General features: G+C 45.4%; 111 protein-coding genes, 3 tRNA genes and 3 pseudogenes (2 of these 117 running past the window's edge). 90 read left to right on the top strand and 27 right to left on the bottom strand.

Translation table 11 applies throughout. The annotated features are described in order from the left end of the window. The 3 genes from NLX78_RS00530 to NLX78_RS00540 all read left to right on the top strand — a co-directional run. Positions 1-2,369, top strand: the 3' portion of a protein-coding gene (locus NLX78_RS00530) for a bifunctional glycosyltransferase/class I SAM-dependent methyltransferase (RefSeq protein ID WP_254349364.1). The gene continues 433 nt to the left of window position 1, outside the view; the window shows 2,369 of its 2,802 coding nt (coding positions 434-2,802); the start codon falls outside the window, past its left edge; its stop codon occupies positions 2,367-2,369. Positions 2,370-2,394: 25 nt separating this feature from the next. Then, positions 2,395-3,057, top strand: coding sequence for a class I SAM-dependent methyltransferase (locus NLX78_RS00535; RefSeq protein WP_061831699.1), 663 nt, complete (start codon positions 2,395-2,397; stop codon positions 3,055-3,057). Positions 3,058-3,141: 84 nt separating this feature from the next. Beyond that, on the top strand, positions 3,142-3,843 hold the full coding sequence (locus NLX78_RS00540; RefSeq protein ID WP_081112510.1) for an HAD family hydrolase: 702 nt from the start codon (positions 3,142-3,144) through the stop codon (positions 3,841-3,843). Positions 3,844-3,945: 102 nt separating this feature from the next. Here the strand turns inward: NLX78_RS00540 and NLX78_RS00545 are convergent, their stop codons facing one another. The 6 genes from NLX78_RS00545 to NLX78_RS00570 are packed head-to-tail and all read right to left on the bottom strand — an operon-like array spanning position 3,946 to position 10,707. After that, the gene (locus NLX78_RS00545) at positions 3,946-5,136 is read right to left on the bottom strand and encodes a YheC/YheD family endospore coat-associated protein (protein ID WP_254349365.1); all 1,191 of its coding nucleotides are present in this window, start codon (positions 5,134-5,136) and stop codon (positions 3,946-3,948) included. Beyond that, entirely contained in the window at positions 5,118-5,633 is a 516-nt protein-coding gene (locus NLX78_RS00550) for a GNAT family protein (RefSeq protein WP_069291587.1), read from the bottom strand. The genes NLX78_RS00545 and NLX78_RS00550 overlap by 19 nt, the downstream gene beginning before the upstream one ends. 16 nt (positions 5,634-5,649) lie before the next feature. Then, on the bottom strand, positions 5,650-6,759 hold the full coding sequence (locus NLX78_RS00555; protein ID WP_061831702.1) for a YheC/YheD family endospore coat-associated protein: 1,110 nt from the start codon (positions 6,757-6,759) through the stop codon (positions 5,650-5,652). Further along, positions 6,756-8,126, bottom strand: coding sequence for a YheC/YheD family endospore coat-associated protein (locus NLX78_RS00560; protein ID WP_254349366.1), 1,371 nt, complete (start codon positions 8,124-8,126; stop codon positions 6,756-6,758). The genes NLX78_RS00555 and NLX78_RS00560 overlap by 4 nt, the downstream gene beginning before the upstream one ends. Before the next feature lie 12 nt (positions 8,127-8,138). After that, entirely contained in the window at positions 8,139-9,293 is a 1,155-nt protein-coding gene (locus tag NLX78_RS00565) for a YheC/YheD family endospore coat-associated protein (protein ID WP_367987570.1), read from the bottom strand. 43 nt (positions 9,294-9,336) lie between these two features. Beyond that, positions 9,337-10,707: a YheC/YheD family endospore coat-associated protein gene (locus tag NLX78_RS00570; RefSeq protein WP_254349368.1), complete on the bottom strand. Its 1,371-nt coding sequence runs from the start codon at positions 10,705-10,707 to the stop codon at positions 9,337-9,339. Between the two features lie 162 nt (positions 10,708-10,869). Here NLX78_RS00570 and NLX78_RS00575 point away from each other — a divergent pair, with 162 nt between their 5' ends. From NLX78_RS00575 to NLX78_RS00585, 3 genes are all read left to right on the top strand, one after another. Continuing rightward, a complete protein-coding gene (locus tag NLX78_RS00575) occupies positions 10,870-11,214 on the top strand; it encodes a YlbF/YmcA family competence regulator (RefSeq protein WP_254349369.1) in 345 nt (114 codons plus the stop codon). Between the two features lie 72 nt (positions 11,215-11,286). Beyond that, positions 11,287-11,568, top strand: a complete 282-nt coding sequence (locus tag NLX78_RS00580; RefSeq protein WP_069291592.1) for a hypothetical protein — start codon at positions 11,287-11,289, stop codon at positions 11,566-11,568. Between the two features lie 203 nt (positions 11,569-11,771). Continuing rightward, positions 11,772-13,106 (top strand): DRTGG domain-containing protein, encoded by a 1,335-nt coding sequence (locus tag NLX78_RS00585; protein ID WP_254349536.1) that lies wholly within the window; start codon positions 11,772-11,774, stop codon positions 13,104-13,106. Between the two features lie 44 nt (positions 13,107-13,150). Here NLX78_RS00585 and NLX78_RS00590 read toward each other — a convergent pair whose 3' ends face one another. Continuing rightward, a complete protein-coding gene (locus NLX78_RS00590; RefSeq protein ID WP_061831708.1) occupies positions 13,151-13,648 on the bottom strand; it encodes a sporulation membrane protein YtrI in 498 nt (165 codons plus the stop codon). Positions 13,649-13,660: 12 nt separating this feature from the next. Further along, positions 13,661-13,990, bottom strand: coding sequence for a YtrH family sporulation protein (locus tag NLX78_RS00595; protein ID WP_013309582.1), 330 nt, complete (start codon positions 13,988-13,990; stop codon positions 13,661-13,663). A gap of 137 nt (positions 13,991-14,127) precedes the next feature. Here NLX78_RS00595 and NLX78_RS00600 point away from each other — a divergent pair, with 137 nt between their 5' ends. The 6 genes from NLX78_RS00600 (at position 14,128) to pyk (ending at position 22,422) form a co-directional block, all read left to right on the top strand. Then, entirely contained in the window at positions 14,128-17,802 is a 3,675-nt protein-coding gene (locus NLX78_RS00600) for a DNA polymerase III subunit alpha (protein WP_254349370.1), read from the top strand. A 167-nt stretch (positions 17,803-17,969) separates the two neighbouring features. Continuing rightward, a complete protein-coding gene (locus tag NLX78_RS00605) occupies positions 17,970-18,467 on the top strand; it encodes a phosphatidylglycerophosphatase A family protein (RefSeq protein ID WP_023987905.1) in 498 nt (165 codons plus the stop codon). Between the two features lie 152 nt (positions 18,468-18,619). Then, positions 18,620-18,808 carry a hypothetical protein gene (locus NLX78_RS00610; protein ID WP_013309585.1) on the top strand — a complete coding sequence of 63 codons (189 nt, stop codon included), beginning with the start codon at positions 18,620-18,622 and terminating at the stop codon, positions 18,806-18,808. 180 nt (positions 18,809-18,988) lie between these two features. Continuing rightward, positions 18,989-19,882 carry an acetyl-CoA carboxylase, carboxyltransferase subunit beta gene (accD, locus tag NLX78_RS00615; protein ID WP_013309586.1) on the top strand — a complete coding sequence of 298 codons (894 nt, stop codon included), beginning with the start codon at positions 18,989-18,991 and terminating at the stop codon, positions 19,880-19,882. Next, positions 19,883-20,866: an acetyl-CoA carboxylase carboxyltransferase subunit alpha gene (locus tag NLX78_RS00620; protein WP_061828687.1), complete on the top strand. Its 984-nt coding sequence runs from the start codon at positions 19,883-19,885 to the stop codon at positions 20,864-20,866. A 125-nt stretch (positions 20,867-20,991) separates the two neighbouring features. Continuing rightward, positions 20,992-22,422, top strand: a complete 1,431-nt coding sequence (gene pyk / locus NLX78_RS00625; RefSeq protein ID WP_254349371.1) for a pyruvate kinase — start codon at positions 20,992-20,994, stop codon at positions 22,420-22,422. Between the two features lie 101 nt (positions 22,423-22,523). On the opposite strand, the gene NLX78_RS00630 is transcribed toward pyk, so the two are convergent. Continuing rightward, positions 22,524-23,408, bottom strand: coding sequence for a LysR family transcriptional regulator (locus NLX78_RS00630; RefSeq protein WP_254349372.1), 885 nt, complete (start codon positions 23,406-23,408; stop codon positions 22,524-22,526). Positions 23,409-23,615: 207 nt separating this feature from the next. Between NLX78_RS00630 and NLX78_RS00635 the strand changes: the two genes are divergently transcribed. The 7 genes from NLX78_RS00635 (at position 23,616) to NLX78_RS00665 (ending at position 29,960) form a co-directional block, all read left to right on the top strand. Beyond that, positions 23,616-24,539 (top strand): phosphate ABC transporter substrate-binding protein, encoded by a 924-nt coding sequence (locus NLX78_RS00635; protein WP_039269889.1) that lies wholly within the window; start codon positions 23,616-23,618, stop codon positions 24,537-24,539. 106 nt (positions 24,540-24,645) lie between these two features. Continuing rightward, a complete protein-coding gene (gene pstC, locus NLX78_RS00640) occupies positions 24,646-25,578 on the top strand; it encodes a phosphate ABC transporter permease subunit PstC (RefSeq protein WP_013370343.1) in 933 nt (310 codons plus the stop codon). Beyond that, on the top strand, positions 25,578-26,474 hold the full coding sequence (gene pstA / locus NLX78_RS00645; protein ID WP_023987910.1) for a phosphate ABC transporter permease PstA: 897 nt from the start codon (positions 25,578-25,580) through the stop codon (positions 26,472-26,474). The genes pstC and pstA overlap by 1 nt, the downstream gene beginning before the upstream one ends. A gap of 17 nt (positions 26,475-26,491) precedes the next feature. After that, a complete protein-coding gene (pstB, locus tag NLX78_RS00650) occupies positions 26,492-27,334 on the top strand; it encodes a phosphate ABC transporter ATP-binding protein PstB (RefSeq protein WP_061828683.1) in 843 nt (280 codons plus the stop codon). Between the two features lie 288 nt (positions 27,335-27,622). After that, positions 27,623-28,912, top strand: coding sequence for a pectate lyase (gene pelA / locus NLX78_RS00655; RefSeq protein ID WP_254349373.1), 1,290 nt, complete (start codon positions 27,623-27,625; stop codon positions 28,910-28,912). 134 nt (positions 28,913-29,046) lie between these two features. Continuing rightward, positions 29,047-29,565, top strand: coding sequence for an acyl-CoA thioesterase (locus NLX78_RS00660; protein WP_103048099.1), 519 nt, complete (start codon positions 29,047-29,049; stop codon positions 29,563-29,565). Further along, positions 29,562-29,960, top strand: coding sequence for an FxsA family protein (locus NLX78_RS00665; protein WP_013309596.1), 399 nt, complete (start codon positions 29,562-29,564; stop codon positions 29,958-29,960). The genes NLX78_RS00660 and NLX78_RS00665 overlap by 4 nt, the downstream gene beginning before the upstream one ends. Before the next feature lie 28 nt (positions 29,961-29,988). Here the strand turns inward: NLX78_RS00665 and ytvI are convergent, their stop codons facing one another. Beyond that, on the bottom strand, positions 29,989-31,107 hold the full coding sequence (ytvI, locus tag NLX78_RS00670) for a sporulation integral membrane protein YtvI (RefSeq protein ID WP_254349374.1): 1,119 nt from the start codon (positions 31,105-31,107) through the stop codon (positions 29,989-29,991). A 345-nt stretch (positions 31,108-31,452) separates the two neighbouring features. Here ytvI and citZ point away from each other — a divergent pair, with 345 nt between their 5' ends. The 15 genes from citZ (at position 31,453) to NLX78_RS00745 (ending at position 48,250) form a co-directional block, all read left to right on the top strand. After that, positions 31,453-32,565 carry a citrate synthase gene (citZ, locus tag NLX78_RS00675; RefSeq protein ID WP_028542893.1) on the top strand — a complete coding sequence of 371 codons (1,113 nt, stop codon included), beginning with the start codon at positions 31,453-31,455 and terminating at the stop codon, positions 32,563-32,565. Positions 32,566-32,716: 151 nt separating this feature from the next. After that, positions 32,717-34,012, top strand: a complete 1,296-nt coding sequence (gene icd, locus NLX78_RS00680) for an NADP-dependent isocitrate dehydrogenase (protein WP_069291602.1) — start codon at positions 32,717-32,719, stop codon at positions 34,010-34,012. A gap of 16 nt (positions 34,013-34,028) precedes the next feature. Beyond that, positions 34,029-34,970, top strand: a complete 942-nt coding sequence (mdh, locus tag NLX78_RS00685) for a malate dehydrogenase (protein WP_061828678.1) — start codon at positions 34,029-34,031, stop codon at positions 34,968-34,970. Positions 34,971-35,289: 319 nt separating this feature from the next. Beyond that, positions 35,290-35,706, top strand: a complete 417-nt coding sequence (locus NLX78_RS00690; RefSeq protein ID WP_013370353.1) for a hypothetical protein — start codon at positions 35,290-35,292, stop codon at positions 35,704-35,706. Positions 35,707-35,923: 217 nt separating this feature from the next. Next, entirely contained in the window at positions 35,924-36,793 is an 870-nt protein-coding gene (locus NLX78_RS00695; protein WP_254349375.1) for an SDR family oxidoreductase, read from the top strand. A gap of 119 nt (positions 36,794-36,912) precedes the next feature. Next, positions 36,913-38,715 carry a two-component system histidine kinase PnpS gene (gene pnpS, locus NLX78_RS00700; protein ID WP_069291604.1) on the top strand — a complete coding sequence of 601 codons (1,803 nt, stop codon included), beginning with the start codon at positions 36,913-36,915 and terminating at the stop codon, positions 38,713-38,715. 128 nt (positions 38,716-38,843) lie between these two features. Further along, a complete protein-coding gene (locus tag NLX78_RS00705; RefSeq protein WP_254349376.1) occupies positions 38,844-39,575 on the top strand; it encodes a response regulator transcription factor in 732 nt (243 codons plus the stop codon). A gap of 160 nt (positions 39,576-39,735) precedes the next feature. Further along, positions 39,736-40,860 carry a methyl-accepting chemotaxis protein gene (locus NLX78_RS00710; RefSeq protein ID WP_254349377.1) on the top strand — a complete coding sequence of 375 codons (1,125 nt, stop codon included), beginning with the start codon at positions 39,736-39,738 and terminating at the stop codon, positions 40,858-40,860. Between the two features lie 127 nt (positions 40,861-40,987). Continuing rightward, positions 40,988-41,746 (top strand): phosphate ABC transporter ATP-binding protein PstB, encoded by a 759-nt coding sequence (gene pstB, locus NLX78_RS00715; protein ID WP_061828674.1) that lies wholly within the window; start codon positions 40,988-40,990, stop codon positions 41,744-41,746. A 39-nt stretch (positions 41,747-41,785) separates the two neighbouring features. Further along, entirely contained in the window at positions 41,786-42,445 is a 660-nt protein-coding gene (phoU, locus tag NLX78_RS00720; RefSeq protein WP_025721993.1) for a phosphate signaling complex protein PhoU, read from the top strand. Positions 42,446-42,622: 177 nt separating this feature from the next. Beyond that, positions 42,623-45,277 carry a DNA polymerase I gene (gene polA / locus NLX78_RS00725; protein WP_254349378.1) on the top strand — a complete coding sequence of 885 codons (2,655 nt, stop codon included), beginning with the start codon at positions 42,623-42,625 and terminating at the stop codon, positions 45,275-45,277. 71 nt (positions 45,278-45,348) lie between these two features. Next, on the top strand, positions 45,349-46,179 hold the full coding sequence (gene mutM / locus NLX78_RS00730; protein WP_061828672.1) for a DNA-formamidopyrimidine glycosylase: 831 nt from the start codon (positions 45,349-45,351) through the stop codon (positions 46,177-46,179). 111 nt (positions 46,180-46,290) lie between these two features. Further along, positions 46,291-47,082 carry an MntP/YtaF family protein gene (locus NLX78_RS00735; RefSeq protein ID WP_254349379.1) on the top strand — a complete coding sequence of 264 codons (792 nt, stop codon included), beginning with the start codon at positions 46,291-46,293 and terminating at the stop codon, positions 47,080-47,082. Positions 47,083-47,093: 11 nt separating this feature from the next. Beyond that, on the top strand, positions 47,094-47,690 hold the full coding sequence (gene coaE, locus NLX78_RS00740) for a dephospho-CoA kinase (RefSeq protein ID WP_061828670.1): 597 nt from the start codon (positions 47,094-47,096) through the stop codon (positions 47,688-47,690). Beyond that, on the top strand, positions 47,687-48,250 hold the full coding sequence (locus tag NLX78_RS00745; RefSeq protein ID WP_061828669.1) for a lytic transglycosylase domain-containing protein: 564 nt from the start codon (positions 47,687-47,689) through the stop codon (positions 48,248-48,250). Before coaE ends, NLX78_RS00745 begins: the two co-directional genes overlap by 4 nt. 118 nt (positions 48,251-48,368) lie before the next feature. On the opposite strand, the gene NLX78_RS00750 is transcribed toward NLX78_RS00745, so the two are convergent. Beyond that, on the bottom strand, positions 48,369-48,593 hold the full coding sequence (locus NLX78_RS00750; protein WP_013309613.1) for an alpha/beta-type small acid-soluble spore protein: 225 nt from the start codon (positions 48,591-48,593) through the stop codon (positions 48,369-48,371). 105 nt (positions 48,594-48,698) lie between these two features. Between NLX78_RS00750 and nrdR the strand changes: the two genes are divergently transcribed. The 3 genes from nrdR (at position 48,699) to NLX78_RS00765 (ending at position 49,457) form a co-directional block, all read left to right on the top strand. After that, entirely contained in the window at positions 48,699-49,166 is a 468-nt protein-coding gene (gene nrdR, locus NLX78_RS00755) for a transcriptional regulator NrdR (protein WP_013309614.1), read from the top strand. A gap of 130 nt (positions 49,167-49,296) precedes the next feature. Further along, positions 49,297-49,372, top strand: a tRNA-Ala gene (locus tag NLX78_RS00760). A 12-nt stretch (positions 49,373-49,384) separates the two neighbouring features. Beyond that, positions 49,385-49,457, top strand: a tRNA-Lys gene (locus tag NLX78_RS00765). Between the two features lie 84 nt (positions 49,458-49,541). On the opposite strand, the gene NLX78_RS00770 is transcribed toward NLX78_RS00765, so the two are convergent. From NLX78_RS00770 to NLX78_RS00780, 3 genes are read right to left on the bottom strand one after another with little or no spacing between them, the layout of a single operon-like run. Continuing rightward, on the bottom strand, positions 49,542-50,543 hold the full coding sequence (locus NLX78_RS00770) for an alpha/beta hydrolase family protein (RefSeq protein WP_254349380.1): 1,002 nt from the start codon (positions 50,541-50,543) through the stop codon (positions 49,542-49,544). Between the two features lie 17 nt (positions 50,544-50,560). Continuing rightward, positions 50,561-51,193 carry a GNAT family N-acetyltransferase gene (locus NLX78_RS00775; RefSeq protein WP_254349381.1) on the bottom strand — a complete coding sequence of 211 codons (633 nt, stop codon included), beginning with the start codon at positions 51,191-51,193 and terminating at the stop codon, positions 50,561-50,563. A 17-nt stretch (positions 51,194-51,210) separates the two neighbouring features. Beyond that, on the bottom strand, positions 51,211-51,966 hold the full coding sequence (locus NLX78_RS00780; RefSeq protein ID WP_165175957.1) for a helix-turn-helix domain-containing protein: 756 nt from the start codon (positions 51,964-51,966) through the stop codon (positions 51,211-51,213). 223 nt (positions 51,967-52,189) lie between these two features. Between NLX78_RS00780 and NLX78_RS00785 the strand changes: the two genes are divergently transcribed. From NLX78_RS00785 to NLX78_RS00810, 6 genes are all read left to right on the top strand, one after another. After that, positions 52,190-53,068: a radical SAM/SPASM domain-containing protein gene (locus NLX78_RS00785; RefSeq protein ID WP_061828666.1), complete on the top strand. Its 879-nt coding sequence runs from the start codon at positions 52,190-52,192 to the stop codon at positions 53,066-53,068. A 237-nt stretch (positions 53,069-53,305) separates the two neighbouring features. After that, entirely contained in the window at positions 53,306-53,578 is a 273-nt protein-coding gene (locus tag NLX78_RS00790) for a hypothetical protein (protein WP_254349382.1), read from the top strand. Beyond that, positions 53,579-53,815, top strand: coding sequence for a hypothetical protein (locus NLX78_RS00795; RefSeq protein WP_254349383.1), 237 nt, complete (start codon positions 53,579-53,581; stop codon positions 53,813-53,815). It abuts the gene before it with no gap. A gap of 3 nt (positions 53,816-53,818) precedes the next feature. Further along, positions 53,819-54,034 (top strand): helix-turn-helix transcriptional regulator, encoded by a 216-nt coding sequence (locus tag NLX78_RS00800; RefSeq protein WP_254349384.1) that lies wholly within the window; start codon positions 53,819-53,821, stop codon positions 54,032-54,034. A 40-nt stretch (positions 54,035-54,074) separates the two neighbouring features. Beyond that, positions 54,075-54,947 carry an ABC transporter substrate-binding protein gene (locus tag NLX78_RS00805; RefSeq protein ID WP_254349385.1) on the top strand — a complete coding sequence of 291 codons (873 nt, stop codon included), beginning with the start codon at positions 54,075-54,077 and terminating at the stop codon, positions 54,945-54,947. A gap of 351 nt (positions 54,948-55,298) precedes the next feature. Continuing rightward, entirely contained in the window at positions 55,299-56,993 is a 1,695-nt protein-coding gene (locus tag NLX78_RS00810; protein WP_254349386.1) for a methyl-accepting chemotaxis protein, read from the top strand. A gap of 184 nt (positions 56,994-57,177) precedes the next feature. Here the strand turns inward: NLX78_RS00810 and NLX78_RS00815 are convergent, their stop codons facing one another. Next, positions 57,178-58,065, bottom strand: coding sequence for a LysR family transcriptional regulator (locus NLX78_RS00815; RefSeq protein WP_254349387.1), 888 nt, complete (start codon positions 58,063-58,065; stop codon positions 57,178-57,180). A gap of 126 nt (positions 58,066-58,191) precedes the next feature. Here NLX78_RS00815 and NLX78_RS00820 point away from each other — a divergent pair, with 126 nt between their 5' ends. The 4 genes from NLX78_RS00820 to NLX78_RS00835 all read left to right on the top strand — a co-directional run bounded on the left by NLX78_RS00820 (position 58,192) and on the right by NLX78_RS00835 (position 62,873). Beyond that, positions 58,192-58,863 carry an O-methyltransferase gene (locus NLX78_RS00820; RefSeq protein ID WP_250261836.1) on the top strand — a complete coding sequence of 224 codons (672 nt, stop codon included), beginning with the start codon at positions 58,192-58,194 and terminating at the stop codon, positions 58,861-58,863. 353 nt (positions 58,864-59,216) lie between these two features. Next, entirely contained in the window at positions 59,217-59,963 is a 747-nt protein-coding gene (locus NLX78_RS00825; RefSeq protein ID WP_254349537.1) for a DeoR/GlpR family DNA-binding transcription regulator, read from the top strand. A 2-nt stretch (positions 59,964-59,965) separates the two neighbouring features. Further along, a complete protein-coding gene (pfkB, locus tag NLX78_RS00830) occupies positions 59,966-60,877 on the top strand; it encodes a 1-phosphofructokinase (protein WP_254349388.1) in 912 nt (303 codons plus the stop codon). Between the two features lie 67 nt (positions 60,878-60,944). After that, the gene (locus NLX78_RS00835; RefSeq protein ID WP_061828658.1) at positions 60,945-62,873 is read left to right on the top strand and encodes a PTS fructose transporter subunit IIABC; all 1,929 of its coding nucleotides are present in this window, start codon (positions 60,945-60,947) and stop codon (positions 62,871-62,873) included. 163 nt (positions 62,874-63,036) lie between these two features. On the opposite strand, the gene NLX78_RS00840 is transcribed toward NLX78_RS00835, so the two are convergent. Then, positions 63,037-63,912, bottom strand: a complete 876-nt coding sequence (locus NLX78_RS00840; RefSeq protein WP_061828656.1) for a LysR family transcriptional regulator — start codon at positions 63,910-63,912, stop codon at positions 63,037-63,039. 111 nt (positions 63,913-64,023) lie between these two features. On the opposite strand from NLX78_RS00840, the gene NLX78_RS00845 reads away from it, so the two are divergent. From NLX78_RS00845 to NLX78_RS26645, 6 genes and pseudogenes are all read left to right on the top strand, one after another. Then, positions 64,024-64,410: a tautomerase family protein gene (locus NLX78_RS00845; protein WP_235307990.1), complete on the top strand. Its 387-nt coding sequence runs from the start codon at positions 64,024-64,026 to the stop codon at positions 64,408-64,410. Then, positions 64,407-64,742 carry a carboxymuconolactone decarboxylase family protein gene (locus NLX78_RS00850; protein WP_254349389.1) on the top strand — a complete coding sequence of 112 codons (336 nt, stop codon included), beginning with the start codon at positions 64,407-64,409 and terminating at the stop codon, positions 64,740-64,742. The genes NLX78_RS00845 and NLX78_RS00850 overlap by 4 nt, the downstream gene beginning before the upstream one ends. A 176-nt stretch (positions 64,743-64,918) precedes the next feature. Further along, positions 64,919-65,140 (top strand): annotated as a pseudogene (locus tag NLX78_RS00855) (family 1 glycosylhydrolase); the annotation flags it as partial. Between the two features lie 178 nt (positions 65,141-65,318). After that, on the top strand, positions 65,319-66,221 hold the full coding sequence (locus tag NLX78_RS00860) for a LysR family transcriptional regulator (protein WP_250261831.1): 903 nt from the start codon (positions 65,319-65,321) through the stop codon (positions 66,219-66,221). Positions 66,222-66,344: 123 nt separating this feature from the next. Continuing rightward, entirely contained in the window at positions 66,345-67,484 is a 1,140-nt protein-coding gene (locus NLX78_RS00865) for a 5-methyltetrahydropteroyltriglutamate--homocysteine S-methyltransferase (RefSeq protein WP_025719664.1), read from the top strand. Positions 67,485-67,785: 301 nt separating this feature from the next. Further along, a complete protein-coding gene (locus tag NLX78_RS26645; protein ID WP_367987443.1) occupies positions 67,786-68,271 on the top strand; it encodes a DUF1036 domain-containing protein in 486 nt (161 codons plus the stop codon). A 204-nt stretch (positions 68,272-68,475) separates the two neighbouring features. Here NLX78_RS26645 and NLX78_RS00870 read toward each other — a convergent pair whose 3' ends face one another. Continuing rightward, a complete protein-coding gene (locus NLX78_RS00870) occupies positions 68,476-68,814 on the bottom strand; it encodes a helix-turn-helix domain-containing protein (RefSeq protein ID WP_254349538.1) in 339 nt (112 codons plus the stop codon). Positions 68,815-69,205: 391 nt separating this feature from the next. On the opposite strand from NLX78_RS00870, the gene NLX78_RS00875 reads away from it, so the two are divergent. The 3 genes from NLX78_RS00875 to NLX78_RS00885 all read left to right on the top strand — a co-directional run bounded on the left by NLX78_RS00875 (position 69,206) and on the right by NLX78_RS00885 (position 70,302). Beyond that, the gene (locus tag NLX78_RS00875; protein WP_254349390.1) at positions 69,206-69,433 is read left to right on the top strand and encodes a hypothetical protein; all 228 of its coding nucleotides are present in this window, start codon (positions 69,206-69,208) and stop codon (positions 69,431-69,433) included. A 100-nt stretch (positions 69,434-69,533) separates the two neighbouring features. Further along, a complete protein-coding gene (locus NLX78_RS00880) occupies positions 69,534-69,632 on the top strand; it encodes a hypothetical protein (RefSeq protein WP_014599622.1) in 99 nt (32 codons plus the stop codon). 220 nt (positions 69,633-69,852) lie between these two features. Beyond that, positions 69,853-70,302 (top strand): DUF6386 family protein, encoded by a 450-nt coding sequence (locus NLX78_RS00885; RefSeq protein WP_254349391.1) that lies wholly within the window; start codon positions 69,853-69,855, stop codon positions 70,300-70,302. 129 nt (positions 70,303-70,431) lie between these two features. Here NLX78_RS00885 and NLX78_RS00890 read toward each other — a convergent pair whose 3' ends face one another. Next, complete coding sequence (locus NLX78_RS00890; protein WP_254349392.1) at positions 70,432-71,562, bottom strand: phosphodiester glycosidase family protein; 1,131 nt, start codon at positions 71,560-71,562, stop codon at positions 70,432-70,434. Between the two features lie 132 nt (positions 71,563-71,694). Here NLX78_RS00890 and NLX78_RS26420 point away from each other — a divergent pair, with 132 nt between their 5' ends. From NLX78_RS26420 to nspC, 8 genes and pseudogenes are all read left to right on the top strand, one after another. Beyond that, positions 71,695-71,820 carry a hypothetical protein gene (locus NLX78_RS26420; RefSeq protein ID WP_302057235.1) on the top strand — a complete coding sequence of 42 codons (126 nt, stop codon included), beginning with the start codon at positions 71,695-71,697 and terminating at the stop codon, positions 71,818-71,820. Between the two features lie 2 nt (positions 71,821-71,822). After that, on the top strand, positions 71,823-72,167 hold the full coding sequence (locus NLX78_RS00895; protein WP_254349393.1) for a DUF7716 domain-containing protein: 345 nt from the start codon (positions 71,823-71,825) through the stop codon (positions 72,165-72,167). A 51-nt stretch (positions 72,168-72,218) separates the two neighbouring features. Then, positions 72,219-73,528 (top strand): annotated as a pseudogene (locus NLX78_RS00900) (WD40 repeat domain-containing protein). Between the two features lie 155 nt (positions 73,529-73,683). Beyond that, positions 73,684-74,307, top strand: a complete 624-nt coding sequence (locus NLX78_RS00905) for an SMI1/KNR4 family protein (protein ID WP_061828644.1) — start codon at positions 73,684-73,686, stop codon at positions 74,305-74,307. 180 nt (positions 74,308-74,487) lie between these two features. Further along, positions 74,488-76,368 carry a molecular chaperone HtpG gene (gene htpG, locus NLX78_RS00910; protein ID WP_254349394.1) on the top strand — a complete coding sequence of 627 codons (1,881 nt, stop codon included), beginning with the start codon at positions 74,488-74,490 and terminating at the stop codon, positions 76,366-76,368. Positions 76,369-76,525: 157 nt separating this feature from the next. Beyond that, a complete protein-coding gene (locus tag NLX78_RS00915) occupies positions 76,526-76,786 on the top strand; it encodes a bacteriocin immunity protein (protein WP_250261824.1) in 261 nt (86 codons plus the stop codon). 315 nt (positions 76,787-77,101) lie between these two features. Then, a complete protein-coding gene (locus NLX78_RS00920) occupies positions 77,102-78,301 on the top strand; it encodes a saccharopine dehydrogenase family protein (RefSeq protein WP_013309649.1) in 1,200 nt (399 codons plus the stop codon). Positions 78,302-78,309: 8 nt separating this feature from the next. After that, a complete protein-coding gene (nspC, locus tag NLX78_RS00925) occupies positions 78,310-79,449 on the top strand; it encodes a carboxynorspermidine decarboxylase (RefSeq protein WP_023987969.1) in 1,140 nt (379 codons plus the stop codon). Between the two features lie 201 nt (positions 79,450-79,650). Here the strand turns inward: nspC and NLX78_RS00930 are convergent, their stop codons facing one another. Both NLX78_RS00930 and NLX78_RS00935 read right to left on the bottom strand, forming a co-directional pair. After that, positions 79,651-80,136 (bottom strand): hypothetical protein, encoded by a 486-nt coding sequence (locus NLX78_RS00930; protein WP_254349395.1) that lies wholly within the window; start codon positions 80,134-80,136, stop codon positions 79,651-79,653. Between the two features lie 271 nt (positions 80,137-80,407). Continuing rightward, a complete protein-coding gene (locus tag NLX78_RS00935) occupies positions 80,408-80,926 on the bottom strand; it encodes a hypothetical protein (protein WP_254349396.1) in 519 nt (172 codons plus the stop codon). A 300-nt stretch (positions 80,927-81,226) separates the two neighbouring features. Between NLX78_RS00935 and NLX78_RS00940 the strand changes: the two genes are divergently transcribed. Both NLX78_RS00940 and NLX78_RS00945 read left to right on the top strand, forming a co-directional pair. Further along, positions 81,227-81,742, top strand: a complete 516-nt coding sequence (locus tag NLX78_RS00940; protein WP_254349539.1) for a hypothetical protein — start codon at positions 81,227-81,229, stop codon at positions 81,740-81,742. A gap of 69 nt (positions 81,743-81,811) precedes the next feature. Then, complete coding sequence (locus NLX78_RS00945) at positions 81,812-82,330, top strand: GNAT family N-acetyltransferase (protein ID WP_250267988.1); 519 nt, start codon at positions 81,812-81,814, stop codon at positions 82,328-82,330. Positions 82,331-82,344: 14 nt separating this feature from the next. Here NLX78_RS00945 and NLX78_RS00950 read toward each other — a convergent pair whose 3' ends face one another. Beyond that, positions 82,345-82,785 carry an N-acetyltransferase gene (locus tag NLX78_RS00950; RefSeq protein ID WP_254349397.1) on the bottom strand — a complete coding sequence of 147 codons (441 nt, stop codon included), beginning with the start codon at positions 82,783-82,785 and terminating at the stop codon, positions 82,345-82,347. 377 nt (positions 82,786-83,162) lie between these two features. On the opposite strand from NLX78_RS00950, the gene NLX78_RS00955 reads away from it, so the two are divergent. Next, positions 83,163-83,247 (top strand) — tRNA-Leu (locus NLX78_RS00955). Between the two features lie 93 nt (positions 83,248-83,340). On the opposite strand, the gene NLX78_RS00960 is transcribed toward NLX78_RS00955, so the two are convergent. Beyond that, positions 83,341-83,871, bottom strand: a complete 531-nt coding sequence (locus tag NLX78_RS00960; RefSeq protein WP_165176719.1) for an NAD(P)H-dependent oxidoreductase — start codon at positions 83,869-83,871, stop codon at positions 83,341-83,343. A gap of 197 nt (positions 83,872-84,068) precedes the next feature. Between NLX78_RS00960 and NLX78_RS00965 the strand changes: the two genes are divergently transcribed. Further along, positions 84,069-84,425 (top strand): winged helix-turn-helix transcriptional regulator, encoded by a 357-nt coding sequence (locus NLX78_RS00965; RefSeq protein ID WP_069079881.1) that lies wholly within the window; start codon positions 84,069-84,071, stop codon positions 84,423-84,425. Positions 84,426-84,593: 168 nt separating this feature from the next. Further along, the gene (fabV, locus tag NLX78_RS00970; RefSeq protein WP_254349398.1) at positions 84,594-85,757 is read left to right on the top strand and encodes an enoyl-ACP reductase FabV; all 1,164 of its coding nucleotides are present in this window, start codon (positions 84,594-84,596) and stop codon (positions 85,755-85,757) included. 130 nt (positions 85,758-85,887) lie between these two features. Here the strand turns inward: fabV and NLX78_RS00975 are convergent, their stop codons facing one another. Then, positions 85,888-86,091 carry a hypothetical protein gene (locus NLX78_RS00975; RefSeq protein WP_160789610.1) on the bottom strand — a complete coding sequence of 68 codons (204 nt, stop codon included), beginning with the start codon at positions 86,089-86,091 and terminating at the stop codon, positions 85,888-85,890. A gap of 169 nt (positions 86,092-86,260) precedes the next feature. Here NLX78_RS00975 and NLX78_RS00980 point away from each other — a divergent pair, with 169 nt between their 5' ends. The 4 genes and pseudogenes from NLX78_RS00980 to NLX78_RS00995 all read left to right on the top strand — a co-directional run bounded on the left by NLX78_RS00980 (position 86,261) and on the right by NLX78_RS00995 (position 90,781). Next, positions 86,261-87,412 (top strand): sn-glycerol-1-phosphate dehydrogenase, encoded by a 1,152-nt coding sequence (locus tag NLX78_RS00980; protein ID WP_254349399.1) that lies wholly within the window; start codon positions 86,261-86,263, stop codon positions 87,410-87,412. A gap of 197 nt (positions 87,413-87,609) precedes the next feature. Beyond that, positions 87,610-88,716 (top strand): GntR family transcriptional regulator, encoded by a 1,107-nt coding sequence (locus tag NLX78_RS00985; protein WP_061828631.1) that lies wholly within the window; start codon positions 87,610-87,612, stop codon positions 88,714-88,716. A 347-nt stretch (positions 88,717-89,063) separates the two neighbouring features. Further along, positions 89,064-89,244: pseudogene (locus NLX78_RS00990) on the top strand (class II aldolase/adducin family protein); the annotation flags it as partial. A 112-nt stretch (positions 89,245-89,356) separates the two neighbouring features. Further along, complete coding sequence (locus tag NLX78_RS00995) at positions 89,357-90,781, top strand: ribulokinase (RefSeq protein WP_254349400.1); 1,425 nt, start codon at positions 89,357-89,359, stop codon at positions 90,779-90,781. Between the two features lie 205 nt (positions 90,782-90,986). Here NLX78_RS00995 and NLX78_RS01000 read toward each other — a convergent pair whose 3' ends face one another. After that, positions 90,987-91,571, bottom strand: a complete 585-nt coding sequence (locus NLX78_RS01000; RefSeq protein ID WP_013370447.1) for a helix-turn-helix domain-containing protein — start codon at positions 91,569-91,571, stop codon at positions 90,987-90,989. A gap of 297 nt (positions 91,572-91,868) precedes the next feature. On the opposite strand from NLX78_RS01000, the gene NLX78_RS01005 reads away from it, so the two are divergent. From NLX78_RS01005 to NLX78_RS01080, 16 genes are all read left to right on the top strand, one after another. Continuing rightward, positions 91,869-95,111 (top strand): hypothetical protein, encoded by a 3,243-nt coding sequence (locus NLX78_RS01005; RefSeq protein WP_254349401.1) that lies wholly within the window; start codon positions 91,869-91,871, stop codon positions 95,109-95,111. 14 nt (positions 95,112-95,125) lie between these two features. After that, positions 95,126-100,108 (top strand): RHS repeat-associated core domain-containing protein, encoded by a 4,983-nt coding sequence (locus NLX78_RS01010; RefSeq protein WP_254349402.1) that lies wholly within the window; start codon positions 95,126-95,128, stop codon positions 100,106-100,108. A 113-nt stretch (positions 100,109-100,221) separates the two neighbouring features. After that, the gene (locus tag NLX78_RS01015; protein ID WP_235308012.1) at positions 100,222-100,872 is read left to right on the top strand and encodes a hypothetical protein; all 651 of its coding nucleotides are present in this window, start codon (positions 100,222-100,224) and stop codon (positions 100,870-100,872) included. A gap of 758 nt (positions 100,873-101,630) precedes the next feature. Next, on the top strand, positions 101,631-102,224 hold the full coding sequence (locus NLX78_RS01020; RefSeq protein ID WP_235308013.1) for a hypothetical protein: 594 nt from the start codon (positions 101,631-101,633) through the stop codon (positions 102,222-102,224). Positions 102,225-102,683: 459 nt separating this feature from the next. Further along, a complete protein-coding gene (locus NLX78_RS01025; RefSeq protein ID WP_254349403.1) occupies positions 102,684-103,820 on the top strand; it encodes a polysaccharide deacetylase family protein in 1,137 nt (378 codons plus the stop codon). A gap of 207 nt (positions 103,821-104,027) precedes the next feature. Further along, the gene (locus NLX78_RS01030; protein WP_028542844.1) at positions 104,028-104,453 is read left to right on the top strand and encodes a phage holin family protein; all 426 of its coding nucleotides are present in this window, start codon (positions 104,028-104,030) and stop codon (positions 104,451-104,453) included. 81 nt (positions 104,454-104,534) lie between these two features. Then, complete coding sequence (locus NLX78_RS01035) at positions 104,535-104,822, top strand: Dabb family protein (RefSeq protein WP_013309679.1); 288 nt, start codon at positions 104,535-104,537, stop codon at positions 104,820-104,822. 24 nt (positions 104,823-104,846) lie between these two features. Continuing rightward, entirely contained in the window at positions 104,847-105,287 is a 441-nt protein-coding gene (locus NLX78_RS01040) for a DUF86 domain-containing protein (protein ID WP_023987986.1), read from the top strand. Positions 105,288-105,295: 8 nt separating this feature from the next. Beyond that, the gene (locus NLX78_RS01045; protein WP_254349404.1) at positions 105,296-105,943 is read left to right on the top strand and encodes a helix-turn-helix transcriptional regulator; all 648 of its coding nucleotides are present in this window, start codon (positions 105,296-105,298) and stop codon (positions 105,941-105,943) included. 96 nt (positions 105,944-106,039) lie between these two features. Next, positions 106,040-106,363, top strand: coding sequence for a YtxH domain-containing protein (locus NLX78_RS01050; RefSeq protein WP_061828623.1), 324 nt, complete (start codon positions 106,040-106,042; stop codon positions 106,361-106,363). Between the two features lie 208 nt (positions 106,364-106,571). Next, the gene (racE, locus tag NLX78_RS01055) at positions 106,572-107,381 is read left to right on the top strand and encodes a glutamate racemase (protein WP_023987989.1); all 810 of its coding nucleotides are present in this window, start codon (positions 106,572-106,574) and stop codon (positions 107,379-107,381) included. 119 nt (positions 107,382-107,500) lie between these two features. After that, positions 107,501-108,721: a M14 family metallopeptidase gene (locus NLX78_RS01060; RefSeq protein WP_254349405.1), complete on the top strand. Its 1,221-nt coding sequence runs from the start codon at positions 107,501-107,503 to the stop codon at positions 108,719-108,721. Positions 108,722-108,857: 136 nt separating this feature from the next. Continuing rightward, entirely contained in the window at positions 108,858-109,124 is a 267-nt protein-coding gene (locus tag NLX78_RS01065; protein ID WP_029516685.1) for a hypothetical protein, read from the top strand. Between the two features lie 261 nt (positions 109,125-109,385). Further along, positions 109,386-109,688: an iron-sulfur cluster assembly accessory protein gene (locus NLX78_RS01070; RefSeq protein ID WP_013309686.1), complete on the top strand. Its 303-nt coding sequence runs from the start codon at positions 109,386-109,388 to the stop codon at positions 109,686-109,688. Positions 109,689-109,711: 23 nt separating this feature from the next. After that, entirely contained in the window at positions 109,712-109,933 is a 222-nt protein-coding gene (locus tag NLX78_RS01075) for a YuzB family protein (protein ID WP_007429791.1), read from the top strand. A 94-nt stretch (positions 109,934-110,027) separates the two neighbouring features. Next, the gene (locus tag NLX78_RS01080; protein ID WP_061828621.1) at positions 110,028-110,297 is read left to right on the top strand and encodes a hypothetical protein; all 270 of its coding nucleotides are present in this window, start codon (positions 110,028-110,030) and stop codon (positions 110,295-110,297) included. 194 nt (positions 110,298-110,491) lie between these two features. Here NLX78_RS01080 and NLX78_RS01085 read toward each other — a convergent pair whose 3' ends face one another. Both NLX78_RS01085 and NLX78_RS01090 read right to left on the bottom strand, forming a co-directional pair. Next, entirely contained in the window at positions 110,492-112,474 is a 1,983-nt protein-coding gene (locus NLX78_RS01085) for an LTA synthase family protein (protein WP_254349406.1), read from the bottom strand. 188 nt (positions 112,475-112,662) lie between these two features. Further along, a complete protein-coding gene (locus NLX78_RS01090) occupies positions 112,663-113,823 on the bottom strand; it encodes a THUMP domain-containing class I SAM-dependent RNA methyltransferase (RefSeq protein ID WP_023987994.1) in 1,161 nt (386 codons plus the stop codon). A gap of 157 nt (positions 113,824-113,980) precedes the next feature. On the opposite strand from NLX78_RS01090, the gene NLX78_RS01095 reads away from it, so the two are divergent. Then, positions 113,981-114,625 (top strand): O-methyltransferase, encoded by a 645-nt coding sequence (locus NLX78_RS01095; protein WP_254349407.1) that lies wholly within the window; start codon positions 113,981-113,983, stop codon positions 114,623-114,625. 109 nt (positions 114,626-114,734) lie between these two features. Here the strand turns inward: NLX78_RS01095 and NLX78_RS01100 are convergent, their stop codons facing one another. Beyond that, on the bottom strand, positions 114,735-115,343 hold the end of the coding sequence (locus NLX78_RS01100; RefSeq protein WP_061828619.1) for an MFS transporter. 612 nt of this gene lie beyond the right edge of the window; the window shows 609 of its 1,221 coding nt (coding positions 613-1,221); its start codon lies off the right edge, out of view — the gene reads right to left on this strand; its stop codon occupies positions 114,735-114,737.

The following is a 115,343-nucleotide window of genomic DNA, read 5'->3' on the forward strand; positions in this document are numbered from 1 at the left end:
AGGGGCCTCTATTGCCTCAGGTGTGGGTTAGTGATGAATATAATTTGTTCCATCGTGAAGAAGGCGAAGTGTTGTCGGCAGAGGAGCGAGCGCAACGCGAGTTGCATTTCATACACCAATTGCATGTTCCTGGTTTGTACGAGGTGGGTGGTCTAGGCGCTTGCACCCTAATCCGCAGACGTGCACTGGAAGCAGGGATTCACTTTGGTAAAATCAAAAACATTTCCTATTGGGGAGAAGATCGACATTTTTGTATTCGGGCAGCTGCATATGGATTTCCACTTTTTGTGGATACACACTATCCGGCGATGCATCTGTACCGGGAAGCGGACCGAATGAAAGCAGAGCAGCTACTATTCGCCCTAAAGTATTTTACAACGAGTGCTGTTCATACGGACCCTTCAGAACATTTAGCATATCTGGATCACTCCGATACTTCTACTAACTCTCCTGCCTTCAATCGTTCTGCATCATCAAGTCCCTCTAAGTTCCCTGAACCTCCTGTTATACCGTATGATCTCCGTGAGTCAGCTGTCTTTGCCAAGTACACTGCAGATTCTTTTGCTGTACCACAAACATTCTCTGGTCCACGACAAAGTGAACTTCATACGCCGCCTGTCACCAAACCCAAATTGACACTGACTATGACGGTATACAATGAGGCAGATCGTAAGCTCATTGACGTGCTGCAGAGTCATCGGGAATATATTGATGAAGCGGTCATTATTGATGATGGCAGTCAGGATGATAGCGGAGAGTTGTGCCGTGAGATCCTAAAGGGAATCCCACTGCGTTTAATACGCAATGAAACAGCTTCTTTTACCAATGAATTAGAGCTGCGTAAGCAGCAGTGGAGAGAGACGTTGGCTTCCTCTCCCGAATGGATATTAAACATGGACGCTGACGAAATGTTTGAATCCCGTTTTGCTCAAGGGGTACATTCGTTGTTAGCGGGAACGAAAGCCGATACGATTTGTTTCAGGTTGTTTGATATGTGGTCTCCCACGCATTACCGCGATGATGATTATTGGCAGGCTCATCGGTATTACCGTCCTTTTTTGATTCGATATAAGGAAGGGTTCTCTTATAAATGGAAGGAGCAGTCCTTGCACTGTGGGAGATTTCCCGAAAATGTGCTTGACCTTCCCAGTGAAATCAGCAACTACCGCATCCAGCATTGGGGATGGTATACACCTGCTATTCGCATGGCCAAATTTCAGCGGTACCAGTTGCTTGATCCAAGTGCTCGTTATGGCTGGAAAGAGCAATATGAATCTATTTTGGACCCGAACCCCCGACTCACGCTCTGGGTGGATCAGGACAACATAAATGTAGAAAAAGAAACGGCACCAGAATATGAAGCTGCCCACCAGGTAAACGACATGGATGTTGCCGAGATTTCGAGTGTCCAGGTTATTGATAATTCCGATCTGCAAATAAAAAGTGAAACTAAGGACTTACTTTATAGTAAATGCAAACTGTGTGGCTCATCTGACACGGCAGTGTTTCATAGCTATGAACGCTTTACCTTGATGGGATGCGGTTCCTGCGGATTGGTTTTTCGTAATGATGTGGATCATATACGCCCAGAAGATATGATTGCAGAGATTTATAATGTCAAATGGGTTGCTATGCGGGATAGTGCAGCAGCGTCAACTTATGGAGATCATGCCCTTTTTGGACTCATGCTGCTGGATATGTTCAGTACCAGTAAAGGAAAATTGCTTGAGATTGGATCAGGTACCGGAGAATTTATCCATGCTGCCCTTCAAGCCGGCTGGGATGCAGTGGGCATTGAACCTTCCATAGACTCGCGTGCTTACGCCAAATACAAATATGACGTGGATTTATTGCCGGGTTACTGGGGCGATGAAGCCGAAGAAGATACTCAAACCCAAGAAGCACATGAAATACAGGAATTGAATGAAGCCGAAGAAGAAGATACTGATTTACCACTGGATCACAAATACGAGGCCGTAGCATGCTGGCATGTGCTGGAGCATATTGCGGACCCAGTTGCATTTTTGACAGATTTACGCGAACAGCTTCAACCTGACGGAACGATCTATATTACGGTGCCCAACAAAAATTCGTTCACCAATGAGGCTTATGGCGTTTACTCGCCTTTATTTACGGAGGAAGATCATTTGTATCATTATTCTGAGCATACGCTTGCGCTCTTACTGGCAAAGTCCGGCTTGCGCCCGGTGGCTTTGTTCACCCGCCAGCTTCCCTCTGGTTTAGATGCCTTGCTGCAAGCCCATCCTTTGTACGGTGAGCTTACCCTTACGGAGCAAATGGGATTGTTGGCCAAACTTCAAGGCGAGAAACGGGGTCATGAACTGTGCTGTGTCGCAAGGGTAATTTAGTCATCCCCAAAAGGAGGCAGTATCCATGAACATGTCTGATCCGTATCTGTCTCGCTTTTTTGTATATTCTGACCCCAACTCCTCCAACATGATTTACAGACTCCCCCAAAGTTGGTGGAGTCGCCCCTATGAGTATGAGTGGTGTCTCCAATTTATGTCTGGGCAAGATACAGTACTGGACGCAGCATGTGGAATCCCTCATCCATTCAAATTTGAGTTGGCCCGCCGTTGCGCTCAGGTCTATGCCTGCGATCTGGATATACGGATCGTTTCCGTGGATGCCATTTTGGCCGAGGTGCGGCGGGATATCGGAGAGGAGGCTGCCGAGCGCATTCAGGAGATTTTACCAGTTCGTCTCCACTCCGCCCATGCCAATCTGACGGCTCTCCCCTATGAGGATGCCAGTTTTGACAAAATTGTATGTATCTCGGTACTGGAGCATTTAACGCCTGATGAATCTTTGGCAGCCTTACGTGAATTTCACCGGACTTTACGGGATGACGGAATGCTTCTGCTGACGTTTGATTATCCTACAGTGGACTTATCAGCGATGGAGCAATGGATAGAGCAGGCAGGATTTTCGTATTGGAATGGTGTGGATCTCAAGCTTCCACGGGGTGCTCTACACACGGATATGTGGGGCGGTCTGCATTGTTTTCGGACTGTTTTAAAAAAATATAAGAGTTAGCGGTATGCGCAATGAGGTTTACACGGACCTCTCTTATTGCTTATCATGAGAGGGGTTAGAGTTGTAAACCTACATAGGAAAGGAATGACTGATAACTACATGAACAATGCACCTGTGTTGAAGAAACCTGAGGCTATGGTATTTGATATGGACGGTACACTTTTTCAGACGGAGACGCTATTGCTTCCTGCGTACCACAAGCTGTTTGATACGCTGCGCGCCGAAGGGCTTTATGAAGGAGAGACTCCTCCCGAGGAGCTTATTTTGAATAGTTTGGGTATGTTGCTGGATGAAATCTGGAGAAGAGTGATGCCGGAAGCCAGCGAAGCGGCCCACAGAAGAGCGGACGAGCTGCTGCTTCAGCTGGAGCTGGAGGGATTGAAGAGCGGAAGTCATGCCCTGTATCCACATGTAAAAGAAACACTCCAGTCCCTTCATGAGCAAGGTGTCCGATTGTTCGTAGCCAGTAACGGGCTGGAGGATTATGTAAAAGGGATCGCTGCTGCGTATGAAATGGTTCCCATTTTTGAAGGACTGTACAGCGCTGGGGAGTACAGCACGCTTTCCAAAGTGAATTTGCTGGAAATTCTCTTGAGCAAGCACGATATTTCGAATGTATGGATGGTAGGAGATCGCTCCTCAGATGTGGAAGCAGGCAAAAAGAACGGACAGACGGTGATCGGTTGTGCTTATGCTGGATTTGGCGTGAACGATGAGTTGAAGGGGTCTGATGCGATTATTACGGACTTTACGCAACTGCTTACACTTTATAAAAACGCCGAGTAACTGTGAAACACAGGTTAATGGTTATAAATAGGCTTGACGTACCATATAAATAAAACATGCTAGCACTGTCGGGCAGACGAAAAAGAAAGGAAGGCAGCCACTTTACGCGGAGCCTTCCTTTGTCTTATTCTCAGTCTTACTCTCTGCTTTATCTTCTGTTTTATCTTCTGCTTTGTAGTCCGTCTGAGGCTTTGGATTAATTTGTGTGTGGTAGACCCACAAGGCATATTCCATGGGCTTGGCGATAGAACGGCGATAGGTATCTTTTTCTCCAATACGTGAAAATACCTCGCGGGCTGGTTTCGGGTTGACTTCCAGCACGTATATATGACCGTCCTTATTAATTGCCAAATCGAGCGCAAGCTCGCACAATGCCCCGTAGCTTTCTTCCAGATACGCAGCGATGTCCAGTCCGAGTTTTTCCCCCTGCTTGATGATTTTCTCTCTACGGCCCTCATCACGAATCCATTGCGTCAGCAATTGGTTCATCGGTACCGCCTTGCCTCCACCATGCAGGTTGGAAGTGACACTCCGATGTGCCCCGATTCGCCCGGCGCATCCGGTTAGCTCCCATACTCCTTGGCTATTTTTCTGCACCAGCATACGGTAATCATGGACCCTGCCATTCGGCAACTGCACAGGAATGCCTTCCTGAACAATGTAGTTATCCATGTTCCAGCTGCTCAGACGCGGCTCCAGACGGTCTAGACGTACCCGCTGCTGGGGAATAATATGGCGTTTGCGATTGCGGCCTTCAATCAGATACAGGCCCCCTTGCTTGTTAACAGGCTCAATACGTAAAATGCCGCGTCCTCCCGTACCGTTAATCGGCTTGAGGTACACTAATGAATTCTGTTTGAGCATCCGTTTTACACTATGAAATCCATTGAACAGCTCTGTTGCAGGCAAATGGGGGCGAAAGGCAGACCTTCTCGCAAGCTGCTGATGAATGACCCACTTGTTACTCAGCGGTCGGTTTAAATATACAAGGTCTGTATACTGCAATCGAAACTGCTTTAACTGACGATATCGTTCACTTCGCTGTACTCGGCAACGGTCGAAAATCATATCTGGGAACTCTCGCCACTTTCGGCTCCATTTTCCGCTGTGTGGATCATAGATTTGGGCAAGGAGCAGCCTGCGATCCTTATGGACATCTGCTGGAGTGAATACATACATATCCAGTTCCAGTCTTTTCCCTTCTGCAATCATGCGCTCATATATATCACGTTCCTCCAATTGCTTCTTGTTGTTTAAATACAAGGTCATGATGCCTAGGACAGGTTTTGGCACAGCATTCCACCTTCCTCTGCCGTCTGCTTATCTTGGGATAACTCCCCGTGAAATATCAGCGTGGGTTTCCCGGTCGGCCCAGTCGTCATTTCATGCGCAACCAGTCCAGCACGGAAACAGGTTTTGAGACTGGCCATATTGTCGGCGGCTACGCTGCACGTCAGACGGCGCAGCTGTTTGAGCTGGGCGGACAGCAGTCTAGCGCCCAGTCTGCGGCCCCGGTAAAGCGGACGAACAATTACGATGCAAGCATCCTTCCCGTAATTCAGAGCGAGGGAAAATCCCGCAATCCGCAGTCCCTTCTCCGTGCGCACATATGCGCACAGGAGGGAGGAACCAGGGGTGTTCAATTGCTCCGGCGTCAAAACAGCCAACTGCCGCAGAGCATTACGAGTAATGCGCATGCCCCCTGAGCTGCGGGCCAGAAACAGTAACTGTCGTCGTCTCAGCAGCCAGCTCCGGGCAGGCAATTGTTGAACATCGCTAATTTGCGGCATGATTCCACTTCCTTGATTATGACTTCATTCGTCCGGCCAAAAAGGAGCTGTACTGGAATATGCGTCTAAGCGACTTTTGGCGGATTTCCGGCTCGTCAAATTTCATCGGTTTGGCATTGGCCTCAAAAAACCAGAGGGTTCCGAGCGTATCCACGCCCAAATCCATGGACATTTCGCCATGAGAAAGACCGGATGCGCGTTCAATTTGACGTGCAATCTGTATGGCCGTACTTTTAACTTTGTTCAGTAGATCCGTGCTGTCCTCAGGCCCAAACAGTGAGGACAGTAGCTTGAACGGGTCCTCTACACTCCCGCCACGCGGGACATGTGTGGTAATGCTCCCTTTTCCCGCCAGTCTGGCACCGACCCCGGTTATACTCCAGGAGCCACGGATATTTTTTTGTACCAGGATACGCAGGTCGAAGGGTTTTTTCTGATAGGTTGCCAGATCGATACCCTGTTGAATGATATAAGGCGAGTTGCCCGCTTCCCGGCGGATACGTCCCCATAGCCGGGATAGCGATACAGATCTGTAGGTTACACTTTTTTTGTCATGCTGAATGGTCAGTCTGTAAGCCATTAGATGTTCTGGGCGGAATTTAAGAATCATAATCCCTTTTCCGGCCTTACCGTTTTCCGGTTTGAGATACAGGTATGGATACGCAGACAGCATTTTTCCTAAGGAAGACAGGTTGCTTAACCGTTTGGTTGCCGGAACAAGCTGACGAGTGGTTTCCGAGGTACGCAACCACTTGAACAGTTCCCATTTGTTAAAAAAGCCTGGATTGTACAGTTCAATGCCTGAGGCATGTGAAATTTCATCCAACTTTGTGCGCACAGAGGTTTTAAGTTCATAATTACGATTGGGGATGCGATTATAAATGACCTGTGGAGGTGGAAAATTCTGTTCCTCCCACGTCTGTAAACTCTTGTTGAAAACGTAGCCCTTAACCGTTTCGTCTGCCAGTTTCAGGTCCCTGACGGTAACAATGTACACCTGATAGCCCATCCGTGTTCCCGTTTCAAGAATATCCCTGAAATTGCGCTGATTGCCCTTGAAGAATTGTTCTTCGTCGTGCACTGTCAATACAGCAACGACTGGCTTTTGCTCCGCCCGGGTATTCATAGTTCCTCTTTTCTGCGGAATTTACTGAGGTAAAGACAGTGGTCCAAAATATGCTCCACGGATGCTTTACCCTCCGCACGCAACGATGGATGCTGAAAAATGGATCGGCCTGGCTTGGAGTTGGCTTCAAACATCCATACCTTTTCATCCTGATCAATACCCAGATCAAAGCCGATTTCACCCAGCAGATGCTGGTGATGGTGTTCAATGGCTTCTGCGAGCGTAACTGCTACGTTTTTGGCACGTTGAAGCACTTCACCCGCCCGGTCTCCGAATACCCGGTTCAACGCCTGTTCAGGTGTCATAAGGGAGCCGCCGTTTTTGATGTGGGTCGTGACACTGCCGCGTCCGGCTTTTTTGGCTCCAATGCCGACGACGACCCACTGATTATTTCCATTTTTATGCATGTGAAACCGGAAATCAATCGGGCAATTGTCAATCTCGATCAGCTGGATACCCTGTTGAATGACGTAACCCTTTAACATCTGCCCCTGATTGGAGTGAAGCATCCTGAGCATGGAGTTAAAAGAGGTGAATTTTAGCAATACATTGCTATTTTTCTTACGGTACCTCACAAAATAGCCCTGCTTGGGAACATGGGACAGGCGGTAGATTCCTTTACCGAGGCTACCTCCACTTGGCTTGTAATAAGCAAATTGATGTCGCTCCAACATACCTCGGATACGTTCAGAGCTGGGATTCATATATGATTCAGGGACATAGCGGTTAACATCTGGATTATTTTCCAGCAGATTATAGATATCGGACTTATTGAAAAAGCTCCAGTTAAAGAAGGGAATTCGTTTCCGGGAAAAGCGTTCGCGTAGTTGATTGATCGCCGGGGAAAAATCAGAGCGTCGGCTCGGCAAACGATTATAAATTACGTCCGGCAGAGGTACAAGTTTACGTGTGAATTCCCCGCTGGGAGACAGAAAATAGCCGTTAATCGTATCATTTTGCCAGTTAATATCCCGAGGGGTAAAGGCAAAAATATAAGATTTTTTGCTGCCTTCCTTTAGCAGTTGCTTAATAAAGCCTGTGCGTGATCCGAAAGGGCGAGTGGTGGAGTTGGTACCGTCAGACAGCACGCCAATCAACGGCCCTAGCTGTATATCCCCATCCAGATTTCGCAAATAGATGGCCCCGCTTTTGGGAACACGGATTGCATTACGTAAGCCCGAGGTCAAGTAAAGATGGCGTCCCGCCTTCTGAATTGGTTTTACTGTAGCGGGAATCTGATCCTTACCGAGCCGCAGACGTACGGACTTGGCTCCGGATAATTTAAGGCTTTTCAACAAGGAAGTGGATATATACGCCACCTTGTCGGGCTGCTGTGAGAAATGCACATTGCAATGCGTTAAACTCATCTGTTTATCCTCCTATACCGTATGTTCAAGGGAGGCGCCCGCGCCCTTTGGCCCTGTCGCTTTGGAATGGGTCATTAAATATCGAGCATATTCGAGCGGGCGGTTGACCGACTGGAAAGCGCACTCTGGCTGACGGGTCTGAAAAAAGGAGGCCCGGCCAGGTCGGGAATTAACCTCCAATAGCCAGATGTTCCCGCTCCGGTCAATACCGTAATCAATTCCCAACTCGCCAAGGCGGCCATAACGTTCCTCCAGCGCCCTGGTAATGGTCAAGGACAGCGCCATCATCTGCCTGATGATGAGACGCGTGGTGTCCGCGCCAAATTGTTCACGAAGGTAAGGCTCAGCTGGATGGGCTTCGCCCCCACCGTGAAGATTAGAAGTCAGAGTTCCTTGTCTGCCTTCTCTTACGGCAAAGCCCGTCAGGCGCCAATAGCCGTTGCCATCCTTTTGCATGAGTGCGCGAACATCAAAGGGATGATTGCTTTGGCTTGTTAATTTCAAATAAGGCTGCACGATATAAGCGCGTTTGTGTGCAATTCTGTGGACCCATGACAATCCTGCATCCAATTCGGAAAACAAGCGCCGGAACGGGCGGTTACGGGAGTCTCTACCCTGTACAAGTAGTCCCTGGCCTCCTTCTGCCAGCCGGAGATACAGTGTGCTCTTGCCATGTGTTCCGGTCTGTGGCTTCATAAACAGCTCCGAATGGCGTCGTAGCCATTCCACAAGCTGGATCGTGTCCCGGTATGGCGCCGTAGGCGGCACAAAGGGACGCACTTTATCTACCGCATGCAAAGCTCGATACACTTGCCATTTGCCAGGTAAGTTACGCGACCAGTAGATGAGCTTGCGCGACTTTTGCTCCGCCATATCTTCCAGTGTGCGCCTGACATTCTGGCTCTCGTGAACATGGAGACAGCGGTTATACACAATGTCCGGCAACGGAAAGCGGCCGGATGTCCATACTCCGTTACGGTAAACATAACCTCGTATGGAGTGATCTTCAGGTGAAAGTCCTTCGGCGGTAAACGCCATTACGCTAAGACCAGAGCGCCTGCCCAACAGACTTAGCCTGCGGCAAAAATCGGCTTCGGTAATAGGGGGAGTGGCGGCCTGATTCCGGCTAACAAGCACGCCCAGCGTGCCTGGCACAACAAGAGACACCGACAACAGCTCCTTTGGCAGCCAGACTCTGGAAGAGATGAATTCATTTGAAGCCGGCTGAATAACAGCAGTATTCAATCATTTTTTTTACGGACGGGCGAGTTTTCTGATCATTTAACGGCGTGTTGTCATTCTTCGATGGCTTCGAATTGACCTCCAGCAACCAGATGCGCCCCATGCTGTCTATTGCCAGATCTATACCAAATTCTGCGAAATGGGCGGGAATCGCTTTTTCCACTCCGCTTGCGATATCCAGTGCTGCTGTTTTGAGAGAGGTATGCCCATTCGATTTAACGGTTGCGGGCAGCGTGGTTTTGGCAAGTGCTTCTTTGACTGTACTCAGCGTGCCGCCTCTTGCCAGATTGGACACAAAGTGGCTGCCTCCGGCGATCCGGGCGACAATGGATGTTACGGTCCAGGTTCCGGACGAATTTTTCTGTACAAGCGCACGAAAGTCGACCGGACGCTTACCATGATCAATCAAGGTAAGTCCCTGTTGGAGTTGAAAGCGTGTTGTTTTCATTTTTCCCGCTAAGCTTTTGTACAGTTTATCGAAGTTGGCATACATTTGCTTGCGGGGTGTGCCCGCTGTTGTGGATAGCACCGAAAAGGTGCCATCCGTTTGTTTGTTAATACGCATTATGCCTTTACCTAGGCTTCCGCGCACTGGCTTGAGAAAAACAGCGGGATACTGGTTGCACATTTTTTTGAAAACAGCAAAGGTTTGCAGCAAGTGGGACTCGGGTAAATACTTGCGCAGGGAAGAATTGGATTTAAGCGCATCAAAGACTTCATTCTTATCCAGAAACTTTTCGTTAAAAATGGTCGTGCCGTACTGCGATTTTACTTCTTTCATGAAATGCTGTACGCTAGTTCTGTTCTCGAGTTTACGGGAGGTAAGACGATTATTGACGACATCGCCGGCAGGCATGACCGTCTTTTTCCAGCCTCCGTCATACACCCATCCCTGAACTCGCCCGGGCTGACTTCCGATATGCTCTGGGGTGAAAAAATACACATATGCTCCTTGTCTGCGGCATTCCCCGACTAGTTCACGGCAGAACAGGGTGATCGACCCGAAAGGCTTGTCGGGCTGTTCGGGATAGTCCCGACTGACCAGCACGCTAATAAGTGGGCCCACTCGAAGTGTCCGGCGACCTCGGCTGTAGGTTACTCGCAGATTACAATTGGCATGAAGCCCCATTTTTCGGGCTAGCACGCTTCCCACACGTAGGCCGCTGTAGCGGGGCACCGATATGACGGTAACCTCTTGGCGGAACGAACCGAAGGCGAGCTGAACGGGGTGGCCAGCGGATATTTTCCATTTGCGAAGCAGGGACTCGCCGACCATGAGTACGTCATCCTGCAAGATGCCCGATCCGATGATTTGAATCGTTGTTTTTTTGATGGACATCGTGGATCTCCTTCCGGGCAGCAACTTGATGTCTTGAAAGTAACGGGAAACGTGAATGGGCTGTAATAGCACTGATTCATCATATGAGGACATATATCCCTTGGTGATTGACGGACAATGTGAAATGTTGACACTAAACTTGTATTGGAGGAATAAACAATCATGAACATCTATGACAAAGCCCATGATTTAGCGAAAGCATTGAAGGAAAGCAAAGGGGTAGAGGAAATTACGTCAGCGATGAAGCTGATCGAAACCGATCCAGAAGCCAAGAAAATGCTCGACGATTTCCGTGAACGCCAAATGGAAGTACAGCAACGCATGATGAGCGGCGACATGCCAGCACAGGAAGAGATGGAAAAGATGGAGAAGCTGTTTGAGGTACTTAGCTTGAATCTCAACATCCGTCGCCTGTTCGACGCTGAACGTCGCCTGAGCGTGATTATTGAGGACGTTAACAAAATTATTGCAGACAGCCTTCAGCATTTGTATGGTTCATCTCTGTAAGTTTGTCTCATATTCCTTCCTGTCCTCTCATAGACTAGATACATAGAGTCACATGGAGAGGAAGGGATACGATTGGGTTCTTTCAAAAAATGGAAACACGGTTTGTACACACTCATTGCATTGGCTATGGTTTTGGTCGCGTTACCACGCATCTCGCTTGCAGGCGGTTTGAACTGGGTCAACGGCTTTGGAATGGTATGGGTACTTTTTGCGCTGCTAGTCATCGGAGCAAACATGCATTTTTTGCTGGGTGTGGATGAGGAAAAGCGCAAAACGCTGGAGCGTGTGCGGCGGGCCAAAATGCAGCAGTGGCAGATGAAATGGGATAAAAAAGCTGACAAAGGCAGCATGTAGTGAGTTTTTTCAGCTTGTCCTGGGCTTGCCTCCCAGATGGCAAATCAATCATAGTAAGAAGCGATTCCTTGTAAAAGAGGGGATCGCTTTTTTTACTATTTGCGAAGCGGAGAACTCAAAATGAACAAGGGTCTAAAATATAGGGATATTGTGCTATAATAGATACAGAATGATACAGATTGAACGTTGGGGGTGTAACAGAGTTGGACGGGCTAGATGAAACAGTTACGAAGCATGAGCAGCTATTGCGACATATCGAGCAGTTGAAAATAGGCTCCAAAATTTCTGTGCGCAGGTTGGCTAAAGAAATGAGTGTCAGCGAAGGAACGGCCTATCGGGCCGTGAAGGAAGCCGAGAACCTGGGAATTGTCATTACCAAGGAACGGATCGGAACAGTACGAGTGGAGAAGCGACCGCGCGGCTTGTCCGAGCAGCTGACCTTTGCAGATGTCGTAAATATTGTAGAGGGACATGTGCTGGGCGGAAGTGAGGGGCTGGAGAAGCCCTTGCACAAGTATGTGATCGGAGCGATGCGCGAGGAAGCTATGGCCCGTTATATTGACGCAGGTAGTTTGCTAATCGTTGGTAACCGTGAGGATGCGCATTCACTTGCATTGGAGCAGGGGGCCGGTGTGCTGATTACAGGGGGCTTCGGTACGAGCCGAGAGGTTAAGCATCTCGCAGATCAGATTAGTCTGCCGATTATTTCCTCACGCCATGATACTTTTACAGTGGCATCTATGATTAATAGAGCCATATTTGACCGCTTGATCAAAAAGAAAATTATGCTGATTGAAGACATTGCGGCAGGCAAACCGAAAACGTTGACCTTGAAAATCAACAGCACGCTTACCGAGTTTGAAGAACTTTCGGTGACGACCGGACATCATCATTTTGCAATAGTGGATGAATGGAATCGTTTAATTGGTATCGTCAGCCGCAAAGATGTGGAGGGGCTTCTACCTGAGCATACGATGGATAAATGTCTGATCCGCAATCCGATAACGGTCACCTACCAGACCTCGCTGGCTTCCGCCGCGCAAATGATGGCGTGGGAAGGGGTAGATTATTTGCCGGTCGTGGACCGTAACCGCAAGCTGCTTGGGTCCGTTACACGGCGTGAGGTGCTGGAGGCGCTGCGTAACGCCCAAAAGCAGCCACAACTTGGCGAGACGTTCGACCAGTTGATCTGGAACGGGTTTGCTGAAGAGCGTAATGAGGACGGATCGTTATTTTTTCGCGGTTTTATTATTCCGCAGATGGCGACCAATTTAGGTACGATCTCGGAAGGCGTACTGGTCAACGTGATGACACAAGCGGGCTACCGGGCAGCTAGAGACATGACCGGCAAGGATTATGTGCTGGACAATTTGACGACTTATTTTATTAGACCCGTACAGATAGAGGATGCTGTCGTTCTTCGTCCGTTGCTGCTCGAGCTGAGTCGCCGCACCTGCAAGCTAGAAATTGCAATTTCACGGGAAAACCATTTGGTATGCAAAGCAGTGATGACACTTCAATCCATTGAACATGGTTAGTCTACCTATGGATCAGAGCAGGGTGTGAAGTCGAATAGACCGACTTAGTGGCTTTCAGGCAGTCTTTCTTTTGCTTCCAGCCAAATTTGCAGCACCCCTTCCATTACAAGCATCGTTTTGACCTGGATCGTATACTCCTTGTCACGAACGGTGTATTTTTTTTGGTGCAGCAACATACGTACCAGCTTGCTGTCAGAGTCAATCTCGAACATATCTCTGCCGCGCAGCACCTCCAGATCACGACTGACACGGCGAAGAAGTTCCTTCAGGTTGATAGAATCAATTTTTTCGGCCGAAGCTTCCTCCGCGATCAGCTTGATTTCTTTGACAACGGTTTGGCGCTTGCTGTATTTGCGCAATGTTTTGTTGTCTTCCTCGGCTTGCTGGAGCTGGAATTGAAGATCCTGGTTGTTCGTCCACAGCTGATTGAAGCTGGCATGCCAGATGGCATTGTAGATCATTCCTCCCGTAATCATACCGAGTACAAAGACAGAGGATAATTGCATAAAAGGGCGCAGGCGCTCAAAAGGGGGGACTCTCATAGTCGTTTCACCTCACGGTCGTCCGTTGCCGCATACCCACTTGACCAGCTCTGCACCCATATGAGCGCCTAAAAAGGCGAAAATCAAATACAATATCTGCTTAATGGCAGGTGACAAATTACCATCCAACATATTGCTTTCAATGACCCGGATCGGGTCCATCGTTCCCCCCACAGCGGCGGCAAGCGCCCATATTTTAATTCTTCCGGCAACCTCCAGCATCGTCTGGGTTGGCGGCTGAAGCGATACGACAGCTCCCATTCCGCCGAGCATGGCTCCCCCGAGCACGATGCCGAAGGCAATGAAGAAGTCGAGAATCGCTTTGGATATAAAAGTGCTCATGCTCTTTTCCTCCTTAGGTATACGAATCAGGACCGCGCTTGTCCGCCGAGGTCTGTACTTTTATTCTATGGGCGCTACTAACGCGGATATGATAAAATAGTTTGAAGAAAATCAAGCGGTGAAAGGAAGAGAAGCGCATGAGTTCATTTGTGCATTTGCATGTTCATAGCGAGTACAGCCTGCTGGACGGCGCGGCTCGTACCGCGGAGTTGGTCAAACAGGCATCAGCTTACGGAATGAAGGCGCTGGCCCTTACAGACCACGGGGTTATGTACGGTGCCATTCCTTTTTATAGAGCGTGTGTAGAGAACGGCATTAAGCCGATTATCGGGTGTGAGGCCTATATGACGGCAGGATCGCGCAAGGAGCGTGGCAGCCGGAAGGATCAGCCCATATATCATTTGATTTTGCTCGCCAAAAATAAAACAGGCTATCAAAATCTGATGAAGTTGTGCTCCATCGGCCATTTGGAGGGCTTTCACTACAAGCCGCGCATCGACATGGAGGCTTTGGCTGCCCATCATGAAGGCATCATATGCCTGAGCGCTTGTTTGGGCGGTGAAGTGCCGCAGCATTTACTGCATGGTCGGGAAGCCGAAGCACGACGAGCAGCGGAACGGTATCGTAACATTTTTGGCGATGATTTTTATCTGGAACTCCAGGACCATGGTCTTTCGGAGCAAAAACGTGTAAATCCTCTCTTGATCGCACTGGCAAAGGAACTGAATATTCCACTGGTGGCGACGAATGACGTGCATTACTTGACTGAGCCAGATGCGGACGTGCAAGACGTTCTGATCTGTATCGGGACAGGGAAGACAGTTGACGATGAGGAACGCTTGCGTATACCAACACGTCAGTTGTATCTGAAAAGTCAGGAGGATATGGCTCGTTTATTCCCGCATGTGGCAGAAGCCATCGCCAACACGGTGCGTATTGCTGAAAAATGCGAACTAGAGCTGGAATTCGGTCAATCCATTTTGCCTGAATATCGCCCGCTGCCGGAAGGAATGACCTCTTCGTCCTATTTACGCAATCTGTGCGTGCAAGGGCTGGAGCGTCGTTATGGAAGCGATCCCGGATGGGAGCAACCGGAGGAACGGGAAAGGCTGAACCAACGGCTAAACTATGAGTTGAATACCATTGACAGTATGGGTTTCAGCGATTATTTCCTGATTGTATGGGATTTTATTGCCTTCGCTCATAAGCATAAGATTGCAACGGGACCGGGGCGGGGTTCCTCAGCAGGCAGTTTGGTTGCCTATGTGCTTAACATCACGAATGTCGATCCGATGAAATACAACCTGCTCTTTGAACGGTTTCTGAATCCAGAACGAATTAGTATGCCAGATATAGATATTGATTTTAGTGATGAACGGCGTGACGAGGTTATCGACTATGTAGTACAGAAGTACGGAAATGAGCATGTAGCGCAAATTATTACATTTGGAACGCTGGCGGCAAGAGCCGCTGTCCGTGATGTCGGTCGTGCATTGAACGTGCCGTATGGCGAGGTGGACAAGGCAGCCAAGCTGATTCCGGCGCAGTTAGGTATTAATATCCGTCATGCGCTGGAAATCACCCCGGAGCTAAAAACGCTATATGAAACGAAGCCCAAGACACGTGAACTGCTGGATATGGCGATCAAGGTTGAAGGAATGCCTCGTCATGCTTCGACACATGCAGCAGGTGTTGTCATTTCGCGGACTCCATTGACCGATACGGTTCCGCTTCAAGAGGGGAGCGAAGGGGTTCCTTTGACGCAGTACTCGATGGAAAATCTAGAGCGCATTGGTTTGCTTAAAATGGATTTCCTTGGGCTGCGTACGCTCTCCATTATTGAACGGTGCATACACTGGATTGCGGAAGAGCATGGAGAAACGCCTGATTTTAGTCGTATTCCCGATAATGATCCGCATACCTATGACTTGCTGGGCAAAGGAGATACAGGAGGCGTATTCCAGCTGGAGTCGGCCGGTGTACGCCGGGTACTCAAGGATTTGAAGCCGAGTGTATTCGAGGATATCATTTCTGTCCTGGCTTTGTATCGTCCGGGCCCGATGGGCTTTATTCCTAACTTTATACAGGCCAAGCATGGTCAGATTGAGATTTCTTATCCGCATCCTGACCTGGAACCGATCTTAAAGGATACGTACGGTATTATTGTGTATCAGGAGCAAATCATGCAGATTGCTTCGCGCATGGCGGGCTTTTCCCTGGGAGAAGCCGATCTGTTGCGCCGGGCTGTGTCCAAGAAAAAGCGCGAAGTGTTGGATCTGGAGCGCGGGCATTTTGTCGAAGGCAGTATCAAGCAGGGATACACGGAGGAGGAGGCCGGAAGGGTTTACGATATGATTGTCCGTTTTGCTGACTACGGCTTCCCGCGTGCCCATGCAGCTGCTTATGGTGTGCTAGCATTTCAAACGGCTTATCTAAAGGCCCATTATCCGGTACAATTCATGGCTTCAATGCTGACAGCCGTGATGGGAAGTCATCGGAAAGTGGCTGAATATGTCGTCGAATGCCGTCGTATGGATATCGCAGTGTTGCCGCCTGATGTGAATGAGAGCGGGGTGTTGTTTACTCCTTTACAGCAGGGAGGCATCCGCTTCGGCCTAGCAGCGATTAAAAATGTCGGCACACAGGCGATGGAGAGCATTCTCGCTGTTCGCAAGGAACGGCCTTTCGACAGCCTGCTCGATTTTTGTCGACGTGTCGATTTGCGGGTATGTAATAAAAGAGTGATTGAATCGCTTATTCAGGCAGGAGCCTTTGATTCATTGACGGGTCATCGGGCACAATTGCTTGCCATGCTGGATGAAACGGTGGATGCAGCCGTCAAGTGGCGCAAGGAACGAGATGACTTACAAATTGATATGTTTGGTTTTGTGGAAATGCCCAATTGGGATATCGAATATCCCAATGTACCCAAATTCAGTGCCAGTCAGCAGTTAGAGCTGGAACGTGAACTACTGGGACTGTATTTATCCGGGCACCCGTTGGATGATTTTGAGTCGCTGTTGGAAAGCAGCGAGGCGGATCGTTTGATGGAGCTGGGCGATGTGCCAGATGAAACGGTTGTTGTGACCGCAGGCATGGTAGTGTCACTAAAAACGATTACGACCAAGCAGGGTAAGGCCATGGCCTTCATTGAGCTGGAGGATCAGATTGAGCGCTGTGAGGTTGTGCTGTTTCCTGAGGTATGGAAGCGAAGCCAGCAGTGGATTGAAAAGGGAGCTTTGCTTACGCTTCGAGCCAAGATGCAGCAGCAGGACGAGCACTTCAAGCTCCTTGCGGATGAGACCGCCCCGCTGGCAGAAGACTCGCTGGCCCGGCTCCTCCAGCGCCGACGTGCCAGTACGCGCTCGTCCGCCGCTGGAACATCCGTGCCAGCTGCTGGCTCTGCTGCTGGCGGCCCGGGCGGGAGAGCGTCGCGCGTGTCGCCCCCGCCTTCGGCAGCCAATGCATCTGCTTCGCCTCAGCCGAAGGTGGCCCGTCCCGTGATGGCTGCTTCACCGCGCGGAGCCGAAGCGGCTCGCGGTGAGCAGGTACCGCTCCCGCGCAGCTCGGAGCCGACCACTCGTCAGCGGGTGTTTGTCAAAATCACCCGCCAGGCCGAGGAGGATGCCAGCTTGCTGGTCAGTCTCAAGGCACTGCTACAGGAGCATCCCGGTGCTATGCCTACCGTACTTTTTTATGAGAGCAACCAGCGTCTGCTGGCTTTGAGCGATGCTTACAGCATTAAGCCTTCTCCTCAGCTTTTTGATCAAATGGAGTCGATGTTGGGTGAAGGTACGGTGAAAGTCAAATGATAGGCACACAGCAAACCGCCCTTATTGTAACGGTTTAATGAACATTTTCCTTCCTTCCCGCATACACTTGGAAAACTGGCGGAACAGGAGATTCAACACGTCTCCTGCACCATAAGGTCCCGTACGGTGAAAGAATAGAACTGCACGGTGAAAGCGGGAGGGAAATTATGTCCTATGAATATGCAGAAACTTTGTTAAATCGCAGAGGCATTCGTATCGAGTCCATTGCGGACATTGTTTTTCAGCTTCAGCTAAAATATTATCCTCATTTGACGATGGAAGAATGTATAGACAGTGTCAAAGCGGTTTTGCAAAAGCGTGAGGTTCAATATACGTTGCTCACAGGTATTGCGCTCGATGAGCTGGCCGAAAAAAAACTTCTCCCCCAGCCATTGCAAGCCATTATGGAGGCTGACGAACCGCTGTACGGAGTGGACGAGACACTGGCTCTTGGAATTACGAGTGTGTACGGCATGATCGGCTTAACCAGTTTTGGTTATCTGGATAAGGAAAAGACGGGGATTATTGAACAACTGAACCAAAAAGGCAGTGGTATTCATGTGTTTTTAGACGATCTTGTCGCCGGACTAGCTGCCGCTGCTTCTTCGCGCATTGCACATCGGAGCCTCCATGCCAAGCATTATCCTGCATCATTGGACGCTTAATTGACCTGTGTAGACAGAGTTGATGATTTTCTAGGCCCTCCGACGAACTTGAATGATCAGGAGGGCTTTTGTTGCGGGAAAAAAGTAAGGTATGTTATCATGAGTCTATTATATGGGCTCAAAACTTGAGGCTTAGGGGGTAGAAACAAGGCATGTGGACGGTGATTTATATTGCACCGACGGCCAGACTGGCTGACATGATTAAGCTCAAACTGTCTGAAGAAGGTTTTATGGTGCAGGCCCGGGCCATCAGCGCGTCCAAGCAACAGTTTGAGATACTTGTGCCTTCGGGTGAAGTCGAAGAAATACAGGAAGTGCTTAATTCGATTTTGCGCCCTTGAGTCCGGAACGGCGGAAGTGATACAGCAGCATGAGTGGAACAAAGGATGCACGATCGGCGGTAAAGTTTTAGTAACAGGCGTTGACGTGTGTATGAACATAATGCTTAAAGGTGCCGCATAGACGGCAGAGGACCTTGTATCGGTTACGGCTGACAAATAAACGGCTGGAGAGGTGTAGTTGTGTTTAAAGATTTATTCCAAAAGAAGCGTAAATACGCGACCATCCCTTCGGAACGGGCGCTGAGCGGCGATCAAGCGGACATGCCGGATCGTCCCAAACGGGAAATTCCCGAAGGTCTTATGACCAAATGTGGCAAGTGTGGAAGTATTCAATACAGCAAAGAACTAGAGAAAAATTTGAAAGTGTGTCCGGTGTGCGGATACCATATGCGTTTGAATGCTATGGATCGCATTCGCATGGTGCTCGACGAAGACACGTTTACGGAATATGATGCCGATATGATTTCGGTTGACCCGCTGGACTTTCCGGGATATGCGAGCAAGCTGGAGCAACAGACCCTGAAATCTGGCTTGCGAGAGGCTGTCGTTACGGGCGACGGCCTTATTTATGGACATCCTGTTGTCGTTGCTGTGATGAGCTTTGACTTTTTTACTGGCAGTATGGGTTCGGTCGTAGGAGAGAAAATTACCCGCGCCATTGAGCAAGCAATAGACAAGCGTCTGCCGCTAATTATTTTCTCAACTTCTGGCGGGGCACGTATGCAGGAAAGTATTTTAAGCTTGATGCAGATGGCAAAAACAAGTGCTGCTCTTGCTCGTCTGGATGAGCAGGGCTTGCTGTATATTTCTGTTATCACCGACCCGACTACAGGTGGAGTGTCCGCCAGCTTTGCTACGCTTGGAGATATTAATATCGCGGAGCCAGGAGCTGTATTTGGCTTTGCAGGGCGTATTGTAATTGAACAGACAATCAGACAGAAGTTGCCGGATGATTTTCAAACATCCGAATTTAATTTGCAGCATGGACAATTGGATATGGTTGTACACCGCAAGGAACTGCGTGATACCCTCGGGCAACTGCTTGATCTGCACAGTGTGAAAGGGGTGGAATAGATGGCTGGTGAATTGCCTTATGAAAAGCCCCTGGTCGAGATGCGACAGAAGATCGAAGAACTCAAGCAATTCGGACAGGATAAGCAAATTGATTTTACAGATGAAATCAACCGTCTCGAGGAACGTTATCTCGAGATGGAAGAAGAAATATATTCGAACATTACAGCACCACAAAAAATGCATTTGGCCCGTCATCATCAAAGACCAACGTCTCTTGATCTGATTGAGCAGGTGTTTACGGACTTTATTGAATTACACGGCGACCGCTTGTTTGGAGACGATCTGGCGGTTGTGGGCGGAATTGCCAAGCTAAATGGTATTCCGGTGACCGTCATTGGTCAACAGCGTGGTAAGGATACGAAAGATAACATTGCACGTTTCTTTGGTAGTGCTCATCCGGAAGGATTTCGTAAAGGCTTGCGTCTTATGCAGCAGGCTGATAAATTCAAACGCCCTGTTATTACATTTATTGATACGAAGGGCGCTTATCCGGGTAATACAGCAGAGGAGAGAGGTCAATCGGAAGCGATTGCCCGCAACTTGCGGGAGATGGCAAAGCTTTCGGTGCCTGTTATTTGTGTGGTCATCGGCGAGGGTGGAAGCGGCGGTGCGCTTGCGTTTGCAGTCGGTAACCGTGTGCTGATGCTGGAACATGCCATTTATTCGGCCATTTCTCCAAACGGTGCAGCTTCGATTCTATGGAAAGATGCTTCCAAGGCCGATCAGGCAGCTGAAGCCATGAAGATTACGGCTAATGACCTCCTGCGCATGGAAATTATCGAGGATATTGTGCCGGAGCCGAAAGGGGGCGCGCATCGTAACTATGAAGTGACTGCTGCCGCAATCAAGGAGCTATTGGAACGTCATTTGGCAGACCTTACGAATATGAGCTGCGATGAATTGAGGGAAGATCGGTATCAAAAATTCCGAAAAATAGGTCAATACACCTTCTTGAAGCCTTCGGAATCTGAGCCTATGTTGTAATACGTTGTAAACGGGTAACAATAAATATGACGAACTTCCTATACAAATAGGAAAAAGTGTAGTAGATTTAATTGTTGGAAAAAGATATAAAGAGTAGCACCTTTGAAAACGGAGGAAAAACCCAAATGCGCAAAACTAAGATTGTATGTACCATCGGTCCTTCCAGTGAGTCATTGGAAAATGTGAAGAAACTGATTTTGGCTGGTATGAACGTAGCCCGCCTGAATTTCTCTCACGGTGATTTCGAGGAGCATGGCAACCGGATTAAAAACATCCGTCAAGCTTGTAAGGAGCTTAACAAAAACATTGCTATTTTGCTCGATACGAAGGGGCCGGAAATCCGGACAGGAAAGCTCGAAGTTGAACCTATTGAGCTTGTTCAGGACGAGTTCATTACGCTGACAACGGAAGAAATTCTCGGTACGCAAGATCGTATTTCCATTACGTACAAAGATCTTCCCTCGGACGTGGAGCCCGGCTCCACCATTCTGATCGACGATGGTCTGATCGGACTCACCGTTATTGAAGTATCAGGCACTGAAATCAAATGCCGCATTGTTAATGGCGGAACGATCAAAAGCAAGAAGGGCGTTAACGTTCCAGGCGTTGCTATTTCTTTGCCTGGTATTACCGAAAAAGATGCTAATGATATCATTTTCGGTATTGAGCAGGACATTGATTTCATCGCGGCTTCTTTTGTTCGTAAAGCAAGTGACGTTCTGGAAATCCGTGAATTGCTGGCGAAACACAACGCAAGTCATATCCAAATCATTTCCAAAATAGAAAATCAGCAAGGTGTTGACAACCTGGATGAAATTTTGGAAGCTTCGGATGGTCTGATGGTTGCCCGTGGTGACCTCGGTGTGGAAATTCCTGCTGAAGAAGTGCCTCTGGCGCAAAAATTGATGATTAACAAATGTAATGTAGCTGGCAAGCCTGTTATTACGGCAACACAGATGCTGGATTCCATGCAACGTAACCCGCGTCCGACTCGTGCGGAAGCAAGTGACGTGGCGAATGCTATTTTTGACGGAACAGACGCAATTATGCTGTCCGGCGAAACAGCAGCGGGTAAATATCCGGTAGAATCCGTATTGACGATGTCACGTATTGCAGAAAAAGCTGAGTCCTCTCTGAACTACCGTGATTTGTTCAAGAAACAAAGAACGGCTCAAGAAATTAGTATTACAGAAGCAATCAGTCAATCTGTTTCTATTTCTGCACTTGACCTGCATGCCAAAGCGATCCTGACGTCCACACAAAGCGGAACAACGGCGCGTATGATTTCTAAATACCGTCCTGAAGCTCCGATTGTTGCTGTGACAACACAGGAAAGAACAGTTCGCCGTTTGGCTCTGATCTGGGGCGTACATGCAGTACAAGGCAGACCAGTCGTTGACACAACAGATAGTCTGTTTGACAACGCACTGGAAGGCGGTCGCAAATCTGGCCTCGTTAAAGAGGGCGATTTGGTTGTAATTACTGCGGGCGTACCTCTTGGTGATTCCGGTTCTACGAACCTGATCAAAATTAGCTGCGTTCCAGCACAAGCGTAATTAAAGTCTCATGACATAATACCGAGGCTGTATGTATCGTTATAACAAGCAAAAGAGCATTCAAGTCAATAAGACTTGGATGCTCTTTTTTTTTATGTTCTCTAGCTTTTCATTTCCAGTCCTTCTCGTCGTATGAAATCAAGAAATGCCTGTTGCATCAAGTTCATGTGTGTATCTTGTTGATACACGATGTTGATTTGATAATGGCTCCTTTGGTTATCAGCCTCGGGATAAGGGAGCCATTCCACCGAGGGAGCAGCATTTTCATTATTATCCACTCCGCTTGCAGGAAAGAAGGCAAGCGCTTCTCCGCCGCTTACGACTTGCTTTACCGCTTCCCAAGAGTTGATCTCCAGATGAGGCTTAACTAGCGAGGAATACTGATCTACAACTGATGAACCGCTATATTTTACCCATGTGTGCTTGTCCAGCATATCGGGTCCATCGACCTCCCCTAATTTGTATGCAGATGCAGAACGGATAACTCCTACTTGATCAGAAGCCACTGGCTCTGCCACCGTATACTCTGGAAGAGAATCTCTATCGTCGAGAAAAGCAAAATCAATTTCCCCTTGTTTCAGTAGCTGCTTAATTGCATCCGGGGATTGAATCTCCAACTGAATACGACAATCTGGATACCGCTCAGCAAACTTAGCCATCAAAGTGGGGAGGAGATACGTACCTGATATCGACTCTGCACTCAGATGTAATTGACCCTGTGATTCTTCTGTCAGTTCATCTACAGCTTGTCTAGCTTCTTGTTCCAGAGAGATGATCTGCTTTGCGTAAGGTAATAATTTTTTTCCAGCTTCCGTTAGCATAATCCTGCCTTGTTGAAGAGAGAATAGGGAAACACCCATTTCCTTTTCCAAGCTTTTCATATGAAAGCTGACGGTAGGTTGTTTGACTTGCAAAGCTTCGGCCACATCCGTCGCCTTATGGAATTTGTCGATCAGCATCAAAATACGCAATTTTAGAATATTCATGGAATCCAACAGCTCTCCTTATATGTCATTCATATGTGAATTTCAAACTATAGATTAATTATATACCGAAAAATAATTTATCTATCAATATTTTATATTTGTTTTACAAAACCACGTCGTTCGTCTAACATTCCAGGCCTACAATGTAAAAGTGTTGATGGTCATAAATAAAAAACCGTCACTTAACTAAGGGGAGGACAATAAAAAATGTTGAAAAAATGGCCGTTCATTCTGATGACTCTCACCATGGTATTTGCACTTGCAGCTTGCGGATCAGGTAACAATGCTGCACCACAAGGAGAAGCTGCTACAGGAACAGACAATAAAGCAGCTGCTGAACTGACAGGGAACATTCTGGCTGTTGGCTCCACTGCACTTCAACCATTGGTAGAGCAAGCGGGACAAAAATTTATGGCTGTCGATAAATATAAAGGCATTGCAGTTCAAGTGCAGGGCGGCGGTAGCGGTACTGGCTTGACTCAGGTTTCCGGCGGACAAGCGGACATCGGTAACTCCGACGTGTTTGCAAAAGAAAAACTGGAGAGCGGCGCAGATGAGCTGGTCGATCACCAAGTAGCTGTTGTAGCCATGTCAGCGGTAGCGAATCCTAAAGTAGGCGTTACAGACCTGAAAAAAGATCAATTGGTACAAATCTTTACAGGTAAAATCACGAACTGGAAAGAAGTTGGCGGTGCAGATCAAAAAATCGTTATTGTAAACCGTCCAAGCAGCTCCGGTACTCGTGCAACATTTGAAAAATACGCATTGGGACAAAAAACGGAAGATCTGCCGGGCTCCATTCAAGAAGATTCCTCCGGTACTGTGAAAAAGCTGATTGCTGAAACACCGGGTGCGATTGGTTATCTGGCTCTGTCCTACATCGACAACACAGTAACTGCTTTGAAATACGATGGCGTTGAAGCTAACGTTGAAAATGTAGAACAAGGTAAATATCCAGTGTGGGCTTACGAGCATATGTACACTAAAGGTGAGCCAAAAGAGCATGTGAAAGCATTCCTGGACTACATTCTGTCAGATGAAATCCAAAAAACGGATGTCGTAGACTTGGGATACATTCCAGTAGCAGGTATGCAAGTGAAACGTGATGCTGACGGTAATATCACGAAATAAGGAGAGTCACACCTCCTGTTCGATGAACGCAGCTAACGCGAGTATATTCACGAAGAAGAGGCGGACTAGCGTCCGGCCTCTATTCTTCGGTTAAAGGAGTTACAGTATGGAACCAATTGAAGGGAAGGCATACATGGAACAGAATAAACGATCCCGAGTTATGAAAGAAAGACATTACTGGGAAGAATGGACCGGCCGCATATATACGTCGGTTTGTGTCGTTTTTTTAGTTGCAGTCATTGTCTCCATCGTATATTTTGTTGCCTCCAAAGGTGTAGCTACATTTGCGGTGAATGGAGTCAGTCTGCGAGAGTTTTTCTTTGGAACCAAATGGAGCCCGGATGGCGAACCTAAGTCCTTCGGCGCGCTTCCGTTTATTACGGGTTCTTTTGCAGTAACCATACTGGCGGCTTTAATTGCCAGTCCGCTCAGCTTATGTGCGGCTTTATTTATGACGGAAATCGTGCCGAAATCGGGTAAGCGTATCCTTCAACCTGCGATTGAATTATTATCCGGTATTCCGTCTGTTGTATATGGCTTTGTCGGCTTGACCGTGATCGTCCCGCTACTTCGGAACGTGTTTGGAGGACAAGGCATCGGCATTCTGGCAGGCTGCCTAGTGTTGTCAGTCATGATTTTGCCGACGATAACGAGTATTATGGCAGATGCGTTGTCTTCCTTGCCGGGGGGGCTGCGTGAATCCTCTTATGCTTTGGGTGCTACTCGCTGGCAGACAATTGCCCGTGTTATTATTCCGACGCTGTTGCCTGCTCTTTTAACAGGAATTATCCTCGGTATGGCTCGTGCCTTTGGAGAAGCGTTGGCTGTACAGATGGTAATCGGGAATGCTCCGCATATACCGCATTCCTTGCTGGAATCCGCTTCGACCTTGACCAGCGTCATTACACTAAGCATGGGCAATACAGCGATGGGCTCCGTTCATAACAATGCTCTCTGGAGCATGGCGCTTGTTCTTCTGCTCATGACATTCATTTTCGTGCTGCTGGTAAGGCTGCTTGAAAGGAGAAACCGGGTTTGATGAAAGCTAAAACGACCGACAAGATCGCTACATTTGTAATCTGTTTCTTCGCCTTGTTCATTGTTGCACTTTTGGTTGGATTACTGGGCTTCATTTTGGCCCGCGGAGTCAGTCATATTTCTTTTGACTTTTTAACCAGTGCTCCCCAAACATTACGTGCAGGCGGTGGTATTGGCCCACAACTATTTAATTCCGTATTTTTGTTAATCTTAACTTTGATTATCACCATTCCGATTGGCTGGGGCGCAGGTATTTACATGGCACAATATGCAAAGCCGGGGAAAATTACGGACTTTATACGACTTGTCGTCGAAGTATTGTCCTCCTTCCCGTCTATCGTCATCGGATTGTTTGGATTACTACTTATCGTAAATACGTTTGATTTTGGTTTTTCCCTCTTATCAGGGGCCTTGGCTTTAGCCGTATTTAACCTGCCGCTGATGGTTCGCACAACTGAGCAGGCTTTCCGAGCTGTGCCGAAGGAGCAAAAGGAAGCTGGACTTGCGCTTGGATTGTCCAAGTGGAAAATTATCACCTCCATTTTGTTGCCAGCTGCGCTGCCAAGCTTGATTACGGGTACCATTTTGGCCGCAGGGCGTATTTTCGGGGAAGCCGCCGCATTGCTGTTTACAGCAGGGATGAGTACGCCGCCGCTTGACTTTACTGATTGGAATCCATTGCATGCCAGATCGCCTATTAACCCGATGCGACCTGCTGAGACATTGGCTGTTCATATTTGGAAGGTCAACAGTGAGGGGATTGCTCCCGACTCCAAAGATATTGCTGCAGGCGCTTCTGCCGTACTGGTGCTGCTTGTGCTTGCATTCAACTTGAGTGCAAGATGGTTCGGAAGAGTTGTATACCGTCGTCTGACAGCTGCCAAACGTATGGATTAGAAAGGGGATGGAGAACAATGGAACATGTGATTACGCGAACGGTAAAAACAGCCGCACCAGCAACATCCGTTCAGTCTACGCGTTCGGAACAGCTTGCGGGGCAACCGCCGCATCCGTTCAGTACTGAGGATTTGAGTATTTATTATGGCAGCTTTGAGGCTGTGAAAAAAGTGAATCTGGCCTTTCCCGAACAGACAGTGACTGCCCTGATCGGGCCTTCCGGCTGCGGTAAATCGACCTTTTTGCGCTCCCTTAATCGGATGAATGATGAGATTGCGTCTTCCTCTACAACGGGACATATCTGGATGGATGGACAGGATTTGACGGCACCGGAAACGGACGTGATCAAGCTGCGTCAGCAAATTGGCATGGTGTGGCAACGTCCCAACCCTTTTTACAAATCCATTTACAATAATATCGCCTTCGGTCCCAAATACCGTGGGGTGCGCAAGAAGAAACAGCTTGATGAAATCGTCGAAAGTAGCCTGCGTAAAGCAGCATTATGGGACGAGGTCAAGGATCGCCTTCACGATTCCGCTCTGGCGCTGTCTGGCGGGCAACAGCAGCGGCTTTGCATTGCACGTGCACTATCCGTTCAGCCGAAAATTCTATTGCTTGACGAGCCAGCTTCCGCGCTGGACCCTGTGTCTACAGGCAAGGTAGAAGAGCTCATCACCGAATTAAAAAAAGAACTGCGCATCGTTATTGTGACGCACAATATGCAGCAGGCTGCACGAATTTCCGATTATACTGCTTATTTTTATATTGGAAGTCTGGTTGAACATGGGAAAACGAACGATATTTTCACGAATCCTGAAAATGAGCTGACTCAGGAGTACATCATGGGTCGATTTGGTTAAGCGATGTTGCTCATCGACCTACTATATATGAGCTGCACGTAAAATCCTCTTACTAATCCAGTATTAGTAAGAGGATTTTTATTGTGTTCAACGTTTTGTAACTTTTTTAATCTATTAGTAAATTAAAATATATTGATCGTTTGGGTATATTTTCATATAATACAACTAACTATTTATCATGCATAAATAGTGGTTTAGTTCCCCTCGCTATCAAAAAGAATCTTCAGCAAGAGTAAATAGGGTTAAACTGAACACAATTACCCAAATCAAAATAAGGGAGAGGTTCAAATGAAGAAGAAGATGTGTCCAACCGCAAAGATGATAGCGCTTTCAAGTTTGGCGATTACAGTAACGTCAGGACTCCTAAGTCCCTCATGGGCTGCGGCACAGGAGATGATGCCGACTACATATGATTCAGGACGTGAATCGGCAACTGCTTCTTATGAACTTACCACAGATTCAGCTGTGGGACGGGACGTTTATGGTAGTGATGTAAATTCAGGTGTTCTGGATCGCGAGCCATTATTTGGGCTGTCGGCTGTGGCGAAGCCAACCGCTGTTGTGAATACAGACAGCCTCCTGAACAAAATGCGCGACTTTAGCAAGTTTTCTACGGGGAATATATCCAAGGATACGACGCTTGCCTTAAATATTGTATCCTGGCAATTGCCGCATGGCGGATTCTTCAAAGCTATGGAAAAGAATTATAAATCCAAATGGGATGGCAAAGCTGCACGCTCCACATGGAAAAGCAAGGATGGTGTTGAACTCGGAACGTTTGATAACGAGGCCACGACAACCGAGATTCGTTTTTTAGCGGATGTATACAAAAAAACCAAAAATAAAGATATTAAGAACAGTGTACAAAAAGCAGTCGACTTCGTACTAACCTCACAATATTCCTCAGGTGGCTGGCCTCAGGTATACCCTAAACGTGGTAATTATTCCGATGCTGTAACTTATAATGATGATGCGATGGTCAGAGTTATGGTTTTGGCTGACGATATTGTGAACAAGAAGCAGCCGTTTGATAGCGATATTCTGGATAACTCATACCGCTCCAGACTTCAGCAAGCGCTAAACAAAGGTATCCAGTACACAATTAAATCTCAAATTGTAAATAATGGTACACCAACAATCTGGGGTGCACAGCACGATCCGGCTACTTATGCATCTGTTGAAGCCCGGGCATTTGAGTTACCTTCCAAAACAACTACAGAATCAGTAGGCATTACTGCTTTTCTCATGTCCCAGCCGCAAACCGCTGAAGTGAAAAAAGCGGCTCAGAGTGCTTTGAAATGGTTTGACACGAACCGAATCGACGGTATCAAATACAATCGTCAAGGTCCGGAGTTTTTCCAAAAGGACGCATCGAGCATAATGTGGTATCGGTTCTATAATGTGGAAGACAATAAATATTTCTTTTCAGACCGGGATGGCAAAAAGTATACCGACATCATGAAAATTAGTGAGGAAAGACGACTTGGTTACGCCTGGGCGGGAAGCCAGGCTAAGAGCTTGCTCAAGCTGGCTTCGGATAGCGGATATTATAAACTGTCCAAGCCGTTGCCACAATAATAAAGGCATTATTATATATGATTGGAGAGGGCGGACCGTTCGGTCTGCCCTCTTTTTGTTCCCGGGCTGTAAATATGGTTTAATGGAGAGAGGGCAAAATAGAGATAAAGATGCACAAAGATAGGAGAGCTTGTATGACTCAAGAGGAGAAACAAACGGAATTACGCTGGTATGGCGCACCGCTACGCGTCCGTTATCAGGAAAGCGACCAGATGGGGGTCGTATATCATGCGAATTATTTGAACTGGTTTGAGATCGGGCGCACCGAAATGATCCGACAGGCGGGTTTTAACTATCGGAGTATGGAGGAACGAGGAGTCTTGCTTCCAGTTATTGAAATCAATGCGAAATATGCGAGTCCTGCTCGATATGATGATTTAATTACCATTTATACCGCAATTACGGACTTCTCCAGACTACGTCTAAACTATATCTATGAGGTTCGACGGGTAACGGAAGATGAGCATCAAAGGTATCTGGGAAAGGTATGGACCCAGGCAGACACGCTGCCGGGAGAGCTGCTTGTCACAGGGATGACACGGCACGTATGGTTGAACACCGAATGGAAGCCCGTTCGACTGGATCAGGCGCTACCTGAGCTGTACACTGCATTAAGGTTTGCTTTTACAGGCGGGGAGGGACAGAAGTCATGATGATGCGTAAACGTCTGTGGCTGTTGCTGCTGCTCATTCCTTTGGCGGAGCTGTACGGGTTTATATGGGTAAGTCACTGGATTGGAGCGGGCAAAACGATTTTACTCATCATTCTGACGACCCTAATCGGGGCTGCCATGATGCAATTTGAAGGTCGTAAGGTGATTGCCGATGCGAAAAATGAAATGAACCGGGGACAAATGCCTGGCCGTAAAATGCTGGATGGATTATGTGTTTTTTTCGGTGGGAGTTTGCTGCTTATCCCTGGATTTTTAACAGATATTATTGGTTTTACGTTGGTGTTCCCTTTAACACGAGCGTTGTACCGACGCTTTTTATTGAAGTGGTTGGAGAAAAAAATGAAGAACGGCAGTATTACGTTTCGGCGGTTTTGACGTGAGCTGCCGTTTTCCTATCCGTGATCTAGCGGACTCTTCCAGCGAGAATATAGTTGCGCAAGTCCTGAATGACATTCGCGCGATTCAGTGCATCAATGACAATGAGTGATACAGGTCCGATAATTAGTCCTAAAACGCCAAACAGCTTGAGCCCGATGAACATACCGATGAGGGTGGGAAGCGGGTTCAAGCCCACGCTGCTGGCCAGCACCTTAGGCTCCACGATCTGTCGTCCAATCAACAGGATAATATAAAGGATCGACAATCCTACCCCTAGTGCCAAATTACCAGACATATACGCATACAGTATCCACGGAATCATCACAATGCCAACCCCCAAATAAGGTAGCAAGTCCACCAACCCGATCATCAAACCGATGGTAAAGGCGGATTCCACACGCAATATGAACAGCCCAACAATGACCGTTAATGCCGTAATGGAGATGATAATGAACTGTGCACGCAAATAGCCGTACAGTGCTTTACGCAAATCGTGCCATATATCCGACAATGGCTTGCGAATCGTATCAGGAATCGTGTTTGAGAGCATCCGACTATGTCGGTCCCAATCCTTACTAATAAAAAAGGCTGCTAATACGATAACCATTAGAACTGCTCCCATATTAGGCAGAGAGGTCAGCAAGTTCAAAACTCCATTAAAAAATTGAGCGACTAGCGTAGTGACAGCCGAACTGACAGTTTGAGTTGTCTTATCAATGTTACTGTTAATGGTATGTTGGTAATCCGGATTATCCCGGATGAAATGGTTAATTTCAATAATTATGTTTTGAATCAAATCACTTTGTGTCCAATCGATAAACAGACTTTTAAAACGCTCAATATGTCCGTCAAAAGTCATGGCCAACTTTATAACTTCTCGGACCATGCGGGTGATTGCCGCAGATAGGATAATTGCAATTCCACCTAAATATACAAATAATGAGACCGTGACAGCCGTCCAACGTGGCATACGGGCTTTGCTACGCAGAAAACCAACCAGTGGATTCATGGCATAAGCCACAAGCCAGGCGAATAGGAAAGGATAGACGAGAGGGAAAAGCACATATATGCCCAGTAACAGAGCTACAATCACGATTGCCACCCATAGAGCACGAAATATGCGATTCAGGATTAACCGGCTCAAGCTTTCACGGCTCCTTTCTTTTACGATAGTTTTTCATAAAATAAATGCTCTACTATACATATGCGGGAAAGGGGGAAGACAAGACCTGTGTAAAAAAGTGCAAATGAATCAATATTTTTTGTAAGGGGTTTCAAAAATTTATTTATGGAAGCGATAAAACATTTGAATGTGTTGGAATAGCCCTCAATGTTCACATAAACGACAAAATCCAGTATAGTGAAAGAAGGTTTAAATATTGACATATGGCGTTAACATTACTCAGCTATTTAAAAGACATATCTTACTTTTGAAAATGTTTACATTGCAAGTCCGTTCACAATGTTTTTACAAAGGAGAGATGTAACGATGACAGCGACTAAAGGTCTGGAAGGGATCGTAGCGACCACTTCCTCCATAAGCTCTATCGTAGATGGCGTTCTCACGTACCGGGGTTATAACATTGATGATTTGGCTGTTAACGCCGATTTTGAAGAGGTAGCTTATTTGTTGTGGTTTGGAAAATTACCTGATAAAGAGCAATTGCAGGAGCTTCGCAACCAGTTAAGCGAATACGCTGCTATTCCGGATGAAATTGTTACTCAATTAAAGTTATATCCGAAAAATTTGAGCACGATGGCTGCCTTGAGGTCAGCCGTATCGTCTCTCGCTTTGTATGACCCAGAGGCGGATGATATGTCGAGAGAGTCTAATGTGACCAAAACCGTCAAGCTTCAGGCGCAATTGCCTACCATTGTGGCAGCTATAGCACGTATACGCGAGGGCTTGGAGCCGATTGCGCCTAAAAAAGGTATTTCCATCGCTGAAAACTTTTTGTATCAGCTGACTGGCAAGGATCCAGAGGAGACGGCTATTAAAGCGTTCAATCAGGCTCTCGTGTTGCACGCCGATCATGAATTAAATGCGTCTACCTTTGCTGCGCGTGTAACGGTAGCCACATTGTCGGATATTTATTCCGGAATCACGTCTGCTATTGGAGCTTTAAAAGGACCACTGCATGGTGGGGCCAATGAGGCTGTGGCCAAAACGCTGGAGGAGATTGGTGGCTTGGATCAGGTGGACTCCTATATTCAGGCGAAACTGGATAACCGCGAAAAAATTATGGGCTTTGGACACCGAGTCTATAAAAACGGTGATCCACGTGCCAAGCATTTGCACAAAATGTCCCGCGAGCTGGGGGAAATGAACGGCGACACAACGTTGTTTGATATGTCAGTTCGAATTGAGGGAATTGTAACAGGGCAAAAAGGCTTGAAGCCCAATGTGGATTTTTATTCTGCCTCTGTGTATACCCAGTTGGGTATTAAGAGAGACCTGTTTACACCTATTTTTGCTGTGAGTCGTGTATCCGGGTGGACCGCACACATTTTAGAGCAGTATGAAAATAACCGCCTGATTCGTCCTCGCGCCGAATATACAGGTCCAATGGATCAAAAATATGTATCACCAGAGTTGCGCTAACCCTTTGTCGAAGGAAGATTGAGGTTGTATACCCTGAATTTAAAAAATAAGGTACAATAGAGGGGACGACGAGAGATGTACGTTTTTGTCTGTGATAAAGATCATGTCTTTCGTCCTGTACCCATTCATATCTGAGGAGGAAAAGGAACTTATGGCGAAATTTGAAAAGTTTGAGCTCCCAACTGAAGGCGAAAAAATTACGATTGATAACGGTCAACTACGGGTTCCGAACCATCCGGTAATTCCGTTTATCGAAGGTGACGGCACGGGTCGCGATATCTGGAAAGCTTCCAAGCGCGTACTGGACGCAGCTGTAGAAAAAGCATATAACGGCAGCAAAAAGATTGCCTGGTATGAAGTATTCGCTGGTGAGAAAGCTTTCAATACATACGGCGAATGGCTCCCTAACGATACTTTGGAAGCCATCCGTGAGTATATTGTAGCCATCAAAGGTCCACTTACGACACCTATTGGCGGTGGTATCCGTTCGTTGAATGTGGCATTGCGGCAAGAACTGGATTTATACGTATGTCTGCGTCCTGTTCGTTATTTTAACGGTGTTCCTTCTCCAGTGAAACGTCCTGAATTGGTAGACATGGTTATTTTCCGTGAAAACACAGAAGATATTTACGCGGGGATCGAGTATGCTGAAGGGTCCGAAGACGTGAAAAAGGTTATTCAGTTCCTCCAACAAGAGCTGGGTGTGAACAAAATTCGTTTCCCTGAAACCTCTGGTATCGGCATTAAGCCAGTTTCTTCCGAGGGTTCAAAGCGTCTAGTACGGGCAGCCATTCAGTATGCTGTTGACCACGGACGCAAGAGTGTAACGCTTGTTCACAAAGGTAACATTATGAAATTTACCGAGGGCGCCTTCAAAAACTGGGGTTATGAAGTGGCTGAGGAAGAATTTGCAGATAAAGTATTTACTTGGGCCCAATATGATGTAATCAAGGAAAAAGACGGTGAGGATGCGGCAAATGCAGCTCAAAAAGCAGCTGAAGATGCAGGCAAAATCATTATTAAGGATGCGATTGCTGATATTGCACTTCAGCAAGTACTGACTCGTCCTTCTGAATTTGATGTAATTGCTACGCTCAACCTGAACGGGGACTATCTGTCCGATGCTCTTGCTGCCCAAGTTGGTGGAATTGGTATTGCGCCAGGTGCAAACATTAACTATGTAACAGGGCATGCTATCTTTGAAGCTACACATGGTACAGCTCCAAAATACGCCGACAAAGACGTAGTGAACCCTGGTTCCGTAATTCTGTCGGGCGTAATGTTGCTTGAACACTTGGGTTGGAAAGAAGCGGCTGACCTGATTTACAAAGGGCTGGAGACGTCCATTAATAAGAAGATTGTAACTTATGACTTTGCTCGTCTGATGGATGGTGCTACACAAGTGAAATGCTCCGAGTTCGCAGATACCATTATTAGTAACCTGTAAGGAAGGGGAATACCACTTGTCCATTCAACGTAAAAAAATATCCATTGTTGGCGCCGGTTTTACCGGTGCCACTACCGCATTGCTGCTGGCTCAAAAGGAGCTAGGTGATATCGTACTGATCGATATTCCGCAACTAGAGAATCCGACCAAAGGCAAGGCGCTTGATATTTTGGAGGCCGGTCCGGTACAGGGATTTGACAGCCAGATCACGGGCACTTCCAGTTACGAGGATGCAGCTAACTCGGATATCGTCATTATTACTGCCGGGATTGCACGCAAGCCGGGTATGAGCCGTGATGATTTGGTAAATACGAACGCAGGAATTGTAAAATCCGTTTGTGAGAACGTGAAGAAGTATGCGCCGGATTCTATCGTCATTATTCTGAGTAATCCGGTAGATGCTATGACCTATACTGCTTATCAAACGCTTGGGTTCCCGAAAAATCGGGTTATTGGCCAATCAGGTGTGCTGGATACAGCGCGATATTGTACATTTATTGCACAAGAACTGAACGTTTCCGTCGAAGACGTACGCGGCTTCGTTATGGGTGGTCACGGTGATGATATGGTGCCCCTGGTACGCTATTCCAGCGTTGGAGGTATACCTATCGAAACCCTGATTTCGCAGGAACGTATCGAAGCAATCGTACAACGGACACGCGGTGGTGGCGGTGAGATCGTCAACCTGTTGGGTAATGGTAGCGCATATTATGCACCGGCAGCTTCGCTTGCACAGATGACAGAAGCGATTGTAAAAGATAAAAAACGGATTATCCCGGTCATTGCCTATCTGGAGGGAGAGTACGGCTATCAGGATTTGTTCCTTGGCGTACCGACACTTCTTGGCGGTAATGGTATCGAAAAAGTGTTCGAGTTGGAATTGACAGCCGAAGAAAAAGCAGCGCTCGATCAATCCGCCGAATCGGTCCGCAGTGTGATTAAAATAGTTACTGTATAGATTCAATTTTCTACTAAAACGGTATACTTTTATTTGAAGAGGTGTTCCCAAGCCATAGTCATGGCCATCGGACACCTCTTTTACTTTTAAACGGAATATAAGGAATCTATTCGTTTTCTTTCTTATTTCCTTTGCTTTGGACCACTTCCCCGGTATAATAGAGTTCATATGCATGGATAGTTACATGAGGATTTTTCAAAAATCCTTACATAGAAAAGCATGTCCCAAAACACTGAAAAGATGGTAGTCATTCGTTGGAATATGATCGTTCTATGGAAAAAGAGTTTGTGTGAAAACAAAGAAATGGAGGTTATAAAGAATGTTTTTTATTCACATTATTGGATCACTGGCGATGGGTTTTTATTTATTGCTCCCCTTCGTTGTGGGCAAAATCGACAAATTGGCTCCAAGTGCGCAGGAAGGGACGATATCGGCTGTACAGCTATTAAACCGTCTGGCTCAATTTGCACTGATTCTTGTACTTATTAGCGGCATCTATATGATTTTTGTTTGGGATTCTTATTCGGTAGCATGGATCGTTGTTGTGTTGGTGTTGTTTCTTGCCATTTCTGGTATTGCTGGTGCTATGGGTAAGCCATTACGCTTGTCACTGGAAGCGGTTCGTAACCAACAGCCGATTACGCAATACGCTGGTAAAATGCGGATGTTCAGCACGCTGCTGGCTGTCTTCATGATTCTAATTACGATTTTAATGGTATACAGCCATATTATTTAATTATGCATTTGGTGAAAGCCTATAATCGAATGATGACAAATGCTAAATTGAAAAAAAAACGGTCTGTGCTGAATAAGCATAGGCCGTTTTTTGTGCGCTCAAATAACTACATTTTTCTTTTTTCGTTTAACGAATAACTTTGTGTGGTAAATCAGGAGTAGAGTGGATGCAAATGTTGCATCCTAAAAAATATCTAATTTTGAAGGGAGAATGTACAATGCCTAAAAGTAATCAACCTCAGCAAACCTTGCCCCCACAGCATCAGGACCAGCAACCGGGGATTGAATCCAAAATGACGCCTGCACCTCAGTTTGAAAAACCAACTTACAAAGCAGCTGACAAGCTCACAGGCAAAGTTGCACTTATTACTGGTGGAGACAGTGGAATTGGGCGGGCTGTAGCTGTCACGTATGCCAAAGAAGGTGCGGACGTAGCTATCATCTACTTGAATGAGCATAAGGATGCGGAAGAAACAAAACGTCAGGTAGAGCAGGAGGGGCGCAAATGCGTATTGATTCCTGGCGATATCGGAGATGACCAATTTGCCAAAAAAGCGGTTCAACAGACGGTTAACGAGTTGGGCAAGCTCGACATTGTCGTGAACAATGCGGCAGAGCAACATCCACAACAAAAGCTGGAGGATATCACCAAAGAACAGTTGGAGCGCACGTTCCGTACGAATATTTTCGGTATGTTCTTCCTGACGCAAGCAGCATTGCCGCATTTGAAGAAAGGGAGCACGATCGTCAATACAACATCGATTACCGCGTACGCTGGGAACAAGACACTCATTGACTATTCATCGACCAAAGGGGCGATCACATCCTTTACTCGTTCCCTTTCACTCAATTTGGCGGATCAAGGTATTCGGGTGAACGCTGTAGCACCAGGGCCAATCTGGACGCCGTTAATCCCGTCTACCTTTGATGCCAAGACGGTCAGCGAGTTTGGAGGAGCACAGCCAATGAAGCGTCCGGGTCAGCCGGAAGAATTGGCGCCAGCCTATGTGTACCTTGCTTCTGATGATTCTTCATATGTAAGCGGGCAGGTTATTCATATCAATGGCGGTGAAGTTATAAACGGATAAGAGGACAAAGGAAAGGCTGGGGCCGTGTTATGCCCTGGCCTTTTTTCTTTTCACAGTGGAACATAATGAAGGTAGCCTGTAGAATGAGACTTAACATACATAAAGGATGGGCATATTTTATGAAATCGTTTCGTTTCAGGCTTACCCTGATCATGCTGATTTTGATTGGCGTATCTGTCCTTGCTGCTGGAATCACGATGGGACAAATTTTTAAAAATTCGAATATGAAGGTGCTAGAGGAGAACATGGGACGGGAGATTGACCTGCTTCGCGCTACATTCCCTTTTGTGAATGCAGATGCCCTGTCCAGTACGGATTATGTCTCTTATTATTCTCAAAAGGCGAAGGAAATTGCTCGTCTGACGGAATCGCGGGTGACCTTCATTCGCAAGGACGGGACGGTGGTTGGCGATTCGTTAAGCGATCCGCGTAAGATGGAAAACCACGCATCTCGTGAAGAAATTCAGCAAGCCTCAACAGAGAGAATCGGACGCACGATTCGTTACAGCGAAACCTTGCAGCGGAACATGCTATACGTTGCAGAGCCTGTTGTATCGGACAAGGGCTTTGACGGATATATCCGTTTGTCCATGAGTCTGAAAGCGGTGGAGGAGGGAGTACGCCGCGGCTGGACGGCTATCGGGATTGGACTCGTGTTGCTATTTCTTGCTGCTGGATTGGTGAGCTATCGTATTGCCCGCAGTCTGACCTCGCCTATTGAGCATATTACAGGGGTAGCCAACCGCATTTCAGGACTGGATTATGACGCCAGGGTTGGTGTGCAGCGCCGGGACGAAGTAGGGCAACTGGGGGAAGCCATTAATCGTATGGCTGACAGTCTCCAAAACCAAATGAAAACGATACGTGACAATGAGGATCTTCTCCAGAGCGTCATGAGTAATATGACAGGCGGGATTCTAATGATTGATGCAAGTGAGTGTATTGCGCTTGTAAACCGTGAGTCTGAGCGAATGCTCGGTGTCGTGGGTAAACGGGTGACGGACAAGCCGTATCATGAGCTGAAGAAGCACTATGAGCTCACAAAGCTAATTGAGGGTAGCATACAAAGCCGAGAGAGGCTGCATGGTGAGGTTCATTTGTACAATCCCGAGGAGAGACTCGTGTTGCTGGATGGTGTCCCGATGTATGAGGATGAAGGCGGATACCGGGGGATGCTGTTCCTTTTACAGGATATTACGGCCATTCGACGGTTGGAAAATATGCGGAGCGAATTTGTGGCAAACGTTTCTCATGAGCTAAAAACACCAATTGCAGCAGTCAAGGGTTTTGCCGAGACGTTACTCGGTGGCGGGGTTAAAGATGAGGAGACGGCCCGTTCATTTTTGCAAATTATATATGATGAAAGCGAACGATTGAATCGGCTGATCGGTGACATTCTGGAGCTATCCAAAATTGAATCCAAGCGTTCTCCACTGGATTGCTCGCCGGTGCACGTTTCGTCGTTCATAGAATCACTGCTGGAAAAACTGAACAATGTAGCTGCAAAAAAAAGAATTACGCTGCATATGGATATCCCGGATGAGCTGTTTATGGAGGCAGATGAAGATAAGCTTCAGCAGATTTTCCTGAACCTTTTGTCTAATGGCATCAACTATACACTTGATGGTGGCAAGGTAAAGATTAAGGTTTTAACGATCCAGCGGGAGAATGACACGGAAAAGGTCGTATTTACAGTCAGTGATACAGGTATTGGAATTCCAAAGAAGGACCTGCCACGTATCTTTGAACGCTTTTACCGGGTGGACAAAGGACGCTCGCGTAACTCTGGCGGAACGGGACTGGGATTGTCGATCGTCAAACACTTGATCGATTTGCATCATGGCACCCTTTCGGTGGAAAGTGAGCTTGGATTGGGTACCACATTTACAGTTGAATTACCGCTATTGCAACAGGAAGAATGAACTATAACCTTTTTTACATTCTGTTAACAATGCCGTGATAAAATAAACGGGTGTCGCATGAGTGTGGAAAAGGTTTCTGGATTTTGACCAATGCACCTTTAACAGGTAAACAGGAGATGAAGTTATTTATGGGACAACGCTTGCTGGTTATTGAGGATGAACCAACGCTTGCCAGATTGCTATCCTACAATTTGATACAAGAAGGTTTTGAGGTGGACACGGAGGATCATGGCAGTGCCGGGTTTGAAAAAGCCTCCAGAGAGTTCTACGATTTGATCCTGCTGGATTTGATGCTGCCGGGAATGAACGGACTGGACATTCTGAGCAGACTTCGCCATCAGGGGCTGACAACGCCTATCATTATTTTAACGGCCAAAAACGGCGAGGCCGAGGTTGTCCAAGGGCTGAAGTCGGGTGCAGATGATTACATCACGAAGCCTTTTGGCGTTTCTGAGCTGTTGGCCCGTGTAACGGCTGTGCTGCGAAGAACTTCCGGCGGGGATGAAGGAGTGCTGTCTGATCAGAAAGATAGCTCCAGAATTCAATTGGGTGAGCTGGAAATTTACCCTGAAAAATATGAAGTCATTCTTGGAGGTCAGTCCATCAGCCTCAGACCAAAGGAATTTGAGGTACTTCTTTATTTGTCCCGCAAGCCGGGTGTGGTATTGACTCGGGATGATCTGATGAATGCTGTCTGGGGTTTTGACTACATTGGCGGTCAACGAACCGTGGATGTGCACGTCAGTTCCTTACGTAAAAAGCTGGAGCTGGATCCAGACTCGGTTCATATCGATTCGATCCGTGGAGTGGGGTACAAGCTGGTTGTAAATAAAAAAAGAAGCGCTTCTCATTTATTATAAATGAGGAGCGTTTTTTCTTTATCCAGGGAAGTGACCGACGACTTTTGTGTCCATTTCGTGATTTTACATTTCATTAACAAAAATAGACGCTAGAATCAACAAATGACCGATATGATGTTCCCGTCACTCCAAGTAGTTAAAAAAAGGGGACTTCAGAACGATGATAACGGAACCAAAGACCCAGCCGAGTTCCACTGCCGTGATTGAACGTGAAGCATACAAGCCGATTACTACCTATGTGCCATGCCGGAAGGTTCCGATCATTGGTACGGATATGACTTGTAAAGAACTGTTAGCGCTTATGAAAACACAGGAGGATATTCCTTGTGTCATTGTTGTGGATAAAAATGATCTTCCATTGGGCATTATTATGAGAGATGCGTACAATCGCCATTTTACGGGCAGATTTGCTGCGGCGTTGTTCTATGACAAGCCTGCGGCCATATTTGCTGACCCCGATACATTAATTGTGGATCTGAAAAGCCGGGCATCGGACATTGTGGAATTGGCGATGCTGCGCGAAGATCAGCGTTTTTACGATTGTGTGTTGATAAAGGAAGGAACACGGTTACTCGGCGTACTTACGATTCGTGATATCCTGTCCGTCGTGCAGCGAATGCAAAGAGAAGCGGACGAAGAGCGGGGCGATGTGATTCGGCATAGCTATGACGGAGTCCAGCGTATTCAGCTCACTGTGCTGGATGCAGCTAAAGAGGCCGATGACAGTGTGCGCCTAACCCGCTCAATGAGTGAATTATCCCGCCGTGGCAAAGTAGAACTGGAGGATGTTTTGCTCTCCTATCGTGCAGTCACGGAGCAAATGAAGCGTCAGCATGAGCAGATGACGGCGTTGACCCAATCGCTGAATGACATTGCGGGCATGGCCTCTTCCATTCGTGCATTGGCAGATCACAGCGGACTGCTGGCGATCAACGCGTCCATTGAAGCGGCACATGCTGGCGAACACGGACGAGGCTTCCAGATTGTGTCTCAGGAGGTGCGGAATATGTCACTCCAGACGAAAGCCTTTTCCACACAGATTACAGGCTTACTCACCCATATCGAGCAAATGCTGCGTGACACCGCTGAACTGACGGATACGAGTATGCAGCAGATTCATACAGGCTCTCAATATATTTCTGCCGGAACACAAACTTTTGCCAAACTACTGCAGGCTGTCAATGAAATTGAAGCCAAAAACAGTGAAATGTCCCGTTCCGCAGAGGAAGCGGCTTTGAATGCAGCCGAAATAGCGCATGAGCTAGAGCTCATGTTAAGTTCTTGATCATTTTACATACCGTTAACAAATCCACCACACTAAATTTACACACAGCTTATATAATCTTCATATTGTGCAAATCAGGTGCAATGCTTGAGGATCATAACTGCAACACGAAGGAGATCATAAATCCATGAATGATTCCGTAATCCGGATCGATAAGCTGAATTTATATTATGAGAAATTTCACGCGCTGAAACATATAAACCTCGATATTCCTGAAAAAACGGTAACTGCCTTCATCGGCCCGTCCGGATGCGGCAAATCAACCCTGCTGCGTACGCTGAACCGGATGAATGACATGATACCGGGAACGCGTATTGAAGGCACTGTGAGTATCGCAGGTCAGGATATATACGGCGATACTATGGAAGTAGAAACTCTGCGTAAGCAGGTGGGAATGGTTTTTCAACAGCCTAACCCATTTCCCAAATCCATTTATGATAACGTGGCCTACGGCCCGCGTCTTCATGGAATTCGGCAAAAGGACAAGTTGGACGAATTGGTTGAGCAAAGCCTGCGGCAGGCGGCACTCTGGGAAGAGGTCAAGGATTTTCTGAAGCGTTCTGCTCTGAGTTTATCCGGTGGACAACAGCAACGGTTGTGTATTGCCCGGGCGCTTGCTGTACAGCCAGATATTTTGCTTATGGACGAGGCGACATCTGCGCTGGATCCGATCTCCACGATGAAAATTGAAGAACTGGTTCAGGAATTGCGAGACACGTATACCATTGTCATGGTGACGCATAACATGCATCAGGCAGCGCGTGTGTCCGGTCGAACTGCGTTCTTTTTGAATGGTGTTGTGGTGGAAGCGGCGGATACACAGACGATGTTTTCCACGCCGCAAGATTCACGTACGGAAGATTATATTTCAGGGCGATTTGGCTAAAGCCTACCAGATGAATATGCCAGAAGGGGTGACTTCGAAATGATACGTAGAAAAGGTTTTGATGAAGGGTTAGATGAACTGAGAGCCGTACTGCGCGAAATGGGTGCACACGTTTCGAAGGCGCTCGATCAGGCCATTGAATGTTTGCAGACCAAAAATACAGAATTGGCTCAGCAGGTGGTCAAAAATGATGCATCCCTTAATACGCTGGAAGAGAATATTCTCGATATGGGTTCCAAGCTCATTATTACCCAGCAACCGGTAGCAAAGGATTTGCGCCGGATCATTGTTGCATTTAAAATTTCCAGTGATCTGGAACGAATGGGCGATTTGGCGCTTGATATTGCCAAGGTGACACTTCGCTTGGAAGGGCAGCAGATCATTAAGCCGCTGGTGGATATTCCGCACATGGCTTCCATTGTTAAAGAAATGATAGATGATGCGATCAAATCCTATCTGGATGAAAATACAGATCTGGCCTATAAAATGGCCAAAGAGGATGATCGAGTAGATTCCATGTATAGCCACATGATCAGCGATCTGTATGCCTTTATGGTAGAAAAGCCGGCAGAGGCTTCACAAGCCATGCTGCAACTGCTTGTAGGACGATACATTGAACGAATTGGTGACCATGCTACGAATATCGGTGAAAGCACTGTATATCTCGTGACAGGGGAGAGACCAGATTTGAACCAGTAGAGCTTTCAGGTATATAGCGGTTGTTTCTGACCCAGACTTGTCTTTGAGCAAAAGGCAAATTTGGTTAGGAAGCAGCCGTTTTTTTCTGAAAAAGGAGTCTTGTATGTTAAGATAGGAAGAGGAATGCGTAAAACGTAAGAACGTTACGAATGCATTGATGAACTTGCGAGGTGCTAAATGGATAAACTCATGCTTATAGATGGCAACAGTATCATTTACCGGGCGTTTTTTGCTATGCCACCGTTAACGAATTCGAGCGGGCAGCAGACGAACGCGGTGTACGGATTTACGACGATGTTATTGCGGCTCTTGGAGGAGCACAAACCAACACATATTCTGGTTGCCTTCGATGCCGGTAAAATAACGTTTCGCCATAAAGGATACGAGGATTACAAAGGTGGACGGGAGAAAACACCGACAGAGCTGTCCCAGCAATTTCCGTTGCTGAAAGAGCTATTGACCGCTTTCGGCATTGCTCAGTTTGAACTGGATGGCTATGAGGCGGACGATATTATAGGCACCCTCTCCAAGACAGCGGACGAAGCCGGTTTCAATGTGCTGGTCGTGACCGGGGACAAGGATATGCTTCAATTGGCTTCAGATCATGTCACAGTCGGCTTGACCCGCAAAGGGGTTACTGAGGTGGAGACGTATGGACCTGAGCAAATTCAGGAACGATATGGCCTGAAGCCGCTGCAAATTATTGACCTTAAGGGTCTAATGGGTGATACGTCGGATAATATTCCAGGCATTCCAGGCGTAGGTGAAAAAACAGCGCTCAAGCTGCTTCATCAATATGGTTCAGTGGAAGAGGTGCTGGCGCACACGAATGAGCTGAAGGGCAAAATGAAAGAACGCGTAGAGACACATGCTGATGATGCGCGAATGAGCAAAGATTTGGCGACCATTTATCGGGATGTAACGTTGGACAAGCAGCTGGAAGATGTGGCCTTTGGCGGGCTGCAAGCAGAAACGGCCGGGCCAGCTCTGGCGAAGCTAGAGTTCAAGTCCTTGCTGGAGCGTTTATCCTTTTCAGGTGAGGTTGGCAGTACTGGGGTAGACGTAGAGGAAGCCGCGGCTGACGTAACAGTGCTGGATGAGCAGCGGATTAGCGAATTGGTAGAAGTGTTGGATCATCTAGATGTACTGCATGTTGAGACGCATGGTGATAATCCGCATCATGCTGACATCGTAGGTCTGATATTTGCCGCAACGGGACAGCAGTTTTTTATGACACTGGATGTACTGCAAAGCGATGCAGCTTCATCTATTCGCGAATGGCTTGCTGACCCTGAACGCAAAAAACGTGGTCATGATCTGCATCGTACGGATTTGGCTTTACACTGGCATGGAATTGAGTTTGCAGGTGCCGAGTTTGATGTGCAACTGGCGGGATACTTGCTGGACCCGACCGATGCAAACCAGACATTGAGCGGATTGGCAGCCAAATATGGTTTGTCTTCGATCCGTCCAGACGAAGAAGTGTTCGGTAAAGGAGCTAAATATAAAGTCCCTGACGTGGATGTACTGTCCGATCATGTGGCGCGTAAGGCAGCGGTGATTGAAGCTTTGGTGCCTGTACAGCAGGCGGAGCTGGAAAAAACGGAAATGCACAAGCTGTTTCATGAGCTGGAGATGCCGTTGTCCCGCATTTTGGCGGATATGGAGAAGCAGGGCATTTTGGTGAACGTAGAAGAACTGCGCGCTTTGGGGAAAGAATTTGAAGCCCAGATTGCAACGTTGGTGGGTGAAATCTACAGCATTGCTGGAGTAGAGTTCAATCTGAATTCGCCCAAGCAGTTGGGTGAGATTTTGTTTGATAAACTGGGTTTACCTGTCATTAAAAAGACTAAAACGGGGTACTCGACCGATGCGGAGGTATTGGAAAAGCTGGCCCCCTATCATGATATTGTGCAAAATATTTTGCAGTACCGCACCATTGCCAAACTCCAATCGACGTATGTCGAAGGTTTGCTGAAAGAAATTTCGGAGAAAACGGGTAAGGTGCATACGTATTTCCGACAGACGGTTGCAGCAACTGGACGCTTGAGCAGTCAATTTCCGAATTTGCAAAACATTCCGATTCGTCTTGAAGAGGGTCGCAAAATCCGAAAAGTATTTGTTCCGTCCGAACCGGGCTGGTCTATTTTGGCGGCAGACTACTCACAGATCGAGCTGCGGGTGCTGGCTGATATTTCGGATGATGAACGTTTGAAGGAGGCCTTTGTCCACGATATGGACATCCATACCAAGACCGCATCCGATGTGTTTGGGGTAGCAGCGGAAGATGTGGACTCCAATATGCGGCGTTCTGCGAAGGCAGTCAACTTTGGGATTGTCTATGGGATCAGTGATTATGGTCTGTCACAAAATTTGAATATTACGCGGAAGGAAGCGGCTCGTTTTATCGACCAGTATTTTGATGTGTTCCAAGGCGTTCGCCGTTACATGGATGATATTGTGAAGGATGCGAAGCGGGACGGCTACGTAAAAACGCTGTTAGAACGCAGACGCTATTTACCGGAGATTAACGCCAGCAATTTCAACCTGCGTTCATTCGCTGAGCGTACAGCGATGAATACGCCGATTCAAGGTACCGCAGCCGATATTATCAAGTTGGCGATGGTACAGATGGATGAGGTCTTACGTGAACGTAAACTTCGCAGCAGAATGCTGCTCCAAGTACATGATGAGCTTGTGTTCGAGGTTCCGCCTGAGGAAATGGAAACGATGAAAGAGCTTGTCCCGGCTACCATGGAAGCCGCATTAAAGCTGGCTGTGCCGCTCAAAGCCGAAGTGAGCTATGGCAGCAATTGGTATGAGGCCAAGTAATATATTTCAATGAGTAGATAGTCCCAATTTGACGCTGCTTCCGTTATAATATAGGGTGAGGTGAAGACATCATGCCGGAATTACCGGAAGTAGAAACCATTAAACGAACGCTAAACGAGCTTATCGTTGATAAACATATAGATCATGTCACCGTTAATTTGCCGCGGATCATTCAACGGCCCGATGATATCCACGCTTTTGCGATGGAATTGGCCGATCACCGGATTACAGGGGTTGAGAGACGCGGGAAGTTTCTGCGGATTTTGCTGGACGGGCTGGTGCTGGTCTCCCATCTTCGAATGGAAGGGCGATATGGATTGTATTCGCAACATGATCCTGTGGAAAAGCATACCCATGTCATCTTTCATTTTAAAGATGGTACGGAGCTGCGTTATCAGGATGTGCGCCAGTTTGGCACAATGCACTTATTTCCGGCAGGACAGGATTTGCTGGAAAAGCCGCTGAACAAGCTCGGTTTGGAACCGATGGACGAGGCCTTTACACCCGAAATGCTGCGTGTCGCTGTTGGAACTCGTTCGACTTCGATCAAGGCAGCGCTGTTAAACCAGTCATATGTGGTGGGCATTGGGAATATTTATGTAGATGAATCGTTGTTTAAGGCGGGGATTCATCCAGCACAGCCAGCCAAAAGCCTAACGGATAGCCAATTTCATGTCTTGCATGAAGCTATTGTCTCCACGCTGGGTGCGTCGATTCAGGTTGGAGGCTCGTCCATTAAATCGTTCGTTAATGGACAGGGGAAAACGGGCGACTTCCAGCATCAATTGCAAATCTATGGACGTAACGCGAAGCCTTGTGTTAACTGTGGCACATTGATCGAAAAATCTGTCGTAGCCGGACGTGGCACACATCATTGTCCGGTCTGCCAGCCTCTGCGCTAAACAGGCACAGTCACCCCAAGCCCATCCCTCTCATATATTGTTCCAAGTACCAATACTGCGGAGGGTTTCGGTTGTTATAAGGCCCTGCCTTCGCAATGGGAGGGAATTGGAGTGGCTAATCATTGGGGAGCCCTGCTGTTACTGGCATTTGCGCTAAGTTTGGACAGTTTCGGAGTCGGTGTTACATATGGACTGCGCAAAATGAAAATTCCACTGTTGTCGATTGCTATCATCTCCATATGTTCAGGTTTGGTGATCGGCATATCCATGCAATTGGGCGCATTACTATCTCATGTTCTGTCTCCTGTATATACGACCGTTTTCGGCGCTGTCATCCTGATCTGTATCGGCTGTTACTCTTTGATTCAAGCTCTGCACCGCAAAGAGGATTCGCCAGAGGATTCAGCGGAAGCCTCTCGGCGGCTGCTTCTTACAGAACAGACTGATCCAGTGAGCAGATCTGTTCTTGGAGAGAAGAAGAGTATAGAGGATGCTGATACAGAGTCTTTCCTTAGCTCAAGAAAAGATCTGTCGGCAGAAGCTTCTGTGGAGCAGCAGGAGCGAACGCTATTTTCTCTGGAGTTCCGCAAATGGGGACTTGTTATTCGGATTCTTCGAAGTCCGTCTGCTGCGGATATGGACCGTTCCGGCAGTATATCTGCTACCGAAGCGGTTTGGCTGGGCATTGCATTATCGGTCGATGCGTTCGGAGCGGGACTCGGGGCAGCTATGCTTGGTTTTCAGCCACTGTCTACTGCGCTGGCTATTACGTTATTCAGTGGAACATTTTTAATTGCAGGGATGAAGGCAGGCTTCTTTCTATCAGCATTTCGATTTATGAAGGCGCTGGGTGTATTGCCGGCATTATTACTGATTATGATGGGCATATTGAAGCTGTTATGAGGTGAAAGAGCATGAATATCGGATTAACCGGAGGTATTGCTACCGGAAAAAGCACCGTGTCGGCTCTTTTGGTCGCCAAAGGTGCGCTGCTGATCGACGCAGATGCCATTGCCCGGGAAGTCATGCTTCCGGGGCATCCGGTGCTGGCGGCGGTCATACAGCATTTTGGACAAGCTATAGTGAACAATGACGGAACCCTGCACCGCAAAAAACTGGGTGAGATTGTATTCGGAGACCCTGCCCAGCGGCAGGCACTTAACGATATTACACATCCTGCTATTCGTGAGGAAATGCGTATGCGCATGGAAGCATATGAACGGGAACAGCCGGACAAGCTTGTTTTGGCAGATATCCCGTTACTGTACGAGTCCGGGCTGGAGAGCTTGTACGAGGAAATTATGGTTGTGTACGTACCACGTGATATTCAGCTCCAGCGTCTGATGCTCAGAGACGGTCTGACGGAGGAGCAAGCTGGACTTAGGCTGTCCGCACAAATGGATATTGAACAAAAGAAAAGCTTGGCCGATATCGTTATCGATAATAGCGGAACACAGACTGAGACGAAGCGACAAATTGATCAATTTTGGCAGCGGAAGGGACTTGCATGAATATTTTGCGAAAGAAAAGAGTCCTGCTCACTTTGTTTGTCGGGTTTGTCCTGATCCTGTTCCTTAATTCAAATTGGATGTCCTGGTTTTATCCAATTCAATATAAGGATGAGATTCGGCAGTATTCACAAACGTATGAAGTGGACCCATTTTTGGTGGCGTCTATTATCCGTGTAGAAACCAATTTTAAAACCAGCAAGCAGTCGCATAAGGGTGCACTGGGCCTGATGCAGATTATGCCGAATACGGCAAATTGGATTATGGACAGCGCCCAGATTCAAAAGGTTCCGCTGGACAGTGTCAAGCACGAGCCTGGCACCAATATTGAGCTGGGAACCTGGTATTTGCATAACCTATCCATAAAGTTTCAGGATAATCCTGTAGCAATCGTAGCTGCTTACAATGCAGGGCCGGGTAAAGTTCAAGAGTGGCTGGATAAGGGAGTGTGGGATGGAAAAGAAGAGTCCATTAAGCAAATCCCTTTTGGTGAGACACGACATTATGTACAGCGGGTCATTTATTACTACAGGCAATACACGAAAATTTATAATGATTTTTAAATGACAAGTTAATGACATGATGAGCCTTTTCGCTTTAAAATGAAAAAAGCGCAGGACAGGCTGTTTTTAGCAGCCCATCCATACACTTTATCTTGTTATTTCTGCATTATTACCGCGATTATTGGTATTGACCTGCCAATTGTTGTTCGGCGATCGTTACGAGGCGTTTTGTGATGTAGCCCCCGATCGAACCGTTCTCATAGGAAGTCATGTTACCTTGGTAACCATCTTGAGGAATGCTGATACCCAGCTCTTGAGCGATTTCATATTTCATTTGCTCCAGAGCGCCGGAGGATCTGCTGACTACCAGATTGTTGGAGTTGCCATTGTTTCCTTGTGCCATTGTTGTTCACCTCCTCGCGATATGGTAAACATATTATGATCTGTTTTGACAAAATTATTACTAAAAATCTACGGGAATTTATTGGAAAAAGAAAGTGGTGAGATTATGAAATGTCCGTATTGTGCCTACAACGGCACGAAAGTGTTGGATTCGCGACCTGCGAATGATAACAAGTCCATCCGTCGCCGCCGTGAATGTGAGCAGTGTGCCAGGCGTTTTACCACCTTTGAAATGGTGGAGGAAACCCCGCTCATGGTCATCAAAAAAGACGGCAGCCGTGAAGAGTTTAGTCGTGATAAAATGCTGCGCGGTCTCATTCGAGCCTGCGAGAAGCGCCCAGTATCCGTCGAGCAACTGGATATGATCGTATCCCAGGTAGAGAATGCTATCCGCAACACAGCAGCCACAGAAGTGGATAGCCAGCAGATCGGTGAGCTGGTCATGGAACAGCTTTACCCAGTGGATGAAGTCGCCTACGTACGTTTTGCGTCCGTCTATCGTCAGTTTAAAGACATCAATATGTTTATGAAGGAACTGAAAACACTATTATCTAAAGATACAGCCAGCGACTGATCGCTGACTGTATCTTTCTTGGGACAAAGTGGGAAGATGATTATATTTTTTTTATAAAAGTATTGACACAGGAATAAAAATTTTATATGATATAGAAGTCGCTTGAAACGTTGATTAACTTACTTACGATGGGGCCTTAGCTCAGCTGGGAGAGCGCATCGCTGGCAGCGATGAGGTCAGGGGTTCGATCCCCCTAGGCTCCACCAAACTTTTATTATGGACTCTTAGCTCAGTTGGTAGAGCAGTTGACTCTTAATCAATTGGTCCAGGGTTCGAGTCCCTGAGAGTCCATCCTTTAGAAAAAACGGCAGAGATGCCGTTTTTTTGTTGTTTATAGATCTATTCCCAGTCTAACCGAGAACAGTTATGGGGTTTTCATTGATTGACATAATCGGCAAGGATTTTGAGATACTCGTCATTCACCAATTTTCTTGGGGCGAATACGGCTGTTAAAAAAGTTAGAGATTTTGAACGCGCGATTTTTTCATTCATCATGGAATGGTCGCCTTCAGGTAAATGAATAACGGACAGCAGCTCTGCGGGTATTTTCTGGCGGTAGACTCGCTCGGTATCCTTTACATCAACATTAATATCTTTGCCAGCCAGAACCAAGAGTACAGGAGAATGGAAGTGACTTAATTCTTCGGTGGAATCAGACCGAAAATTTTTGCCTATAAAGCTCCATCTTTCTTTGGAGATCATATCCTCAGGATCGGCTATGCTTAGGTATTCTTCATAAGAAGCATGTTTTTTCAGTAACTGTAGAATCTCTTGATCGTAGTTCAATGTCTTTTGAATTTCTTGCGGAGTAGCTCCTTCTTGCTCCATTTCTTTTCTGGTATTAAATTGTCCTTGGGAAATCCAGTTCACGGCAGGCGATACAAGGATGCTGAATGCAATATCATGTTCGTCTTTAACGATCTTCGGAATGACCCATCCTGCTTGACTGGCTCCCCATAGGCCGATTTTTTGCGTATCAATCATCGGCAAGGTTTTCGCCCAGTCTATTGCATATCGGATCTCCTGTGCGCGGTCCTCCATGCTTTGATCCAGCCAATTGCCAGGGGCACTATTAATACCGGGCTTATTCAATGACAGGGAGGCATAACCCTTGGAGGCGAACTTTTCCCACAGTGGTTTGTATCCATCATCATATGTGTCATTAATAGGACCATCCCCATGGACAAAAACAACCAATCCAACCTTTTCCGAGTAGTTCTTAGGCAAAGCTAATGTACCTGTTAACAGCCCTTTAGGCGTCGTGATTTGTATTTTTTCTTCTGTCATCTTGTAGGAATTTTGATATAGAACAATGAGTATTAAGGCAACCGCCAGAGCTGCCGCAATACCCAAAGTAAGCTTGAATGTTTTTTTCAATGGTGCTCTCTCCTCGATTACAATTTCGTTCCTTTCCAACTCATCAGATGCCATACAGGCTCCTTGAACCAAAAATGCGGTAACCCATTATACTTGGATTGTTCTACTTCAAACGCCAGTTTGTGATACAAACGGATAGTCCCTTGGTTCTTATGCGCTACATGAAGCGTCAATGTATGAAAACCAGATTCAACCGTAAATTGCTGTGCGAAAGCTAGAAGACGGCGTCCTATTCCCTGGTTACGATGACTTGAACGAATTGCCAGATGATCAATGTAACACTCATCTGCAGCGGGGGGATACTCCAGCGCATGCATACCTGTCAAAAATTTAAATATATTAAAGCAACCAAACTGTTTTATGAGCGGAGCCAAAGAAATGGGGGTTGTTTCAGGAAGTGAAGAGGAGGAGGGTTTCCATTTAAGAGAAAGAACACCGATAACTTCTTCGTTTTCTTTGGCTACAAATTGTTTCATAGATGTAGAATAAGGATTTTGAACCCAAACCTGCATTAACAACTGCTGTATAGCTTGATCCTCCAGTGTAACAAGAGATTGGAATTTTGCTTTAAACGATTCGACTAAAAGACTACAAACAGCTTCATGGTCTTGTTTCTGGTATGCAACAATGTCAAAGGATTTTGCACTCATGTAACGCCCTCCTAGATTTATTCTACTTTAACTTGAATTTCGTATTGCAGCTTGTTGTTGTCGAACATCGAAAGATAAGATTTTTCTACTAGGACAATCTTGCTTTGGCAGTTATATTGGTGATGAGCTACATATCGTTCCATTTGTTTAATTTCATAATCAATCTCAGGCTCTTCAATGACGGAAAGATGCTTATAAAGATAGTTGCCTTCTTCCAGAATATAGTCAGCCACATCCACCGTTTCATAACACAGCTTCACCTGTCCGGCATCAGACAAGTAATGCAGGTCATTTTCAAATAATCGAGGTGGGGCAGGGTGGTGTTCAAATAAGTTTCCGGCAGTGAGCTCTTGACCATTCTCCAATGCAAACCATAGCTTTAAATGACGGGGACCTAATCGTTTGACCTGATATTCATCATTTCGCTGAGTCAGGCTATCATGTTCTTCTAGCACTTTGTGAATAAACTGTTCATGCATCTTCAAGTTAGCTATTTCAGCTTGTACCTTCTGCAACGAATGCTCTAAAAGCTGGTTATAGTCATCGGCAGCATAGGAAGTCATACATTCTTGAATCTGACCGACAGGGACATTTAATTTGCGTAACAATAAAATATGCGAAAGCTGATAAATCTCATGAATCCCGTACATCCGATATTGATTTTCTTCTGTATGTGATGGATACAGGATTCCCTTTTCTTCAAAATATCGCAGTTGATGTACAGATACATTCATGAGCTGAGCAAGCTGACTGATCGTAATGTGTTCTTTCAATGACAGGACTCCTTACTGATAGTTGAATAACTCCACTATAAACCTTAGGTCAGACCTAGGGTCAATAGAAAATATCAAATCTTGGATAGGCATAGGTGTCGAGCATTTGATGCCCACACCAAGGGGAGGCTGGAGAGTTTACCTGTCGGTGATAACCCGTTATAATCATAAGATTAGTGAGCATAAACAAGATGCTCAGGATGAAGGTTAGAATGGGGAAATCATGTTGAAAACTTTTAAAAAGGTATACATTGAGATAACGAGCATTTGCAATCTTGCATGTAGCTTTTGTCCTCAAACACAGCGTGTCAAAAAATTTATTGATCCGGAAGTCTTTCGAAATGTGCTTGATCAGGTCAAACCACATACGGATTACATCTATTTGCATGTAAAAGGAGAGCCGTTGCTCCATCCGAAAATTGATCTTTTGTTGGAAAGTGCTCATGAGAAAGGATTGAAGGTCAATATTACCACCAATGGTACCTTGCTGCCGAAGACCGGACATAAGCTGCTTGGGCAACCAGCGCTGCGTCAGATGAACTTCTCTCTTCACAGCTTTGACGGGCACGAAGGCTCCGTGGATCGAGAAGGATATTTGGGTAATATTTTCACGTTTGTAAGAGAAGCAGTAAAACACAATGTCATTATTTCGTTCCGTCTCTGGAACCTGACTCAGGATAATCTGACTAATGTGCAGCGTCAGCGCAACCGGGAAACGCTTGAACGACTGGAGCAAGAGTTTGGACTGGACTATCGGATTGAGGAAAAGGTGATACCGGGCAGTGGGGTCAAAATCGCACCAAATGTTTATTTGAATCAAGACCATGAATTTGAATGGCCGAGCCTCAGTGCCCCGGAAGATGACGGAAAAGGCTTTTGCCATGCACTCCGTAGCCAGGCGGCGGTATTGGTGGATGGAACAGTGGTCCCTTGCTGTCTGGATGGAGAAGGTGTCATTAATTTAGGTAACGTGCACGAACAATCTTTTTCCGACATTGTGGAAGGGGAGCGTGCCAACCGTCTGTACTTCGGTTTCTCCAAGAGAGAAGCGGTAGAAGAGTTATGCCGAAAATGCGGGTACCGCAAACGATTTGGAACATAATCATACAGGTGAGCTCTAATCAACAGTAGAATGAATTGCAAGAAAGATAGCCCTTTTGCAGGGCTTTTTTACATATATTTTGATATATACATACATAATCAATGGTTTTGAACTGTTCAGAGGAAGTTAGATACAATCGATTGCTTGTGAGAATGATTATCAATTATAATGAATTTAATTCTGATAGCGCGGAATAAGAAGTGAAGGAACGGTTTGGATGGAGGCTGAGCAGTAGTAATGAAGTTGAACGATCACATTTTGCTGTGGAATCATGTTTTTATACAGGTGATGGATGTTCGTCATAAGAAGATCGAAAAAGGGGAGGAGCTACGAACCTATCGACTTCCTGTTAGTGCGTTCTTGTATGCTGTGCGTGGAAGCGCACGGGTACGGTTGGATAAAAGTATTCACAGGGTAGAGCGTTTCCATGTACTGCATGGTGGAAAAGGAAAATCCTTTTCAGAATCAGTATGCTTTTGCACCTCATTACCCGCTGCCCCTGTACGATAAGTGAAGCTGTTGGAGCAAGAATGGCGTGAAGCTTCTGGACTTGGCAAACTGCATGTTAAAGCCTTATTTCATAAATTTGTATATGAGTTGTTGCAGCAGTTGTATGGGCAGAGCATCGAACCTCTTAAGCCCGACCTTGTATCGCAGGCTGTAGCCTATATGCGTGAGCATTTTAGTCGGCCTATGACACTTGAGTCCATTGCGGAGGAGCTACAATGCAGTACTGGACATTTATAAAGGTTGTTCAAAAGTAAAATGCATACCAGTCCGATTCATTACTTGGGCCAAGTAAGAGCAGATCGAGCAGCAGAACTGCTAATGCAGACGGACGCCACTTTTATTCATGCACGGAAGAGTCAAAATAACGGCCATGATGATTATGTTGTGTTTATCATTGATGCTGGGAGCTTGCTCGGCTCCGACGAATACAAATGGAAGCTCGTAAACGAAGGCTAATCATACAGCGACATCATCCAACAGCGATGGACAAGCGGCAGTGCAAGCACAGACAAGAACGGTTAAGACATTAAAAGGCGATGTGGAAGTACCTGCAAACCCGAAACGAATGGCATCGGATCAGTATATGGGGCATCTTTTGAAGCTGGGGATTATTCCGGTGGGGGTCAGAAGCTATATGCTGAATGAGGCTTGGATTGATCAATCGGGATATCCCAAAGAGAAGTTGGCCGGAATCAAGGATCTCGGTGATTTTCCTATGGATTTGGAGGAACTGACCGTTCTGCAACCGGATTTAATTATCGGTTCAATCGAAAAGAACATCGACAGCTACCAAAAGGTAGGAACGACCGTGTTCTTGCCGTATTGGGAGGGCGAATCTACAGCGGGGCCGCTGGATAAATTCCGCAGAATCAGTGAAATCTTTGGCAAGCAGAAAGAAGCCGAGCAGTGGATTACTGAATACGAGAAGAAAGCTGCAGAGGCCAGAACGAAAATTCAAGGTATCGTTAAGGACGGAGAGACGGTTTCAATTGTACAAGTCGCCAATAAATCGATATATGTTTTGGCAGCGAAAGGCGGCAATTACGGAAGTCCGACCATTTATCAGACGCTAAAGCTACCACCTACCAAGAAGGCATTGAACATGAAAGAAGGATTTGAAAATATTTCACTTGAGGTTTTACCCGAGTATATGGGAGATCACATCTTTGTATACGGTTCAGAAGATGAAGGGGCTAATCAGATTCTGCATAGTGAGCTATGGAAAGGACTTCCGGCTGTAAAAAAAGGACAGGTTTATATGTACGGTTCATTCAGCGATAAAGAGGATGAGTTTGTAATGGAAGATCCTTATTCATTGGAACTTCAATTGGAAACGATAGTTAATCTCTTATTAGCCGACAAAAAATAAAGCTGAATACAGCTATAAAAATTGAAAATACGTTACCGATGAAACACATGATATATAGAAAAATAAACTGCTAAAAACGAGGATGAACCTCTGTGTTTAGCAGTTTTTTTGTCGTAATTTAATAGGGGCACTCTCTCACCTCAGTCGCTTATGGTAGTCGTCACCGCGCCATTAATGACGGCCGTTCGCTGCAACGCCCCCGTTTACAAAAAACAGTGACTATTCTCACAAAAAACGACATATTCCGACACTGGAATGCCATATTATAGTAAGTGTTGATAGGCTATAATCGTAGCAGTGAAAACGGATGGTCACAAAAATTTATTAGAGTCAGGATTGGTGGTTCAAATAATGAAGCTGGCAACAAAATTAACCTGGATGATGCTCATCATACTGCTTCTCGTAGGCTCCTCCATTGGATACTTCGGATATCGTACCGCTTATCATCAAGTGGATGAAGCTGCTGGGATCGAGCTGGTGGGTTGCGCCAATATTACGACTGGCCTTATAGATCCTGCGGATATATCGGCTCTGGTCAGTGGAGATAACAGCAAACTTGCTGCCATTGAAGACCGGATCGGCTGGATTGTAGCACATAAGCCTATTTTTAAAGAGGCTTTCATTATCTCCTTGGATGGAAAAATTCTGGCCGCCGATGCCAACTTCAAGCAAAGAGGCTATCAAGCTGGCGATTCCTTCTACTTCACAGACGAAGACAAAAAAATGATAACTACCATGAAGCATTCAGCATATTCCAAGGTTTATACATATGAAGGAACCTCGCTCAAAACCGGATACGGCCCCATTTATCAGGACCATGATCCCACCAAGCCCATTGTTGCACTGATGGCCATCAATTTTGACGGTTCGTTAATTCAGGAACGGACGTTGGATATTATTGTTCAGCCCTTTATTATTGGCGGCTCCATTTTCATCGTGGCTATCCTTGTTGTTTACCTGTTGATTCGCCATATGGTAAGTCCGCTTACCAGGCTGTCAGCCTCTGTGAATACCATTACCAAAGGCGACCTTACTCATGAACCGCTTCTTTTCAAAAGCAAGGATGAAATCGGGACGCTGGCCCGCGACTTCAACGATATGACAATGAACCTGCGCAACCTGATTACTCAGGTCAATGACACCTCTATGCTGGTCGCTTCTTCGTCTCAAGAGCTGTCTGCCAGCGCACAGGCAACAAACCGTGCTGGAGAGCATAGCGTGAATGTTACGATTGAGTTGGCCGATGGGGCGCATACCCAACTGGAGAATCTGGAAGGAAGCTATAAAGCTGTTCAGGATATGTCACGCTTCATCAGCGATATTGCCGGCAATGCAGACATCGCAATGAACAAGGCCGCGGATAATGTCCAGAAAGCACGTCTTGGCCGGGAATCGATGGATTCCACCACCTCCCAAATGGGAGTTGTCAGCGAAAGCATCGGCGATCTCTCAAGCATTATTCATACGCTTGGCAGCCACTCCAAGGAGATTGAGAACATTGTCGGCACCATCGCCAGCATCGCCGAGGAGACCAACTTGTTGTCTTTGAATGCAGCGATAGAAGCTGCGCGCGCCGGAGAAGAAGGTCAGGGCTTTGCCGTTGTCGCTGGCTCTGTCCGCAAGCTGGCCGAACGTTCTGCCAATTCTGCCACACAAATCAGCGAGCTAATCAGTCTGATTATCGCCCAAATGGACAAGGCAGGAGAAACTATGAAGCGTTCCACGGACGAAATGATGCAGGGCAAAGAGTTGATCATATCAGCCGGACGCTCCTTCTCCGAGATCGAGGTCTCCATCTCCGATATGTCTTCCCAAAGCGAGCAAATATCAGCCACAGTTCGGGATCTGGCGCTGATCTCTGAAGGGCTCGTTGAAGCCATTCAGAATACCGTAATGGTCTCTAACCATACGGCTGAAGGGGCAAAGTCCCTGTCAGCCTCTTCGGAGCAACAGCTTGCTGCCATGCAAGAAGTGGAATCCTCCGCAGCGCTTCTCTCATCACTTGCCGAGAAGCTTCAGGTGCTTGTGGAGAACTTCAAGATTTAAATATTCGGGGTTCAAAGAGAAATAAACCGCTAAAAGACGAGGGTAAACCCTGTGTTTGGCGGTTTTTTTATAGTGATTTTACCAAGGCATTCTCTCAGTCGCTTATGGTAGTCGTTACTGCACGCAGTCATGGCTCTTGTTATTTTAAAATACAGCGCTAGTGTACACAGGTGCCTAATGCTCATTAGGAATGGTTACGTATGAGTTGAATGAGATTTAGAGTAGCGGTAGATAGGGGTTCGTTTTTGCGGGTACAGATGGCGATTGAATTGAGAAGCTGGATGTCTTCTACGTATACCCGGCACAGTTCGCCACGTTCTACATATTCACGCACGACCAGTGAGGACACAAAGTTGGCACCATATCCGGCAATAACTGCGGTAATCGCCTCATGCAGCCCTGTGAAGTTTAGGGTGACCTGGGGGGCGGGGGCATTGTAGGTTCGACATAAGGAAAATAATCTCTCCCGTGTCGAGCTCCCCTTTTCACGCATAACAAAGGGTTCATGCATCATTTCCAATAAAGAAACCTGTTGATTTGCATACCGATGATCTGGAGCTACCACGAACCACAATTCATCACGAAATAATTCTTCAGTCTGAATCGTATCGGGATACTGCTCAGGCAGTCCTCCGTATATAGCCAAATCCACTTCTATATTTAATAGCTGCTGCAAAGCATCGTTGGAATTTGTAGTGTTAATCGTCATTTCAACATGTTCATATTGTTGTTTGAATTTTGCAATCCAGGCCGGAATGAGAAAATGAGCCGGTAAATAAGTAGCCGCTAGCCGGATATGACCATGAGCTCCACCACGATAATCTTGTGAAAATTGTTCGATTTGCTGTTCGACAGCAAAGAGCCGTCTGGCGAGTACAGCAAGTTTTTCACCAGCATCCGTTAAGGCAATCCCTCTTCCTAGCGGCATGAGCAGTGTGAGAGATATTTCTTTTTCAAATTTTTTAATCTGGGCGGTAATCGCAGGTTGGCTAATATTTAAAAGTTCAGAGGCACGTGTCACACTCCCTGTAGAGGCGACCACGTGAAATAAGCGTAATGCATGCAGGTTCAAGACCATACTTCCTTTCCGACAGATTCATATATGTAGATTATGAATAGAGCAAAAACATATATTATTTTTATAATAATAATTCATTTACAATCAAATTGTAAGTTAATCCAAAGGAGAGTGGAGCGAATGAATCAAACGAACACGTGGGATCAAGTAGACCAGTATATCTCGGAGTGTCTCATTCCGCATGATGCTGTCTTGGAACAAGTATTGGCTGCTAATCAAAAGGCGGGATTACCTCCGCATGATGTATCCCCCAATCAGGGAAAGCTATTAAATATCCTTGCTCAAATGCAGGGAGCGCGACGTGTGCTGGAGATCGGTACTTTGGGAGGCTACAGTACAATCTGGTTGGGAAGGGCGTTGCCGGAGGATGGAGAAATAGTTACGCTGGAAGCCAATCCGATCCATGCTAAAATTGCCCGGTCGAATATATCGTTGGCTCAGTTGGATGGAATAGTGGAACTTCGGGAGGGAGACGCTTTAGAGCAGTTAGCACAGATGAAAGAGGAGAGAGTTGACCCCTTTGATCTGATTTTTATCGATGCGGATAAACCCAATAATCCATTTTATCTGGATTGGGCACTTCGCTTCTCACATCCTGGCACCGTTATTATCGGTGATAATGTTATCCGTGAAGGAGAAGTGGTTCAAGCTTATAGCACAGACCCTCGTGTGCAGGGAGTAAGAAAGTTTTATGATATGCTAGCTGAGGAATCAAGAATTACAGCTACAGCTATCCAAACCGTGGGGAGCAAGGGGTATGACGGTTTCGTCATTGGAATCGTTAAGGGCTGAACGCTAAGCGTCTCGATTGGCTAAACACAAAGGGGAGCAGTCCTCGTGTTTAGCCTTTTTCTGAGCAGTAGAGAAGGTGGGGACGAATTGTGCGCATAATGGTAAAATAGTACTGATGGAAGCTTTAGAACGTTTTTGAACGTTTACTGCTGAATTCCTATGTAAGAAGAATGAATTTACATAAAAGCAGATGAAATTTCTTTGAAATGTAAACGCAATCATGCTGATTAGAGCAGGAATTCACCATTTTGTAAAAAAATGAAGTCGGAATGAATTTTTTTGAATCTTTTTGAAGAAAAATGATTGTTTTTTGTCAAGTTTGTGGTACGATATGAACAGTTGGGGGAATGATGATGCTGACGGAAGAAAGATACAAGTTAATAATACGGCGCTTACAAGAATGTGGGGTTGTAAAGTTGCAAGAATTGGCTGATCTGTTGGGAGCTTCTGAGTCAACGATTCGGCGTGATTTGATAGATCTTGAGAGCCGTCAGTTGCTCAAGCGGATTCATGGCGGGGCAACCTTGCTGAATCAGAAAAGTCAGGAACCTGGCATGGAAGAAAAAACATTCAAAAACGTTCAAGAAAAAAATGCAGTGGCCCGTATAGCAGCCAAAGAAATTTTGGATGGCGAATGTATTTATCTGGATGCGGGAACAACAACGATGGCGATGATTCCTTACATTGAAGCTAAAGACGTGACGGTCGTGACGAATGGACTATCCCACGTAGAAGCACTGGTAAGCAAAAGAATCAGAAGCTATCTACTGGGAGGGATGATGAAAATTCATACCAAAGCCGTAATCGGGAGTATTGCCCTACAAAATTTGGACAATTTTCGATTCGACAAGTGCTTTCTGGGAACGAACGGGGTGGATATGGAAATGGGGTATACAACTCCTGATCCCGAAGAGGCGCTGATCAAGCGGCGTGCCCACCAGCTGTCTGGCAAAACGTATGTGTTAGCCGATTCCAGCAAAATTGGAGAAGTAACCTTCGCCAAACTGTTCGAGCTCAAGGAAGCTATACTTATTACTGAATCGATGCCAGAACGGTCACGCCGATCCATCGCTCAGAAAACTAAGATAATCGAGGGATAACAATGATATATACAGTAACGCTGAACCCTTCCATTGATTATATCGTGGAAGTTGATGATTTGAAGCTTGGTGATTTGAACCGGATGAAACGTGATTTAAAACTGCCAGGTGGTAAGGGAATTAATGTATCACGTGTACTGAACCAGTTGGGAGCAGATAGCACGGCGATTGGTTTTCTCGGAGGGTTCACAGGCAGGTTTATCGACGATACATTGCGGGAAGAATCCATTAAAACTGATTTTGTAATGATCGAAGATGACACACGGATTAACATTAAGCTCAAGCATGGCGATGAAACGGAAATTAATGGTTTGGGACCTGCGATTCGTGAGCAAGAGGCCGATGCGTTGGTGCAAAAGCTGGCGGGACTCCAGAAAAATGACATTGTCGTCTTGTCGGGAAGTATTCCGCCGTCACTTGGAGGAGATTTCTACGATCGGCTGATTAGCGTATGCCAGCAAACTGGAGCTGAATTCGTCATCGACACCACAGGTGAGGCGCTGATGAAGGCACTGGTTCATAAACCGCTGCTCATCAAGCCGAATCACCACGAGCTGGCTGAGCTGTTTGGCGTAACGATTCATTCAAAGGAGGAGATCGTCACTTACGGTCGTAAGCTGCTGGAAGCAGGCGCAAAAAATGTACTGATTTCCATGGCAGGAGAAGGGGCTTTGTTCATTACGGCAGATGAAGTGTATCACGCAAATGTACCAGCAGGTACGGTGAAAAATTCTGTAGGCGCAGGTGATTCAATGATTGCTGGATTCGTGGGTACGCTGGCTCTTCATGGCGATCCGATCGAAGCATTCCGTGCAGGAGTGGCATCCGGAAGCGCAACTGCGTTTTCCGATGATCTGGCTACTAAAGAGAAGATTGAACAATTACGGCCGCAAGTCACGATTTCAAAACGGTAATCCGGCTGCATCATGAGCTTATTATGCGTGTATTGACACGCTGATCGAACTTAGGAGAGTGTGAAAAATGAGAATAACAGACCTGATGATTAAAGAAACGATGATCATGGACCTGCAGGCGACGACAAAAGACGAGGCGATTGAGGAGCTTATCGCTAGTCTCGAAGCAAGTGGACGTATTAATGACCGTGCCTTGTTTAAAGAAATGATTTACAAACGTGAAGCAGAGTCTAGCACTGGAATCGGCGGCGGCATTGCGATGCCGCATGCCAAGACTAAAGCCGTGAATGAAGCGACTGTCGTTTTCGCCAAAAGCAGTAAAGGCGTAGAATTCGAATCGTTGGACGGTGAGCCGGCAAAAGTGTTCTTTATGATTGCGGCTCCAGAGGGAGCAGCAAATACGCATCTTCGCACACTAGCTGCTCTTTCCCGGCTTCTAATTGATACCGATTTCATTGACAAACTGATGAATACGCAAACACCGGATGAAGTATCCGAGCTGTTTGATACCAAGCAGGCGGAAGAAGAAGCAGCCAAGAAAGCAAAAGAAGCTAAGAAAGAGGCTGCCAAAGCACAGAAAACGCCGGATGTTATCGTTGGTAACCCGAATTCAGACGAGTTTGTGGTTGCGGTGACTGCCTGCCCTACAGGCATTGCGCATACGTTTATGGCTGAAGACGCTCTCATTAAGAAAGCGACAGAAATGGGTGTTAACATCCGGGTAGAAACGAATGGCTCGGAAGGTGCGCAAAACGTACTGACAGCGGATGAAATTCGCCGTGCCAAAGGTGTAATCGTTGCTGCTGACAAAAAGGTTGAAATGGCCAGATTTGACGGTAAACCTGTATTGCAAAGACCGGTAAGCGACGGTATCCGTAAATCTGAGGAACTGATCCGCAAAGCGCTGAACGGCGATGCCCCAATTTATCGTAGTGAAGGTAAAAGCAGCGCTGAAGAGTCGAAAGCGGAGAAGAGCAGCGTGGGCAGTAAAATCTATAAGGATTTAATGAACGGTATTTCTCATATGCTGCCATTCGTTGTAGGCGGGGGGATTTTGTTAGCAATTTCCTTCTTGATTGAACAAGTGGCAGGAGAAGACAATGCATTGTTCCAACTGTTGCAGACAATTGGCGGTGGAACAGGTGCGTTCCACTTCCTGATTCCGATACTGGCCGGATTTATCGCGATGAGCATTGGAGACCGCCCGGCACTGATGCCAGGTATGGTTGGGGGTCTGATGGCTGTAAACTCTAATGCAGGCTTCCTTGGCGGTCTGGCAGCTGGTTTCATGGCTGGTTATGTGGTGATCTTCCTGCGTAAAGCTTTTGCAGGTCTGCCGAAAGCACTGGATGGTTTAAAACCAATCTTGTTATACCCTGTATTTGGACTTCTAATTTCAGGCGCGATTATGTTCTACCTGTTCGATCCAATTTTCGGTGGTATTAATACGTGGCTTGTTAATGTTCTGAACAATTTGGGAACAGGTAATGCAGTTATTTTGGGTCTGATCCTGGGCGGAATGATGTCGATCGACATGGGTGGTCCTTTTAACAAAGCAGCTTACGCATTTTCGATCGGTGTCTTTACTTCCAGCGGTAACACGAACGGTGCCATGATGGCGGCTGTTATGGCGGCTGGTATGGTACCTCCGCTGGCGATCGCATTAGCTTCGACGTTCTTCAAAAATAAGTTTACTGAGCAAGAGCGCAAGTCTGGCTTGACGAACTATGTACTTGGATTGTCCTTCATTACAGAAGGAGCCATTCCATTCGCAGCTGCCGATCCTCTGCGTGTCCTGACCTCTTGTATTGTAGGTTCAGCGATTGCTGGTGGTCTGACGCAGTTCTGGCAAATCAATCTTCCAGCTCCACATGGCGGAATTTTTGTAGCAGCTCTTGCCAATCATGCTTTGCTGTTCTTGCTTGCAGTCGTGATCGGCTCCGTGATTTCCGCGCTCATTCTGGGACTGTGGAAAAAACCGCTCGAAGCGAAATAACGGGTATGTCAAGAGTATAAAAATTAAAAGAGGGCCACATTTCTTTAGGCCATCAAAATAGTAAAGCCGCTAAACATCAGGTTTTCTGAGTGTTTAGCGGCTTTCTTTATGCAAAGGTGTCGGCTTTGCCTATATAGCTTAATTAGTAGTTATTGCATTGGAGCTATAGCCTATAAAGCCCCTTAACCAGCTGTATAAACAGCTTTCGGGCCGAAGACATATACTGCTGGTGATGGTTGTTTTGTAGCAGTCCAATAGGAATATTCGGGTCTGTTAACTGGAGGGGGACGGTAACCAGTTCCTCCGGCAAAGGCATTGACGATAGAACCACTCCAACTGATGGAATCGTTTTTACAAATGTGGCGATCGACGAGATTTGACTGACAGTATAAAAAAACGGCATCGACGGAAAGCGGGAAAGCTCTTTCTCCAGTCGTATATGGTACAAGCAGTTCTTACCTCCGACGATAAGCGGGTACTCGTACAGATCTTCGAGATAAAGCTCACTTTTTACCGCAAAAGGGTGATTACGGGACACAATAAAGGCGATGTGTTCGTGATATACGGGTTCAAAGTGTAAGGAAGGAATCGAGTGAGGTTCCCCGGAGATTGCAAAATCCAGCTTACCGTCCACCAAAGCATTTGCGAGTGCATCCGTGTTTCCAACTGTAAAATGGCACGTAATATTCGGTTTATGCTCTCGAAACTGCTGCAGAACCAAGGGCAGTACGGTAGCCGCCACCGTTTCAATCACACCGATATGGAGCGTGCCAATCTCCTCCTTTTTCAGAGACTTCGCCTGGTCCATCACAAAATTCCAATGCTGAATAAGCCCGTTTATCTCCTCGGCATATAGTTTGCCTGGGGACGTTAACTCTGCATCCCAACCCCTTTTAAAAAGCTGAAATCCCAGCTCTTTCTCTAGCCTCTGGATTTGGTTCGTGACTGTAGACTGAGCGTAGTTTAATTTGGCAGCAGCTTTTGAAAACGTTCCTTCTTCGATTATGGTACGAAATGTAGTTAATTCTTTCAGATCCACGCATGTTCATCTCCATCGGTAAAATTGAATATATTTATGATTATTTTCAATTATACAGATGAAAATAAGAGGAGTACAATCATCTTATCCCAGCGAATAGGAGAGATGAACATGCCATTTGTACGAATTGGCTACATGGAGCAGCAATACACAGAGCAAGAGTTGCCTTGGATTAGTCGCTGTATCATGAATGCTTTGATCGAACATTTTCAGGTTCCGGAAAAAGATTACTTTCAGGTTTTTCATGCTCATAAGCAAAGCGAGTTTTATTATAGTCCCGATTATTTGAATGTATCCAGAACAGACAAGTTACTGTACATCCAAATTACAATGGGATCGGGTAGAACTACGGAACAAAAAAAGAGTTTCTACCAAAAGTTAGCGGAACTCTTATCTATTGAATGTAAGGTTAGACCGGAGGATCTATTTGTGACACTGGTAGAGACTGAATTAGAGGATTGGTCCTTTGGCAACGGACTTGCCCAGATGATTGTATGAAGCATAAATTGATCAGATCGAGTATTCGGGAAACCATCGGTGATTTTGCTCCCGCTTTTGTAGGTTATACGGAGGATGTTCTTTTTGGAAATGTATGGAGAAGAAGTGAGCTATCTCTAAGGGAACGGAGTCTCATTACCGTTGCCGCTCTGGTAGCGTGTGAGCATGTAAATCAACTTCCTTATCATCTGAAACTGGCCAAGGAGAACGGAATTTCGGAGGAAGAACTGGTTGAGGTCATTACACAGCTTGCCTTTTATGTAGGATGGCCCCGGGCAGCCTCAGCTATTCAGGTTGCCAAAGAGGTGTTTTGCAGAGGGAAAGAGAGTTAAGCATGAACCTAAAAACTGCTAAGCACAAGGGATTGCGAGTGTTTGGCGGTTTTTTGGCATGATTGTGTTGTTATTCTGCATTGAAAGCGGTATAGTAAGAGTAATTGAATGAGGGTTGAAGTGCCCTTCGGGATTGTTACTGATAAGCAGGCGATACCCAAATAATGACTAATTGAATCGAGCAGATTCAACTGGCAATTACAGACGGTGTAGAAGTATTCGGCTTCTGTCCGTGGTCTGCAATTGATCTTGTTAGTACCCATCAGGGCTCCAGCAAGCGTTACGGGTTTATCTATGTGGATCGTGAGGAGTTTGATCTCAAGGATCTGCGTCGTATTCGTAAACAAAGCTTCTATTGGTATCAAAAGCTGATTTCCACAAACGGTGAAATTCGTTAATTAAAGCTGCCGTGAAAAAGCACCTCCTTGAAATGGATGTTACCATTTTGAGGGGGTGTTTGTATTTGTAGCCTTGGGGGAGAGTCTGACTTCATTCAAGCATCCAATTACTCCTTTCCCAGAAGTGTGATCGTGTATTATATAATAGAAGAAACACAAACGGAAAGGACATCATGCATTGACTTTACAACAATTAAAATATGTCATTGAGGTTGCCAATCGCGGTTCCATGAATGAGGCGGCAAAGCGGTTGTTCATTTCCCAGCCCAGTCTGTCGAACGCGATTCGTGATCTGGAGGAAGAAATTCATATCACCATTTTTGAGCGTACCAATAAGGGGATTTCTTTGTCCAAGGAAGGCGTGGAATTCCTCGGTTATGCACGTCAGGTCGTTGAGCAGGCGGAGCTGCTGGAAAGTCGCTATCTGGATGCCAAGCCTTCACCACAGCATTTTGCTGTGTCCACGCAGCATTACGCTTTTGCTGTAAATGCATTCGTAAATCTGGTAAATCAATATGGTCAAGAAGAGTATGAATTGGCTTTGCGAGAGACCAAAACCCATGAAATCATACAGGATGTCAAAAGCCTGCGCAGTGAGATCGGAATCCTGTATCTGAACGAATTTAACGCCAAGGTCATTAACAAGCTGCTAAAAGATGCGAATCTGCAATTCAACAGCCTGTTTACGGCTAAACCACATATTTTTATCAGTGCCAATAATCCGCTATCCCGACAGTCTATCGTGACCATTGACCAGCTTCATCCGTATCCGTATTTGTCCTTTGAGCAAGGAGAGTACAATTCCTTTCACTTTTCCGAGGAGATTCTCAGTACGTTATCGCATCCCAAAAGCATTCGCGTCCATGACCGGGCTACCCTTTTTAATCTGCTCATTGGCTTGAACGGCTATACGATTTCTACCGGGGTGATCAGTGCGGATCTGAACGGTAACGATATTATTTCCGTCCCTCTGGAATGTGATGAGTCTATTAATGTGGGATGGATTTGCCATAAAAACGCTGCGCTCTCCAAGCTGGCCACCGTCTATGTAGAAGCGCTGCATGAGGCGATAGGGGGATAATAGGTTGGGTATAGCCTTAGGCTATAACTAGCTATAGTTTATTGGAGTTACCTTATAACTGAATATGTATGTTATCTTTCTTACAAGAACTTCACTATAGAAGCGAAAAAGGAGATAACCCTAATGAGCAGCATCCTTGATAATGCATCCCAACGTAAAGTGACCCCTTTTAGACACGATATGGTCGGCAGCTTTCTGCGCCCGCAAGCGATTAAAGACGCCAGAATTCAATTTCAAAATAATGAAATCTCTGCGGACGAGCTGAGAAAGATTGAAGATAACGAAATTATCAAGCTAGTGGAAAAGCAAAAATCCGTAGGACTTCAAGCCGTGACGGACGGTGAATTCAGACGCTCCTGGTGGCATCTTGATTTTATGTGGGGTCTGGACGGTGTGGAAAAGGTACAGCTTTCGAACGGCTACCAATTCCAAGGTGTGGAAACAAGAGCGGAAACCGCACGCTTGTCCGGTAAAATCGGACATTCCCGTCATCCTTTCATTGAAGATTTCAAATTCCTGAAGCAAGTAGCAGGTGAGGATGCGATTGCGCGCCAAACGATCCCGGCACCTGCGCAATTCCTGGCCGAGCTGTTGCGCGGAGAGAATAAAGAAACAACCGACACGTATTACAGCAATCTGGATGAACTGGTGACGGATATCGCCAAAGCCTACAAATCCGTGATTCAAGCGTTGTACAATGAGGGCTGCCGCAGCTTGCAACTGGATGATTGCACATGGGGGATGCTCTGTGATAAAAACTATTGGGAAGCTAGACAGCATGCAGGTGAAAATGTGGAAGATACCAAAAAGCTGTTTGCCCGTGTGAATCAGGAAACGGTGAAGGATCTTCCAGCCGATTTGGTCGTAACGACCCACGTATGCCGTGGTAACTACCATTCCACCTGGGCATCTTCTGGCGGCTATGAGCCTGTAGCAGAAACCCTGTTCGGCATCGACAACATCGACGGCTACTATCTCGAATTCGATACCGACCGTGCAGGTGATTTCACACCGCTTAAGCATCTGAAAGATCAAAAGCAGGTCGTACTGGGCCTCGTTTCCTCCAAAACAGGTGAACTTGAAGACAAGCAGACGGTCATTAACCGCATTAAGGAAGCGACTCAATTCGTCGACATCAACCACATCTGCCTCAGCCCACAATGCGGCTTTGCTTCGACAGAAGAGGGCAATATTTTGACAGAAGAGCAGCAGTGGAAAAAGCTTGCTTTCATTAAAGAGATCGCGGACGAGATTTGGAAGTAAGGTTTGGTTTAGGGGAATTGAAAGGTTCTATTAGTTAAAGATATTTTATTGAAAAACACGTCATATATGGACGTGTTTTTTGATCTTTACAAGATTAGGTGGGGGTTTTCTTTTGATTGAATTCCATAACATAAACAACATGTCATATGGTTTCGCCAAACTGATGGCGGGAAACTCTAAAAAAGCATAATTTCTGAATATCCTAAAAAAGGTTAAGACTCTTTTATGTTTGTCCACTTCCTTTTTACAACTCTTGCATACAATGGATTGTAGAATGGTATTAAGAGGGAGTGACAAAAAAATGAGTCTTTATTTTCGAAACAGCACCAATTCTACCGTACAGGTAGCCATATTCTATCACGCGAGTAGGTGTGGGTTTGTCTTTGTGGGACAAACTGGTATATTGTCTACCTGGTACCGTTTGGCGCCTGGTCAAACGAGGGAAGTTGTTACTGGCAACGTAGGGGATAGAACAATATATTATTACGCTGAGAGCGTATCAAGAAATCTTGTATGGTCAGGTAGTTTCCCCATACATGTTCCTAATTATAGTTTCAATGGATGTTGGATCTGGAATATTAATGGGAATCTATGCAATAATTGCAGAAGAGTTGGTTTTAAAACACTTAACATCCAACGCGGTTTCGTGAACTTTACAGTCAACCTTATTACAAATAATGCTCAAAGAAAAACGAAGCTAAAAAATGTTCGTATGGTATTGCCCACAAAAAGGGTAAAAAGAAAATCTAAATTGAATGACCGCAAGAAACTACCTAGAAGCCAATAATTTCCTAATGGATGGGAATCCTTTGTGATTTCGTATTCAATTCAGTTCGCGCTTTTATATAAGAAACTTGAAATTAAGTTAATAGTGGATATATATATATTATTTTAATTTTCGATAGGGTATTGAACTTACGTAAAACAATAGTGCAATAGGAACTGCCCTGTTAACTAAAGGTGGCTCCTTTATTTTTGCTAAAAAATCCTTTTAATTTGTAATCTCCCGTATCACATTCCTCGCCAAGCGTACTTTCTCTGGACTCGATTTTTGGAGTATTTTTATGATTTCTTGTATATCAGTTTCATGTTTTGTAACCTTAATATCCTCATTAACATAAGCGAAAAGCTGAATCAAATTAACATCCAGTGCATTAGCAATTTTAGCTATATTTATTAAAGATACGTTTTTTTCTCCACGCTCAATCTGCCCTATGTATGAAAAATGGAATCCGCCTTTTTCCCCAAGCGACTCCTGAGACAATCCTTTTTCTTTTCGTAAAGCACGTATTCTGGCACCCACTAATTTGAGAACTTCTTTATCTTCCATCATCCACACCTCACTATTCTAAAAGTGTAGACAAGATATCCAAATGAAAACATTGAATAATGAATACAATAAATAATAATAATATCTATAAGTATTATTTTAGAGTATAATAAGACTAATATTGAAATTCTCTGGAGGAATAGAAATGAAAGAAGCTCCTTCTACCTTTATTCCAAGTCCCACTCAACCGTCCAGACCCTCACAACACCTACATAATTCAATAACGGATTTTCACACTCTATCCCAATACCACATGAAACTAGCCCAAATCCTGTACAAGCACAATCAAGTCCAATGCTGCATTATCCTATGTGACTGGGCTTTGACCTCCATGTTAAAAGCACTATATATGAAAGAAAACGACAGCCTTTTCCCTCCCGGATTCCTATCCATGACTGATCTGCTGCACTTATTACATACCGAAACCAACCCGGGGTTGGATGTTGTCGTATTTATAGGCACCACTCAATTTCTTTCATCCCAGTTAGAAACCCCGCTCCTTCAAAAGATGAAGCACAAGGATTTGAGCAGGCTATTGCGAAGAACGGACGACATTCTCTGCCAGTTGTCATCCAGAGTCATTAGCGATCTATCTCAAACGTATCAGTCCATTTTCTGAGTAGTCCTTCCATGGCAAATAAACTTGCCGATTCGCCCTGTCGTTATCCGCTTTTCTTCATACGATAAGAGTAAGCTTTAACGCAAGGAGGGATTCAGACATGGGTGAAGTAGGTTACGGTGGAGCATGGACATCCACAGGAGCGATTTTGGTATTGTTCATTTTGTTGGTAATTATTACTAAGTCTTTTCTGATCTAACAGCAGGTTAGCATCGCTTAAATCCACAAATCGGCCTTCTTTCACGACATCGTGAGGGAGGGCTTTTTATGCAGAATAGGTGTTAGCCCAACATGTTGTCTGGCCCTGCAAGCATTGTTATACTTTACATACAGGGAGATTTTCCCTCAAATATATGGCAATACGGATAGCGTAAGACGTGGAAAAACAGAAATTCGCTGACCAAAATCAGGAGGATCGCATGATGAATACGGCAAGCAGTCCATTTCAATTTACAACAGACACGGCGACTCTTTGCTTATTTGATAGGCAAGCTCTTAAGCACCGTTTGGACGATGATCCGGATTGGTGGTCCATCGAAGAGGACGAGCTAGGCGAGTTGAACAAAGGAAATGTAGCTTTTTTGAATCTGGGAGCCGACGGGACCTATGAGGTTTTGATGACAGATCATATCGACAAGCCTACTGTGCGGCTGTTTTTGAAGGTTCCCTCAGGCAACCTATTTATTGGAGCAGGGGAGGAAGCCACAAGTGGTGGACTGGAGCCTGAATGCGTATGGGGAGGGACGTTCCTTTCTGTACAACCGGGATTTTATGAATGCTTGGCGAGCAGAGAAGACAATCGTATTTATCTTTCTTTAAAAAAAGGAAGCGAAGGCAGCAATAGCTTTACAGGTCTGATTCGATTGTAGGTTGTAGGCAACCCGTAACGGCCCATACAAGCCGCCTGAACAGGTGGAGGCCGGACAACCTAAACTGGGGAAATAGAAAAAAGGCTATCCCCACGGCTTACACATCCGTGAAGACAGCCCTTTATCTGTCTATTGATACTTTACAATAATGGCATTGCTGATTTGGCGGCCGGGTGTGGTGAGGTAGGAGCCGTTGTAATACAGCCCGCTGGAAGCACCGCCGTCCAGATTCATGGCCTGATAAGCGCCAGCCTGCTTCATCATTTGGGCGAGCTGCGGTATAGTCGCTCCACTTGTGGTCAGGAGGATCAGCTTATGATCCCGACTCATCCCGAGTGCGCTGCGGGCGCCGCCGCCTGTTAATATTTTAGGGTCCTTGAAGCCTTCGGCTTTGACATTTAGGGAAACCTGACCGTTCGTGACCAGACGAGGCCCGGCTTGAAGGGCACCTTCGACACTGCCTTGGCTTAACCGTTGTTCGAAGGCAGAACCCGACACCAGCTCAGCTAAATGATTAGTATCGTAGGTGAAGACCGTTCGTTGGTCGCCGGAGCTTTTTTTCAACATCTTTCCGTGACTGACCAGATAGCCGTAAGGCGTTTTGTAAGAGCTTTTGGTATAGGCATCAAAGAATGTACCATTGATGGCTACAACCGCTTGGTTACGTTTGGCGAGACTACTTAAGTCTTCCACTTTACCAATGGAATCGCCTGCCAGTGCCACGTCCAGGCTTACCTTGGGATGGAGCATAGAGATGGTGACCACCTTAGCGGAAAATGTACGAGACCCGACCTTGAAGCTTTTATGAGCTGTCGTAATGGGTGTAGTGTTTCCGGGTAGCTTGCCAGTATGTACCGGAAGCGTGACGGACGTTGCACCTTGCTTAATGCGTACAGCTGAGGTTTCCTTTTGCCATGAAACTTGCAGGTTTAGATATTGACTGATGAACTGCAAGGGGACATAGGTCGAACCGTTATCGGTAAAAGGAGCATTTTGCAAATGGACCGTTTGATCATTCACTTTGGCAGTAGATTTCCCGGCAAATAGGGTGATCCGAGTATTGCCTTGCGCAATTTCTATTTTTTTGTCCGCTGCCGTTAAATTGAATGTGATCCCTTCATAGCTGTTCAGAAGACGAAGCGGGATGAAGGAGTGGTTACTCTGGTCCACATAGACCAGCATAGGTGCTGGGGCAGCAGCGTAGATCGGGGATACCAGTAATAGCAAGGACAGGATAACAAGTGCGGTGATTCTTTTCATGAATAGATCAATCTCCTTATGTAGTCTTGACACTTTACGAGGTGCTTGTAATTATATCGGGTTTTATAAGTTGTAAATGTATGTTATGCGAATTTTGAGTGTTTAGCTGATATAGGAAGCGGGAGGTTGGAGATGAGCAGGTATGAGACAAGACTTGAGGATTACCGTCGCAGAGAGCGCCCGTCTTATCATGTATTTGAAGGATTGCAGGAATTGTGCGTAGCGTGGGGCAACTGCATAATAACTGGTTATATGTGAATGTGGATCAATGGGATCAAGACCCTGTTCACACACCGATTTATTATTGGGATGAGCATTGGCTAGAGGAATGTGCAGAGGAGGGTACAGTCGTAACCAACGAACAGGACGAGTATATTCCCAAGTGGGTGCCGGATCGTCAGGTTCAAACCTGGTTTGAGTTGGCGACCTTCGAAAGTATTGTGGAAGTCCTTAAGGCTGCTGGACAGCCAGTGACGCTTCAGATGGTGATTATAGCGGTAAAATACTATGACAAACGAGATGCCTTTCTGGATTATGAAGAGGTGAAGGCAGTGACAGACCTGTGGTCTGTGCTGACAAAGGTGAGAAACCACCTAACAGAATGAACAAAGCCTGTAGAACAAACAGGGCATACATACACTGGATGGGAGAAGCAAATGAGTTGGTTGAATCATGAAATGGCAGCAAAGTGGCGACAGGAAGGAAAAAGGTATGCCGCAGATGTGAATGAATTTGTCAGAGTCGGCAGGAAAGTGAATGGCAGCAGGAGCAATCAGAGCCAAACCAGGACGAACGCCCCAAATGGCCAAAGATATTTTTCGTATGATTCAGGAGGCGAATCAGGCTGGTGAAATGGAGCAGTTACGTCGAGAGATTCCAGCCGCGTCTTGGCCGCTTACACCAGCGTTCGAGGAGGCTTTGCAAGCCGTTAGGCCGATAGCTTTTGTGAATGGAGGCAATGAAGTCATTCTACATGCGGGCAATCCTCGGGAACGTGGGACGATCTATGTGACGGGAAAAGATAGAATCTTGCAAATCCCCGGACTGCATCGAGTAGGCTGTTCGCCGGACGGGACTTAATTTGCGTTGGTGGATGGACAGGGGATTCGGATTGTTCGTCAACCGGACTTAAATCTGCAAGGAGAAGCGACAGCACACTTTCAGTGGAAGGATATACAAGGCCGCTTAAAAGCATCCATTCCTGATCTGGAGTGCTTGGGAGATGAGGAGCATCCTGAAGATATATTAGATGAAGTGATTCCGTTTGGCGATGGACAGCGACTTCTGTTGGTTTGCGGTTACGGCGTTTATTTGCTGGCTGGTGATCAGGTGGATTTGATCCATCCCAAGGCGTCTGAACGAAGAAAACTAGAGTTGGAAGACACGATTGTGGATATGGCCCATGGAGCTGTGTCGAGGGATGGACGTTGGATTGCTTACGGTAGCCAGATGAGTGAGCATATGCTTATGGATCTGTCTGATAAGACGTTGCATACATTGGAGCCAAGTTCTAGTTATCCGCATTATGCTCTATTTGCCAAAGATGATCTGAACGTCTGGTACAATGCCTGTCATTTCTACAACGGTGCCACCATTCAAGTGTCGATTGCTGAGGTGGAGCAGGGTCTTGCTCAGAATAAGGAAGAATGGCCGATGATGAATGAAGAAATGCGAGTATACGCTGCAACAGCGCTGACACAAGGATCTATTTTGGGTGATGCCTACGGTTATCTCCGTCTGATTGACAGGGAGGGCCGTGAACTTTGGCGCTATTTTGTCGGCAGTACGATATCCGGGCTGGCAGCTACACCTGATGAAAGTATGTTGGCGGTTGGAACGTATGGCGGTATGCTTCATTTGATTGATTTGCAGAGCGGCACGAAGGACGAATATAGCATTGGCCGCGCCAATTCACGAGACAGCGCGTTGGGTGATCTGGCGGAACTATGAGCCCTTGCGCTGGTAATACTAATATTCCGCAAATGGTGATAAAAGCAAGTTCTGATAAGCTGAACTTAAAAAGTGTAGCAGCACATGATTACAATGCTATTTTCAGATAGAGGGCATTTGGCATTAACCCATGATGCAAAATGTGAATAGAAAGGAAAGAGGTGTGAGGACATGGACAAGAAAGCGGATATTCGTACATCCATGAAGGAACTATTTGCTCAGATGGATGAAGCCTTTTTTATGGATGTGGAAGAAAATGTACCGATGGAAATGCGTGATGGGAATGTTGACGAGGAGGGATGGATCAAGTGGAAGCCTCTCCTTTCACAGATTACTGAACAGGAAGTTCGGGAGATGGAGGAAAAATACCATTTTGAGCTGCCGCCCCTGTTGAGGAGTTTTATCATGTCCTACCATTATGTATCTTTACAATTCGATAATGAGTCCATCCCGGGAGTATACTGGAGCGATTGTACGTTTGTTGAGTTCCCACGTCTGCCTGTAGGTCAAGGCTTAAAGGCATTTTATGATTTGCTTGATCAATGGTCACCTCTTCTGTCAGCAGGCTACATTCCTTTTGCAATAGCAGAGGACGACCAGGGTCCCGTTTGTTTAAATGCAGGCAGCAGACATAAGGACGGCGATTATCCTATTGTTTGGTTCTTTCATGAGGACCTACAGCATTTGAATGAGGATGAGCTGCGGATCAGGAGTAATCTGCTTCCCCATGTACAGGGGCTGTTTCCATCTTCTGTCGAAATGTTTAACGTGATGTTTAAGCACATTAGACACTAGCGATTTCCTGAAATGTAATTTTAATGTTTAGTCGACCGAGATATTGACATAAAAAATGAGGAATGATATAAAAAAGGTAGGCTAGCACTCGAATGATGGGAGTGCTAACAAAGTTGAATCGTTTGCATAGCTCATATCCGCTGGCCTTACATAGGTTCATATTTGAAAGGAGATATCCGAATGGAGAAAAAACAGTTTCAGGCTGAGTCCAAGCGTCTGCTCGAAATGATGATTAACTCGATTTACACGCAAAAGGAAATTTTCCTAAGAGAGCTGATCTCCAATGCAAGTGATGCGATTGACAAAATTTATTACAAAGCATTGACGGATGATCAACTGGTCTTTGACAAAGAAAATTATTATATCAAAGTAACTGCCGATAAGGATAACAGAACGCTAACCCTGCGTGATACCGGGATTGGTATGACCAAGGAAGAACTAGAAAATAACCTGGGTGTTATTGCTAAAAGTGGTTCATTGGCATTCAAAAATGAAAATGAATCCAAGGATGGTCATGACATCATCGGTCAATTCGGCGTTGGTTTCTATTCAGCTTTCATGGTGGCCGATGTGGTTACAGTGACTACCAAGGCTTTGGGAAGCGATACTGCATATAAATGGGAATCCACAGGTGCAGACGGGTATACCATTGAGGCAGCTGAGAAGGACGAGGTCGGAACAGAGATAGTTCTGAAAATCAAGGCAAACACCGAAGATGAGTCCTACGATGAATATTTGGACGAGTACCGTTTAAAAGCACTGATTAAAAAATACTCCGACTTTATCCGCTATCCGATTAAAATGGATATTACAGGCAAGCGTCTGAAAGAGGGAAGCGACAACGAGTTCGAGGATTACGAAGAAGAACAGCGTATTAACAGCATGGTTCCTATCTGGAGAAAAAACAAAAGCGAGCTGACCGACGAGGATTATCAAAATTTCTACGCGGAAAAACGCTATGGCTACGACAAGCCGCTCCAGCATATCCACGTCAGTGCGGATGGCGCGGTAGTGTACCAAGCTATTCTGTTTATTCCTGAAAATATTCCGTTTGATTTCTACTCCAAGGAATATGAAAAAGGGCTGGAGTTGTATGCTAACGGTGTGCTGATTATGGAAAAATCTCCTGACCTGCTGCCGGATTATTTTAGCTTTGTCAAAGGTATGGTCGACTCCGAAAGCCTGTCGCTCAACATTTCCAGAGAAATGCTGCAGCATGACCGTCAGCTGAAGCTGATTGCTAAAAATATCGAAAGCAAAATCAAAGGCCAATTGCTGACCTTGCTCAAAAATGACCGGGAGAAATATGATCAATTCTACAAATCATTTGGCAGACAATTAAAATTTGGTGTCTACAACGATTACGGCAGACATAAAGAAACTCTCCAGGATCTGCTCATGTTCTACTCTTCTACAGAGAAAAAGCAGGTTACTTTGGACGAATACGTATCGCGTATGCCAGAGGATCAGAAGTATATTTATTACGCTTCCGGGGAGTCCAATGAGCGTATTGAAAAACTGCCGCAAACCGAAATGGTGGCTGACAAAGGCTACGAAATTCTGTATTTCACCGATGATATTGATGAGTTCGCTATTAAAATGCTCTTAAGCTACAAAGAAAAAGAATTTAAATCTGTATCGAGCGGCGATCTGGGCATTGAGCCTGACGAAAACGAGAAAGAATCAGAAGCAGAACAAAACGACAACAAAGAGCTGTTCGAGTACATGAAGGGCTTGCTGGAAGGCAAGGTATCCAGTGTTAAAGCCTCCAAGCGCTTGAAGACACATCCGGTATGTCTGTCCGCAGACGGTGAAGTGACGATTGAGATGGAAAAAATCTTGAACGCCATGCCTAATAACGCCGATGTCAAAGCGAATAAAGTGCTGGAAATCAACGTAAACCATGCGGTGTTCAACTCTTTGAAAGAAGCTTTTGACAAGGATAAGGAGAAGGTAAACCTCTATACGGCATTACTGTATAATCAGGCTTTGCTGATCGAAGGTTTGCCACTGCAAGATCCGGTTGAATTCACGAACGATATTTGCAAAATCATGGTTTAACAAGCTTTATTACTGTATAGAGCCGTTCCCATACTGGGGGCGGCTTTATTTATTATAAACACTTCTTAAATCTCCATAATAGGTCATATAGCGCTTACAGAAGAAGGGATGGGCCCACACAATGCCGATCATACTCAATACAAAGGAGGGCAATTATATGAGTCTGGATAGAGATAGAAAGGAACTCCAAAATTTGGATCGAAGTGAGCTTATAGAGTTAGTGGAAAAAATCATCAGAGGTGAGGGAACAGAAGAGGAAATCGACAGCATGCTGACCATAGTGAAGCAAAATACGCCCCATCCGGGGATCAGTAATTTGATCTACTGGGATGACCGTGACTTGAGTGCAGCAGAGATCGTAGATGAGGCATTACGCTATCAGCCCATTATTTTACCACCCCATGAATCTTCTTCATAGGATGCGGAGGGGTGGTCTTTTGTTTAGAAATAAGATAGTATTAACTCTTTAGGACTATGAGCATTAGATTCAAAAAAACTTCCGTTAAATACGTGCTGACTTCCCTGGAGTGTATGGGGTAATGTTTGTTTTTTGCACACTTTACGGAGTTTTTATGCCTAATTTTGGGATTTGTAAAGTTTTTGTGACATGTTCCTGTGAATTTTGATACAGCAAATTGTCGTTTTTCTTGATTATTTGGTGGGATGTCTTTATAATCATTTTGTTTGCAAGAATGATTAGCGATTAGCGTATGGAATAAGGAGGTTATTTATTTTGGGAAAAGCATTGATTATTGGCGCCGGTGGCGTGGCCAGCGTTGTGGTGCATAAATGTTGCCAAAACCCAGATGTATTTGAAGAAATTTGTATCGCAAGCAGAACTGTTGAGAAATGCGATGCGCTTAAAGAGAAGCTGGGTGGAGGTCGTACGAAGATCCAAACGGCTCAGCTTGATGCTGACAACACCGACATGGTCATTGACTTGATTCGAAGCTTTCAACCGGATGTAGTTATCAATGTGGCTCTCCCTTATCAGGATTTGACGATAATGGATGCTTGCCTTGAGACAGGTGTTCATTACGTTGATACGGCGAACTATGAACCGCCGGATACGCCGAAGTTTGAATACAGCTGGCAATGGGCCTACAAAGAAAGATTCGAAAAAGCAGGAATTACAGCTCTGCTGGGCAGCGGTTTTGATCCAGGCGTAACTGGAGTATTTACGGCTTATGCTCAAAAGCACTACTTTGATGAAATTCATACGATTGATATTGTGGATGCGAATGCAGGGGACCACGGATATCCTTTTGCAACTAATTTTAATCCGGAAATCAATATTCGTGAAATTACGGCGAAGGGCCGTTACTTTGAAAACGGAGAATGGATTGAAACTGAGCCACTTTCTGAGAAAAAGGTATACGACCTTCCTGAAATTGGACCGAAAAATATATATCTTTTGTACCATGAAGAACTGGAATCTCTTGCAGTGAATATTAAAGGCGTGAAAAAAATCCGCTTCTGGATGACGTTCTCGGACAATTATCTGAATCATTTGAATGTACTTCAAAACGTAGGCATGACTTCGATCGAGCCTATTGATTACGAAGGACAACAAATCATTCCACTGCAATTCCTGAAAGCTATTTTGCCAGACCCGGCTTCTCTGGGACCAAGAACAAAAGGCAAAACGAACATTGGTTGCATCATCCAAGGTGTGAAAGATGGAAAACCAAAAACGTATTATGTTTACAATGTTTGTGATCATGAGGAATGTTATGCAGAGGTTGGCTCCCAAGCCATTTCTTACACAACTGGTGTTCCTGCCATGATCGGCGCAATGCTTATTATCAAAGGTATCTGGAAAAAACCAGGCGTTTACAACGTTGAGGAATTTGATCCAGATCCATTTATGGAAGCACTAAATAAACACGGATTGCCATGGCAAGAGAACTTTACGCCAACGTTGCTTGATTGAGGTCTGCGATGAATATTGATATTACAGGACTTCCATCACCTTGTTATCTTGTTGACGAAAGACTTCTTGTCAAAAACCTTGAGGTTTTAAATTCTGTTCAAGAGCGGACAGGCTGCAGTATTTTGCTCGCTCTTAAGGGATTTTCGATGTTTTCGACCTTTCCTCTGGTTGGCAAATACTTAAAAGGCGTAACCTCCAGTTCGTTGTTCGAAGCACGACTTGGTCGCGAAAAAATGGACAAAGAGGTTCACGTATACGCACCTGCTTATGTTGACAGTGAATTTGATGAGCTATTGGAGTATGTTGACCATATTGTTTTCAACTCCTTTGATCAACTGAAACGCTACAAAAGCAGAGTGCAAGGCGTAACTTCCAAAAAAATCGACATCGGCATTCGAGTTAATCCAGAATATTCGGAAATCGAAACGCCGTTGTATGATCCTTGCTACAACAACTCCAGAATGGGTGTGACCCTGGCTAACTTTAGACCTGAGGATCTGGATGGCGTGGACGGTATTCATTTTCATACGATGTGTGAACAGAATTCAGATACGCTAGAGCGCACCATTAAAGTCGTGGATGAGAAATTCGGGCCATACATTAAGAACATGAAATGGCTCAATTTCGGCGGCGGTCACCATATTACCAGAGAAGACTATGATCTGGACACGCTGGTACGCTGTATTCAATATTTTCAAGATAAATATGGTGTGCAGGTTTATTTGGAGCCGGGCGAAGCTATTGCTTTGAATACTGGATATCTGGTTGCTACCGTATTGGATACGATGAAAAACGGAATGGATATTGCCATTCTGGATACTTCGGCTGAATGTCATATGCCTGATGTACTGGCAATGCCATATCGCCCGAATATCATTGATGCAGGCCAGCCTGGTGAGTATGCTTACACCTACAGACTTGGTGGACTTACGTGCTTGGCTGGAGATGTGATTGGAGACTATTCCTTTAAAGAGCCACTGAAGCCGGGAGACAAGCTTGTATTCTGCGACATGGCCCATTACACGATGGTCAAAAACCACATGTTCAACGGAGTCAACCTGCCAGCCATCGCCAGCTACAACGACGAAGAAGGCATTAAGGTAATCCGTCAGTTCTCCTACGAGGACTTTAGCTCACGTTTGTCGTAAGACTTACACAGGGGTAAAAGAACTAAGTGCACCGAATAGAATGACTGAACTACAAAAGCCTCGCCCCTCAAGAAAGGGGTGAGGCTTTTGTAGTTAGAGGTTTTTTGGTTTTTATATGTGCCTGTTGTATTATCCAATACGACAGCAGGCATTAAAAAATGAGTTACTTCTTGAAAGTTACATAAATTTAATTAGTCTACCTTACAATTCAGAAGAGATTTTATAGTCAAATATACGTCCTCCAAATTGAAGTCCTGGCACCTCAACGGCTAGGTAGTATTCTTTACCTTTTTCAAGTTCTACATCTAAGAAATATTGACCGTCTCTTGAACGTTTAATTTTATGACCAGTACTGTCGTAAACAGTCATTTGCAACCAGGAATCAGAATATCTATCTCCCTGAATTGTAAAATGAACTTTTTGCGACTCAAAAGCCTTAATTTTATATACATCGTAGGCTTCCCAGACTCCAGGCACTCCCTCTGTACCAAGTCTTCCGATAACAGCATCACCTATAAAATAGTAGTTAGCCTGTTCAAAACTATCATTTGGTTCCTGCTCATGATATTCAAGTACAGAGGCAGGAGTTAAGTCTTTTGTTGTATTTGCTTCTTCGGCTAAAGCGACACTGGCAGAAGTACTTAGCATAAGTGTCAGGCCTAATGAAGCTAACAATGTCTTTTTCATGAAATAAAACACCTCTCTTTTTAGGGGTTATATTCTTAAATGAATATATGAGTAATTTTTTCTGAATTATTTATATATATCATTCAATAGAAAAGGATATACACAAAATAAGTAGAAGGTACAAACGAGCCATAAGAAGAAGATATGAACGTAAAATCGTCAGTTCTTCTACGACGATATAGCTATATTTGCCGTAAGATAATAGGGGTTCAAAGATGTAAAAACGTGGACCCAGTAAAAAGGATCGCGTTTTTGTTATGCTTCAACTTTACTAATTGATTTGTTTAATCGTGGAAGAAACTCTATAGTCGAACACTTGACCAACATCGGCATCAGTTGCTTCTACTAACAAGTAGTAAGTCTCTCCAGCTTTAAGATTTAAACCTAAACGGTATTGACGTTCTTCTGCACTTCTTTTGACGCTTCCTTTACTGTCAGCCACACTAAGCCTCATCCATGCTTTGGGATATATTTCTCCTTGAATATTAAATTCGTAGAATCCAGACTGAGAAGCTGTAAACTTATAATAATCGACAAAGTCATAATAGCCTGCATATCCTCCAGGAATTTTCCTTCCTAAGCTCCCATAGATATCGATTCCATCCCCTACTGTTATTTCACTGGTAATTTCATCAAACCAGTTATTAGGCTCTGTGTCGGCGTACCATGAATTAGAAGGCTGGATAGATTCCTTTTGTAATGCGGGTGCTGCTTCTTGAGCAGATGCAACGGCGGTGGATGTGCTTAATAGAAGTGCAAGACCTAGTGTAGAAAAAACTGCCTTTTTCATTTAATAATCTCTTCCCTTCTTATATTTTGGGATTTAAACGAATATATATAGCCAATCCCATCCATTATTATATATTGAATCCCAATAAAATGGAATAAAAATGGAACTATAAACAAAAATATATATTTTTTTGTCACAATTATGCGTTTTTACAAATTTATTCACTAAACTTCAATTAAGAGTTAGCCAACTTACTGTATACTATAAAATCCCGTCTTAATATGCTGTCGTGAAAAGGGGCATCCTATTTTAGGAGTAACACAAGCTATGTTATACTCCATAATTGGAGGTGAAAAATATATGTTCGATCCGACGGTTTTTGATAATTTAAAAGTGGCCATGGAAAATACAGTATACGATCTGGATAATCTAGATTCACGTATTGACATTACGCAGCGAATCGACAGATTGGAAATGTCTGTGATGTCACGTGAATTTGCTGTCCAATTCAGACTGAGAGAACACCCGAGTGTGACAGCAGAGATTCAACTGAAGGCAGATTTAAACAACTTGGCTGCGGAAATTTTGGAAATCAAAGATCAAATTCCGGGATGTGTCTTGTTGCTGAGTTTTTACATGGAAATTCGTGAAATTGAGTCACAATGCAGCCGGATTGAAAATATACTGACCGAAATTTGGAAGCCCGATCTTCGACCGGTACAAACGCTTAGTCAGATTTACGGAGAGAAGACATCTACATACCAAAATAGGATTGAACTCCGATTTTCCAGACAAATTAACGAAGATCAGATGGAAGACATTCCAGAGCTGTTGGAACACATATTGCTGACGCTTATGGAATTAAACAAGGTCTAAAGGGTTAGGCCCTAATGTAAATGACATTAGTAGACCAACAAGTTAACGTTAGAGGAGTTGAAAGTATAAATGAATGAACTTGAATTCTCTCAAGTATATGCGATTATGGAGGCTTCTTTTCCTGAAACGGAATGCAGGACATTCGAGTCACAGAGGGCTTTGCTTCATCATCCGTGTTATCGTTTACTTACCCAAAAGGACGAACAAGGGCAAACAATTGCTTTTTTGGCGGGATGGGAGTTTACAGATTTTCGGTTTGTAGAGCATATTGCCGTAGATTCGGCTATACGAGGTGGTGGGTTAGGTAAAGAGCTTATGAGCAAGTTTATTTCACAGTCCGATAAACCGGTAGTACTGGAGGTTGAGCCACCAGTGGATGAGTGGACTCGGAGAAGAATTGGTTTTTATGAACGTTTGGGATTTCATCTGAACCATTTTGACTATGTACAGCCTCCTTTAAGAGAAGGACAGGCTGATCTGCGGCTTCAAATAATGAGCTATCCAGGTGCGCTGGCTGAACAGGATTTTGCTCCGTTTAAAGAGATCTTATATACCGAGGTCTATGGGTTAAATAAGAAGATTGTATAGCTAATGGTGCTTCATTATCGTTCATGTTTTGTCCATACCATTACAAATTCTTTCTCGTCAGTTTCGGTATCAATAGATTCCGCTTGAATGGTAAATCCATTTTTAGTATAGAAGTTGAATGCTTTTGTGTTCGACTGGTATACCTTTAATTGAATCTCATTATGTTGCTTCTTGATCCAATCTAGTAGTAACTGGCCGTAGCCTTTTCTTTGAGAATCAACACGTATAAACAGAGCTGCTAAGTATCCATCCAACATGGAAACGAAGCCGCCAATGCTATGATCATCTTGTATGATAACGTAGTTTTGAGCGAGAGGAAGGTACCTGTTTTCCATCTCGGTAACTTGTGATGCCCAATACTGCGGAGCAATAAAATGATGGGCTTCTATGGAAGCATCTAGCCAGATGGCTGCCAACTCGTTGAGCTCTTCCACATTTGCGGGTCTAATCGACATCGTATCTCCTCTTTCACGGTGCAGTATGTAATCTTATAGATGATGTTGAAATAAAAAAGACCGTCCGAGGACGGTCTTTCTACCCGTGGCGCTTATTTAAAGCTTTGATCCGTATCCCGCGCCTCCGTCAACTCTGTAAATTAGAGAATAACGGACCGGGTAAGGGATACGCTCAACATGTGATTATTGATGTTGACGCACCTCCTTTCCTGATGGACCCATTTTACCATATCTGGTTTGTGATATCCAGTGATTTTCTTATATTTACGGAAATGATTCATAGAAAATATAATATAAAAATAGCTTGATTTTATGTTCTATGGAAGATATAATCTAAATTACCGTGATTGAAAAACATCGGTGTGAATACATAATATGCGGTCGTGGCGGAATTGGCAGACGCGCACGGTTCAGGTCCGTGTGGGCTAACCCCCCGTGGAGGTTCGAGTCCTCTCGACCGCATCATAGCCTAACATTTACAGGTTCTTGGATTGGCTGGATGCCACCAAGAGCCTGTTTTTATATGGTTAAGATGCGCCTACCATTATAACTTTTTTATTTATACTGAAATATATATTTAATATAGTCTTTTGCACTCTGATCAATGTCTTCGTCGCTTGCTTGAAACGAGGCTCCGAAGACAGCGAAATAGGGTAATGTTATGGCGCCAACATGCACTGCGCTTGCCTTAAAAGGTGCTATAACTTCATCTACAGTAAAAGAAACGGAACCAGTAGGTAAGTAATTTTCTTTTTTATCGCCAATGGACATGGCTATCCCTAGCTTCTTTCCTTTTAACTTATCACCCTTTGAACCATAAGCCCATCCATGGGTAAAAACATCATCGAACCACTTTTTTAATAAAGGAGGGTAACTATACCAATACAAAGGGAATTGAAATATGACATTATCGTATGCTTCAAGTAGCTGTTGTTCTTTCAAAACATCAATGCTCCAGTTTGGATACTCTTTATAAATCTCATGAATTGTAATTTCATTGGTATATTGAAGTAATTCTCGTTTCCATCTGTTATTTACTCTAGAATCTTCGATATTGGGATGAGCTAAAATCACAAGAGTTTTCATCATAAATCACCTTTCTTACGTAACATATTTGCCTTTATAGATGCTCTATTATTATTCTGTATGCTTCAAAAAAAGTAAATACACACAATAAAGTAAGATAGTTACTTGAAAGTATGCATTGGACTTAAAGTGAAGATATGCGATTATAGAATTAATTAGATAAACTTTGTTATTTTTAGCGTTGAAGAGGTGGTACTATGAAACAATATAATTTAGGCATAGAAGCAACACTTGAGATCATCGGAGGTAAATGGAAATCATTAATCATATGTTTATTAATGTCTGGTAGAAAAAGGACAAGTGAATTACAGCGTAGTATTTCAGGCATTTCTCAAAAGGTTCTTATACAGCAACTTCGCGAACTTGAAAAGGATGGTATCATAGGTAGACATGTGTATAATCAAATGCCTCCAAAAGTGGAGTATTATATAACGGAATATGGAATTACAGCAAATGAAATTATTGACTTAATGTGTTCTTGGGGAAGGGCTAATATCCAAATAAGACAACAGCAAGGAGAAGATGTGATGTTGTTAGAAAATGATTCAAAATGAATAGTGGAGTAAAAAAGCGTTGCAGACTATGATGTTTACGGTAGTTTTCTTCGGCTGTCTTCAAGTGTTATGTTATGTGTTGAGCCGCAAGCTGATTTGCTATATAGTTATGACTGGACAACCATTACATCCATATTAAATGAATGCTAAAGTAGGGGGACCCTTGCAATGATTATTAAACCGAAAATCCGTGGTTTTATATGTACGACTGCACATCCTGCAGGATGCGCGGCTCATGTTAACCGTCAGATCAACTACATCAAAGACAGCACATCAATACAAGGAGCTAAAAAGGTGCTTGTGATCGGAGCATCTACTGGATACGGGCTGGCTTCTCGTATTGCTGCGAGCTTCGGTCTGGGAGCGGACACCATAGGGGTATCCTATGAACGTCCCGCATCTGAGGGGCGCACGGCTTCAGCAGGCTGGTATAATACGGTAGCCTTTGAAAGAGCGGCCAGAGCAGCCGGCTACATAGCAGAAAGCATTAATGGAGATGCTTTTTCTCATGAAATTAAGCAGGAGACGTTGAAGCTGGTAAAGGAAAAGCTGGGCAAGGTAGACCTGATTGTATATAGTGTCGCTTCACCGCGACGGACACATCCCGATACAGGTGAGACCTTTAATTCCGTTCTCAAGCCTATCGGACAGTCTTTTTCTAATAAAACAGTGAATACGAATACAGGTGTCGTATCAGAAATTACGCTAGAATCGGCTACGCAGGAGGAAATTGAGAACACCATCACGGTAATGGGTGGCGAAGATTGGTCCTTGTGGCTAAAAGCGTTGGAAGAAGCTGATCTGCTGGCTGAAGGGGTAACCACACTGGCTTACTCGTATATTGGTCCCGAAATTACGGAGGCTATCTATCGTAAAGGAACCATTGGCCAAGCTAAAAATGATTTGGAAGCTACAGCACATACTTTAACAAAGCAACTGGAGCGTTATCATGGAAAAGCTTACGTTTCTGTGAATAAAGCTTTGGTTACACAATCCAGTTCGGCTATTCCAGTCGTACCTTTGTATATTTCTTTGCTGTTTAAGGTCATGAAGGAAAAGGGACTGCACGAGGGATGTATTGAGCAGGCACAACGTCTGTTCGAGACGCTATACAGTGGGTCCACTGTGGAAACGGATGAAGAAGGACGCATTCGGCTGGATAACTGGGAAATGAGAGACGATGTGCAGCAGGCTGTCAAAGCAGCTTGGTCCGAAATCACTACAGAAAACGTATCTGAATTGGGTGATCTCGAACAATACCGTCTGGATTTCCTCCAATTATTTGGATTCGGGTTTGATGAAATTGATTATGAATTAGACGTTAATCCATAGGTTGATACACTTTCATAAGTGATATTTGTAAAACAAAAACGGGTACTCTCAAGCGATGCAATTGCTTAAGAGTGCCCGTTTTTTATGTATATTGGCAAAAAACAAGTTGCACTCGTTTCACTAACAGCATTTATCGAGAATTAGACGTGGGAAGCGACTTACGGTGCAGCAAGCGAAAAACGGCAATGGTAATGATAATCCCCGCAACGCCAAAGACTGCAACAGAAGTCAGAGCTCGATAGGCTTGCCAGCCGAACAAAAATGCAATACCACTGCCAAACGTTGTACCTGCCAGTAACCCAAGTGCGCAGGCAATATCCGTTCCAAATTTCATAAACATGTTCCTTTCGAATGTGTAAATTTAAAAAGCAACTTGTACTTTTTCGCTGGACTTGGACATACACTTGTGCGTACAATTAAATAGTAATCGTTTTCAAACGGAATCTATTAATCATTATGGATCATTCTTGTGCAAATTATTCCTTTTTCAGGAGGTAGATGAAATGAATATGAATGAGCAGATCAAGCTGTGGAACGAAGAGACGCAGGCTAGTAACGCTGATCATCCTCACCGAAAGGTTGAATTGTTTATTGAGGTACGGGATGGAGCACTGGAGTCTGTTGTTCCATATCTGAACCAACAGGATTATCGTCATGTAACTCTGGTAGAAGATGAGCATACTTCAGCGGCGGCAGGAACAAAAGTAGCTGAGCTGATTCGTGAGGCAGGTTTGACAGTTGATGTAGTTCTCTTACCTCCGAATGCTGTAGGGGATGTCATTGCTGATGAAACCTACATTATGAAAGTGCTGCTGGGTGTGGCGGATAAGAGTCAGGCTGTACTTGCTGTAGGCTCCGGCACGATTCATGATCTGGTTCGCTTCGTATGTTATAAAATGAATCGTCCGTTCTTGTCAGTACCGACGGCTGCTTCGGTGGATGGTTTTACCTCCGCAGGCGCACCACTAATTGTGGATGGCAGCAAGCAGACATTCCAAGCAGTTCCGCCAGAGGCGATCTTTGCTGATTTGTCCGTGCTGGCAAATGCGCCACAGACGATGACTGCGGCTGGTTTTGGCGATATGCTCGGTAAGTTCACCTCACTAGCGGACTGGCATGTTTCCAGAGATTTGGGAAACGAGCCGTATTCACCTGTGGCTAATCGCATTACCGAGGAGGCTTTGCGTGCCTGTATAGAACATGTCAATGAGATTGCGGCAGGTAGCAAGGCTGGGGTCGAGGTATTGATGAATGCGCTGATTGCATCCGGTATTTCGATGCTGATGATAGATCATTCTCGTCCAGCGTCAGGGGGAGAGCACCATATTTCCCACCGAATTGAAATGGATTTTATCGCAGAGGGACGCAAGCAAGTTTTGCATGGTGCCAAAGTAGGCGTAGCATCCGCATTGCTGTCTGACCTGTACAGGGATTTAGCAGCCAGTCAGGATGTAGAGGCATTTAAGGTGTATCGGGAATTGCCTACGTCGGAGCAGATGCGTGCATGGCTGGCTCAGGTCGGAGGCCCATCTACCATTGCCGAGCTCGGGGTTACGGAGGAACAGCTTGCTCGTGCATTGCGCACGGCTCATACCTTGCGTGATCGCTATACTGGACTTAAGTATATGAATGAACATCAATTGCTTCGTTCGTAATGTGCAACCTCTACACAAATTGTCCTTTAGATATTCAGCCACTCATGTGTGGCAAGGAAGGGATAAGCGAATGGGTTTACACCTCCGGCAGCAATACGACGATATCCTGTTCTGTAACATTTGTATGTACAAATGAACGGTATGCTATAATCGTGGAATATGGACAGGTACACGATATTGCAAGTACGGAGGAAATTATGGCGCCCAAATATATACAAGTTAAACAGGAAATTTTGTCCTGGATTCATTCATCTAAACTGGAACCACAAAGCCAGCTTCCATCTGAGCATGAAATGTCTGAACAATTTGCCGTTAGTCGACAAACGGTGCGTCAGGCGCTGGGTGAGCTGGTGCAGGAAGGCTGGCTGTTTCGGATGCAGGGCAAGGGAACTTTTGTCGCGACACGGGACAGCAAGCAGCCCGAAGATCCAAAGACGATTGGAGTCATTACAACCTATATATCGGATTATATTTTCCCATCCATTGTACAGGGAATTGAATCTAAATTGAGTCGTCAGGGCTATAAGATGCTGCTGTCAAGCACAGGTAATGACCCTGAGCAAGAGAGTCAGTGCCTGGAAATGCTGTTGAGTCAACCGCTGAGCGGAATTATTATCGAACCGACCAAAAGTGGAGAGCGTAATCCCAATCTGAACTATTATTTAACCGTGGAAAATCGCCAAATCCCTTATTTGATGATCAATGCGCGTTATGAGGAAATGGATGCGCCATGTCTGCGAGTAGATGATGAAAAGGGTGGTTTTTTGGCGGCAGAGCATCTGATTAAGCTGGGGCACCGACGCTTGGCCGGATTTTTCAAAACCGATGATATGCAGGGGATTCTTCGTATGAAGGGATTTGTGGCCGCTCACCGCAAATATGGTGTGACACTACACCCGAACGCAGTAACGACTTACCGGACAGAAGAAAAAAATGAGATTCCGCTACAACGTGCGTCGAGGCTATTGGCGATGGAGGCGGGAGAGCGTCCTACTGGATGGGTGACCTACAATGATGAGCTGGCTGTTCGACTCCTGGATATTGTACGTTCGGTGGGCCTGAACATTCCCAATGATCTATCGTTGGTTGGGTTTGATGATTCATTTTTGGCGACAGCAACGGAAATCAAGCTAACGACAATTCGGCATCCAAAGGAAGAATTGGGGTTACGTGCTGCCGATACCATGCTGTCGATGATTGAAGAGAAGGGGTACCATGAAGAAGATCGTCAGTTAATTCTACCTCCTGAGCTCATCGTTCGTGAATCTACTGGGCCTGTCCAGGTCATGCCTGGAGAACACTAGGCTGGAAGATCAGTCGGTTTTATTTCTTAACATGTAAGGACAAGTTAGTAAGTATACAGCTTTAACGCTTAATATTTGTTGGCATGTTTCTCGTCATACCGAACAGTCTGTTTTCTGGATTGCAGAAATAGGCTGTTTTTGTTATATTTTTTCTGAAAATGAGTATATGAATCTATCGAAGAAACACATAAAAAGACTAGCTAAGTTGTACGTACAATAATATAATGAAAGCGTAACCATCAATAAAGGGCCGTTAAGACCTTCCTGCAATTTTCCATTTGAAGTTAGTTTCATTCACCTCCTCCATTGCAGATTTCAGAAATGATAGTAAAAGGTGTGTCTTATACATATTAGAACAATTGAAAAAGGAAGTATGGAAGGCCAATTTGGCTCTTCCAAGGCGTGGCCTATGAAGAACTGAAAGCGGAGCAACTGGTTGTACTGATTCTACAAGGCGATATTGTCGAGGTTGACCTTCGGCCTTCGTCAGATACGCCTACACATCATCTGGCACTGTACCGTTCTTTCGTTCGGAATCCAGAATTCACCTTAGTGGATCTGGCGCTGCTGGGTAAGCATTTTCTGCACAAGCATGGGCGAATGCTTATTATGGTCAAACGAAAAAGGAGGAGGCACACAAATGAGCAAGTATACAATTGGTGTCGATTATGGAACGGAGTCCGGCCGTGCGGTTATTGTTGACCTGTCTGACGGAGCTGAAATTGCTACACATGTAACACCTTACCGTCATGGAGTTATGGATGAAGTGCTGCCTGGTAGCGGACGCAAATTGGAAATGGATTGGGCGCTGGAACATCCGGCTGATTATATTGAAGTGCTGACTATTTCTATACCTGCCGTTATGAAGGAGACTGGCATTTCTCCAAACGATATCATCGGGATCGGAATTGATTTTACAGCATGCACGATGCTGCCGATTGACGCGCAGGGACAACCGTTGTGCTTTGACGAGAACCTGAAAGATAACCCGCATAGTTGGGTGAAACTGTGGAAGCATCATGCAGCACAGGATGAAGCGGACCGTTTAAATGCCATTGCTTCGCAGCGAGGAGAGGTGTTTCTGCCCCGCTATGGAGGGAAAATTTCTTCCGAATGGATGATCGCAAAAATTTGGCAAATTCTGAACGAGGCACCGGACATTTATAATCAAACAGACCGCTTTGTAGAAGCGACCGACTGGGTAATTTCCCAGCTTAGTGGGGAACTGAAACGGAATCAGTGTACAGCTGGGTACAAGTCTATTTACCATCATCGCGAGGGTTATCCGGATCGTGAATTTTTCAAAGCGCTCGATCCGCGTCTAGAAAATTTGACGGATACAAAGCTGCGCGGTGAGATTTATGATTTGGGTGCCCGTGCGGGTGGATTAACAGAGGATATGGCTGCAAAACTCGGACTGAATCCGGGAACGGCAGTAGCGGTAGGCAATGTGGATGCACATGCGGCTGTTCCGGCAGTAGGCGTCGTCACACCAGGCAAGCTGGTGATGGCGATGGGAACTTCCATTTGCCATATGCTCCTCGGTGAGGAAGAAAAAGAAGTAGAGGGGATGTGTGGCGTTGTAGAGAACGGAATTATTCCGGGCTATTACGGGTATGAGGCTGGACAATCGGCGGTAGGAGACATTTTCGCATGGTTTGTGGATCATGCTGTTCCTGGCGAAGTGAAGGAGCAGGCAGTTGCGGAAGGTGTGAACGTCCATGTATGGCTGGAGCGTAAAGCGGCTGAATATAAACCGGAGATTAAGGTGGCAGCTTCCACCCAAACTCCTGCATTGGGTGCGGCCATGTTCGCAGCAGTGGCTGCGGGAGCTGAAGCTGGAGGGTACGACGATATCGTCGAAGCAGCGCGTCATATGGCTCGTGTACGGGACGAGAGCTTCAAGCCGATCCCTGAGAACGCGGCCGTGTATGATAAGCTGTACGAGGAATACAGCCGTCTTCACGACTACTTTGGACGTGGAGGCAACCCGGTGATGAAAAAGCTAAAGACCATCAAGGAAGAAGCCAGACGTTCAACTGAAACGGCAAGCATTCATTTTTAAGAAACTGACAAAATATAAGCAAGAAGTATTTAAAACTCTGTTATCTAAAAAGCACAGTACACCGAGGAATCGGCAGACTGTGCTTTTTTTGCATTTTATATTCTGTGAATTACATGATGTGAAAGTCTCAGTGGATGAAAGATGGTAATGCGTTCCTTTCAAAGACTTTCATGAAAATTACAATCGTTTCGGTTTACGGACATTTTTACTTTTTCAGCATGGCATCAGCAAACAAAATGGATTTTGGAATACGGAAAAACTGTTCCGCCTGATCCTGGAAGGTTTGCGAAGGAACGGTACCCTGATGCAACCATTTCCGAAATGTACCGGGGTGAACGCCAATCCAATGACTCACATCGGTCACCGAAATATCATGTACCATGCACAGACCCGCCAAGATCCGATTTTTAACCGGAGAACGAGTCACAGTCCGTTTCATAAAACGGGACGGCGATGGTTGACAGATGAGCGGTGAACGCCGGACAACCTCTTCATTAAATAGAATATGGTGCGGATAACCAAGTGTATTACACGTCTTTTCCAGATTAGTGTTGCCGGGAATGCGACCTTCATATACCCACGCACTGACACTACGGGAGGAAATGGAAAGCTCCTCGGCAAGTTGGGACAGTTTAATGTCATTAGCCATCAAAACGGCAAGCAAAACGCGATTGCGCACTTGACAGCGTGTTGGTTTACGAAAACGTTTGACACGCACGCCTTTTCCCAAATATTTGCGATTGATCAGAGACCACGCCTGAATGGAATGTTTATCTTGTTGTTTAGGCATATACCCTCCGATTTTTTTTAACCACATACTACTATACCCGAAGGGGGCTTTGCAAGTGACTCCTCTCCTGATTTTCTTTTAATCCCATGGGCTTAACCGGTTTATGGAAAATAAGGTCCATTTGGCCTATAAAAATGGAAGTTTAAGGTGCCGATATATTAAATTGTGACATTTTTTATGGAAATGGAGGTAATATGTTCTTCTCTTATGATTGTAAGGATGTACAGAGAGAAAAGTGGGTTTTTGCAGCCCAACATGCAATTTTTTTGACGAGGGAAAGGGAGGTTATACAGTTAGATGATTTGTAAAAAGGTAATGGTATGGTTTCTGACGGCACTTTTGGCAACGAACACTTTGCTGTGCTTGCCTAGTGTGGCAGGAGCGGAAAAACAAGATGTAAAGGACGGAATGCAACTGGACCAAGCAGATTTGGTACAGAAGGAACAGGAGATCACTAATGAAACAGTTTCTTTTGATCCGCCAACTTCTGTAACAAACAGCGTTTATAATGCACTCATGATGAGCTTGGCGGCAACGGTGGAGTATACGTCAATCGTTATCGAACCTGGGGAAACCTATGAATTCGAGAATACAGATACGATCAGTAAGTCCATATATAGCAACGCTTCTCAATCAAAAGGCATTTTGTACGATAGTGTAAGTTACAAAGAGGACGGAGACATCAGCACTGTCCATATGGACTATGGCATTAGCCCCATTGGTGTTCCTGGGGGAGGCACAGCGTTTATTACGAATACAGGAACAGCAGCATTAACCGTAAAAGTAACGGACGTCTTCACCTACAGTACATCGGAGGACCCGGCACTAGAGCGAGTTACGGTCTCTAAAAATGAAAGCTATCGGATTGTGAATGAAGGATGGACTGCCCGTTCGATTCAGCATGATGGGTCAAATGCAGACAATCGCCGTTTTGATTACGCAAAATACAAGGCGGACGGAACTTTATCCGCATCTGATCTTAATAGCATTGCTCATCCCTCTTTGGGTGATGGCGAGGAACTGATTATTACAGGTTCCACTGCCAATGCGGTGACCTTCGGATTTCCATACGGCAAATACAGTATAGAAAGCACCGGCGAGCCAGCTTATGCGCGGGTTACCCTAAATCAGGGGGAAAGCTACCAATTTATCAATGTGGGAACCCGATTGGATACGGTGGAAAGTGACGGTACATCTAAAGATAAACTTGACTATGTTGTTTATTTGGCAAACGGAACAGAGGCTTCACGCGGCAGTGGCACTACGGCGAAGCCGCAGATTGCTGTGGACAGATACGCGGTAATTACCCAGGTCACTGCAAATCCGGTTACATACGGGGCTCCATATCGCAATTTTATTGCTCGTCCTGTGGGTGGTGATGCAATCAGTCGTGTGGAGCTTGAGGTGGGCAAGAGCTACATTTTCCACAATAATGGTACGCTAATGAATCCGATCTACAATAACTCAAAAAAGGTAGGAAGCTTGTTCGACTATGCGATTTACAAGCCGGATGGAACGGTAAATTCCTCTGGTTTTAACAGCCAGTCTGGTCCCATGATCCCGCCTTCGGGATATGCCATTGTGACTGTGATCGGTCCGAGTCCTATTATCTTTGACTATACAGATGATTTTTCCTGGGAAACGAGTAGCCATCCTGCTTTCTTGCGGGTAACACTTTCGAAAGGTGAAAGTTATGCTTTTACCAATATTAGTGATCATTTGAGGAATCTGCACAGCACAGCCAAAACCGTTAAAGGAAAATATGATGTGGTTCTGTACAAAGCAGATGGTACAGAGCAATCCAGGCGCAATACCGGGAACTCAACCTTTTTGGTTGGTGCAGGTAAAAAGGCCAGTGTGACGGTAACCAGTGACACGCCAATCACGTTTGGTGGTATCTATCGGAGCTTTAAGGCCAGCGAAGATGATAATGGTATCGGGCAAACGACGCTGGAGCCAGGAGATTCGTACATTTTCCGCAATCATGATAGCAAATCGAATTCATTGCGGCATGACAAAAGTAGTGGAAGTGCACGCTTTGATTCGGCAAGCTATCGAGGGCTTCGTTTACTGACATCAGATCATTTCAACAATACAGTGGACCCAGAGATTGTTGCAGGCGGTGAAGCCATTGTCACCAATGTATCCGATCGGCCAATCACCTTTAGTTACAGCAGTAAGGTAGAGGCTATGCTTAACGCACAGGCAGCCTTCCATCGAATTACATTGAAACGCGGTGAAAGCCGGAAATTTATCAATGTAAGCACTTTGGACAAGGCTCTGGATGTCATTTCAGTCAGCGGTATGAAGTGGAATTACATCAATTACAAGGCAGACGGTACGGTGTACAGTCAGGCCAGTGATACGACTCAATTGCCGTTGGTACAGGCTGGTGGATATGCCATTGTAACGACGGTTTCGGATGTGCCAGTGACTTATGGAGCTGTATTAGGAATATTCGATGTTGAGGCTGCCGAGGTGCCAACAGGCAATCAGGTTACCATCAAGCAGGGAGAAAGCTATGTATTCCATAATATTGGCTCACAGGCTTCCTCATTAACCACAGATGCTTCAGACACAAGCCGTCTCTATGACTATGCCATGTATGGAGAAGATAGCGGTGTGAATTCCAAGGTGGATAGAGCAGGTATGAGTGTTTCATTACCTGAAATCTCACTTGGAGCAGGAGGTACGCTTGTTGTAACCGTCACTTCGCCGCAAGCTGTAACCATTCATTTCAACAATGACATTAAAGCAGATCCAAGCACAGAACCAGCATTATTAAAAACGTCTTTGTCTGGCGGCAAGCAGGAAGTATGGATCAATCGCGGGAGCCAGGAAGCACCTGTTTTGACGAATGCGAAAGCAACGGGTGGAACATATCAGTTCACTGTTGCAGATCGTGTTGGAAAAGTGATTAGAGAACATAAAGAGGCGACAGACACTCAACAGCAAGTGCCGGCTAACGGAAATATTCATCTCGCCGTAGCAGCAACTACTCCTGCTGTTAACTTTGGAGCACCTTATCGTGTATTTGCTGTAAAAAATAACGATGACAGCAAGCTGGACGAGCTCATTGAACTCATAGAAAAGGAAGCTGACTTTACGGCAGGTCAGCAAGGAAAATATCGTTTTACACCCAAAGAAGACGGAATTTACCGTTTTGCGGTGAAGGAGAAATCAAACTTTGCTGCGCAACAGCCAATTGTAACCTTGTTTACGGACCCTGATTTTAGTAGTCAGCTTGTCTCCTCAACTGAGCAAGCGCAAATATATGGTTGGGATTACACGGTCTTAGAGTATGAGATGAAGGCAGGTCAAACGGTTTATGTGAAGCTGTCAGAAAATAATGGCGGTGCATTACAAACCGTAATTAAGGCAGCCCATATGGCACTTGGCAAGGACACTTCATATGAATACGGCAAAGGGAACCGACTGAATAAAGTTATTTTTTCCACAGGAGATCAAATCGAGCTGAATTATGATGTAAACGGAAACGTCAGTATGCGGCTGAAAAAGGTATTTCCTTTTACAAATTAAATAGGGGTGAGCGAGTGTTTAAACGTTATATTTGTAGTCTACTATGTGTGCTGATGTTACTGGGTCCATGGAGCACATGGGCATATGGAGAAGCAGGTCGTGGAGAGGCAGCAACTTCTCAGTCTTCTACGTCTTCTACTCCGCAGATTATTACCAGAGCTTGGCTTGCAGAGCAAACAGGTAAGGATCAGGCGTGGGTCAATGCACAGTTATCCAAAGGCTATACTCTGTATGATATTTATAAAGCATGGCAAAAAGATGGTGGAGAAAATTCATTACCAGAACAAAGTCCAAGCTTGTGGGTACAGCAGAATGGACTGACATTGAGCACAAATACAAAGGTGGAACCATCCGATGAGTCGTCTGCGCTGAAGGAGGGCGAAAAGCCCGCTCAGACCACCCAGGATGAAAAGGCAACTCAACATCCACTAGATAAGGAAGAGGGTAAAGAGCCGGCTCCAAACACGACTGAGATGGATATCCCATCTATACCCCGAGTAAATGATTCCGTATATGCTCCGACTCTAGGAGAAAACGGACTGATCGGGCAGGATTTACTTAAACAAAGTTTATTGCAGGTATCTGCTACAACAGATGTGTATGCTCCTTTTGATCAGGTGGCGATTGCACAAAGCAGGTTGAGTGATGATACGTCGCGTTATGGAATGGATTATGGTGACAACAGTGTGTCCACCGCTTCAGGACAGCTCGTTGTTCAAAATACGGATTTGGTACTGCCGGGATCATTGCCCTTTGCACTGACTCGTGTGTATAACAGTTCATTGGCAAGTAACCAGCTTGGTGTGCAGCAAAATGAAGGGTTGTATACAAACACAAGTGCGATCCGCGAGGAAGAAGCAGCTTCTGGTCTGGGGAGAGGCTGGAAATGGGATCTTCCTCATATGCAGAAACAGGATGGTAAACGGTATTTATATATTCCGGGAATAGGCTCCTATGAACTGCGAGATGATTTGAAGCTTGAAGGATATGCATATAAAGACCTGAAGATCGGAACAGATCAAAGCGCAAGTGTGCAGGGAGTAAGCAGTGCATACAAAATAGCAGTACTGAATGGAAACAACTATTATCTCGATCAGGACGGTTATTTGATTTTGATCCAGGATGCGTATAAGAATCGAGTGGAATTTGATTATACAAGTTCTGGTGGAGCAAAGCTTATTCGTTCGATTCGAAACAATGATGGCAAAGAGCTTGATTTCACTTACAATGCTGGACAGCTTGTTGTTAAAGAGCAAGGCACGGACCATCAGTATACCTATCGACAAAGTAGTGAGGGAAGCAGCAAGGTGCTGTCAGAAGTATTGGATTCTCTTTCCCGAAGCACAAGCTATGCGTATACATTCATGGATGCTCCTTTTAATGTGGTCATAGATGGTGAAGGAAAGACTGGAGCCCTAAAGCCCAATGAAACCGCGTTGCTTACACGAATTGTACGACCTACTTCATCGATCACAGACATTCGCTATGAAGCCTATAACAAGCAGATAGGCGTGTACGGTACACAAGGCGTGTTCAAGGTGGCTTCACGCGCTGATATGTACAGTACAACTGCCGGCGATCGTTTTTTAAATAAAATTGATTTCGCGTATTCCGGAGAAGATCTAGCCAGTTATGGCAAAAATGCTGAGTGGACGGTGGTTGCCAAAGGGACGCGTACAACAGAAACCTTCCATTTTGGTAAAGTCTTTAGAGGAGATAACACACCAGACAAGCTTGTTCTTAACCGCTATGATCAAGAGGGTGATTCTACCGGCTATCATATAAATTACACATATAATGATGCCATGGACTGGAATTTGCCTGTGCAAATGCAAGAGTCGTATACGGAGGGAGGTTCTTCGTCAGAACCTGTAACCACCTCCTATGGCTACAATGAATATGGTCTTCCACTAAAAGTATCCCAAAGTACCGGATTGGAGACTGTTCATACGTATAAAACCTCTAGTGAGCCTTTTTTCTGGGTTCAACCTACCCAGACGGTTACTAAAATAAGTGAAGGAAAAACTGGAACGACAGTTCGAACTTATAAAGCAGAGGGTACATTGTATGAACTGAAAAACTATGAAGGTACAGAGCAAGGAAAGCTTTTATCACATACCTATACTTTTTACAATGTAAAAGGGAATGTAAGTGGTCAGAAAGTTCTTATTGATGACAGAAACTATACGGATGTTTCTATTGATTATAAATCTCCCTATGGTTCTCAGCTCCCAACAAGACAGCTTTTGCCTAAAGGTGTTGAGTATACGTATGATTACTATCCGACTGGAGAAATCAAGTCCCAAACCGATGCCAAGCGCAAAACAGAGTCCTACGTATATGACGCTTTGGGACGTGTAACGAAGGTTACTTATCCGAATGGAACTCAGACGGTTGTGGTGTATAAGGATGATACGAACGATGTCACCGTCACCGGACCAGATGGAGTAAGTGCTGAAAGAATGTATAATCCATTCGGACAGATACTCCAGCAGCAGGTGGGTGATGCGATTTACGGATATGGTTATGATGATCATGGAGATATGGTAGAAAGCACGGATGCTGAACAAGCAACCACTCGCTATGCCTATGATGCCTTTGGACGACCCGTGAAGACGACCTATGCGGATGGCACAACAGACACCGTGACTTATAATGCAGTGGATCGTACTGTTACTCAGACGGATGCGTCCGGTTATCGTGTGCGTGAAGTATCAGATGCTTTAGGTCGTGTGACTTCCACACAAGAAGCTAAAAATGGATCATTTCAGCCGCTGGAATCGTTAGCTTATAATTATGCGGATATGGTCACTAGCCGTACAGACGGTAACGGCCAACGTATGACCTATGATTACGATGCACTGGGACAAATGACCTCCGTCACAGATCCATCTGGACAAAAGACCAGCTATATGTATGATCTGGCCGGAAATTTGAAGACCGTTCAGTATCCTGATGGGCAAAAGAATATGTATTCCTATGATGAGCTGGGCAGACGTATGTTACTGGAAAAATCAAGCGGAGGAACAACGCTCAATATTTATGATACGGATGGAACCATCACCCGTATGCTGACAGGAAAATCGCAAGCGATTACCTTTCAATATAACTCGTACGGGCTGGTTACCGAAGCGGCGGGACCGGATTTTAAAACCAATTATACCTATGACCTTGCGGGACGCCGAACCAGCATGACAGATGGGCAGGGAACGACCTCGTATGCCTATGATCCAGCAGATCGGTCGTTGACCGGGCTGAAGTACCCGGATGGCACACAAATAACCTACGAGTACAATAAGCAGTCTCGTACAGGCTATGTGCTAACAGACGCAGCAGGCACGTCTATGCACGTTCAATCCAAGCTGGACAGTGTGGGCCAAGTTACTCAAATGGACATTAGCGCCGGGGCTGGTATAGCAAATGTGCAAAGCTTGGGAGAAGCGAGTGCTGCTGCGGGCGGATCATTGGATCATATGACATTTGAGTATGCTCCGAATGGGTTGCTGAAAAGTCAGTCTTCAAGCAGAGGATTGAGTACGCGATTCAGCTACAACGGACTGGATTTGTCCGGGGTTACGGTAGAACAAGACGGTACGGCGCTGCACCAATTTGGTTATGAGCGGGATGGGAATAAAAACATCATCGGACGTACACAAAACGGAACCACGGATCAATTTGGATATGATCCGTCCAGCCGAATCGCCAGCGAAGCCGCAGGTGAGAAGAATAAGACCTACAGCTACGATCCGAATGGAAACCGAAGCACCGAAGGCAGCGGCAAAGTGTTTGGTATGACAAACGCCAGTTATGACTATGATTCCGTCAGTCGTCTGACCCATGTGAGCGGTGAAGGCAAAGAGGTCAGATACAGCTACAATGGAGACGGTCTACTGTACGAGCGTACGGAGGATGGTAAAACGACTCGGTACTACTACGACGAAGAAGCGAAGCTGATTGCAGAAGCCAAGGTTGAAGGTGGAACAGCGAAGATCACCCACGCCTACGTATATGACTTGTCCGGTCAACTGTGGGCCAGACAGGACAAGTCAAGCGGGCAGTTGCAATATTATCAGCTCAACGGTCATGGTGATGTGATAGGCCTAAGTGATACTTCGGGCAAGGAACTGAATAGCTACAGCTACGATATCTGGGGCGGCCCAGAGAAGGTCAAAGAGACCGTTCCGAACGTGCTGCGTTATGCTGGCGAGTATTGGGATGACACGACCGGGCTCCAGTACCTACGGGCTCGCTGGTACGATCCAGGCACAGCGCGTTTTATGGGTGAAGATACGTATCAGGGCGAGAGAAACGAGCCGCAGAGCTTGAACTGGTATGCGTATGCAAATAATAATCCGTTAAAGTATATTGATCCAAGTGGACATAAAGTTTGGCTAATTCACGGTACTTGGGCTGATTCATCTACATGGGACGATAGTAAGGTGTATATTGAAAAAGAACTTTTCCATGAGCAGATCGAGACTGTGGAATGGAGCGGGAAAAATAGAAATGGTGCACGAGTTGAGGGGGCAGAACGTATAGCAATTAAAATTTATAATTGGCACAAAGACCATCCGAAAGAACCTATAAGAATTATGGGACATAGTCATGGAGGAAATGTTTCTATAATGGCAATAAATATTTTGGCTAAACGTGGGATGCATGTGGAAACGCTTGTTACTATTGCAACACCAGTACGAGGATATAGGCTGAAAACAGATGTAGGACAACACATTAATGTATACAATGATTATGATCTTGTACAAAAAGAACTTGGAGGTAGTATTTACGCTTTGGGGCAAGCAATGCGCACATTCAGTGGCGCTGAGAATGTTAAAGTTAAATTGTCGTCGTATTATTCTAACCATCGAATCGAAGCTCATTCTGTAATGCACAATAATCCTAATATTTTGGATAAATACGTAAAACCACGAGTGTTATGGCACAACTTTTCTAAAGCCAGATATGAAAGTTATAAAAAGAATCAGAATAGGTACTAATTACTAAAAACAATTTGCTTATTATGTATTTTGGGATAAATATTTTGTTAAAAGCGTTTAAATGTAAATTTTTGCAATATTAGTGACATTTTAGCGAGACTGGAGGGAAGGAAATGAAAATGCCTATTTGGTTTAAAATAATATGGATGATTCCTATTGTTATAAATATAGCGGCGTTCATATGGTTTATTTTAGGTTCAACAGGGGGCTTTCAACGTGGGCATGATATCTTGGCAACTGCTACATTAGTCATATTTGGAGTCCCGTCTATTATTATCGTATTAATATCATTAACGTATATATGGCAAGGATGGCCACCATTTAATGGTGTGAAATATTTAGTATCAGCGATATTGATGGCATCTTTATTATTTTGTTCTTATTATTTGGTTGATGGGACTCCTACACGAGGATGGTTATATGATGATGTTAGAAGTGATCCTGTGCGATTAACATCAGATCATAAATACGAGTATCGTATTGATCTAATCAATCCTTTTCAAAGAAATAGTCGGGAGCAATTACATTTGAAAAATGTATCAACAGGAGTAGAAGTGAACATCCCTATCGTTATAAGAGCAGAAAGGGATATCTACTCTACTGGAGGTAGCGAGGGCTGGGATTGGGGTGTTTTAAAACCGACAAAAGTACCGAATCAATACGAGCTGTCTACATTGGATGAACATAACAACGGTAGGTATGGTATGGATCCGAGAGTTTTTTTAATTGATGTAGAAGCTGGAACAGCACAGGTATTGAAGTAGGATTTGAATTATTTAACCACAATACGAGATAGTTTCGTATTGTGGTCTTTTTTCATTATTAGTTCTGAATTATTAATAAATCACTAAATAACCTTAATACAAATGAAAATATCAACTGCTTACTACCCGGGTTAGTTACTTAACCTACAGGACAAAGAATAGGATCTACGTCTACGATCAAAACGGCAACCGAAGTGTCGGGTCCGGTTATTTGTGGTCAAGAAAAGGCAAGCGGGCAATTGCTATATTATCAGCTCAACGGTCTCGGTGATTTGCTAGGGCTAGAATGATAGTTTGGGCAAGGAACTGAATAGCCACAGCTACGATATCTTGGGGAGGTACAGAGACGGCCTAAGAGAACTTTCAGAACGTGCTACATTATGCTGACGGAGTATTAGCAATCCTAAAGCTTGAACTAGTATGCGTATGTGAATAGTAACCCTTTGAGGTTTATTGATCTTAGTGGACATTTCCTTTCGGTGATGGGATATGCACTGGTTAACAAAGACACTAGCGTATGGAGAGGAGAGCGGGAATGATATCCCACAAACAGTGGTTACTCAGATGCCATGATGATTCTGCAAATGCAGTTGCAAATAAAAAAATTCCATTGCATTTAATCCTGCAGTACCTTCATTAGGTAAATATGGTTTTTAGTGATAAGCACTTACGCACTCTAAAGCATACAAGGCTTGGCAAATGGTCAGAAACCATAAAATGGACTCCGTAATAAATGCTTTGAAGGAGAAGAGGTATAAATGAAAGTGAAAAAAATATTGTTATATCTAAGCATTCCGTTGTTGTTGATATTTGCAATCATATTGTTCATTGCTTTACCTTGGCTTCTAATATTCATAGGGAATCAATTAGAACCTAATCCTTCACACCCTGAAATCACATATGGGAAATTTCCATTTCGTTTGGAATATGAAATTAACGGGCAACGAGAGGTTATTCAAGATACTTTAATATGCGAATATGATGGCATTGGTTCAAATGAAGCTCGCGGCAAATATCGTAAGTGGAAGGAAAGATTAGCCGGTGGAGATAGATTACTACCGGTGCTAGAAGTCAATAGCAGAATAGAAATATCCTATTATCCAGGGATTGCAGAGTACTATATGGGTGATTTGGATAGCACCGACGAGTATCAGCAAACCGTTGCTGACTCTATATTTATTGAACAAGAAGGCATTATCATTAAAAAAGATGGAAGGGTTTTTGAAAATGATGGAAGGACTATTAACACTCAATTTTCCAATTCAAATGAATTACTTGATAAGTACCATATTAAACTGATAAGCTGGGACTCTACCCCACCAATCAAGGATAATTTTCCTGAAGCCAAATAACGAGTAACTTAAAACAAAATTATAAAGCACTTGAAATTCCTTATGGTGATTTCAGGTGCTTTTTTTTGCGTCTCCGTATAATTCTATAAATCTAGTAACCTAACTATGTCATTTGGGGGATATAGCTTCTTCATAGGAGAAGGCATACAATCCATTTCATTTTTATCCTTCTAAACACAGTCGATTTATTCACAACTTTGTAACCTTCTCTGGCAGGGGGGTTGCGAGATTGTTTTCAAATTGTTTTACTATATTTACCTACTATAGTCTGTTAATCTATTAATATATATAGGGGGAACGAAAAGACGTCAGGTTCAGTCGGTTCATATGCGTTTATGTTCTATATGTTGAGTGAATGTCTATATTGCCATGTCTATATCGTCATGTCTGTATAACTTCATAGACAAGCTAGAGATAGCTCCCGCACATTATAAAATACAGCACAGGATGGTGTAATGAATGAGGCTTTTAAATGCAAAATGGATGGCTGTATGCTTGATGGCAATCTGTTGTTTGGGTTTGCTAGGTATACATACGAATACGGCGAGTGCACAAGCGAAGGCTCCTTTGCTGGGGGTCAATGATGTGTTGCTAGATTCGAATACCATTCAGCCCGTAATGAAAAATGATAAGTTGTATGTTCCTATCGTTACATTAGGGCAAAAGATGGGGATTTCTACTTCGGCCAACGGAAATACATTGGTACTGACTGGACATAATCGCAGCTTTACGCTGGATTTGAACAAGGGGGATGTGTTCGAGCGTGGAGATCGTACAATGGTGCCCATTCGCACTTTGACCGATGCGTTTGGCTTCACTATTACGCTTCCAACAAGTAATCTGTATCGAATTCAGAACGCAAATGCTAGTTTGTCTGATGCTCAGTTTTTGAATACATTCGCAATAGAAATTAAACAGTATGCAGCTGTCAAGCCAGGCAAAACTAGCAATACAGGCAGCACAGAAAATGCCAAGCCTTCCAGTCGTACGATTTATTTGAGCTTCGATGATGGTCCTACGGCGCATACGTCACAGCTGCTAGATATTTTGGATAAATATAATGCGAAGGCTACGTTCTTCATGCTGGGACCTGAAATTCGTCAACATAGCGCAGTGATGAAAAGAATGGTAGAGGCGGGTCACGGTTTGGGCTTGCATGGGATGACGCATCAGGTGAAGAAAATCTATGCATCCCCTGCAGCAGCACTGGCAGAGATGAATCAGGATAACGAAATTTTATTTAAAGCTACAGGAAAACGCACTTCTTTGATTCGTACACCTTATGGCAGCAAACCATATTTGAAGAAAGCATACCGCGATCAACTGACGGGTGCAGGCTATCATATTTGGGACTGGAACATTGATTCCAATGATTGGCGTTATACTAAAAATCCAGAGCATTTTGTACAGACTGTCCTAAGTGATATTAAAAGATTGAAAAAGCAAGGCAGAACACCAGTCGTTCTTATGCATGATAAGCCATCTACGATCAAGGTGCTTCCACAAATCATGGCTGCTTTGCAGAAAGAAGGCTATTCGTTCGAGCCGTTGAATGATAACATGACTCCGCTTAATTTTTGGAATGATCATCGTTAATTGAATAGCATGAAAGAAAAGGCACCTTTTCAACCATTTATATAGTGGTTGAAAAGGTGTCTTTTTGTTGTATTTGCTCGGAGTTGTGAAGTTTGCAGCATGCTTTATATGAATCTATGAATTCATGTCTATGCACAGGTCATATGACTTTACGGGTTACCATGTCGCTGCATATATTACAGTAACCGCCCCGAGAGGAGGAGAGGTATGAATATTAATCCGAATATGTTTAGTATGATTTGCGCTACCGCAGGAGCCCTTATTACGTTTGCCTTTGGCGGCTGGAATCAGCTAATGGTGCTATTCACGGTTGCAATGGCTGTTGATTATGTGACTGGAGTCGCCGCAGCAATTAAGACTGGGCAAGGTTTGAGCAGTAAAGCCGGCTTTTGGGGGCTGGCGAGAAAGGCTTTAATGCTAATGGTGATTTCTTTGGCTCATCACGTGGATCTCCTGATGGGTACCGAAATCATGAAAGGGGCGGCGACGTATTTTTATTTATCCAATGAATTAATCTCTATTACGGAAAACTGTTCACGAATGGGTCTGCCGCTCCCACCGAAGCTCAAGAATTTTTTTGCCCTATTAAAGGACAAGGAGTCTGATGGTAAAAATGGCGGAAAAGATCGCTAGAATTACAAAGTTTCTTTCCGTATGTGGGGCGTTATGATAAAATTTTCAAGAGAACATTTTTAAGATAAGGAGCCTATACGCATGATTAAACATATTGTTTTGTTCAAATTGAAAGACCGCTCCCCTGAAAGCATTGAGCACACAGCATCCATTTTGCGCAGTATGAACGGCAAAATCAAAGAGCTGCTGTCACTCGAAGTAGGTACGGATGTGATTCGTTCGGAACGTTCTTATGATATTTCCCTTACCGCTGTTGTCGAAACACTGGAGGATTTGCAAACGTACCAGGTACACCCTGTGCACCAGGAAATTATTGTACACATGAATGAAGTGAAGGATGTATCTATCGCAGTTGATTATGAAATCTAAAGCGATTACTGGAGGTGCAGGACCTTGTATTATGTCAACCGGGAACAAATTGAGCTTCGACTAGGGGCTGTTCCCGACATTGTCGCCGGACTTCGCCAGACTTCTGCTGCCTGGAACGGCGATCTGTTGCAGGGACTAGTGCAGGAGCGCTGCCTTCATCTGGCGATAGAGACGGTAACGGACGTAGGAAGCTATATCATCGACGGATTTATTATGCGTGACGCCAGTAGCTATGAGGATATTATCGGTATTATTCATGAGGAAGGTGTACTGGATGATACTGTATTTCATTCGCTAGTAGAGCTGGTAGGCTTACGTAAACCCCTAGTACAGGAGTACTTTCATTGGGACCGGACAAGCCTTCACCCGCTTACACCAAAGCTGCCTGGGTTGCTGGAGCTTTTTGCATCTAACGTGCATGATTATTTAAATAAGGAATTGGGTCCCCAGCCCGAGGGAGTGTAAAGGCAAAAGTGACGGATAAGTATATCGTACCCGAAATGCCCACTAGGCGCATGATCATGACATTATTGAAAACCCAGGGACCTGTGGGCGTCGGAAGCTTGGCAGCTCAATTGGGCATTACCGAAATGGGAGTGCGCAGGCATCTCAAATTGATGGAGCAGGATGGTCTGATCGTGGCTACGATCGTGAGACAGGCGATGGGACGCCCGACGTTTTTATACAGTCTGAGCGAGCAGGGAAGCGAGCAGTTTCCTCGTAATTATGATCATCTGTTACTGGAACTGTTAGAGGAGCTGGATGAAGAACAGGGAATGGAAGCTGTTTACTCGCTGTTTGATGGTAGAAAACGTAAAATGATGAAGCGCTACGCCCCTCACATGGAGGGGGAGACTACACTGGCTTCACGTGTGGAAAAGCTTTCGGGCATCCAAAATGCTTCCGGATATATGGCAGAGTGGAGCGAGGAAGAGGATGGTAGCTACTCAATTGTGGAATACAATTGTCCTATCTCTCAAATTGCAGGCCGTTACCGCAAGGCTTGTGAATGCGAGCAGCAAATGTTTGAGGAGCTGCTTGATGCCGAGGTTGTTCGTGAGGATTGTTTAGCGGATGGGGGTCGCTGTTGCCTGTATCGTATCCGCTCTAAAAAAAAGTAAAACTTTTCAGGCTTGTTTTCTGTATCATGACAAGCTCTCCATGCTTATAATGCACTAACAGATGGGCATTCGCCCGGGCACAAGGGAGAGATGATGATGAAGGAGAACTGCAAAAGTTTTATCCGAGGCGCGTTGGCAGGCAGCATTGTTGGTTCGGTTGCTGCTTTGTTATTTGCCCCTAAGTCAGGTCGTGAGCTGCGTCAGAATATTACAGATCAGGCGCGCAACGTAAGTGATAAGGGACAGGAGCTAGCGGGGAAAATTTCAGACACCTCAATTGAGTATACTGACAAAATTAAGGAGACAGCCTCAGCCGTCATTCATGAAATCGGGCAATGGCGTAAAAAGGGTGAAATTGTTCCTGAGGTTAGTATTTCATCAGCGACTGTTCAAGAAGATACGGAAAAAGATGCTCTGTAACGGTCTGTAAAAACGTAGGCGAAATACTGAATACAGTTTGAATTCGTGGCTTCTCCCGTTGGGGTGGAGCCTTTTTATTGATCACTTCCTCGTTTTAGGGTAATCTTTTGGGGTACCTTTTACACGAATACGACATAAGGTATGTAGCAACGGATAGCTTTCCGAGATGAAACAACTCATATTTGAACAAAAAGGAAGCGGTGTGTACGTGCAGCAAGCGATTGCAATATTGGATTCCGGTGTAGGAGGTTTGACGGTTGTAAAAGAAGTCATGCGTCAGCTTCCGCGGGAAAAAATCATTTATTTTGGAGACACTGCGCGCACTCCGTATGGCCCCCGACCATCGGAAGAGGTTAAAAAATTTACAGAGCAAATGGTTGATTTTCTGATCCAATTTGATCCGAAAGTCATTATTATTGCTTGTAACACGGCTACTGCCGCGGCATTGGACTATATAAGCCAAAAGGTATCCATTCCGGTGATCGGAGTCATTCACCCCGGGGCTCGTGCTGCGATCAGCGCGACTGCTACCGGGCATGTCGGAGTGATTGGGACTGTCGGTACGATTCGAAGCGGAGCGTATACAGCTGCGCTCAAGCAATTGTCTCCTTATGTAGACGTGGTGAGCCATGCTTGTCCTGCGCTTGTTCCATTAGTGGAACAAGGGTTATTCCGCTCCAAGACGACATCGCAGGTTGTGGAGGAGACATTGAGACCTATTCAAACGTATCCGATTGATTGTCTGATTCTTGGTTGTACGCATTATCCTTTTTTGAAGGAAACGATTCAAGAAGTCATGGGACCTGCAGTAAAGCTCATTAGCTCGGCAGATGAAACGGCGCGTGAGACGAGCACCATTTTGTATAACAAAGGCAAGTTGGAAGCTGGGGACGAAACGCCGGTACATCAGCTTTTTTGTTCCGGCGATCCTGAATTGTTCCAGCGCATTGCCGCACAGTGGCTCGGGGAGCAAATTCGCCAAACGCCTGTCGTCTGGCAAGTCACCAATTTGGATTAACGAGACAACCGACTTTTTTGTCATTGGACAAATGAAGTCGGTTGTTTTGCTTTTCGCTACATCAAGACACGCCGCGTCTGCATAACATGCAGTAAGGCAGATGGAAGGGGCGTAGTAAGATGAGGGAATATATCGTTCAAAAAGGAGATACATTGCACCGGGTCGCCTCGGCTTTTAAACTATCGGTGGATACTTTAATCGTAGATAATCCGTGGGCCGCCACGCAACCCTATCTGATTAGTGGTCAAGTGTTATATATTCGTCCGTCTACGGATCGTAAATACGTTATTCAGCCTGGTGAGTATGCAAGACAGATTGCCAAGCAGTTTGGTGTGGAGTTTGATGAGTTACGGCTAGCCAATCCAGGACTTGCGGAGCATGATTTTACGGAAGGAAAAACAATTGTTATTCCCGAAGACCATCAGGATCAGATTGTACGATTACGTGGAGAGTATGGATATGAAGATTTAAAGGAAGACCTAGCGTCCTTGGCCCACAGATATCCATTTATTGAAGTTGGCAGCATTGGCACCAGTGTCATGGGGAAGGATATTCCTTATGTACGTATTGGGCAGGGAACGCGTAAAATTCATGCCAATGCTTCTGTTCATGCTAATGAATGGCTGACGACGCCTTGTTTGCTGCGTTTTATAGAGCAATATGCACAAGGGATCGATGGGACTGAAGAACATGTAGGGACCTCTCAATGGGTGTATGGAGGTTCTCCGCGGGATTTGCTGGAGCATACATCCTTATGGGTGGTCCCGATGGTCAACCCGGATGGGGTAGAGCTGGTGCAACAAGGTGTACTCCCAACTCATCCGTTGTATCATGACCTCAAAAAGTGGAATGAAGGACGTGCTGATTATCGCGGTTGGAAGGCCAATATTCGTGGTGTTGACCTCAACGATCAATTTCCGGCATATTGGGAAGAAGAGGTACGCAGACGCGGTAAAACAGGTCCGTCTCGACGAGACTATGCAGGACCTGCACCTTTGTCTGAACCAGAGTCCAAGGCGCTTGCCGATCTGACGGAGCGCGAACAGTTCGACATGGTGTTATCCATACACAGTCAGGGACAGGAGATCTATTGGAATTATCGGGATCTAGAGCCTAAGGAGAGCCGAGATTGGGCCTTACGGCTAGCTGCCGCAACAGGGTACCGGGCAGTAAAACTGGGTGGTAGCGATGCAGGGTACAAGGATTGGTTTATACAGCGATTTGGTAAACCAGGGTTTACCGTTGAAGTCGGTCTAGGTGTAAATCCGCTGCCCATGCGTGATTACGATGATATTGCAGCAGAAGTGGGTATGTTAATGGCAACAGTGCTGTCATGGTAAAAAATTCGGCCTACTGAAACGTATCGAATCATTTGCGCGTATTAGGAGGAACACGTTTTTTATAAGTGTTCCTCTTTACATGTCCCTTCAATGGGGTATATATACTTAGGAGCATTGGAAATGGAGTGAACAACCTATGAAGTGGAAAAGACTACTATCTCTCCGTCAATGGTCACATGTATTTCGTCGTATGCCCCGATTGATTACTTCATCAAGGATTCCGCTGGGAGAAAAATTACTCTTTGCGGTGCCTGTGTTGCTCTATTGGGTATTACCTGATGTCATGCCGTTTATGCCCATCGACGATATTGGTGTGACGCTATTGCTTATGAATTGGTTTGTTACCCGTGCCGAACGAAAATATCCAGATGTGCTTGAAAAACAGCATGTACGTGTTCGGTAGATAAGCTTATGAATTTCGTGATTGCGATTTTTCACGATTTTCTTTACAATAGGAATATTGCCTTTTGCTATGCTGAACATAATTGTGATCTATCGGCTCATAATGATGTTTCAGGCGCAGCTGTGCTGCCGTAGTACCTCTTTCCCTCTGGGATAGAGGCTAATTATTTGAGTTGTTGATTTTACCCGCTAGGTTGTGTGGTGTGGATATGTATCCAATGAACCACATTTCATTTAATGAATATGAAGGAGATGAAGTTTGATGAACTGCAAGATTACTCGTAACGCAGCTAAAGTATTGAAACTTGAACTGGATAAGGAAGAGAACCAAGGGAAGAGCCTGCGCGTTGTTATTACTCATGCTCATGGAGATCATGCTCATTACGGGCTGGATTTGGACACGCCTAAAGAAACAGATACTGTCGTATCTACAGATAAAGGCATTGACGTCATTTTGGAAAACGGCCAGCCGCTGCTGGATGGTGTAAAAATTGATTACTTGTACTTCCCCGAAGAAGGATTTGTCATTACTAACCCTTCCCAAGGTAATCACGGCGACCACTAAGCCGGAGCTCGGAGGGATGACAGATGGCCAATGACATTCGCGTATGTGATGAATGCAATCATATCCGCTTGAAAACGATCTTGCCCAAGTTGCAAAAGATGGCACCAGATGCCGAGATCAAAATCGGCTGCAAATCGTATTGCGGTCCTTGTGGGAAACGGGCGTTTGTGTATGTGAACGGACGTTATGTGAGTGCGGCCACAGAGGATGAAGTATTGGAGAAAGCTGCGCGCTTTATCAAATAGTTCCAGTACGCAGCATTTGCAATTTTTGAATAGTTCCCCTTCTTCTGATCCATGCTAATGGATGTAGAACACTGCCCAGAAGGAGGTGTGACTCATGGCCCAATATGATTCCAATCTCGACAATCACAGCGTTGAGGCTCAAACACAAAACTCAGTGGACAGGCTGCACAATGCCGTCTCTCAAGCATTGTCACATCCGGCTGAGCAACTGATTGAACAGGCGGAGCAATCTCGCACTCATGCGGAACATGCCATACAGCAGGCGAAGGATAGCCTTGGTGACGATGCAGTAGAAGTTGCGGAGGACATGCTTGGTGAAGAGGTACAACGGCTTGAACAGGCTAAAAAAACGTTGCGTTCCTAAGCATTTGTGAATGGTAACGAGCGCAGTCGAGTGACAATCCATATAAAAAAGCACGATCCACAGCACCTACAAGCTGATGGATCGTGCTTTTTTGTTATATGCAGGGCGGTTATGCGATCGGCATCCTTAAAAGAGTTCGGGGAGGATGCTATGTCAGCAACCTCCCACAGAAAGTCTATTAGATACAGAAGGAGTTACATCTTTGTCTGTGGTTCCCATTCGCGAATAAGATCGTATGTGATAACCTGATCAGATATGTTCAACCGATTGAGAGCTTCGGTATATCCCGGTCCGCAGGCGTTGACATCTGTAGGCTGGCCTGTACTCAGTTTGTAACAGGTTCCTTTGGAGAATGTACCGTCCTCCGATGGAATGTAGTACACTCGTCCATCGGTGAAAGCACCAGTACGCAGTACAACCATACGAGGCTTCCCGCTAAACAGATCGTTTCCCATAAAATGATATGGTTTTGTAGAAATCCCAAGTAGGTGCATGACGGAAGGGGTCAGATCCAACTGACCTGCCGGTTCCGTATACGTGCCTGCCTGGCTTCCATCAGGAAGATGCACAAGCAATGGTACCTGATTCATGATCTTCTGCATGTCGAGATCCGTAAGTGGCTTGTCTAAAAACTTCTCATACAGTGCTTTGTCTTTAATAGAATTGTCATGATCCCCATAAAACATCAGGATCGTATCATCCCACAATCCGTCTTTCTTCATCTGATCTACCAATTCACCCAGTGCTTCATCTACATAATGGACAGATTTCAGATAGTCTCCGAACATGGTACCTTCAAACTCGCCAACATCTAAATCTACCGCGTCAGGTGACAGGTTGTACGGATGATGGCTCGAGATACCGACCATATAGGCGTAGAACGGCTGCTTAACTTCGGTGGTGAGATCATTGAGCGTTTGACGGAAAAAGGATTTATCTCCCAGGGACCAACCCAGCGGCTCATCTATTTTAAAATCTTTTTTACTGTAGAACTTGTCATAGTTCATCGCCTTATACATGGTATAACGGTTCCAGAAGCTGCTGTCGTACACGTGAAACGCATTGGGACTATACCCAGTATTCTTCAAAATGGAAGGTAACGTATCGAATTTATGGTCCGCATAACGGATAAATACGGAGCCTGTAGGGAGCGGATGCAGCGAAGCATGTGTAGAGAAGTCCGCGTCCGAAGTACGGCCCTGCGCAGTCTGGTGAAAATAATTGTTGAAATACATGCTTTCCTTCGTCAGTTTGTCAAAATTAGGCGTAATCGCTTGACCGTTGATCTGTTTGCCGATAAAAAAGTTCATGAACGCTTCAGCTTGAATGACCATCACGTTTTTGCCCTTATACTTGCCAGATAGATCATTTTTAACCTGAAGCAACTTCTGGTGCTGATTAAACCATTCCTTATCCTTATCGGATTCTGCTTGAGCCAATGTAGGCTGGGGACCAAGGTGATCCTGACCATAGCGGTAGATGTCATATCCATGAAATCCGATCAATCCGGTTACGTTGTACAAGGCCATCGACCACCAGTTGCCGACAAATATGCCAGTTGCCCACGTGGAGGTATAATATTTGATCGGCCCAAATGTCAATACATAGCCAATCAGGAAGGCCAATGCTCCTTTGGAGAAGCGAAGCAGAAATCTCTTTGTGAACGAGCTTCGGGATGTTTCTAAATAAGTATCATTCGTTGTAAGTCGACGTCGTAAGGAAGCCACAAATATGACATACGGAATGAATAGAATCCAGTCTGCAAAAAAGAAAATGTCCCACCAGTACATAAGGGATGCGATACTACCGCCTAGAGAATCAACTTGTCCGGCTTGAAGTAAGACGGGAATCGTAATGAAATCCTGGAAGTACCGATAGTAAACCATGTCGGAGTATATGAGCGCGGTGAGCAACATATCGAGCACCACAAGAGCAATCAAACGTCCGCGACGTGGCAGCCATAAAGTCCAGAAGCTCACAAGTAAAAGCGAACCAATAGCGATGACATAATCCAGCGGATTCATGTCAATATTTTGGGCATGTAAGTTATAGTGAATCAGTACGAGCTTGCCGATCATAAGTACAAGAAACAGACCTAATCCAAAATATTGAGACAGCAGCATTCTGCTGAACGTGTTACCAGTGCGACTTGCACTGGACGTGCGAATAAGCAACACTTTACCCCCTCTGGCAGAAATGTTCGGCTAGTATAAACTACATATTAACGTAATGTTAAAACCGAAATGCCTTTAATTATTATAGCGCTCATCTCGCGCATTTCAATGATTAAGTAAAGAAAATACAGCACAAATCAGGCCAGAACAACGAACAGAGAGTTCGTTTCCTGGCCTAGGCTTCATCATATTTAAGGCTGCAACGGCGAAGTATCTTTGCGGCGCGGAGGCAGAGGGCCTAGATACTGATAGTATTGACATTCGATCCGGCCGTTAAACAACTTCCGGCGTTTGTCTGCTTTACGGCCCCAATAATGCTCAAATTGCTTGGTGGAACTGATGGCAAAGAAGGACCAAGTCTTCATTTCGGCTGCCGTGCGTGCGAGTGAACGGATCAGCTTTTCCACCTCGGATTGCTCGCTCAGTCTCTCGCCATAAGGTGGGTTTGTAATCATCACACCATATTGTCCTTCGAGTCTGACTTTAGTTACAGGCATCACCTTAAGAGGGATGTCTTTAGCAAAGCCTGCTGCTTTTACAGCTGCCTCAGCAACTTGTATGGCATTTGGGTCGATATCGCTACCTGCAATTTCAAAAGGAATGTCATCGCGGGTCAAATCCATCGCCTCGTCGCGAGCCTGATCCCATAATTCTCTGCCAATGACAGGCCAGTCTTCCGAGTTAAAGGTTCGTCTCAGGCCTGGCGCAATGTTCCAGGCTTGCATGGCAGCTTCGACCAACAAAGTGCCGGAACCGCAGCATGGGTCATAGAATGGTCGGTCAGGGCTCCAGCGACTAAGCTGAATAAGAGCAGAAGCCATTGTTTCTTTGAGAGGCGCCTCTGTAACGAGCTTACGGTAGCCACGTTTGTGCAGTCCTGGACCGGTCGTATCAAGTGTCAGCAACGCACGATCATTCAATAGAATGACCTCAATGACGTAACGAGGGCCATCTTCAGCAAACCAATCTGTGTGGTAGGTTTCCTTGAGCTTCTCTACAATCGCCTTCTTGACGATTCCCTGACTGGCTGGTACGCTACTAAGCTGTGATTTGTGCGAACGTCCCTCTACGGGAAATTCACCATCTACAGGAATCCAATCCTGCCAAGGCAATGCTTTGGTACCCTCGAACAGCTCGTCGAAAGTAGTTGCAGCAAATTCACCCATTTTTATAAGCACACGGTCTGATGTGCGAAGCCACAGGTTACACCGGCATATATCCATATAATCTCCGGTAAAAACGACGCGGCCATTTTCAACGGTCAGATCTTCGTACCCGAGTTCTCTGAGTTCCCGGGCCACGACGGCTTCAAGTCCCATTGGCGCAGTTGCAATTAGTTGCAGTTGAGTCATTAAACGTATTCACTCCGTCCCCATAATCATGTAAGCTTGGTTCAATCCCTATAGTATAGGTCATTGTACTCGAAGAGACAAATCATTAAGGTGAAAAATTTACGAAGGACACCACGTCCAACCTACGTTATGATTAAGCAAGAAGGAGAGATGAACCGTGGAAATTACACCAAATATGACGCCTGAACAATATGTAGACCAGCTGGTACAAGAGGATGAAGCACTGCGCAGTATCAGGGAGGCTATCGTTAAAGAAGGTATGCCGGAAGTATCCGTTGCCCATCCTTACGGAAAACTGTTGACCTTTCTAATTGAAGTATCTGGCGCACAGCATGTATTGGAAATCGGCGCATTAGGCGGCTACAGTGGATTATGTCTGGCCCGTGGGCTGGGAGAAAAGGGTCGCATTGTGTCACTGGAGCTGAAAGAAGCGTACGCAGCGTTGGCACATCGACATATGGAAAACAACGGCTACGGTGACCGTGTCGAATACCGTATCGGACCCGCAGCGGACAGCTTGAAGGAACTTCAGGAAGAGGGAAGAACTTTCGATTTTTTCTTCATAGATGCAGATAAGGAAAATTACCCGGTGTATCTGGAATATGCGATTGCTCTGGCGAATCCGGGTGCCATTATTGCGGGAGACAACTGTTTCCTTCGCGGACGGACGCTGAATACGGATAAGAACGGCCCTGCCGTCCAAGCCGTGAGACGGTTTAACGATACGATAGCAACAGATCCGCGGCTGGTCAGCACGCTTCTGCCAGCTTACGATGGATTGGCGCTAGCTCGAGTTAAATAGCATGCATTCCATATGTATAGCTATGTAAAAAAGAACCTCCTTGTCCACGGCAGCGTGAACAAGGAGGTTCTTGTCTGTTAAGGTAGGCTTGTCTCACCCGAAGGTTATCTTACCTGAAATCAGGCGCAGCCTTACGATCAAAGAGCTTCATGCGTACCCAGAATATGTTGACGATTAAAAGGACACCTGACATGATAAACAATCCTTCGATGCCGATAAACCCGGATAGCACCCCGCCAATGACAGCACCCAGCATATTCCCCAGCGCCAGCGAACTGGTATTGAAGCCGAAAGAACGGCTTTCCATTCCTTCCGGTGTATACGTGCGAATCAGCGCATTTACGCTTGGTAGCAGACCGCCCATAAATACACCCATGAAAAAACGGATAATGACAAGTTGCCATACTTCATTGACAAAAGCCTGCGGAATAAGCATAACCGCCGTTCCGAGCAGTGCAATGGTCAAGATCTTGTGTGCTCCTATCTTATCACTCAGTCTTCCAAGGAGCGGTGCAGCAACCATATTGGATACACCTGTAATAGCCGTAACAAACCCGGCAATCAGCGCAATTCCTTCTGCCGATCCATACAGCTTTTGCACATACAACGGCAGCAGAGACACCGTACTGATCATGGCAAACTGGAGCAAAAACGTTACGGTGAACAAAGCCGGAAGCTGGGGCGTATGGCTTAACTCCTTTAATCCGGCAAGAACCGA

It is taken from the genome of Paenibacillus sp. Lou8.1 (assembly GCF_024213565.1).
Classification (GTDB): Bacteria; Bacillota; Bacilli; order Paenibacillales; family Paenibacillaceae; genus Paenibacillus; species Paenibacillus polymyxa_B.

Bases quoted from the DNA above. Each gene is read 5' to 3' on its own strand.
- NLX78_RS00535 (WP_061831699.1), top strand. From the start codon at position 2,395: ATGAACATGTCTGATCCGTATCTGTCTCGCTTTTTTGTATATTCTGAC.
- NLX78_RS00540 (WP_081112510.1), top strand. From the start codon at position 3,142: ATGACTGATAACTACATGAACAATGCACCTGTGTTGAAGAAACCTGAG.
- NLX78_RS00550 (WP_069291587.1), bottom strand. From the start codon at position 5,633: ATGCCGCAAATTAGCGATGTTCAACAATTGCCTGCCCGGAGCTGGCTG.
- NLX78_RS00555 (WP_061831702.1), bottom strand. From the start codon at position 6,759: ATGAATACCCGGGCGGAGCAAAAGCCAGTCGTTGCTGTATTGACAGTG.
- NLX78_RS00560 (WP_254349366.1), bottom strand. From the start codon at position 8,126: ATGAGTTTAACGCATTGCAATGTGCATTTCTCACAGCAGCCCGACAAG.
- NLX78_RS00570 (WP_254349368.1), bottom strand. From the start codon at position 10,707: ATGTCCATCAAAAAAACAACGATTCAAATCATCGGATCGGGCATCTTG.
- NLX78_RS00575 (WP_254349369.1), top strand. From the start codon at position 10,870: ATGAACATCTATGACAAAGCCCATGATTTAGCGAAAGCATTGAAGGAA.
- NLX78_RS00590 (WP_061831708.1), bottom strand. From the start codon at position 13,648: ATGAGAGTCCCCCCTTTTGAGCGCCTGCGCCCTTTTATGCAATTATCC.
- NLX78_RS00595 (WP_013309582.1), bottom strand. From the start codon at position 13,990: ATGAGCACTTTTATATCCAAAGCGATTCTCGACTTCTTCATTGCCTTC.
- NLX78_RS00600 (WP_254349370.1), top strand. From the start codon at position 14,128: ATGAGTTCATTTGTGCATTTGCATGTTCATAGCGAGTACAGCCTGCTG.
- NLX78_RS00605 (WP_023987905.1), top strand. From the start codon at position 17,970: ATGTCCTATGAATATGCAGAAACTTTGTTAAATCGCAGAGGCATTCGT.
- NLX78_RS00610 (WP_013309585.1), top strand. From the start codon at position 18,620: ATGTGGACGGTGATTTATATTGCACCGACGGCCAGACTGGCTGACATG.
- NLX78_RS00620 (WP_061828687.1), top strand. From the start codon at position 19,883: ATGGCTGGTGAATTGCCTTATGAAAAGCCCCTGGTCGAGATGCGACAG.
- pyk (WP_254349371.1), top strand. From the start codon at position 20,992: ATGCGCAAAACTAAGATTGTATGTACCATCGGTCCTTCCAGTGAGTCA.
- NLX78_RS00630 (WP_254349372.1), bottom strand. From the start codon at position 23,408: ATGAATATTCTAAAATTGCGTATTTTGATGCTGATCGACAAATTCCAT.
- NLX78_RS00635 (WP_039269889.1), top strand. From the start codon at position 23,616: ATGTTGAAAAAATGGCCGTTCATTCTGATGACTCTCACCATGGTATTT.
- pstC (WP_013370343.1), top strand. From the start codon at position 24,646: ATGGAACCAATTGAAGGGAAGGCATACATGGAACAGAATAAACGATCC.
- pstA (WP_023987910.1), top strand. From the start codon at position 25,578: ATGAAAGCTAAAACGACCGACAAGATCGCTACATTTGTAATCTGTTTC.
- pstB (WP_061828683.1), top strand. From the start codon at position 26,492: ATGGAACATGTGATTACGCGAACGGTAAAAACAGCCGCACCAGCAACA.
- pelA (WP_254349373.1), top strand. From the start codon at position 27,623: ATGAAGAAGAAGATGTGTCCAACCGCAAAGATGATAGCGCTTTCAAGT.
- NLX78_RS00660 (WP_103048099.1), top strand. From the start codon at position 29,047: ATGACTCAAGAGGAGAAACAAACGGAATTACGCTGGTATGGCGCACCG.
- NLX78_RS00665 (WP_013309596.1), top strand. From the start codon at position 29,562: ATGATGATGCGTAAACGTCTGTGGCTGTTGCTGCTGCTCATTCCTTTG.
- citZ (WP_028542893.1), top strand. From the start codon at position 31,453: ATGACAGCGACTAAAGGTCTGGAAGGGATCGTAGCGACCACTTCCTCC.
- icd (WP_069291602.1), top strand. From the start codon at position 32,717: ATGGCGAAATTTGAAAAGTTTGAGCTCCCAACTGAAGGCGAAAAAATT.
- NLX78_RS00690 (WP_013370353.1), top strand. From the start codon at position 35,290: ATGTTTTTTATTCACATTATTGGATCACTGGCGATGGGTTTTTATTTA.
- NLX78_RS00695 (WP_254349375.1), top strand. From the start codon at position 35,924: ATGCCTAAAAGTAATCAACCTCAGCAAACCTTGCCCCCACAGCATCAG.
- pnpS (WP_069291604.1), top strand. From the start codon at position 36,913: ATGAAATCGTTTCGTTTCAGGCTTACCCTGATCATGCTGATTTTGATT.
- NLX78_RS00705 (WP_254349376.1), top strand. From the start codon at position 38,844: ATGGGACAACGCTTGCTGGTTATTGAGGATGAACCAACGCTTGCCAGA.
- NLX78_RS00710 (WP_254349377.1), top strand. From the start codon at position 39,736: ATGATAACGGAACCAAAGACCCAGCCGAGTTCCACTGCCGTGATTGAA.
- pstB (WP_061828674.1), top strand. From the start codon at position 40,988: ATGAATGATTCCGTAATCCGGATCGATAAGCTGAATTTATATTATGAG.
- phoU (WP_025721993.1), top strand. From the start codon at position 41,786: ATGATACGTAGAAAAGGTTTTGATGAAGGGTTAGATGAACTGAGAGCC.
- polA (WP_254349378.1), top strand. From the start codon at position 42,623: ATGGATAAACTCATGCTTATAGATGGCAACAGTATCATTTACCGGGCG.
- mutM (WP_061828672.1), top strand. From the start codon at position 45,349: ATGCCGGAATTACCGGAAGTAGAAACCATTAAACGAACGCTAAACGAG.
- coaE (WP_061828670.1), top strand. From the start codon at position 47,094: ATGAATATCGGATTAACCGGAGGTATTGCTACCGGAAAAAGCACCGTG.
- NLX78_RS00745 (WP_061828669.1), top strand. From the start codon at position 47,687: ATGAATATTTTGCGAAAGAAAAGAGTCCTGCTCACTTTGTTTGTCGGG.
- NLX78_RS00750 (WP_013309613.1), bottom strand. From the start codon at position 48,593: ATGGCACAAGGAAACAATGGCAACTCCAACAATCTGGTAGTCAGCAGA.
- nrdR (WP_013309614.1), top strand. From the start codon at position 48,699: ATGAAATGTCCGTATTGTGCCTACAACGGCACGAAAGTGTTGGATTCG.
- NLX78_RS00775 (WP_254349381.1), bottom strand. From the start codon at position 51,193: ATGAGTGCAAAATCCTTTGACATTGTTGCATACCAGAAACAAGACCAT.
- NLX78_RS00785 (WP_061828666.1), top strand. From the start codon at position 52,190: ATGTTGAAAACTTTTAAAAAGGTATACATTGAGATAACGAGCATTTGC.
- NLX78_RS00790 (WP_254349382.1), top strand. From the start codon at position 53,306: ATGAAGTTGAACGATCACATTTTGCTGTGGAATCATGTTTTTATACAG.
- NLX78_RS00810 (WP_254349386.1), top strand. From the start codon at position 55,299: ATGAAGCTGGCAACAAAATTAACCTGGATGATGCTCATCATACTGCTT.
- NLX78_RS00820 (WP_250261836.1), top strand. From the start codon at position 58,192: ATGAATCAAACGAACACGTGGGATCAAGTAGACCAGTATATCTCGGAG.
- NLX78_RS00825 (WP_254349537.1), top strand. From the start codon at position 59,217: ATGCTGACGGAAGAAAGATACAAGTTAATAATACGGCGCTTACAAGAA.
- pfkB (WP_254349388.1), top strand. From the start codon at position 59,966: ATGATATATACAGTAACGCTGAACCCTTCCATTGATTATATCGTGGAA.
- NLX78_RS00835 (WP_061828658.1), top strand. From the start codon at position 60,945: ATGAGAATAACAGACCTGATGATTAAAGAAACGATGATCATGGACCTG.
- NLX78_RS00845 (WP_235307990.1), top strand. From the start codon at position 64,024: ATGCCATTTGTACGAATTGGCTACATGGAGCAGCAATACACAGAGCAA.
- NLX78_RS00850 (WP_254349389.1), top strand. From the start codon at position 64,407: ATGAAGCATAAATTGATCAGATCGAGTATTCGGGAAACCATCGGTGAT.
- NLX78_RS00865 (WP_025719664.1), top strand. From the start codon at position 66,345: ATGAGCAGCATCCTTGATAATGCATCCCAACGTAAAGTGACCCCTTTT.
- NLX78_RS26645 (WP_367987443.1), top strand. From the start codon at position 67,786: ATGAGTCTTTATTTTCGAAACAGCACCAATTCTACCGTACAGGTAGCC.
- NLX78_RS00870 (WP_254349538.1), bottom strand. From the start codon at position 68,814: ATGGAAGATAAAGAAGTTCTCAAATTAGTGGGTGCCAGAATACGTGCT.
- NLX78_RS00875 (WP_254349390.1), top strand. From the start codon at position 69,206: ATGACTGATCTGCTGCACTTATTACATACCGAAACCAACCCGGGGTTG.
- NLX78_RS00880 (WP_014599622.1), top strand. From the start codon at position 69,534: ATGGGTGAAGTAGGTTACGGTGGAGCATGGACATCCACAGGAGCGATT.
- NLX78_RS00885 (WP_254349391.1), top strand. From the start codon at position 69,853: ATGATGAATACGGCAAGCAGTCCATTTCAATTTACAACAGACACGGCG.
- NLX78_RS00890 (WP_254349392.1), bottom strand. From the start codon at position 71,562: ATGAAAAGAATCACCGCACTTGTTATCCTGTCCTTGCTATTACTGGTA.
- NLX78_RS26420 (WP_302057235.1), top strand. From the start codon at position 71,695: ATGAGCAGGTATGAGACAAGACTTGAGGATTACCGTCGCAGAGAGCGC.
- NLX78_RS00905 (WP_061828644.1), top strand. From the start codon at position 73,684: ATGGACAAGAAAGCGGATATTCGTACATCCATGAAGGAACTATTTGCT.
- htpG (WP_254349394.1), top strand. From the start codon at position 74,488: ATGGAGAAAAAACAGTTTCAGGCTGAGTCCAAGCGTCTGCTCGAAATG.
- NLX78_RS00915 (WP_250261824.1), top strand. From the start codon at position 76,526: ATGAGTCTGGATAGAGATAGAAAGGAACTCCAAAATTTGGATCGAAGT.
- nspC (WP_023987969.1), top strand. From the start codon at position 78,310: ATGAATATTGATATTACAGGACTTCCATCACCTTGTTATCTTGTTGAC.
- NLX78_RS00930 (WP_254349395.1), bottom strand. From the start codon at position 80,136: ATGAAAAAGACATTGTTAGCTTCATTAGGCCTGACACTTATGCTAAGT.
- NLX78_RS00935 (WP_254349396.1), bottom strand. From the start codon at position 80,926: ATGAAAAAGGCAGTTTTTTCTACACTAGGTCTTGCACTTCTATTAAGC.
- NLX78_RS00940 (WP_254349539.1), top strand. From the start codon at position 81,227: ATGTTCGATCCGACGGTTTTTGATAATTTAAAAGTGGCCATGGAAAAT.
- NLX78_RS00945 (WP_250267988.1), top strand. From the start codon at position 81,812: ATGAATGAACTTGAATTCTCTCAAGTATATGCGATTATGGAGGCTTCT.
- NLX78_RS00950 (WP_254349397.1), bottom strand. From the start codon at position 82,785: ATGTCGATTAGACCCGCAAATGTGGAAGAGCTCAACGAGTTGGCAGCC.
- NLX78_RS00960 (WP_165176719.1), bottom strand. From the start codon at position 83,871: ATGAAAACTCTTGTGATTTTAGCTCATCCCAATATCGAAGATTCTAGA.
- NLX78_RS00965 (WP_069079881.1), top strand. From the start codon at position 84,069: ATGAAACAATATAATTTAGGCATAGAAGCAACACTTGAGATCATCGGA.
- fabV (WP_254349398.1), top strand. From the start codon at position 84,594: ATGATTATTAAACCGAAAATCCGTGGTTTTATATGTACGACTGCACAT.
- NLX78_RS00975 (WP_160789610.1), bottom strand. From the start codon at position 86,091: ATGAAATTTGGAACGGATATTGCCTGCGCACTTGGGTTACTGGCAGGT.
- NLX78_RS00980 (WP_254349399.1), top strand. From the start codon at position 86,261: ATGAATATGAATGAGCAGATCAAGCTGTGGAACGAAGAGACGCAGGCT.
- NLX78_RS00985 (WP_061828631.1), top strand. From the start codon at position 87,610: ATGGCGCCCAAATATATACAAGTTAAACAGGAAATTTTGTCCTGGATT.
- NLX78_RS00995 (WP_254349400.1), top strand. From the start codon at position 89,357: ATGAGCAAGTATACAATTGGTGTCGATTATGGAACGGAGTCCGGCCGT.
- NLX78_RS01000 (WP_013370447.1), bottom strand. From the start codon at position 91,571: ATGCCTAAACAACAAGATAAACATTCCATTCAGGCGTGGTCTCTGATC.
- NLX78_RS01005 (WP_254349401.1), top strand. From the start codon at position 91,869: ATGATTTGTAAAAAGGTAATGGTATGGTTTCTGACGGCACTTTTGGCA.
- NLX78_RS01015 (WP_235308012.1), top strand. From the start codon at position 100,222: ATGAAAATGCCTATTTGGTTTAAAATAATATGGATGATTCCTATTGTT.
- NLX78_RS01020 (WP_235308013.1), top strand. From the start codon at position 101,631: ATGAAAGTGAAAAAAATATTGTTATATCTAAGCATTCCGTTGTTGTTG.
- NLX78_RS01025 (WP_254349403.1), top strand. From the start codon at position 102,684: ATGAGGCTTTTAAATGCAAAATGGATGGCTGTATGCTTGATGGCAATC.
- NLX78_RS01030 (WP_028542844.1), top strand. From the start codon at position 104,028: ATGAATATTAATCCGAATATGTTTAGTATGATTTGCGCTACCGCAGGA.
- NLX78_RS01035 (WP_013309679.1), top strand. From the start codon at position 104,535: ATGATTAAACATATTGTTTTGTTCAAATTGAAAGACCGCTCCCCTGAA.
- NLX78_RS01050 (WP_061828623.1), top strand. From the start codon at position 106,040: ATGAAGGAGAACTGCAAAAGTTTTATCCGAGGCGCGTTGGCAGGCAGC.
- NLX78_RS01060 (WP_254349405.1), top strand. From the start codon at position 107,501: ATGAGGGAATATATCGTTCAAAAAGGAGATACATTGCACCGGGTCGCC.
- NLX78_RS01065 (WP_029516685.1), top strand. From the start codon at position 108,858: ATGAAGTGGAAAAGACTACTATCTCTCCGTCAATGGTCACATGTATTT.
- NLX78_RS01070 (WP_013309686.1), top strand. From the start codon at position 109,386: ATGAACTGCAAGATTACTCGTAACGCAGCTAAAGTATTGAAACTTGAA.
- NLX78_RS01075 (WP_007429791.1), top strand. From the start codon at position 109,712: ATGGCCAATGACATTCGCGTATGTGATGAATGCAATCATATCCGCTTG.
- NLX78_RS01080 (WP_061828621.1), top strand. From the start codon at position 110,028: ATGGCCCAATATGATTCCAATCTCGACAATCACAGCGTTGAGGCTCAA.
- NLX78_RS01090 (WP_023987994.1), bottom strand. From the start codon at position 113,823: ATGACTCAACTGCAACTAATTGCAACTGCGCCAATGGGACTTGAAGCC.